Below are 112263 nucleotides of genomic sequence, written 5' to 3'. Positions count from 1 at the left end.
GGGGGCCGAACTTGAGCTGGCATGGTGGCAGTCCGCCCTTGAAGCGATGATCAGCGGCGACGACTATCTGGCCATGTCCGACGGCGACGCGCTGCGGAAGCTGGAGGCCGAGTACCGCCTTGCGGACAACGCCCACATTGCCAGCGGCGCCGCCCGCCTCCGCTGGGACCTCGCCGAGCGGTGGCGCGGCGCCATCGCCGCGCACCCCCGCCAAGCGGATCTCCTCCGGAGCCTGCTCAAGGATGGCAGGGTGTCGCTGCCGTCGCTGACGGCGCAGGCGCCTGAACTGATCGGAACCCTGGTGCCGGTCTGGTCCGTGAGCCCCTATCTCATGACCGGCCTGCTGCCGGCGGAACAGCGCTTTGACGCGGTGGTCATCCTGGACGCCGAGGCGACGTCGCTCCAGGCGGTGCTGCCGTCCATCGCCCGCGCCAGGCAGGTCATTGCCTTCGGCGACTCCCGCATCGCCAGCCCCCGCACGTTTACTGTCGGCGTCGAGCGCCTGGCGCCTGGCGAATCGGCGCACCAGCGCGTGGAGAGCGCCTTTGGTGCCTTGTCCAGGGTACTTCCGGTGTGGCGGCTCAACTTCGTCTACCGGGCGGTGGACGAGGACCTCGTGCTGCAGCTGAGCAAGAACTTTTACGACGGCGGCCTCCGCCGGCTCCCGGAGGGTCAGTCCGCCACGGGACTGGACCGGTCGCTGCTGGTGGAGTACCTGCCGGACGGCACCGGCTTGCCCAGTGCAGACCATGAGGGCGTGGAATCCGTGGTGGCGGAAGTCAACCGCGTGGTCCAGCTGGTCTTCGAGCACGCCCGGCTGCGCCCGCGTACGTCGCTGGCCGTGGTCACGGCAAGCCTCCGCCATGCGGCCAGGATCGGGGAATCCATCCGGCTCCAGCTGCCCAACTACCCGGCCCTGGCGGGCTTCTTCGGAGCCGGCCCCGAATCGTTCCGCGTTGTCGATCTTGAACGGGCCCAAGGGCTGGTGCGCGACCATGTCATCTTCTCGCCCGGCTTTGGCCGCACACCGCACGGGCGGGCCCTGCACAACTTCGGGCCCCTCTCCGCCGAGGGCGGCCGGGAGAAGTTCGCACTGGCCATGACCCGCGCCCGCAGGTCGATGCACGTTCTCACCTGCTTCCGGCCCGAGGACCTGGACCACACCAGGCTGACGCACGGCGCCGTGGACCTCTACTCGCTCCTTGACCGTGAAATTGCGGGAAACACGGACCTCGGAACTCCGGCCTCGCGGGCCGCGGCCAGCGAGCAGGCCCTTGGGGCCGATCCTCTGGTGGCTGACCTTGGAGACCGCCTGCGCGCCCGGGGCGCCCGGGTGTGGCACCAGTATGACGGCGCCATCGACGTGGTGGCTGCCGCAGATCCGCTGAGCACCATGGGCCAGGAGGACGCCGACCTCCCCTGGCCTGTGGCGATTGAATCGGATGGCACCGAACAGTACCGCGCCCTGAGCGTCCGGGAGCGGAGCCGGCTGCGCCCCCAGCTGCTGGAGCGCCTCGGCTGGCGCTACATGCCGCTGTGGACCATCGAGGTGTTCACGGATCCGTCCGCCTGCGCCGACCGCATCGCAGGATACCTCGGCCTCGAAAAGAACGCGCTCTCCGGGCGGACGTCCACATCCATCGCCTTCCTGGACGACGACGTGGACCAGGCGCTCAACGGAATCGATGCCGTGTCCCGGCGCGCGGCATCGGACCATGAACCAGCACAGGCCGAACGCCTGGACAGCAAGGAGGCGGGTGCCATGGCCCCGGACCACGAGAAGAACGACTCTTCGGACACCGAGCCGTCCGTCGCCGCCGGACCTGCAGCCGGGCAGGACCAGGAGGGCGGCCCCGTTCCCGGCAGCGCATCCACCTCAGGCACGGCCGCCCTGCCTGGCACGTCTGCCTTGCCCAACAAGGCGGCGGAAGACGAAGCCCGGGGCTGGGGCGACCGCGAAGACGACGACCACGATGCGTGGCTGAAGGAACAGAAACCCCCGCACTGGGGCTGAGGCAGGATCGCAGCCGGGGCAGGAGCCTGCGGCCGTGGAGGTTGGCGCTGTGGCTCCGCGCCGGCCCGGACCATCGCTCGCAGGGCTACGGCCCCACCAGGACGAAGAACAGCTTTCCCTGCGTGGAGGCGCCGGCGAGCCGAACCGCCTGTTCCGGATTGGCGGCCACCACTATGAGTCCGTCCGTCTCCGTCGTGCCCAGCCACTGGCCGCCTTGCCCGCCCTGACCGGAAGTCCACAACACCGGAACCCCTGAAGCCAGGACCTCCGGTGGCTCCTGCTGGTCGTAGCCGCCGGCTGCCGTTAGCACCACGTTCACGAGCTGCCCTGGGGAGACGAGCTGGATGGACGATGGATCCGCCATGCGAAGGGGAACAGCCGCTGACCCTGGGGGAGTGCCGGCGAGCAGCCCCGGACCAAGCAGCTGGGCATCCGTGAGCAGTTGTCCCTTGCGCAGCGGTGCCGCGAGTTGTTTCCCGGCCGCCTCGCCCGGTCCGTTGAGGAATCCGTCGCCCAGCATGCCCGGCGGTACCTGGACAGAGGCGAGGTCCGCAGCCGCCATGGCTGTGCCGGCGGGAAGGTCGCGGGCTGCGGCGAGCGCAGGCACCGTGTAGACCGGTGCCGGCGTAAGTTGCTGGACGGTGATGGCGGCTGCGGCGCAAAGGAGAAGCGCGGCGGCCAGCCGCCTGTTGCGGCTCAGCCAGGAGGCAAAGCGGGCCGGCGGGCGGCGGCGTGCGTTGTGGCCGGCGGCGCGGCTCCCGCCGTGGGCGCCACTGCGCCGTAAAGCCCCGGGGAGCCCAGGTCCGTGCGACGCGCTTGATACAACCCGGTGTTGCTGTCCGTGTGCAGGCATGTGCCCACGCTAAAGCCGCGCATGGCGGCCGCGGCAGGGGCGCCGGCAGCTATGTGGACAACGCAGTCAGCTGCCAGGCAGCAGCCTGGACCGCGGAACGTGGATCAGCTGGCGGCAGCAGCCGGAGCCGGAGCAGCTGGTGCGGCCGCAGGCGTTGCCGCCGGCGCAGCGGGAGCGGCAGAAGCCGTGCTGCCCTTGGCATCCCGGGAGTCCGTGCGGTAGAAGCCGGAACCCTTGAAGACAACGCCCACGCTGTTGAACTTCTTGCGCAGGGTACCCTGGCACTCAGGGCACGACGACAGAGAGCTGTCCGAGAACGACTGGACGATGTCAAAGGCATGGCCGCAATCCTTGCAGGCGTACGCATACGTTGGCACTGGTGCTCCTCCTCTTGGGCAAACGAGAGGTCCCGGACTGCCTCTGGATTATGGATGTCCATTAGCAGTCGCAGGGCCTGAGTGCTAATTCTACCATCCTCGTACGCGGGGACTTCCCCGGTCAGGCGGCGTCCGCCAGCCTCCGGAACCCGGAGGGAAGCACGACGCCAGGCACCGGCCGGTCGAATGCCTCCACCGGAATCCTGCCGGCAGGCAGCAGTTCCCCGTCGTAGATCACCGCGGCCAGCGGAATATGCTTCCCGGCTGATTCGAGGTGGCCCAGGAACTTGTCGTAGTAACCTCCGCCCTGGCCTACCCTGCTGCCCGCGAGGTCAATCGCGGTGGCAGGGATAAAGAGGGCGGCAGCTTCCCCGGCCACCTCAATTTCGTGCCGTGTCCCCACGGGCTCCAGGATGGGGGCATACCTGCTCTTGACCAGATCGACGCCCGGCGCCCAGAAGACCCACTTCAGCTCCCGCCCCGGCTCGCAGACGGGAAGCAGGACTTTGTGGCCGGCGTCGTGGAGGGCCGCGATCAGCGGCAGCGTGGGCGGTTCCGCCCCGACTCCGAGGTAGGCGCAGACCGTCGCTGCCTTCCCCCGGGTTACCGAATCTGCCCACGCTGCCCCGTGCTTCGCCAAGGCTTCCCCGGCATCCTGCCGCTCCTGGAGCGTAAGCAAAGCACGACGGCGGCGATGGGCAGCACGTATCTCGTCCTTGGCCGCCTTTGAATCCTCAAGCGTCATGTGTTTCCTCCGTAGCTGCCGCATGGCGTCGGCCATCCCCTGATTACTGAATGCTTGACGCTGACGTTAGATTAGTCCGGTGACTACCAGTAATCCGAGAGTACGCAAAGCCGTCATTCCTGCCGCCGGACTTGGCACCAGGTTCCTGCCGGCAACCAAGGCGATGCCCAAGGAAATGCTTCCCGTTGTGGACAAGCCTGCCATCCAGTACGTGGTTGAGGAAGCCGTGAACGTCGGCCTCAACGATGTCCTGATGATCACCGGGCGGAACAAGCGGGCGCTGGAAGACCACTTCGATCGTGTGCCGTCCCTGGAGTCCGCCCTTGAAGGCAAGGGGGATATCGAGAAGCTGGCGTCCATCCAGGCTGCGAGCAACCTGGGTGACATCCACTACGTCCGGCAGGGGGACCCGCACGGACTGGGCCATGCCGTACTCCGCGCGAAGCAGCACGTTGGCGACGAAGCCTTCGCCGTGCTGCTGGGCGATGACCTGATCGATGCCCGGGACGAACTGCTCAGCACCATGATTGATGTCCAAGCCAAAACCGGTGGTTCCGTCGTCGCGCTGATCGAAGTGGAACCCTCGCAGATCAGCGCCTACGGCTGCGCTGACATCGAACCGATCGACGGCGAATCATACGTGCGGGTCAACCGGCTCGTGGAGAAGCCGAGCCCGGAGGAAGCGCCCTCCAACCTGGCGCTGATTGGCCGTTACGTACTCCATCCGGCCGTCTTCGACGTCCTTGAGCGCACCGGGCCGGGACGGGGCGGCGAAATCCAGCTGACAGACGCCCTCCAGGAACTGGCCACCGGTGACGGCGAAGGGCACGGTGTCTACGGCGTCGTGTTCCGGGGGCGGCGTTACGACACCGGGGACAAGCTCAGCTACCTCAAGGCCTGCGTCCAGCTGGCCATTGACAGCGAGGACCTCGGCCCCGGCCTGCGGGAATGGCTGCCCGGCTTCACCGCCGGCCTGTCCAAGTAGCGCCATGCGCCCTGGTCCCATCTGGCCCGTGACCCTGGAATGCGGGGATCTGGTCCTGCGGCCCATCCGGTACCGGGACAAGAAGGAATGGACGGAAGTCAGGTCCCGCAACAGCCAGTGGCTGGCGCCGTGGGAAGCATCCAACCCGGATCCATCCGGCGGCCTGCCGGACTACCGGCAGATGGTCCGGTCATTGAAGGCGCAGGCGGCCCAGGCAACGGCTTTGCCCTTCCTCATCACCGAGAGGCGGCCCGGCAGCGTCAAGCCGCCCATTGTTGGCCAGCTGACCGTATCGTCGATCGTTTGGGGCTCGGCCATGATGGCAACCCTCGGCTACTGGGTGGATCAGGCCTGTGCGGGCCGCGGCATCGCGCCCACCGCCGTCGCCATGGTGACGGACCATTGCTTCAAGACCTTGGGCCTGCACCGGATGGAGATCAACATCAGGCCAGAGAACGGACCCAGCCTCCGGGTGGTGGAGAAACTCGGGTTCCGGGACGAAGGCTACCGGCCGCGCTACCTCCACATCAACGGTGAATGGGCCGACCACCGCTCGTTTGCCTTGACGTCTGAAGAGGTCCCGGAGGGACTACTTAGGCCGTGGCTTGCCTCACACCGGTCATAAATCCAGTGAATTGCCGTCTGCGCCACGACACACCGCAGCTAATGCTGCCGCAGCGGGCCGGATGCTCATACGGTTTTGAGTGTGGACTTCCCCCTTAGCAGCTCAGTGATCCTTGTGGTTGCCGTTGTGCTCTGGATTGTGTGGGTTGCGCCCTACGTCCTCCGGAACCGCAGGCACCAGTTCCAGCCCGCCGGCGATTTCCTGGCAGACGCCGCAGCCGATGAAACACCGGAATCGCCAGCCGTTTTGGTTATGAACGTTGCCGCCCAGCAGGAGAAAGCCATGGACACCAGGAAGAGCGCCGGACCCGGGACCGCTGCTGCCGGCACGCCGGCCGGGGCCAAGTTCCGCATACGCTATGGCCGGATGGCACTCGCCCTCATCGGGCTGCTGTCGTTGGCCACCGCATTCGTTTCCGGAGTGCTCCTCCTCTTCGGGCTGGGCGCTCCGGTCCTTCCGTTGGCGTGCCTCGGACTTACCGCCGGATCCGTGGTCCTCCTGCGTTGGCTGGCTGTCCGGGACAGGAGAGCCAAGGTCAACGCAGCCTTCCGGTCCGCGATGACCGCGCCGCCCCGGCAGTCCAAGGCTGCCGGGAATGTCCCGCCGAGGCCTGAAGCAGCGCCGGCCAGGCCGGACAACCCGCTTTTCGACGCCGAGGCGCACCAGCCAAAGGCAAAGCCGCTGACCGCAGTGGAACTGCGCGAGGCTGCACTTGCGGTCGCGGTCGCCGCGGGGGATCCGAGCGCCGCAGCAGCCGGTGCCGCGGGCGCTGCACCGGCGTCTGCCACGTGGGAGCCCGTAGAGGTCCCCAAGCCCGTTTATGTTGAGGCAGCGAAGGCCGCGCGCCCTGACCCCGAGCCCCTGGAGCTCCCCGAATCGCCCAAGGCTGTTGGCAAGCCGTCCCTGAAGCAAGGTGCGGCCGCCGCGCCGCCGGCGGGTACTGCTGCCGCGGACGGGCCCCAGCTTTCCAAGGCGCAGAGCGCCCTCAGCAATCTCGACGACGTCCTGCAGCGCCGCCGCGCCTGACCCGGGTAGTACGGACAGGCCACCCGCGCGGTTCCCGTGAGCCGGGGTCGGCATGGCGGTTTGGCTTCTTCACGGAAAATTTGTAGCCTAGGGTCACCGGTGCCGCACCTGCAGGGGCGGATGGTTCCGGGGCTATAGCTCAGTTGGTAGAGCGCTTCGTTCGCATCGAAGAGGTCAGGGGTTCGAATCCCCTTAGCTCCACCGTTTGAAGGAGTTTCCTGGCTATCGTGCTGTTTCGATAGGCACTTTCTTGCTCAACCTGGACCTGGGACACGACGTCGAACGCCTGGTCAAGGCTGGAGCACGCCACGCCTTGGGCGCCTGGCTGTAGGCACAGACTTTATTGCGGCAATCTTGTTGCCGCCCCGTAGCGCAACCGGCCATTATCTGGGCATGCTTCTTCCTGAAGGAAAAGATCAATGGGGAGATCGATGAACAGGAACGCAGCAGTTCTGGCGGCCAGTGGGCTAGCGCTCATGCTCAGCGCCTGTGCCGAGGGCCCCGGTGCCCTGTACGGACCGGAGGTAACCCCGGCAGCCCCTCCTCCGGCCCCTGCAGCCACCGCCTCCCCCCAGGCCAGCCCGCCGACCGGCCAGGGCGGGGACTCTCCGCTGCAGGTCACCGTCATCCCGCTGGGCAAGAACAACGGCGTCGAGGCCAGGTTTCCTATCAACGGCTACTACGCCGCACCAGGCATGGAGATCACCTTCGACGCCTCCGGGTCCGTCGGTGCGATCAGCAAGTACGAGTGGGACTTCGACGGCGACGGCACTTACGATGCGACGACCACCGGGCCGGCCTACAAGCACACCTATGAGGATGAATTCGAGGGAGAACTGGCGCTGCGGGTCTCGAACCCGATCGGCAGCACCCACGTCCTCCGGGTCCCCGTTCACGTCAGCACGAAGCCGTTCCATCAGCAACTGGCCCCGCCGGGAAATGTCCAGGCCGAGGCCCTGACCACGGTGAATGGAATCAGCACAATCAAGGTCACCTGGGAGTCCGATGACCCGGCCGCAGACTCCTGGGCTGTCGCGATCAACGGCATGCCGGTCGGCCGGATCGAAAAGACGGCACGCTCCGTCACGGTCACAGACATCCAAAGGGACGAGGACGTGAGCGTCGAAATCTTCGGCCTGACCGCGGGCATGGAGGTCGGGCGGCGCGCTGGCACCACGCTGCCGGCGGCAAAGTAGCAGGCTCCGGCAGGGAGTTCCCCTGCCTAACTCCCTGAAACGCCCTCAACGGCGATGGCCTCGTCCGATTCAACCCTCCCAAGGCCCGCCAGGAGCCGGTCGATGCCGGCAAGGGAGGCACGCAGCCGGGCGTCCGCGGCGCCAGAGGCGGCGGCCGCCCAGTCCATGGGCCCGGTGCCGACAACAAAAAGCGTCGCATTCCTGGCCGCGAGGACGGCAAGAACGGCGGCGAACTGCTCCCAGGCCTCAGCCCGGGACCCTGCGTCCGCAGGTTCCGGTGCTGGCACGCCGTCAATAACGCACAGCTCCGGACCGGCCGCCAGGACGGAGTAGTCCTCCGCCGACGTGCCCGGCGCGCAGAGTTCGTCAAAGCTGATCCACAGCAGGTCAGGCTCCAGGGCCTTGGCATCGAACGTACGGGAACCGGATGGGAGAGCCCGGTGCCGGTCGGGCTGCGGATGGAACAGGCCGTAGGCAGCCAACTGGCGGCTGCTGCCGGGAACAATAATGCGGCCTTCCCGGAGGGCTGGAGGCTGTGACGGCGATTCCATGCCTTACAGCCAGCCCTTCTTCTTGAAGATGCCGTACATAAGGGCCGCCGTCCCGATCATCAGTCCGATCGCCATCGGGTATCCCAGCTCCCAGTGGAGCTCGGGCATGTGGTCGAAATTCATGCCATAGATCCCGGCCACGAAGGACGGTGCGAAGAGGATCGCAGCCCAGGAGGATATCTTCTTCACCTGTTCGTTCTGCTCGGCGCTGGCCTCGTTCTGCCGGTTGGCGGTGAGGGTGCCGTCCAGGGTCAGGGCGTTCTGCAGCAGGTCGCGGAAGGAGTCGGCCCGGGAGATGACCCGTTCCACGTGGTCCTCCACGTCACGCAGGCTGTGCCGGAGATCGGTCTCCACGTCGTACTTTTCAAAGCCCTGCTTGAGCTGGCGCATGATGTCCGGCAGGGGATGGATGGCCCGCTGGAACTGAATGACTTCACGGGCAAGCTCGTAGATGCGCCGGGATACGGCGGTGTCACCGCTGAAAAGCTGGTCTTCAATTTCGTCGATGTCGTTTTCAAGTCCGGCAACCACGGGCCCGTAGTCATCCACAACCCGGTCGAGCAGGGCGTAAAGCACGGCCTCGGGGCCGTGCCGGAGCAGGTCGGGCCGGCCTTCGAGGCGCTGCCTCACCTGTGCCACGCCGGCCGTCTCAGCGTGACGGACCGTGACCACGAAGTTCTTCCCCGTGAAGATGTGCAGCTCGCCGAATTCAACCGTTTCAGTCGCGTCCAGGTACCGTGCAGGCCGGAGGACAGTGAACAGGTTGTCTTCGTAGCGCTCGATTTTCGGGCGCTGGTGGGCCGAGATGGCGTCCTCCACCGCAAGTGCGTGCAGGCCGAATTCAGCGGCAACGGCAGCCATTTCCTGCTCGGTGGGCCGGTAGAGGCCGATCCAGGCCATTCCTCCATGCCGGGCCAGTGTCTCGAAGGTCTGTTCCAGGTTTTCGGGCTCCACGTGGCGGACCCCGTTGACGTAGACGGCGTTGTCAATGATGGTCATGGGCGCCGGTCTTCCGCCGCGAGGACAGCGGCCACCATCACGACATTCCTCCGATGATGGCGCCGGCCACCGTCATGGCCACGATGTCATGGCCGGAGTCGATCAGCGTGACGGCTGCCGGGCGCCCGGCGAAGCCGTTGTGGATGACGTGGCCGCCTGCCCTGAAGACGAGTCCCGCAACCAAGGCGAAAAAGCCGCCCGCCACGGCACTGTCCAGTCCGAGCCTGGTGATCAGGACAGCGAGCAGGACCGCCGTCAGGGCCGCGGCCGCCATCATCGGGACCCAGATGCCTGCCCCGCCGCTGATGTTCTTGAGATCGTCCTCCGTCTTGCCGATGGCGGCCATCCACCGGTTGCCCAGGACCGAGGGCATGTACCAGACAAAGCCGATGGCCATGGTTGCGACGAAGGCCAGCAGCACGGCGAGCCAGTTGATCTGTGAAACGTACGAGAGCCAGTCCATTCTGGAAATCCTAGCCGCCCGGGCGCGGACGTCAGGTGTTCGACGCCTTAGCCAGGCCGCTGATCAGCGGCTCGGTGCGGTAGGGGATATGGGTATGCAGGGCCAGTACGGTTTCGGTCCGGATCACGCCCTTGATCCTCAGGACCTGCCTCAGGGAGGACTGGAGGTTGTGGGTGTCCGTGGCTGCCACCCGGCACCAGACGTCGCCGCGTCCGGAGATTTCATGAACTTCCAGTACCTGCGGGATCAGTCGGAGTGCGGCCACCACGCCGTCCAGCTCCCGGTGCGAGACCTCGATCGTCACGAAGGCCACAACGTCATAGCCCACAGCCTCCAGGTCCACCTCGCGGCCGCCCGGCCTCAGTACTCCTGCCCGGATGAGGCGGCGCAGCCGCGTCTGGGCCGTGTTGCGGGCGATGCCCAGGGACTCGCTGAGTTCACCGACCTGGATCCGAGGGTCCCGGATGAGGGCCAGCAGGATCTTCAGGTCGGTGGCATCCAGATTGTTCATATTGTCATTCTGCATCACATGGCCGGGAAGATTTTGACGTTCTTGCGCAATAGGTCCGTAGATCTCCGAGCAATGGAGCAGAAGTACCGCATTCTTGTGCCATCGGATATCCATCCCGCGCCGGGCTCCCACAAGGTCCACCTGCCGCGGTAGAACCAAAAGGCGGCGCCACATGACGGTCTTCAGCGAACTCCGGATGCGTCCTGCCCCGGCTGCTGCCAGGACGGGTTGGGATGCGTCCACCACGGCGCGCCTGGTGATGGCCGGCGCTGTCATTTTCGTCCTGCTGGTGGGCGCCAACCTCGCGACGCCGCTGTATCCGCTCCTGCAGGCGGAACTCGGGCTGTCCACGCTGGGCGTGACCGCCGCGTTTGCCAGCTATGTCCTGTCCCTGGTGGCCACGCTCATGCTGGCCGGGCACTGGTCGGACCACATCGGGCGCCGGGCTGCGCTCATCCTCGCGGTCGTCATCGGGCTGGCAGGCGGCTGGCTCTTTGCCGAGGCACAGACGCTCGCTGCCCTGTGCGCCGGGCGGGCGCTGCAGGGCGCAGCCGTTGCGCTGGCAACCGGGGCCAGTGCCGCAGCCCTCCGCGAGCTCCTCCCGACCCGTCCCGAGTGGGCATCCCGATTCACCTTGCTGGCGTCGTCCGGCGGAGTGGCGGCCGGACCGGTGATCGGCGGACTGCTGTCCCTCCTCCCTGGCCCGACCAGCGCACCCTACTACGTCCATTCGCTGGTCCTGGCCGGCCTCCTGGTGCCGCTGTACCTGCTTCATGCCCGCCCGGCGATCAATCCTCCGGCCTCCGCCAGGCCGCTGCAGGCACTGGCACCCCGCCGCCCTTCCGTATCGCGGGAGGCGAGGGGCGCCTTCTGGCTCGCTGCCGGCGTCGGCTTCCTCAGCTTCGCTGTCTTCGGCTTCTGCCTGTCGCTTGCACCCGGCTACTTTGCCCAGGTCCTGGCCACAGACTCCCGCCCCCTGGTCGGCGTGCTGGCCGGCCTGGCCCTGGGGTCCTCGGCGCTGAGCCAGCTGCTGACCCTTCGGGGCCGCTACGTGGTTCCGGCGGGGCTTGGCGTCCTGGGGGTTTCCGTGCTTCTCCTGGGGGCGGCGGGAGCCTGGGGGAATCCGCTGCTGCTCGTGGCAGCCGCCCTTGCGGCCGGGGTAGGGCAGGGCATCGCCTTCCGCACTGTCTTCAACGAGGTGGCGGCCAAGGTGGAGGCATCACGGCACGCCCAGATCGTCAGCACCGTCTATGTCATCACGTACCTGGGAAGCGCTGTGCCGGTCCTTGGCCTGGGCTGGGCCTCCGGCGTGGTCGGTGTGCCGGCCGCCATAGCGGGTTTCGTTCTGTTGTGCGGCGCGGCGGCGCTAATCCTCTCCGCCGTGACTTTCCGCCTCGCGGTCATCGGCCGCGGGGGTGCAGCTTAGTCCGTTCCGCATGGCACTTACTCAGGCAGCGGCCCGTGATTGCCCTGGATGTGTTCGAACACCAGGGTGGTTTCCGTGTGCCCCACCACCGGATCAGTTGCCAGGTTGTCCAGCACCCAGTCCCGCAGGTCCTCGGTAGTGGCGACGGCGATGTGCAGCAGATAGTCCACGGAGCCTGAGGTGTGGAACGTGGACAGCACCGCGGGCAGGTGCGGCACCCGGGCAGTGAAGCGGTCAATCTGGTCGCGGTCGTGGGCGCGGAGGCGCACGGCAACCAATGCCTGCACGGACCGCCCGATGGCAGAAAGGCTGAGCTTGGCCTCGTAGCCCTGCACGATCCCGCGTTCGGACAGGGCGCGTGTCCGCATCAGGGCAGTGGAAGGGGCAATCCCGACGAGTTCCGCAAGCTGCTTGTTGGAGATCCGGGCATCAGCCACCAGCGCGGCCAGGAGCCGTTCGTCAATCGCATCCAGCGGCTCAAGGTGCGCTCCCGGCCTGGGATTCCTGGCGTTCGTGCTCACTGCAACTCCTCAATGGTCCTCTGTTCATCCTAGACCTGCGAATATGCGCTTTCGCGCTTGTACGGGCCGCGCAGCCGAATTTTTGCGCCGCCGCGTGATTGGCAGGGACAGATAATTCGTGGCGCTGCCTGTTACGCGCGAGGTCCTTCTGCCCGGGGATGGACGACGGCGACAGCAGCCGCGGTGAGGCAGGCCAGGACCATGACTGCCGCGGCCAGCGCGTTCCAGCCGAGGGACTGGAAGGCCAGTCCGCCCGCCCAGCCGATGATGCTGGACCCCAGGTAGTAGGCGAGGTTGTACAGCGAGGCGGCCTGCGCCCGGCCGGTGCTGGCGAGGGCGCCGGTCCAGCCCGCCCCGATGCTGTGGGCGGCGAAGAAGCCGCCGGTAAACAGCACAAGGCCGGCGAGTATCAGGGGGAGGGCCTGCGTCAGCGTCAGGGCAAGGCCCGCCGTCGAAAGTGCCAGGCCGGCGAGCAGGACATTGCGGCGCCCGAAGCGCAGGGTCAGCCCTGCGGACCAGCGTGAGGTGACGGTCCCGGACAGGTAGGCCAGGAAGATCAGGCTGATCAACGTTGCCGGCAGGCCGAACGGTTCGCCCGAAAGCCGGAACCCCAGGTAGTTGTAGACCGCCACGAACCCGCCCATCATCAGGAAGGCCTGGCCGTAGAGGACCAGCAAGCGGACATTCCGCAGGTGGCCGCCCAAGGTCCGGATGGCGCCGCGCAGCCCGGATGCAGGGGCGGAGACGAAGCCCCGGGCCCGCGGCACCAGGACCAGGAAGGCGACCGCGGCCAGCGTGGCAAGGAATGAAACAGCCAGTGCGGCGGCCCGCCAGCCCCACAGTTCACCGGCCGGCCCGGCCACCAGCCTGCCGGCAAGCCCGCCCAGCGTGGTGCCGGCAACATAGCTTCCCGCTGCCAGGGCCGTGTGCGCTTTGGTGACCTCCTCGTTGAGGTAGGCGATGGCAATGGCCGGGATGCCGCCCAGTGCCATGCCTTCTATAAGGCGGAGGGTGAGCAGCATGCCAAAGCTGGTGGACAAGGGAACCAGCAGCCCCAGGACGGTGGCCAATGAGATACCCCACGTCATGGCCCGGACCCGCCCTATGCGGTCCGCCAGGAAGGACCACGGGATCACCGTCACCGCAAGGCCCACGGTGGCCAGGGAGATGGTCAGGGCCGCCTCGGCCGCCGTGACCTGCAGGTCCGAGGCCAGGATCGGCAGGACGGCCTGGGTGGAATAGAGCTGCGCGAAGGTGGCAACACCCGCAAAGGAAAGGCCCGCGAGGATCCTGGCGTACGCCGTCGACCCCTTGGCATGACCTTCCCAACGAGGGGAAGGGCTGCTGCCGGCGGAACGGACGATGTGTGCCATCCGGCCAGCCTAGCTTTCACCCAATAGATGCCTCCAATGCATGCTTCGTGTAAAACTGATAGCCGATTTGCATGCTTTCCCAACTAGGTAGCGCTAAGTGTCGTTTTGAACGCCGAAAACGACACTTAGCGCTACCTACTTGGGCTCGCGCGGAGCAGGAAGGAGGCCGGCCCGTGGAACCGGACCAGAAACAGCTGGTGCAGCTGCTTCCGCTGCTGCCCCTGCTGGCCGAGCTGGGGCGGACCGAGCACGTCACGGAAACCGCGGAACTCCTCGGAGTGCCCCAGTCCACGGTGAGCCGGGCGCTGGCCCGAGCGAGCGCCGTCGTCGGTACCGAACTCCTGGTCAGGGACGGCAGGGGAGTCCGGCTGACGCCCGCGGCACGGACCCTGCTGCCCTACATTGAGCAGGCGCTGACGGCGTTCCAGGCAGGGTTGGACGTTGTGCGGGACGAGTCGGACGTGGCCCGGGGGAGGGTCTCCCTGTCGTTCCAGCACACTTTTGGTGAGGCGACGTTGCCGCTCCTGATCAGTGCTTTCCGGAGCAGGCACCCGGGCGCAGTTTTCACCCTGAGCCAGGGCGCCCGCAACGCGTGCCTTGACGAACTGGCGTCGGGCGAGTCCGATCTCGCCCTGACCGCACCGGTGGCGCCGCCGGGCCGGAACGTGTCCTCGGCGCCGCTGTACCGGGAGCCGCTCCGCCTGGTTGTGCACCACAGCCATCCCCTTGCCACGCGGCCGGCAGCCCGGCTTGCCGACATCAGGGGAGAGCCTTTTGTGGCGCTCGGGCCCGGATACGGGATGCGGTCGCTCACCGATGCCATGTTCCGCGAGGCCGGCTACCGGCCCCGCATCGCCTTCGAAAGCCAGGATTCTCACACGGTCCGCGGCCTGGTCTCGGCGGGCCTCGGAGTCAGCATCCTGCCGCCAGGCGGGGATGCCCCCGGACGGACGGTCAGCCCCGAAACCGGGAACCTCGGCTGGGTTGAGGTCCCGCTGGAGTCCGGCCTGGCTTTCCGCGAAGTGGGCCTGTCCTGGCGGCGCCGCAAGCCCGGGTCCGAACCCGTGCCGGTCCGGTTGTTCCGGGACATGGTGGTGACCGAAGGGCCCAGGCTCCTGGCCGGGCTGGTCAGGCAGCGGTCCCGCTGAAGCGCGAGCGCCCGAAAGTGAGGCGGCCGGGGTGTCCCGCCGCTCCGGCACCATTACCCTTGTGACGTGACCAACGCTGAAAACTCCTCCGCACCCCCGGCCCCCAGTCCACTCCGCGGCGCCATCATCGGGCTGGATATCGGCGGGACGAAGACCCACGGTGTCCGTTTTGAGGACGGGGCTCCGGTTGCGGATGAGTCGGCCGGCAGTTCCAATGTGCAGAACGTCAGCCGCGACGAGGCGGCCGCCAACCTTGCCGACCTGTTTGCACGCATCGGCGGGGGCCAGGTGTCGCAGGTGTACGCCGGTTCCGGCGGCATTGATACCGACGACGACGCCGCCGCCCTGGCGTCCCTGATCCAGCCGCATGTCCCCGGCGCCCGGGTCACCGTGGTCCACGATTCGCGCCTGCTGCTCGCGGCAGGCTACGCGAGCACCGGTGTTGCGGTGATTGCGGGCACCGGCTCTGCAGCCTGGGGCAGGAATGCGGACGGCGGCGAAGCGCGGGCTGGCGGCTGGGGCTACCTTCTGGGCGATGAAGGCAGCGGATACTGGCTGGGCCGCGAAGCGGTGCGGCACAGCCTCCGGCGGATGAACCAGGGCCTGCCGGTGGACGTCCTGACTGCGTCTCTTTTGCAGTCCTGCGGGGTGGACGATCCCAACCGGCTGATTGCGCTGTTCCATTCACCGAAAACCGGCCGGCGCTTCTGGGCGCAGCAGGCCCGGCTGGTAGTGGAGGCGGCGGCCGGCGGCCACCCGGAGAGCCAGGCCCTGCTGGACCAGGCAGGTGAAGACCTTTCAGCGCTGGCCCTGCAGGTGCTGGGCCTGCTTGGCATCACCGGGCCGGTGATCCTGGGCGGCGGCCTGGGCATGAATGTTGCCCCGCTACAGCACTCCTTCCGCCGCCACCTCAAGGACGCGGGCGTGACCGACATCCGGGTGCTGGACCAGGAACCGGTGTTCGGTGTGCTGCAGTTGGTGGCCGAGCAGACCTGAGCGGATCAGTCGCCCCGGAGCCGTTTCCGGGGCGTGAGCCGCACGCCCGGCAGGGGCGGAGCAGGAATGCGGCCCGCCTCCGGTCCAGCGTCAGGACCGTGGCCGTGAACCACGCCGTACCGGGCTGCTGCCTCCTCCGTTTCGGGCAGTCCGGCCTGGGCTTCCCAGTCACTCCGTGCCTGCTCCACTTCGTCGTGGGTACGGCCAACGAAGTTCCACCACATCAGCAGTTCCTCCTGGAACGGCTCGCCTCCAATGAGGAGGAAGCGCGTCCCCGGGAGCGCCTGCACCTGGAGTTCCGTACGCCCGGTGCCCAGGTAGCCCAGCGGGCCGGGCGGAACCTCCTGGCCGTCCACCGCCAGGCCGCCGTCGAGCACCAGGATTCCGTGCTCGAAGCCGGCGTTGAGCGGCAACACCGCTGCTCCGCTGCACGAAACGTCCGCGCCCACGATCGGTGAGTACATCGTTGCCGGCGAGGTGACGCCGGCGAGTTCGCCCACCATGACGGTGGCCGTGAACCCCTGGCCGCCGGCCCGGGGAAGTTCTCGGTGCTGCTCGAAGGCCGGCTGCCGGTGCCGTTCACCCTCAGGCAGGGCCACCCAGAGCTGCAGGCCGCGCTGAACCGGCAGGGCCTCCCCGGCAGGCGGCAGCACGGCGAACTCCGAGTGGGAGACGCCGTGGCCGGCCGTCATGATGTTCAGCTCGCCAGGCCGGACCACCACGTCGCTGCCCACGCTGTCGCGGTGCCGGATATGGCCGGCGAGGGGCCAGGTCACGGTCTGGAGGCCGATATGGGGATGCGGGAGCACGGACATCGCCGTCCGGTCAGGGCCGAAGCTGTCCAGGAAACACCACGCCCCGATGGTGGGGAGGCCGCGCTGCGGCAGCGTCCGCTGGACGTTCATGGCCCGGACGCCGCCGAGCGGCACTTCGCGTTGCGGCCACAGCTGCAGGCAAGGCCCGGATGTACCGTCCGCGCCTGCCGTCGGGCACACTTCCTGCTGGGGTGCTATTTCCAAGTTGGTCACGAATCCACTCTAGGCCGGACGAAGCACGTCGGGCACGGTTCCAGGCCCTCCAGTTGTTCCGGCCGGAAAATGGGCTCCCATCCGGGCCGCTCCCGGCTCCGAATGGTTACAGTAGGGATTCCTTTGCCCGGATTCGGGACGCTGCAGGGTGTTGCCGGCCCCGGATTGGGTTACCGTAACTATCAGCGTCCTGATGACAATGTCGCGGTGCTTCCAGGAGCCCGTCCCAGAGAACAGGTAAGTCCGCACCATGGACCAGGCGATGATCGAGTTTGAGAGCGTTACCAAGCAGTACCAGGGCGGACAGCCGGCCGTGGACAACCTCTCCATGTCCATCAGCAAAGGCTCCATCACCGTTCTGGTTGGTCCGTCCGGCTGCGGCAAGACGACCACGCTGCGCATGATCAACAGGATGGTGGAGCCGACTTCCGGGACCATCACGGTGGGCGGCAGGGACGTGACCGCCGTCCCGGCAGCTGAACTGCGCCGCTCGATGGGCTACGTGATGCAGTCAGCGGGGCTGTTGCCGCACCGCTCGGTGCTGGACAACATCGCCACCGTTCCCCGGCTGAACGGCGTGTCCAAGTCCGAAGCCAGGCGGCGCGCCGAGGAACTCCTGGACGTTGTGGGCCTGGCCCGCCCGCTCGGCAGGCGCTACCCGTCCCAGCTCTCCGGCGGCCAGCAGCAGCGCGTGGGGGTAGCGCGTGCGCTCGCCGCCGATCCTCCCGTCCTGCTTATGGACGAACCTTTCAGCGCCGTGGACCCGGTGGTCCGCGATGAACTCCAGCAGGAACTGCTGCGGCTCCAGAAGGACCTGGCCAAGACCATCGTGTTCGTCACCCACGACATCGACGAGGCCACCGTCCTGGGGGACAAAGTGGCGGTCTTCGCGGTGGGCGGGAAGCTCGCCCAATACGCCACCCCTGAGGAAATCCTCCGCGCGCCGGCAAATGACTTCGTGGCCTCATTCGTGGGACGGGACCGTGGCTTCCGGCACCTGGGCTTCACCCCGTCCGACGGCGTCACCATCCATCCGGTGCCAACGCTCGTCCGCGGCCGCAGCGTCAACACGGATCCGGGCGCCGCCGACGGCTGGCAGCTGGTGGTGGACGAGGAGATGCGCCCGCTCGGCTGGTCCACTCCCGGCACTGACGAAGGCCTCATCCCCGGCGGTTCCCTGTTCCGCCCGGGGGAAAGCCTGCGCCGCGCGCTTGATGCCGCGCTTTCCTCGCCGTCGGGCCTGGGCGTGGCAGTGGACGGAGAGGGCAAGGTGATGGGCGTGATCCGCGGCGGAGAAGTGCTGGCCCTCATTGAAGAGGCACGCCAGCTCCGGCAGGCTGCGCTCTGATGGAGTGGTTCCTCGCCAACAGCGGCATGGTCCTGGAGCGCGCCGGCCAGCATCTGGTGCTGGCCCTCGTCCCCATGGTCCTGGGGCTGGTCATCTCCATCCCCCTCGCGCAGCTGGCGCGGCAGAACCGGGCGCTCCGCTCGGTGCTGCTCACAGCCTCCTCGCTCCTGTACACCATTCCTTCGCTGGCGCTGTTCATCATCCTGCCCACCGTCCTGGGCACCAGGATCCTGGATCCGGTCAACGTGGTGGTGGCCCTGACCATCTATGCCGTTGCCCTGCTGGTCCGGGCCGCCCTGGACGCCTTCGATTCGGTCAGCCAGGACGTGAGCCAGGCCGCCGTCGCCATGGGGTTCAAGCCGTTGGCCCGGTTCCTCCGCGTGGACCTTCCGCTGTCCCTGCCGGTCCTGTTCGCAGGGCTCCGGGTGGTGTCGGTCAGCAACATCTCCCTTGTCAGCGTGGCAGCCCTGCTGGGCATCGGAAACCTGGGGATGCTGTTCACATCAGGACTGCAGCGGGGCTTCGTGACCGAAATCGTGGTGGGCATCATCGCCATCCTCATCCTTGCGCTGCTGATGGATGCGGTCCTGGTCCTGCTGGAACGCATCCTCACTCCATGGGAGCGGGCGGGGAAGCGGCCGGACCGGCAGCCGGAAGCGGGGACCGTTGGCGAGGCACTTGACCCGGCCCTCGGGCTGGCCCGGCCCAAGACGGGAGGCGGAAACGCATGAGCAACGTTTTCGCCGATACCTTCGCCTGGCTGGCCGACCCCCTGCACTGGACAGGAAGCGCCGGGATCCCCGCCCGGCTGGGCGAACACCTCCAGTACACCGGCCTGGTGATGCTGATCGCGGCCGCCATCGCCGTCCCCGTAGGCATGTATGTAGGCCACACCGGCAGGGGACGGGTTGCGGTGGTTGCGCTCGCCGGCGCGCTCCGGGCACTGCCCACACTGGGCCTGCTGACGCTCTTTGTGCTGCTTGCCGGGATCGGGCTGATGCCTCCTATCTGGGCGCTGGTCATCCTCACTGTCCCGCCCCTGCTCGCGGGCACCTATGCCGGCATCTCCAGCGTGGACCGCAACGTGGTGGACGCCGCGCGTGCCATGGGCATGACCGAACTGCAGGTCCTCTTCCGGGCGGAGCTGCCCAACGCGCTCACCGTAATGTTCGGCGGCTTCCGCACCGGCGTGCTGCAGGTGATCGCCACGGTTTCCGTGGTGGCGTACATCAACCTGGGCGGCCTGGGCCGGTACCTTTTCGACGGACTGGTCCTCAGCGACTTCCCCCAGATGCTCGGCGGTTCCCTGCTCATCGCGGCGCTGGCGATCGCCGTCGACCTTGTCCTCTCCCTTTTCCAGAGGCTGTTCCTGGCAACAGGCGCCTCGGGGCAGTCCCGCCGCAGCCAGCAGGCTACGGCCGATCTCACAGACCCCGTCCTCACGGAGGCTGTGGTACCAGGAGGTAAATCATGAAAGAAAGCCGTCCATACCATCCCGGCAGGCGGGCATTCGGCGGCCTCGCCGCAGGGCTCGGCCTGGCCATGGCGCTGTCTGCCTGCGGCGGATCCTCGGATCCACTGAGCAAGGCGCCGGCCAGCAGCGGAGCGGCCTCCGGGGGAGCAACATCCCTGGTGATTGGCTCAGCCGACTTCACCGAAAGCCAGATCATCGGCGAACTGTACGCCGGGGCGCTGAACGCGGCCGGCGTCACGGCCACCACCAAGCCCAACATCGGCTCCCGCGAGGTGTACTTCAAGGCAGTCCAGGACGGTTCCGTGGACGTCATTCCGGATTACACCGGCAACCTGCTGCTGCACGTGGACAAGGAAGCCTCCGAGGTTTCAGCGGAAGACATCGCCAAGGCGCTGCCGGACAAGCTGCCCGGCGGGCTGGCCATCCTGGAACCGGCCAAGGCAGAAGACAAGGACGCCATGGTGGTCACCAAGGCAACCGCCGAAAAGTACCAGCTGAAGTCCATTGAGGACCTGGCCAAGGTCTGCAGCGAGATCGTGGTTGGAGCTCCGGCCACCTTTGCTGAGCGCGCCTACGGCCTGCCGGGCCTGAAGAAGAACTACAACTGCGAGCCCAAGAAGCTGGAGCCGTTCAGTGACGGCGGCGGTCCCGTGACCCTGAAGGCACTCCTGGAGGACCAGGTGCAGGTGGCGGACATCTACACCACTACCCCGTCCATCGCGGACAACGATCTTGTGGTACTCGAGGACCCCAAGAACAACTTCATTGCCCAGCAGGTGGTTCCGCTGTACAACGAGGCGAAGATGACGGACAAGGCGAAGGAAGCCCTCAACTCGGTGTCCCGCGTGCTGACCACCGAGGACCTGATCAACCTGAACAGGGCCGTCAGCGGCAGCCAGAAGCAGGGTGCCAAGGAAGCCGCGCAGGCGTGGCTGAAGGAAAAGGGCATCGTGAAGTAGCAACTGCATCGCGCCGCCATCGGTGCGATGGCTCAGCAGTACGACGGCGGCTGCCGGACCTTCGGAGGTCCGGCAGCCGCCGTCGTCCGTCCTGCCTGCCGGAACCCGCCGCACCGTGTGGCTGACGTCTCAGCTGCCGCCCATCCTTCCTGTGGCATATTTGAGGGATGGCAGAATTCAGGCAGTCCACGAAACTCAACAACGTGCTTTACGACATCCGTGGACCGATCCTCCAGGCCGCCCAGCAGATGGAAGCGGAGGGTCACCGGATCCTCAAGCTGAACATCGGAAACCCGGCGCCGTTCGGATTTGAAGCGCCGGACGCCATCCTGGTGGACATGATCCGCCACCTGCCGCATGCCCAGGGCTACAGTGACTCCCGCGGCATCTTTTCCGCCCGGACCGCAGTGTCGCAGTACTACCAGACCCGCGGCATCCAAAACATCCATGTGGACGACATCTACCTGGGCAACGGCGTCAGCGAGCTCATCACCATGTCCCTGATGGCCCTCCTTGACGATGGCGACGAGGTCCTGATCCCCACGCCGGACTACCCCCTCTGGACGGCCTCGGTGGCGCTGGCCAGCGGCAAGCCAGTCCACTACCTCTGCGACGAGGAGTCCGGGTGGCAGCCCGACCTGGAGGACATGGAAGCCAAGATCACGCCCCGCACCAAGGGCATTGTGGTGATCAACCCGAACAACCCCACCGGAGCCGTCTACCCGGAAGAGACGCTGAAGAAGATCGTGGCCCTCGCCGAGAAGCACGGCCTGGTCCTCTTTGCCGACGAAATCTACGAGAAGATCCTCTACGAGGACGCCGTCCACGTAAACCTTGCGGGGCTTACCGGCGACGACGTCCTGTGCCTCACCTTCAGCGGCCTGTCCAAGGCCTACCGGGTGTGCGGGTACCGGGCCGGCTGGATGGCCATTTCCGGTCCGAAGAAGGATGCAGCCGACTACCTGGAAGGCATCAGCCTTCTTGCCAACATGCGCCTCTGCGCCAACGTGCCGGCCCAGCACGCAATCCAGACAGCGCTGGGCGGCTACCAGAGCATCAACGACCTGATCCTGCCGGGCGGGCGGCTGCTGGAGCAGCGCAACAAGGCGTACGACATGCTCAACGCCATTCCGGGCGTGAGTACCCAGCAGGCCCGGGGCGCCCTGTACCTCTTCCCGAAGCTCGACCCCGAGGTGTACCACATCCGTGACGACGAGAAGTTCGTCCTGGACCTCCTCAGGGAGCAAAAAATCCTGGTCTCCCACGGCCGGGCGTTCAACTGGGTGCGCCCGGACCACTTCCGCATGGTGACCTTGCCCAACGTCAAGGACATCGAGGAAGCCGTGGGCCGGATGGGGGACTTCCTAAGCAGGTACCAGGGGAACTAGCCTGTGTCCACGGGCACCCCGGACCCGTGGAACTTCTCGCTGAAAGGATTCCCATGCCCGACGCCGTTGGCTTCGACCAGCACCCTTCTGAAACCCTGCGGGCGGGGAAGGGGTTCCTGTTGAGCAAAGTCGATCCTGACGCCACCCCCGGCTACAGCGGCACCAAGGAGGACGGCCAGGCCCTGCTCGCCGAAATGGACAACGGACTGACGGAACTGCAGGAAAAGCTGTTCGCCGAGTCGCGGTTCGGCGGACGGAAGCGGATCCTGCTGATCCTCCAGGCCATGGACACCGCCGGCAAGGGCGGGATCGTCAACCACGTCATGGCCGCCATGAACCCCCAGGGCGTCCAGTTCAAAGCCTTCAAGGCGCCCACGGAGGAGGAAAAGTCCTACGACTTCCTGTGGCGCATTGAAAAGGAGGTGCCGGCCGCCGGGATGGTGGGTGTTTTTGACCGCTCACACTACGAGGACGTCCTGATCCACCGGGTGCGTGCCTGGGCGACTCCCGCGGAAATCAAACGGCGGTACGTGGCCATCAACGAGTTCGAGACGCGGCTGACCGACTCCGGGACGAAGGTGGTCAAAGTCATGCTGCACATCAGCGGCGAGGAGCAGAAGCAGCGGCTGCTGGCCCGCCTGGACAACCCGGCCAAACACTGGAAGTACAGCCGGGGAGACCTGGAGGAGCGCGCCTTCTGGGACGACTACATGAGCGCCTACCAGGCGGCAATCGAGGAGACCAGCACCGCTGCAGCTCCCTGGCATGTTGTCCCGGCGAACAAGAAATGGTTTGCCAGGATTGCCGTCCAGCAGCTGCTCTTGGGCGCGCTCACTGACCTTAACCTTGAGTGGCCCAAAGCGGAGTTTGATGTAGCGATGGAACGGGAACTGGCCGCGCGCTCCTGAGCCCTTGCTGTCACAGCGGCTGGTCGCGGGCGGCTGCCAGCCGCTTCCGGGCACCTTCCAGCCATTCCTCGCACCGGGCGGCCAGGGCTTCGCCCCGTTCCCAGAGCGCCAGGGATTCCTCAAGGCTGGCCCCGCCGGCCTCGAGCTTCCCCACCACCGCGATGAGCTGCTCGCGGGCCTCTTCGTAGCTCAGGGCCGCGATTCCGGCCCCTGCCGTCTGCTCAGTCATGTAGTTCTCCGGTTTCGGTAGTGGTCTCTTCAGGTGTTCCGGTGGAGGTTGCGCCGAAGCGGCCCTCCGCCACGCGGATGGACAGCGGGGCGCCGGCGGGAGCCTCAGCCGGGCGGCGGACCACAGCGTGGCCCGCGGCGCCTGACTGCGCAGCGCGCTTCGCGGCGAGTTCGACGACGGCGTACCCCCGGTCCAGGGTTTTCTGCGGCGACAGCGCCCGCACCTGCGCCTTCAGGTGGTCCAGTTGGTCAGCCGCGCGGACCACGGTGGAACTGACTGCGGCCGATGACCTCCTCAGCAGCCGCTCGATTTCTTCTGAACGGACGGTTACCAGTCCTTCCGGCGCAGCCAGCACGGGCCGTGAATGCAGGGAGGCCAGCCGGTCCGATTCCCGGTCCACCAGCCGCTCGATGCACCGGCGCAGCTGCTCCCGGGCCTGGCGGACGCCCGCAAGTTCCTCGGAAACTTCCGGGACAATCCGCTTGGCGGCATCCGTGGGGGTAGATGCACGCAGGTCTGCGACGTCGTCGAGCAGTGGCCTGTCCGCCTCGTGGCCGATGGCACTCACCACCGGGGTGACGGCTGCTGCGACGGCGCGGATCAGTTCTTCACTGTTGAACGGCAGGAGGTCCTCCAGGGCGCCGCCGCCGCGGGCGATCACAATGACGTCCACCTCCGGCAGGGCGTCCAGGTCGCGCAGGGCACGGACCACCTGGGCGACGGCGGTGTTCCCCTGGACGGCCACCTCCCTGATTTCAAACTCAACCGCGGGCCAGCGCAGGGCGGCGTTGCGCAGGATGTCCTTTTTGGCATCCGAATCGCGCCCCGTGATGAGCCCGATGCGGTGCGGCAGCAGGGGAAGGGGTTTCTTGCGGGAGTCAGCGAAAAGGCCCTCGGCGGAGAGCGCCTGGCGCAGCCGTTCAATCCGGGCAAGGAGATCGCCCAGGCCCACCGGCCTGATGTCACGGACCAGCATGTTCAGCCGTCCGGTCTTGATCCAGAACTCCGGCTTCAGCAGGGCAACCACACGGGATCCGCGCTCCAGCGGCAGGTCCTGGCGTTCCAGTACCTTGGTCCAAACGGAGGCGGGCAGGGAAACTTCGGCGTCCACGTCCCGCAACGTGAGGTAGGCATTGGTGCCCCGGCGGTTCAGCTCGATGACCTGGCCCTCAACCCATGCAGACGGCGTGCGGTCGATGTGGGCTTTGAGCTTCTGCGACAGCAACTGGAGCGGCCACGGATTGTCAGGGGTGGTTTCGGCGGCCGTGGCGGGCAGCGTGGTGGGCGCGGTGGATTGCTGGCCGGTGCCCGGGAGTGACGCCTGTTCAGACATGCGAACGCCCTCGCGGGGCTGGAGCTGCGGGCATGGGGTCCTTTGTCCGGTGTTTGGCTGTCTGCTATTTGCTGGCTATGTTCGGCGGTCATTCAACCTTATCCATAAGCTGTACCACCCGGGGCTGACAAAGAACCGCCGCCAAGCCTGCCTAGGATGGGTTAACCCCACCAACGACGAAGGAACCGCCGTGCGAACTTTTGTTTCTGCTGCCGCCACCGTGCTGGCAGTCCTGCTGGCAGCCGTGGCAGTTCCGGCCATCTGGCTGGACCGCAACATCGTCCAGGAACAGGGCTTCGTGGAGTTGGCGGCCCCGCTCGCAACAAATTCAGCGTTCCAGCAGGAGCTGGCTGTAGCGGCGGTGGGCACCATCGACACCAGCGCCGTTCCCGGTTTCCTCTCCGACCTCGTCCAGCCGGTGCTGGAAGACGCGGCTTCGTCACTGACAGGCCTGCCGGGCTATCCAGCCGCGTGGGAGGAAACGCTGCGCAGGAGCCACCGGCTCAGCTTCGCCCCGGCAACGGACGACGGCGGGGCGGCCTCGGCTTCGTCCCTCACTTTGGACGTCGCCCCCTTGGTGGCGCTGGGCGCGGAGGAGATTTCGCGCACTACCAGGCTGCCCCTGGACCCACCTGAACAAACCCTGATCAACGTGGGCCAGCCTATGTACAAGGAGTGGACTGAACGGCTCACCACCTATGCGCCTGCGGGCTACCTGCTGGCTGGTGGATCCGCCGTAGCGCTGCTCCTTGCCCTGGTGGCTGCACGCCGCCGCTGGACAGTGCTGGCCGGGGCGGGCGCCGGCGCGCTGCTCCTGGCGGCTGCCTGGGCGGCGGGCTCACAGGCGGCGTCCGCCGCCGTCGTGTCCGCGGACAGCGGAAATGAAGTTGCCAACATGTTCCGGGACGAATTTGTGGCCGCCTCCGCGGCGGATTTCCAGGCCTGGACCCTGGCAGCGGCGGTCACCGGCGGCGTGCTGCTGGTGCTGGGCGTCGTGGCCGGGTTCACCTCGCGGAAGCCGCAGCGGGCAAACCGGTAGCATGGAGGAATGACCCCCTCAGCTGTTTCCCTTTCGATGCCCACCATCCCGCGTCGGCGCCGGTCACCTGAGGAAGTAGCTGCCGCAGCCCCGGTGCCGGGAACCAAGAAGGTGCTGCTCGCTGCTCCCCGCGGTTACTGCGCCGGCGTTGACCGTGCCGTCATCGCCGTGGAGAAGGCCCTGGAGCACTACGGACCGCCGGTCTATGTGCGGAAGCAGATCGTCCACAACGTGCACGTGGTCAGCTCTTTGGAGGAACAGGGAGCCATCTTCGTCGACGAGACAGACGAAGTGCCCGAGGGTGCCCTGGTCATTTTCTCCGCACACGGCGTCTCCCCGGCCGTGGTCCAGTCTGCCGAGGACCGCGGCCTGCGCACGATCGACGCCACCTGCCCCCTCGTTACCAAGGTGCATAAGGAGGCCGTCCGGTTTGCCAAGGACGATTTCGACATCCTGCTGATCGGCCATGACGGCCATGAGGAAGTGGAAGGCACGGCCGGCGAAGCACCGGAACACATCCAGATCATCAATGGTCCCCACGAGGTGGACAAGGTGACGGTCCGGGACCCGGAAAAGGTCATCTGGCTCTCGCAGACCACCCTGAGCGTTGACGAAACCATGGAGACGGTCCGGTTGCTCAAGCAGCGGTTTCCCACCCTGCAGGATCCGCCCAGCGACGACATCTGCTATGCCACCACCAACCGGCAGGTGGCCATCAAGAAGATCTCGCCGCAGGCAGACCTGGTCATCGTGGTGGGCTCGGCCAACTCCTCAAACTCCGTCCGTCTGGTGGAGGTGGCCCTCGAGTACGGGGCGAAGGCGTCGTACCGGGTCGATTTCGCCAACGAGGTCGACGAAACCTGGTTTGAAGGGGTTGCCACCGTGGGCGTGACGTCTGGAGCGTCCGTCCCGGAAGTGCTGGTGCAGGAGGTGCTGCGCCTGCTGGCCGACTACGGCTACGGAACCGTGGAGGAAGTCGTCACGGCGGAGGAAGACCTGCTCTTCTCGCTGCCCAAGGAACTCCGTGCCACCCTCAAGCAGGCCGGCGACGTCAGCCGCGCGCTCGGCGGGCGCCGGGCGCGCAGCTGATCACCGGGAAGCCCGCTGTTCACGCGGCTTCGTCATCGCTTTGGAGTTCCGGTGCAGCAAGGGCGCGCGGGGTGGCTTCCACCACCGGCGGCGCGGCAAGTCCGGACTCTTCCAGTGAGTTCAGTTTCCGGGCGGTAGGAAGGACACGCGCTTCCAGCGTCCCCACCATGGCGTTGTAGCGGTCCACGGATGACTTCAGCGACGACCCGAGTTTGGTGACGTTCTCGCCCAGGGTTCCCATCCGGTCGTACAGCTGCCGCGCCAGTTCGAACAGCTCCCGCGCACTGTCTGTCAGGACATCCTGACGCCACGTGAATGCCACCGACTTCAAGACGGCCAGGAGCGTGCTGGGCGAGGCCAGGACAACGTTCTTCGAGAGTGCGTGGTCAAGGAGGCCGGCATCGGCCATGAGGGCCGCGGCGAGAATTGACTCAGCCGGGATGAAGCAGATCACCAGTTCCGGGGAGTTGCCGGGAATGTCCCAGTACTTCTTATTGCCCAGGGAATCCACGTGTGCCCGCAGCGCTTTGGCATGGGCCTGCAGCAGCGCCTGCTGGCTGCGGTGGCCGTTGCTTGGGGCCGGACCGGCGGGGAAGGCGCTGGAACCACCCGCGGTGCGGACGTCCGGGGCCAGTTCCTGGGCTTCCAGGTAGGAGGACAGCGGAACCTTGGCGTCGACCACCAGCTGCTTTTCACCGGGCAGCTGCACCACCAGGTCCGGCCGCACGCTGGAATCGCCCCCGGGACTGTGGACCTGTTCCACGAAGTCCACGTGCCGGAGCATCCCGGACACTTCCACCACGCGCCGCAGCTGGACTTCGCCCCACTGCCCCCGCGCGCTGTTGGACCGGAGTGCGGACTCCAGCGCATGGGTGGAACGGATCAGCTGTTCATCCGAGAGCCGGGCTTCCTGAAGCTGCTGGGCAAGCTGGCCGTACTGTTCCACCCGGTCACGCTCAAGCAGCGCAACCTGCTGCTGAACGGCCGTCAGTTTCTCCGCCACCGGGGCAAGCGCCCGCAGCACGCTGCCGTCCTGGGACCTGGCTTCACCCAACTCCCTGTTCTGTGCCGCCAAAAGGCGCCGCTCGGCGTCGGCCGCGGCGAACTGCGCACTGACCTCTGAAAGCCGGGACGATACGGCGTCGAAATCCTCCTCCAGGCCCTTGGCGCTTCTCCGAAGCACAAAGAACGCAGCCGCCGCACCCGCGAAGGCGCCCAGCAGCAGCATAAACAAAGCAAGAATTAAGGCGAAAGCATCCATGCCCTCACTGTCGCACGGGGCTGTGACATTTTGCCGAAGCGACATTTCCCCTGGCGTGCACAGGGCTCCCCGGCCGTTACTGTGCGTGGACGCCCTGCGGGTAGAATCAATACTCGTGGCTCTTACTATTGGCATCGTCGGACTGCCCAACGTCGGCAAATCAACTCTCTTCAACGCACTCACCCGCAACCAGGTCCTGGCCGCGAACTACCCGTTCGCCACCATCGAACCCAACGTCGGCGTCGTGAACCTGCCCGACCCCCGCCTTCAGAAGCTGGCCGATATCTTCGGCTCGCAGCGCCTGCTGCCCGCGCCGGTGTCCTTCGTGGACATTGCCGGCATCGTCAAGGGCGCGTCCGAGGGTGAGGGCCTCGGTAACAAGTTCCTGGCCAACATCCGCGAGGCCGAAGCTATCGCCCAGGTGGTGCGCGTGTTCGATGACCCGGATGTCATCCACGTGGACGGCAAGGTGGACCCCCGTTCCGACATGGAAACCATCAACACCGAACTGATCCTCGCCGATCTGCAGACCATCGAGAACGCCATTCCGCGGATCGAAAAGGAAGTCAAGATCAAGAAGCGGGAGGCTGCCGAGCTTGCCGCCATCAAGGCAGCCCAGGTGGTCCTGGAGCGCGGCGACACCATTTTCTCTTCGATTAAGAGCGACAAGCTGGAAATGGAACACCTCAAGGAGCTCGGCCTCCTGACGGCCAAGCCGTTCATTTACGTCTTCAACGCCGACGAAGCCATCCTGGGCAGCCCGGAAAAGCAGGAAGAACTGCGGGCCATGGTTGCCCCGGCCGACGCCGTTTTCCTTGACGCCAAGCTCGAAGCCGACCTCGTGGAGCTCGATGAGGAAGAGGCCCGCGAAATGCTGGAGATGAACGGCCAGGACGAATCCGGCCTGGACCAGTTGGCGCGCGTCGGTTTCCACACCCTGGGATTGCAGACCTACCTCACGGCAGGCCCCAAGGAAACCCGTGCCTGGACCATCCGTCAGGGGGATACTGCACCGCAGGCAGCAGGGGTAATCCACTCCGACTTCCAGCGCGGATTCATCAAGGCCGAGGTGGTGTCCTTCAACGACCTCATCGAGGCCGGATCCATGGCTGAGGCCAAGGCCCGCGGTAAGGTCAGGATTGAGGGCAAGGAATACGTCATGGCCGACGGCGACGTTGTGGAGTTCCGCTTCAACGTCTGATCCGGCGGACGCCTTATCCTGAATAAAGGGCGTGATCCTGGCGATTCCAGGAGCCCCTCCCGCAGAAGCAAACAAGGAGGCGGCATGCCGGTCAGGCGTCTGATGCAGTACATCACCGCGGCGGTCGCGGCTGCCATGGTCCTGTCGGGCTGCTCCGGCAGTCAAGGCAGCGCACCCGTGGTGGTGGGGGAGGCCAAACGCGGCGGCAGCGTCACCGTCGCTGAGGTCAACGCCTTCTCGTCCTTCAACCCGTACAGTGCGGACGGGAACACCGATATCAACTCCAAAATCGGCCACATCACCCATTCGGGCTTCTACTACCTCGATGATGCCGCCAAGGTGGTGCGGAACGAAAAGTTTGGGCGCTTCGAGAAGGTTTCGGACCAGCCGCTCAAGGTGCGGTATACCGTCAACGAGGGCGTCACGTGGTCCGACGGCGAAGCGATCGACGCCGGCGACCTCCTTCTCAGCTGGGCCGCGGGTTCGGGGTATTTTGACGATGCCGACCCCCTGGCGGGGACGGGCACCAAGTACTTTTCGACCGCCTCCGACACCAGCGGCCTCGCTGGCACCGTGCTCCCCGAAATCGGGGCGGACGGCCGGTCCATCACCCTGGAGTACACCGTGCCCTTCGCCGACTGGGAAGTGGCGTTCGACGTCGGACTGCCGGCGCACGTGGTTGCAGCCAAAGGTGGCCTCAACGACGAAGAAGACCTGATCGACCTGATCAGGAACTCACCGCGCGGGGACGAGGAAAAGCCGGCCCTGAACGCACCGCTGAAGCAGGTCAGCGACTTCTGGAACTCCGGATTCGACTCCAAGGGCCTTCCCGGGGATCCTGCCGTGTTCCTTTCCAGCGGCCCGTACATCGTGCGTGAGATCATCCCGGAAGTCTCCATGAAACTCGTCCGGAACCGTGACTACGTCTGGGGGCAGGAACCATGGCTGGATGAAATCAACGTGCGCTTCACCGGCTCCGTTCCTACGGCAGTCGATGCGCTCCGGAACAGCCAGGCCGACATCATTTCCCCGCAGCCTTCCGCCGACACCGAGGAGCTCCTTGCAGGACTGGCTGGCCAGGGCATCACCATTGAACGGTACAACCAGTCCGGCTACGACCACCTGGACCTCAACTTCTCCGGGCCTTTCCTGGACGACAACGTCCGCCGCGCGTTTCTCAAAGCGGTTCCCCGGCAGGCCATCGTCGACGCCGTGGTGGGGGACCTGCTGCCGGACGCGAAGCCTTTGGATTCCCACGTTTTCCTGCCTGCCCAGCCCAAGTACAACGACACCGTGAAGAACAACGGCTCGGCCGATTACGCCGAAGTCGACATCGAAGGGGCGAAGGCGCTCCTGGAGGGCGAAACCCCCACCGTCCGGATCCTGTACAACCGCGACAACCCCAACCGCGCCAAAGCGTTTGCCCTGATCCGCGACTCGGCAGCGCGGGCAGGGTTCCAGGTGGTTGACGGCGGGCAGGCAAGTGCGGACTGGGCACGGTCACTCGGGGGCGGGGGTTACGATGCCGCGCTGCTCGGATGGATCGGCACGGGTGCAGGCGTCAGCCGTGTCCCCCAAATCTTCCGCACCGGCGCGGGCAGCAACTTCAACGGTTTCTCCGACGGCGACGCGGACAAGGCGATGGAGCAGCTTGCCGGAACAACCGATCTGGGCAAGCAGGATGAACTCCTGGCGGAGATCGACAGGCAGATCTGGGAGAGCGCCTATGGTCTCCCGCTGTACCAGACGATTGGTACCACTGCCTTCAACGCCCGGGTTGCCGGCGTCAAGACCAGTTCAGGTCCGTTGGGCATCTGGTGGAACGTGTGGGATTGGCGGCTGGCCAACCCGTCATGACGCCGGAGCGCGGGAGAGGCAGCTCCCGGTTGTCCCGATTCGCCGCCGCGGCTACCGGCGAGTAGCATGTGACGTGCACAACTTCTGTTGACCGACTAAGCGTTCAGGGCTGGCCGGTCACGGTTTGGCAACGGAGTACCAGTATCTGGACTTCGTGCAGTTAGGCTACTCGTATATGTAGGCTGCGTCACAGCGGACAGCTGGGTCTCGCCTGCGGGGGAGCACAAGATTCCCCCTCGTTATCTCCCACAACTCATAGGAGGCGGAATGCGTTTTACGCGCACTTCCAAAGCACTGGGCATAGTGGCAATAGCCGCGCTTGCCCTGACCGGCTGCGGCGCTGGAGGCGGCAGCACTGACGGAGCCAGCAACGCCGCCGGCGACCCGAACAAGGTCATCACTGCCTACAGCAACGAACCACAAAATCCGTTGCTGCCGGCGAACACGAACGAAGTCTACGGCGGCCGCGTCGTCGAGCTTCTGTTCGAAGGCCTGCGGACCTACGACGCTGATGGCAAGCCGGTGAACGCGCTGGCAGAATCCATCGAGTCGCCTGATGCCCAGAACTGGACCATCAAGATCAAGCAGGGCCAGAAGTTCACGAACGGTGAAGAGATCACGGCCAAGACGTTCGTGGATTCCTGGAACTTCGCGGCGAACTCGAAGAACCTGCAGAACAACGGGTTCTTCTTTGAATCCATCGCCGGCTATGAGGAAGTCTCGGCGGTTACCAAAGAGAAGTCTGCGGACGGCAAGACCACCACCACTCCCGCACCCACCGCGGAAACTATGTCCGGCCTCGAAGCCAAGGACGACTCCACCCTTACCGTCAAGCTGGCCCAGCCCGAAGCTGACTGGTCCTTGCGACTCGGCTACTCCGCCTTCTTCCCGCTTCCCTCCGCTGCGCTGGCAGACCCGAAGGCATTCGGCGAGAACCCGGTAGGCAACGGCCCGTACAAGATGGAGAAAGAAGGCGCCTGGGTTCACGACCAGTCCATCTCCCTCGTGAAGAACCCGGACTACAGCGGTCCCCGCGAGTCGAAGAACGGTGGCGTGACGTTCAAGTTCTACACGGATCCGGGCCCCGCGTACACCGACCTGCAGTCGGACAACCTGGACGTAACCGACGTCCTCCCGTCGAATGCGCTTAAGACGTACGTTTCGGACTTCCCGGACCGCAATGCCACCAAGCCCGTTGCCACCAACTCCACCCTGAACATCCCGGGTTACAACCCGAACTTCCAGGGTGAAGCCGGCAAGCTCCGCCGCCAGGCACTCTCCTACGCCATCAACCGCGAGGAGATCGCCAAGGTTGTCTTCAACGGCACCCGCACCCCGGCCAAGGCATTCGCCCCGCCGGTCATTGACGGATTCAAGGAAGGCCTCAAGGGCAGCGAAGTCCTGAAGTTCGACGCCGCAAAGGCCAAGGACCTCTGGGCACAGGCTGACAAGATCCAGCCGTACGACAATTCCAAGCCGCTGCAGATCGCATCCAACACCGATGGCGGCAACAAGGAATGGATCGACGCCGTAGCTAACGGCTTCAAGAACAACCTGGGAATCCAGGCTGAAATCCAGCCCTTCGCCAAGTTTGCTGAGGTCCTGAACCTGCGCAAGTCCCAGTCCCTCCCGGGCCTGAGCCGCGCCGGCTGGCAGGGCGACTACCCGTCGCTCTACAACTTCCTGGGGCCGGTCTGGGCCACGGGCGCATCCTCCAACTACGAGAAGTACTCGAACCCCGAGTTCGACAAGCTGCTCAAGGAGGGCCTGGCAGCCAAGACCACGGATGAGGCCAACGCCAAGTTCAACGCGGCACAGGAGATCCTCTTCGAGGACCTTCCCGGCCTGCCGCTCTGGGACCAGGCACGGCCGATCGTGTGGAGCAACAACGTCGCCAAGGCTGAAACCGGCTGGAACGGCAGCATCCTTTACTACGGCATCACCGCAAAGTAGTCCCAGAACTAACTTGTCGGTAAGCACATGGGGGTCCGGCTACCGCCGGGCCCCCATTGGCTTGCACGGCAGGAAGGCACCAATGAACCTGTTTTCTTCCCAACCGGAAGGCTGGTGATCCGGTGGTCCGCTTTATTCTGCGCCGACTCCTTCAAGTGATCCCCGTCTTCATCGGCACCACCCTTTTGGTCTATTACATGGTGTTCGCCCTCCCGGGTGACCCTATCGCTGCGCTTTTCGGGGACCGTCAGCCTCCGCAGGCCGTCATCGACACGCTGCGCAGCCAGTACCACCTTGATGAGCCGTTCTGGGTCCAGTACGGCCTGTTCCTCAAGAACCTCTTTACGTTCAACCTTGGCAACGACTTCACCGGCCAGCCCATTGCGGCAAGCCTGGCCCGCGTCTTCCCGGTCACCGCGATGCTGGCCGTTGAGGCCTTGGCTATCCAGGCGATCTTCGGCGTGGCATTCGGTGTTTTCGCAGGCCTGCGCCGCGGCGGCTGGTTCGACTCCACCGTCCTGGTGGCGTCGCTCGTGGTCATCGCCGTGCCCACATTCGTCCTGGGCTTCGTCTTCCAGCTCGTCTTCGGCGTCAAGCTCGGATGGGCGAAACCCACCGTCGGCGCCAACGCCGACTGGGGGAGCCTGCTGCTGCCCGCCATTGTCCTGGGCCTGGTGTCCTTCGCTTATGTCCTCCGCCTCACCCGCGCCTCGGTCAGCGAAAACATGAATGCCGACTACGTGCGCACTGCCACTGCCAAGGGCCTGTCGCGGCCCCGCGTGGTCCTGGCCCATATCCTGCGCAACTCCCTGATTCCCGTGGTGACCTACCTCGGTGCCAACCTCGGCGGCCTCATGGGTGGCGCGATCGTGACGGAGGGTATCTTCAACGTGCCCGGCGTCGGCAACAAGCTCTACCAGGCGGTCCTCCGCAGCGAGGGTCCCACCATCGTTTCCATCGTCAGCGTGCTGGTGCTGGTCTTCGTAGTGGCCAACCTGCTTGTCGATCTCCTTTACGCCTGGCTTGACCCGAGGATCCGCTATGACCAGTAATAACAGCCACTTTGTGGCGCCCATCGACGAAACCCCGTTGCTGGCAACGGATGCCGTAAAGACTGACCAGGCCCCGCTCAGCCTGTGGTCCGACGCCTGGCGCAAGCTCCGCCGTCGTCCGCTGTTCATCATTTCCGCGCTGCTGATCGTGATGCTGACCGTGATAGCGCTGTTCCCCGGACTCTTTACCTCCGTGGCTCCCAACGAGGGCTGCGAACTGGCCAATTCCGAGGGCGGACCCATGGCCGGCCACCCCTTTGGTTTCACTTTCCAGGGCTGCGACGTGTACTCCCGCGTCATCCACGGGACCCAGGCCTCGCTGTCAGTGGGCCTTCTCTCCGTGCTGTGCGTCCTGGTCATCGGTGTCACCATCGGTGCCCTGGCCGGTTACTACGGCGGCTGGATCGACGCCGTGCTCGCACGCCTGGGTGACATCTTCTTCGCCCTGCCGCTGATCCTTGGCGCGCTGGTCATCACCCAGCTTCCCATGTTCCGCGAGAACAGGGGCGTCTGGACGGTGGTCTTTGTCATCTCGCTGCTGGCGTGGCCGCAGATGGCACGCATCACGCGCGGTGCCGTCATTGAGGTACGCAACGCTGACTTCGTCACTGCGGCGCGGGCCCTGGGCGTCTCCAAATTCGGGGCCCTTGTGCGGCACGTACTGCCGAACGCCCTCGCGCCGATCATCGTCCTTGCCACGCTGGAACTCGGCGTGTTCATCGTGGCCGAAGCCACGCTGTCCTTCCTGGGTATCGGCCTGCCGCAAAGCATCATGTCCTGGGGCAATGACATCGCCGGCGCCCAGGCGTCCATTCGAACCAGGCCGGAAATCATGCTGTATCCGGCCGCGGCCCTGTCCATCACGGTCCTGAGCTTCATCATGCTGGGCGATGCTGTACGTGACGCCCTCGATCCCAAGAGCCGTCAGCGATGAGAGATAACGAGATGACCACTCCACAAATCCGCATCGACGAGGCCGGCGCCACCGGCGTCCAGCCGCTGCTGGAAATCCGCGACCTGGCCATTACGTTCAAGACCGGCGGCGGGGACATCCAGGCAGTCCGGAATGCGCACCTGAGCATCATGCCCGGTGAGACCGTCGCCATCGTGGGGGAGTCGGGTTCCGGCAAGTCCACGACGGCGCTGGCGGCCATCGGGCTGCTGCCCAATAACGGCCGTGTGTCCGGTGGCCAGATCCTGCTGGACGGTGAGGACATTGCCCACGCCACCGAGCAGCGGATGATCGAACTGCGCGGCAACACCATCGGCATGGTGCCGCAGGATCCCATGTCCAACCTCAACCCCGTCTGGAAAATCGGCTACCAGGTCAAGGAGACCCTGCGCGCCAACGGCAGGCCGAGCGGGCCGGAGGACATTGCCAAGGTACTTGCCGAAGCCGGCCTCCCGGATGCGCACAGGCGTGCCAACCAGTATCCGCATGAGTTCTCCGGCGGTATGCGGCAGCGCGCCCTCATTGCCATCGGCCTCTCCTGCCAGCCGCGGCTGCTCATTGCCGACGAGCCGACTTCGGCGCTGGATGTGACCGTGCAGCGGCAGATCCTCGACCATCTGGACACCATGACCACGGAACTGGGCACGTCGGTACTGCTGATCACGCACGACCTGGGCCTGGCTGCGGAACGGGCGGACAAGGTCGTGGTGATGTACCAGGGACAGGTCGTGGAAGCAGGGCCCTCCCTGGAACTGCTGCGAAACCCCCGGCACCCTTACACCAAGAGGCTTGTCGAATCCGCACCTTCCCTCGCCAGCCGGCGGATCCAGGCTGCCAAGGAACAGGGCGTGGAAACGGCCGATCTCCTGGCCCCGGCCGCAGAGGCGGCAAAGGCAGACAATGTTCTGCAGATCCAGGACCTGCGCAAGGTCTACAAGCTCCGGCAGGGTTTCGGGAGAGCTTCGGACTTCGCCGCCGTTGACGGTGTGAGCTTCGACGTCAAACGCGGAACCACGACGGCGATCGTGGGGGAATCGGGTTCCGGCAAGTCCACAGTGGCCAAGATGGTGCTCCAGCTGGAGAAGCCGACCGAGGGCAGGATTCTGTTCGATGGCGTGGACACGTCAGGTCTGAAGCCGGCGGAACTCTTCAAGTTCCGCCGCCGGGTCCAGCCCATTTTCCAGGATCCATACGGTTCCCTGGACCCCATGTACAACATCTTCCGCACTATTGAAGAACCGTTGCGCGTCCACAAGATCGGCGACAAAGCCAGCCGTGAGAAAAAGGTCCGGGAACTCCTGGACCAGGTGGCCCTTCCGCAGTCGGCCATGCAGCGCTACCCCAACGAGCTGTCCGGCGGCCAGCGGCAGCGCGTGGCCATCGCCCGTGCACTGGCGCTGGATCCGGAAGTGATCATCTGTGACGAAGCGGTGTCCGCCCTCGACGTCCTGGTCCAGGCGCAGGTGCTGAACCTGCTGGCGGACCTGCAATCCAAACTCGGACTGACGTACCTCTTCATCACGCACGACCTTGCGGTGGTGCGCCAGATCGCGGATCACGTCTGTGTCATGGAAAAGGGGCGGCTGGTGGAGACCGGATCCACGGACGACGTCTTCGAATCGCCGCAGCAGGAGTACACCAAGGCCCTGCTCAATGCCATTCCCGGTGCCAAGCTGATGTTGCCGCCGGAAGTGGCCTAGCGACGCGGCACCAACGCGCGACGGCCGGCGCCGGGGTATTGGACTCCGGCGCCGGCCGTTGCTGTTTTCAGTCCTGGCCCGCGCCTGCGCCTCCGGTGCGGGCATCCAGGAGCGGGGCAACGTCCGCCGTCGGCGTTCGCTCCAGGCCCAGTTCGCGGAGGCGGCGCTCAAGGAGCGTACCCAGCGCCCGGCGGCCCCCCGGGTTCATGTGCACGGAGTCCGCGAGATCCTGGACCAGGCCGTATTTGGTCAGCCAGTCACCCACGGCTACGAAGGGCAGGCCGTGGTCCGCCGCCACGGATCCCAGCAGGGCGTCCACCTCGCTTCGCCGGCCTCCGCCATGGCCTTCGCCGCGGGCCAGAGTCCCGATCATCGCCAGGCGCGTGCCCGGGTACCGCCTTTGGAGCTCCCCGATCAGCCGCTCAGCGTTGGCAACGATGTCGCTGTCACTGGCTCCGCTGGTGGCATCGTTGCCGCCGCCCTGCACCACGATCAGCGCGGGCGTGCCGGCCGGGAGCAGCCAGTCGCCGCGCAGGAGCGCATCGATGTAGTTGCCCGTGGCACCCTTCGACGTGACAAAACCGGTGCCGCCCCTGCCGCAGAAGTACACCCGGTATCCCGCAGCGGCCAGGCCCAGCCGCGGCCAGCCGTCGGCCGGCTCCGATTGCGAATCGCCGATCAGGAGGACGGTCCTGCCGATCTCCGGGACCACCGCCTCAAGCCGGCCGTTGCCGGGGTTGAGGACACGCGAAACGGCAGGCGCCGCGTCCACCAGGGCCGGACCCTCGCCGGACTGGGCGGGCAAGGCGCAGCCGGAGAGGACAATGGCGCCTGCCACGGCGATAACCGCAACGGCGGCCGCCGCGGTACGGCGGCGGTACCGGGCCGCAGCGGCCAAGGCATTTCGCATCTGTTGTCTTTCCCGCTTGCGCTGTATGTCAGAGCAATCATGTGGCATCGCCGCCGGATCCGCCAGTGATTTTGCCCACAAATAAACATCGTGGCGCGGCGGTTGGCTGGCCACCGGATCCGCGGTCGGCGGAAAAATTTAGGCCAATAAAAGGCACACCGGCTAGACTTGGGGAAGGTGCCCTGTGCTAAGGGCCTGATCCGTCGTGCGTTCCAGTTGGAAATGTCGCGATACATTACAGCTGACCCACTGAATCGAGCAATAACGCATGTCTGAAACCACCACCAACATTGCGGTAGCCACTGCATCGCGCAGTGACCTGCGCAACGTCGCGATTGTGGCCCACGTTGACCACGGCAAGACCACCCTGGTCGACGCCATGCTCAAGCAGACCAACTCCTTTGCCGAGCACAACCACCTCGAAGACCGCGTCATGGACTCCGGTGACCTGGAGCGCGAAAAGGGCATCACCATCCTCGCCAAGAACACCACGGTGGCCTACAACGGTCCGTCCTCCCACGGCGAAACCATCACCATCAACGTCATCGACACCCCGGGCCACGCCGACTTCGGCGGCGAGGTGGAACGCGGCCTGTCCATGGTTGACGGCGTCGTACTCCTCGTTGATGCCTCTGAGGGCCCGCTGCCCCAGACCCGCTTCGTGCTGCGCAAGGCCCTCGCCGCACACCTTCCCGTGATCCTGCTGGTCAACAAGACCGACCGTCCCGATGCCCGCATCGACGAAGTGGTCCACGAGTCCATGGACCTGCTCCTGGGCCTGGCCTCCGACCTTGCCGATGAGGTGCCGGACCTGGACCTGGACAAGGTCCTGGAAGTTCCGGTTGTCTACGCTGCCGCCAAGGTTGGCCGCGCGTCGCTGGAGCAGCCCGCCAACGGTGCAGCCCCGGACAACGAGGACCTTGAGCCGCTGTTCAAGACCATCATCGAGCACATCCCGGCTCCCACCTACAACCCCGACGGTGTCCTGCAGGCGCACGTCACCAACCTGGACGCGTCCCCGTTCCTGGGCCGCCTGGCGCTGCTGCGCATCTACAACGGCACCCTGCGCAAGGGCCAGACAGTTGCCTGGGCCCGCGCCAACGGTGAACTCAAGAACGTCAAGATCACCGAGCTCCTGGCCACCAAGGCGCTGGACCGCGTGCCGGCAGAATCCGCCGGACCGGGCGAGATCGTCGCTGTCGCCGGCATCGAGGAAATCACCATCGGTGAGACGCTGACCGATGCCGAGAACCCGCAGCCGCTGCCGCTGATCACCGTGGACGATCCCGCCATCTCCATGACCATCGGTATCAACACCTCGCCGCTGGCCGGCAAGGTCAAGGGCGCCAAGGTCACGGCCCGCCAGGTGAAGGACCGCCTGGACAAGGAACTGATTGGTAACGTCTCCATCAAGGTTCTGCCCACCGAGCGTCCCGACGCCTGGGAAGTCCAGGGCCGTGGCGAGCTCGCCCTTGCAATCCTGGTTGAGCAGATGCGCCGCGAAGGCTTCGAGCTGACCGTAGGCAAGCCGCAGGTGGTCACCAAGACCATCGACGGCAAGGTCCACGAGCCGATGGAGCACATGACCATCGACGTGCCGGAAGAGTACCTCGGCGCCGTCACGCAGCTCATGGCAGCCCGCAAGGGCCGCATGACCAACATGGCCAACCACGGCACCGGCTGGTGCCGGATGGAGTTCATCGTTCCGGCCCGTGGCCTGATCGGTTTCCGCACCAAGTTCCTCACGGACACCCGTGGCGCCGGCATCGCAGCCTCCATTTCCGAGGGCTACGAGCCTTGGGCCGGCCCCATCGAGTACCGGACCAACGGTTCGATGATCGCTGACCGCGCCGGCGTCGTGACTCCGTTCGCCATGATCAACCTGCAGGAACGCGGCTCCTTCTTCGTGAAGCCCACGTCCGAGGTCTACGAGGGCATGATCGTGGGCGAGAACTCCCGCGCCGACGACATGGACGTCAACATCACCAAGGAAAAGAAGCTCACCAACATGCGTGCAGCCTCCTCCGACACCTTCGAGAACCTGACGCCGCCGCGCGACCTCACCCTCGAAGAGTCCCTGGAATTCGCCCGCGAGGACGAGTGCGTCGAGGTCACCCCGGAAGCCATCCGCATCCGCAAGGTCATCCTGGACACCAACGAGCGTGCCAAGGCCAACCGCGCCCGCGCCAAGGTCTAGCAACCAACTCTAGTTTCTTCCACAGAATGCCACCGGCCCCGTGCCGGTGGCATTCTGCGTTCCCCCCTGCGCAGTCATATCCGGGTTCGGCGCGCAGGGGCAGTCCCCGTACACTGACCGGTGCCTTCACCGCACCCGGCGGTTTTCCACATGGCCGGCACGGGCCCTGGGTCGGACTCCTCGGACCGGACAGCATGCACCCATGCGAACTGTCATTGATGCATTGGCGGCATTGGGGGGAGTCGCCAGCGCAAGCTCACTCAGGCAAGCCGGAGTTCCCCGCCGCCTCATTGAAGCCGGTGTGCTTGACGCCTCCGTCCAGAGGGTTGCCAGGGGAATGTACGCGCTGCCGCAGGCAGAACCCGTGCTCATCCATGCCGGCCGCCATTACGCGGTTCCGGGCTGTGTCACGGCCGCCTTGGCAGCGGGGCTGTGGGTAGTCAGGGAACCGGAGAAACCGCATCTGGCCGCCCGGCACGGGAGGCCAGTTCCGGGCTGCGTGGTCCATCGAAGCAGCCTTCCGTTGACGCCCTTGGATTTTGTGTGCCAATCCCTCCGCTGCCTGCCGCCGCTTGAGGCGCTGACCATCGCGGAATCTGCGGTGAAGAAGGGGGTGGTTCAACTTCCGGCGTTGAGGGAACGCTTTCCAGCGGCGCGGGAGAAGAGCGTTCTTGCACTTGTGGGCAGAATCCGGCCGCAATCGGGTTCCATCATTGAAACGATGGCCCGGTACCTGCTGGAAGAAGCGGGGCTGACAGTCGAACTTCAGGTCAATATTCCGGGGATGGGCCACCTGGATCTTCTTGTGGACGGACTGCTGGGCATCGAGACGGATGGCTACACCCACCACAGCAGCCGCGCAGCGTACCGGGAGGACAGGCGGCGCTGGAACGTTACCGTTGTCCGGGGCGTTCCCACCCTTCGCGTGACGTTCGAGATGCTGCTCGCCGAACCCAAGAAGTTCGTGCACATGGTGCATCAGGCACTCGCGACGTACCGCCCTGCGCAGTGAAGCCCGGGTTCGCTGCGCGGGGACTGTCCCTGCGCAGCGTGGGCCGCCCTAGGCGCGCGGCCGGCGCCGCTCCGGCGCCGGTGGCACTTCTTTGGCAGCCACCACCAGGTCCAAGGGAATGACGACGTCGGCCTGCCGGGTGCGGATGGTGCACGCACCGGCGTCGCAGGCCAGGAGGTGCCCGAGGGCATCCGTGAGCCCGTCCTCGATGCGGTAGCGCACCACAACCCTCGTTCCAGGCGTTGCGGTGGAGAGGAACCCGGAAGGAGCGGGTATAGGCTGACTCACCAGTTCATACTAGGTGCCCGGCTAGGTTCGCGGGAACGGGCTGGGAGATAATAGGCTCAGATGTCAAGAGTCCGGCCGCAGTTGCCGGATGCAAGAACCGGCGGGTTGCCGGAACCAACGTGGAGAGGCCAGGGACGTGACGTACGTAATCGCGCAGCCGTGTGTAGATGTCAAGGACAAGGCATGTATTGAGGAATGCCCCGTCGACTGCATCTACGAAGGTGAGCGTTCGCTGTACATCCATCCGGACGAGTGCGTGGACTGCGGCGCCTGTGAACCGGTCTGCCCGGTTGAAGCCATTTACTACGAGGATGACACCCCGGAGGAATGGGCGGACTACTACAAGGCCAACGTCGAGTTCTTTGATGACCTCGGTTCCCCCGGAGGTGCCGCGAAGATCGGCAACACGGGCAAGGACCACCCGATGATCGCCGCGCTGCCGCCGCAGAACCAAGACCACTGACCCGGGCAGGGACCGTGACCGCAGCAGCAAGAACCTTTGGCCTGGACCTGCCTGACTACCCGTGGGAGGCCATGGCGCCGTATGTCGCCAAGGCCGGGCAGCACCCGGACGGGGCGGTCAATCTGTCCATTGGCACCCCGGTTGACCCCACCCCCGCCCTGATCCAGGATGCGCTGAAGGCGGCCGCCGACGCCCCGGGGTACCCCACCGTCCATGGCACCCCGGCCCTCCGTGAAGCGATTGCCGGGTGGTTTGAGCGGCGCCGCGGCGTTACCGGCCTCGATCCCCGCAACATCATGCCCACCGTGGGCTCCAAGGAACTCGTGGCATGGCTGCCGCTCCTGCTGGGGCTTAAGCCCGGAGACGTCGTCGTGCGCCCGAAGGTGGCATACCCTACCTATGACATCGGGGCCACCCTCGCCGGAGCCGCGTCCGTGGCGACCGACAACCTGGATGAACTCGACGACGAGACGCGGGCGCGGGTACGGCTCATCTGGGTCAACTCGCCCGGCAACCCCACAGGCAGCGTCCGGGGCGTCGAATCCCTGAAAGCGCTCGTGGAACAGGCCCGTGGGCTGGGCGCCGTGGTGGCCTCGGACGAATGCTACGCCGAGCTGGGGTGGGGCGATTGGGACGTCCAGCGCGGCGGCCAGGCCGTTCCCAGTATCCTGGACCCCCGGGTCGCGGGAGGCTCCCATCGGGGGCTCCTGGCCGTCTACTCCCTCAGCAAGCAGTCCAACGTGGCAGGTTACCGTGCAGCGTTTGTGGCCGGAGATCCTGACTTGATGCCCAACCTGGTCAACAGCCGCAAGCACGCAGGCATGATTGTCCCGTACCCGGTCCAGGAGGCCATGCGCGTAGCGCTTGGAGACGACGCCCACGTTGAGGCGCAGAAGGACCTGTACCGCGGACGCCGCGATCGGCTGGTCCCGGCCCTGCTGGACTTCGGCCTGGAGATCAAGGATTCCGACGCCGGACTGTACCTTTGGTCCACGGCGGGGGAGAGCACGTGGGACACAGTGGCACGGCTGGCTGAGCGCGGCATCGTTGTGGGCCCCGGGGTTTTCTACGGCGAGGCGGGCAACGGCTACATCCGCGTGGCTTTGACGGGTTCGGACGAGCGCATCGACGCCGCAGTGTCACGTCTGGCAGCGGCGCGGCAATAAAACAGCACCGTAACAATGGTGTGACTCGCGCCACAAGAGCCCTATTTTAGGGGCTTCAGCCACGTCTTGGATTAGTGACACCCGCCAAGGAGCGGGTACTTTTTAAGTGACTATCAATGGTGGCCCTCTACAAGAAGGCAGCCCGGGTGTTGGAACCTGTGTTCTCAGGGTCAGTGCGCGGCTCACCTGATGTTGGATCAAGCTTTCGACAGAGGCCCAGAAGCCTCATGAAGGGGACTCCATGACTGAGACCAACAACGCAGCGACCCTGCTCCACGCAGGAGGCGAGCTTAAGCTCCCGCGCATCCAGGTTATTGAAGGGAACGAAGGCTACGACGTTTCCAAGCTGCTGAAGCAGACGGGCGCAGTCACCTTCGACCCCGGCTTCATGAACACCGCAGCCACCACCTCGGCCATCACCTACATCGATGGCGATGCGGGCATCCTGCGGTACCGCGGATACCCCATCGAGCAGCTGGCGCAGCACTCCAGCTTCCTCGAAGTGTCCTACCTGCTGATCTACGGCAACCTGCCCACGCCCACGGAACTGGACACGTTCGACCAGAAGATCCGGCGGCACACCCTGCTGCATGAGGAGCTCAAGGGCTTCTTCGGCGGCTTCCCCCGCGACGCGCACCCCATGCCCGTCCTGTCCTCGGCCGTATCCGCGCTGTCCACGTTCTACCAGGACTCGCTGGACCCGTTCAATGCAGAACAGGTGGAAGTTTCCACAATCCGCCTCATGGCCAAGCTCCCGGTCATCGCGGCGTACGCGCACAAGAAGTCCATCGGCCAGCCCATGCTGTACCCGGACAACTCCCACAACCTTGTGGAGAACTTCCTGCGCCTCAGCTTCGGGCTTCCGGCGGAGCAGTACGAGGTGGACCCGGTCGTCGCGAAGGCACTGGACCTGCTGCTCATCCTGCACGCGGACCACGAGCAGAACTGCTCCACCTCCACGGTGCGGCTGGTGGGTTCCTCCAACGCCAACCTCTTCGCCTCAGTGTCCGCAGGCATCAACGCGCTCTTTGGCCCCGCCCACGGCGGCGCCAACGAGGCCGTGCTCAAGATGCTTCGCCAGATCCAGGCCGACGGCACCAAGCCCGAGGACTACATGGAGAAGGTCAAGAACAAGGAAGACGGCGTCCGCCTCATGGGCTTCGGGCACCGCGTCTACAAGAACTACGATCCGCGCGCCAAGATCGTCAAGGCCACGGCCCACGAGATCCTCACCAAGCTCGGCGGCAACGACGAACTGCTGGACATCGCCCTCCGCCTGGAAGAGAAGGCGCTGAACGATGACTACTTCATCCAGCGCAAGCTCTACCCGAACGTGGACTTCTACACCGGCCTGATCTACAAGGCCATGGGGTTCCCGGAGAAGATGTTCACGGTCCTGTTCGCCATCGGCCGCCTTCCGGGCTGGATTGCCCAGTGGCGCGAAATGATCAGCGACCCCAACACCAAGATCGGCCGCCCCCGCCAGCTCTACATCGGTGAGCCCGAGCGCGACTACCCGGTCCGCTAGTCCCCACTCCCTCGCCGGTGCGGGCCTGCCCACCGCCTCCTGTACGCCGCCGCCCGCCCACGGTCCTGTGTGGGGGGCCCGACGTCGTTAATCCCATCGAGTGCTCCGCAGTTGTCGTTTAGGCGTCCCAAAACGACAACTGCGGAGCAATCGGTGGGCAGGTCAGGAGGCGTAGCCCTGGGGGTTGTTTTTCTGCCAGCGCCAGTGGTCCTCGCACATCTGGTCCACTGTCTTGGTGGTAGACCAGCTGAGGTCGGCCAGGGCGGAGGTTGCGTCGGCCCAGAATGCCGGGAGGTCGCCGGCGCGGCGGCCGGTGATCTCATAGGGGATGGGCCTGCCCACAGCCTTTTCGAACGAGCGGAGGACTTCCAGGACGGAGGAGCCCTTGCCGGAGCCCAGGTTCCAGCGGAACACGCCGGCGCGGTCCGCCACGTGGTTCAGTGCGGCCACGTGGCCTTCGGCAAGGTCGACGACGTGGATGTAGTCGCGCAGGCATGTGCCGTCGGGGGTGTCATAGTCGCCGCCGAACACCATGAGCTTTTCGCGGCGGCCCACGGCCACCTGGGCGATGAACGGAACCAGGTTGTTGGGGATCCCTTGGGGGTCCTCGCCGATCCGGCCGGAGGGGTGGGCGCCCACCGGGTTGAAGTAGCGCAGCAGGGCAATGTGCCAGCGGGTGTCGGCTGACCCGAGGTCCGAGAGGATGTCCTCGATCTGCTCCTTGGTGCGGCCGTAGGGGTTGTTGGCCCCGATCTCCATCTTTTCGACATAGGGGATGGGGTTGTGTTCGCCGTAGACGGTGGCAGAGGAGCTGAAGACGATGGACCGGACATCGTGGCGGTCCATCACCCGGATGAGGTTCAGGGTCCCTACCAGGTTGTTGTAGTAGTACTTGAGCGGCTCACGGACGGACTCGCCCACGGCTTTCAGCCCTGCAAAGTGGATCACGGCGTCAATGGCGCCGGCGGCGAAGACCTTTTCGACGGCGGCCTCGTCCACGAGGTCGACGTTATGGAACTCGGCAGTCTTCCCGCTGAGTTCGGCTACCCGCCGGAGGGACTCTTCACTGGAGTTGACCAGGTTGTCGATGACCACGACGTCATGGCCGGCTTCCTGCAGGGACAAAACAGTGTGGGAACCAATGTAGCCGGTGCCTCCGGTGACGAGAATTTTCATGCCTCAACGCTATCCCAACAACACGTGCCGCCGCCGCTGCGTCCCGGATGCCGGGCAAGAAGGACAGTGCCCGAAGTGCGGCCGCACGGCATGCCGCGCCCCGCGGAAGAACACATCCGTGCTAAATAGAAGTAGTGCCCAAAATCGTAGATGCCGAAGCCCGGCGCCAGGACGTGGTCGAAGCCGTTCTCCGGATCATCGCAGGTGACGGGCTGGAGCGGGCCTCGCTGCGGGAAGTGGCCGATGAGGCCGGGCTGGCTGTCGGTTCCGTCCGGCACTACTTCTCCGGGAGCGAGGAACTGCTCTCCTTCTCCTTCGCAGTGGTAGTGGACCGCATCGTGGGCCGCCTTGGAGCATCCCTGCCTGCGGTACACGATGCAGTGCCCGGTTCCCCAGAGCACCGCGAGGCAGTGTTAACCCTGCTGTGCGGAATCCTGCCCCTGGATGAGCAGCGGGCGCTGGAGGCGTGCGCCTGGATGGCGTTCAAGAATGCTGCACGGGTCAGGCCGTTCCTTGCCGCTGAGGCAGACCGGAGCCACCGCGAGGTGGCTGTCATCGCGGGGCGGGTGGTTAGTGCCCTAATGCCGCAGGACGAGCCGCAGGACAGCCTCGTGCTGGAGGCGGAGCGCCTCCTGGCGACGCTCGACGGGCTGTGCATGCATGCGCTGCTGCAACCCGGATGGATGACCCGCGAAATGTGCGTTGACGTCCTGGAACGGCACCTCGACGGGATGTGATGCCAGCCACTAACGTGGGCATTGAGGGGAATACACTGATTAGCAGGGGGCGCTGCCCGGTCACCCAACCCCGGTGCGGGCACGCCACGGAAGGACGTCGGATGCATCAGACAAGCGGCACCAGGTGGCAAATCACCACGGACACGTCAGGGCCCATGATGATAGCCCTGTACGTCCGGGATACTGCAGGGCTTGACGGGGCAGGTCAGCCATCGTTGTCGCATGCAGCGCCCAAGGTCCGCCGCGCCGACCATTCGCACCTGACCGCCGACGTTGGTGGTTTGAGTGCCCTGAAGACGGAGTGGGAAGCCTGGTGGGAACAGCTGCTCAAAGCCCACCCCCAGACGTCCCCTGAACTGTCACCGCCGAACTTCGAGGCCTTCGGCAATTCGCCCGCGCTGCAGCGGGTGCTGCAGGCTCATTTCGGTGCTGCCCTTACCTGGGCGCGGGAGCGCAGGAGTGAGTACGCCGAGATTGAGGCGGAGCGTGCTGCCACTGGAGCTGACCAGATTCTTGAGGACATGGTGGATGACAGGCTGATGGAGGTGGGCCGTGATTCCCGTGACTTCAAGCTGACCATCATCGAGCTGCCGTTGAACGAACAGCGGGCCTGGTACATGGAGCCGGACAAAATCATCATGAGCAACAAGCTGATGGGCGAGCCGGAGCTATTCCGCAGCTACGTCCAGCCAGTGGTGGAGATCCTGGTCTAGGAACCTTCCTCCTCCACTTGGCCGCAGCCCGCCGGTCCTCAGCTGCTGGCGTCTCCCGCCGCCACCGTGATCCGGACCCCGCCCTCCGGACCCGCAGATTCCTGCCAGCCGTCCCGCGATGCACGGTTCCAGCTTCTGCCTGCCACCTCGACCCGGGTGACCTCAAAGCCTTTGGCGTTGGCAACCGCCCATTGGGCCACGGACCACGCCTGGCTTCCCGCGGCCTCGACCACCAGGGTCGCACCGTCGACAGTTGTTTCCAGCGGGCCGTACGCCTGGTCCAGCTCGGCGGACACCGTTGCGGCGTCGCCGCCGGTGCCGGCCGCCCGAAGGGTGCATTGGACGGCCTCGGGCGTCTGGCCGCTCAGGCCGGAGGCAAAAGTCCGTCCCATTTCCTCGTGCTGCGCGTAGGCGGCGGGGTAGGCGGATCGCTGAACACGCTGGGCTGCCTCGGTAATCTCCAGCGACTCATACCCGGGGATTTTTACCAGGGCGTCGTAGAAGGCGTTCGCTGCATAGTACGGATCCATGATCTGCGCCTCGGTTCCCCACCCTTGGGAAGGACGCTGCTGGAACAGCCCGCGCGAATCCGGGCCGGCCTGGTCTCCGTGCTCAATGTTCCGCAGCTTGGACTCCTGCATGGCGGTGGCCAGCGCTATGCTTGCTGCCCGCGGCGGAAGTCCGCGCTGCACGGCAACAGCAGTGATCAGCGAGGCATAGACGGCCTGGTCCGGGGCCAGCTCGGATGTCCGTTCATCAATGACGGCCCTGCAGCGTTCCGAAACGAGGGTTTCGGAACGCTGCAGGAAGAACACGGCCGAGTAGATGCCGCCGGCTACGAGTGCCAGGGTGAGCACCAGTACCGCGAGGGTGCGCAGGCTGCGTCTTCGTGCCATGAAGGATCAGTTGGCGTGCAGGGCGTCGTTCAGCTCCACGGTCTGGCCCTGGCGGGGGAGGACCTCCACCGCGCCCGTGGTGGAGTTGCGGCGGAACAGCAGGTTGGGCACGCCGGACAGTTCCGCGGCCTTGACGATCTTGGTGGTGTCTTCACCCACCTCATCCTTTGGTCCCGGGATGCGGACGCGGGTTCCCGCCGTCACATACAGCCCGGCCTCAACCACCGAATCGTCACCGATGCTGATGCCGACGCCTGAATTGGCGCCCAGCAGGACCCGCTCGCCGATGGTGATTTTTTCCTTGCCCCCGCCGGACAGCGTGCCCATGATGGAGGCGCCGCCGCCGACGTCACTGCCGTTGCCGGTCACTACGCCGGCCGAGATGCGGCCTTCCACCATGGAGGTGCCCAGGGTTCCGGCATTGAAGTTGACGAAACCTTCGTGCATCACGGTGGTGCCTTCGGCCAGGTGGGCACCGAGGCGCACGCGGTCGGCGTCGGCAATCCTTACACCTGTGGGCACCACGTAGTCCACCATCCGCGGGAACTTGTCAATGCCGTAGACAGTGACGGCGCCACGGCGCCGCAGCCGCGCGCGGGTGAGCTCGAAGCCCTCCACCGGGGCGGGGCCGAAGTTGGTCCACACGACGTTGGGCAGGTTGCCGAAGATGCCGTCCAGGTTGATGGTGTTGGGCTTGACCAGGCGGTGCGAGAGGAGGTGCAGGCGCAGGTACGCATCGGCGGTATCGGCCGGGGCCTCATCGAGGTGGATCTGGACAAAAACCACTTTCTGTTCCGTGCCGCGGTCCTCATCGGCGCCGTTCTTGGCGATCAGGGTGAGGGACTCATCCGCGTTCTCAACGGAACGCAGGTTTTCGGCGGCAACACCGAGGGCCGGTGCCGGAAACCACACGTCCAGTACGGTGGCGTCACCGGTGGAAATGGTGGCCACGCCGAACCCGTAGGCAGAGCGTTCGTCGGTGGTTGCGTTCGAGGTTTCGGGCACGGCGGAAGAAGCAGTCTCAGTCATGGCCCCAGTCTATCGAGGGGCAGCGACAGGGTCCGAACTAGACTGGCTTCGTGACTGCCGAAACCACTCCGGACCCTTCCACCTTGACGCTCGACCTCCGCCAGGACGTTGCGCTCCTTACAGCCGCCATCATGGACATCAACAGTGTGTCCGGCAATGAAACGGAACTGGCGGACGCCATAGAAGCCGCGCTGCAGGGAATTCCCCAATTGAGCGTGCTCCGGGACGGGGATTCGATGATCGCCCGGACTGAGTTGGGCTGTGCGGAACGGGTCATCCTGGCGGGGCATCTGGACACCGTCCCGCTGCCCCTGGCGGATGGTGCGAAGGGGACCGTGCCCTCCACCTGGGGATCCGGTGTTCCCGGCAAAGGGATCCTGTACGGCCGCGGCGCGACGGACATGAAGGGCGGCGTCGCGGTGCAGCTTGCGCTGGCCGCCACAATGTTCGACGACGGGGCCTCGCCGAAGCGGGACGTCACCTTTGTCTTTTACGACCACGAGGAAGTCGAGGCCGTCAAGAGCGGCCTTGGGCGGCTGGTGCGGAACCACGGCGACCTGCTGGGCGGCGATTTCGCGATCCTGCTGGAACCAACCCACGGGACGGTGGAAGGCGGCTGCAACGGCACCAGCCGGTTTGAGGTGACGACGGTGGGGGAGTCTGCCCACTCAGCACGCGCGTGGATGGGCCGCAACGCCATCCACGCTGCGGCGCCCGTCCTGGAGAGGCTCGCAGCCTACCGGCCGGGAACAGTCAACGTGGACGGGCTGGAGTACCGGGAGAGCCTCAACGCGGTAAGGATCAACGGCGGCACTGCCGGAAACGTCATTCCGGACCGGTGCGTGGTGGAGATCAACTACCGCTTCGCCCCGGACAAGACGCCGGACCAGGCCGAAGCCGTGGTGCGGGAACTCCTTGAAGGATTCGACGTGGTCCGTACCGATGCCGCCGCCGGGGCCCGGCCCGGCCTCCACCACCCCGCCGCGGCATCCTTCGTTGCGGCGGTGGGGGCCGAGCCGAAGCCCAAGTACGGCTGGACCGACGTCGCGCGCTTCAGCGAGCTGGGGATCCCGGCGGTGAACTTCGGCCCCGGCGACCCGCTGCTGGCGCATAAGGACAACGAGCACGTCGATGCTGAAGCCATTCGTACGTGCCTGCGGGCACTGAAGGACTGGCTGGCAGGCTAGGTCCGCCAGGCCTCGCACCCCGTTAAAAAGCAGTGGCCCGGATCCTACGATCCGGGCCGCTGCTTTCGGTGGGACCGCCTAGGGCGCTCCGGCCTCAACTGCGGCGGGCTCCGCCTTGGCCATTCCGCCCGCGGCCTTCTTGGATCCGCGGCGCTCGATCCACACCGCGAGGCGGGAAACGCCGATGTTGATGGCGATGTAGATTGCGGCGGCGACAAAGAAGATGGGGAACAGGAACTGGGTGCCCAGGAAGTCCGCCATCACCTGCACAGCGCGCAGTAGCTCGCCGTACGCCACGATGTAGCCGAGCGAAGTGTCCTTCAGCAGGACCACCATCTGCGCCACCAGGGAGGGCATCATGCGACGGATCGCCTGCGGAAGCTCGACCTGCATGCGGGACTGGAAGCTCGTCAGGCCAATGGCCAGCCCGGCCTCACGCTGCCCCTTCGGCAGCGACTGGATGCCGGCCCGGATGATTTCGGCGAACACGGCTGAGTTGTAGAGCACCAGGCCGGTGACAACGGCAATGAACGGCGAGGTACCGAAGCCCAGCAGGACGAACAGCATCATCAGGACCACGGGCATGCCGCGGAGGAACTCCAGCACCACCCGGGTGGGGATCCTGATGAAGGCCGCATCAGAGATGCGCAGCAGGCAGAGGAGCAGGCCCAGGGGGAAGGCGATAACCGCCGCCAGGGCTGCTGCGCTCAGGGTGGCGCCGAGGCCGTTGGCCAGGAGGGTCCACACGTCGCCGCGGGTGAAGATCTGCCAGCGTCGGCCTTCGAAAATTCCCTGCTGCGCGAGGGTCATCACAATCCACGCCAGCAGGCCGAGGATCAGCACGGAACCGGCGATCGAAGCGATCAGGGAGACGCGCCGGGCCTTGGGGCCGGGAACGTCATAAAGGACTGAGCTCATCGGGCAATCGCCACCTTTCGTTCCACCGTGCTGGCGAGGATGCCCAGCGGAACGGTGAGGAGCAGATAGAAGAACGCAGTACCCAGCAGCACCGCGATGACAGCGTCACCGTTGGCGTTGGCCAGTTGCCGGCCGTAGCCGAAAAGTTCCAGGACAAAGAACGCACCGGCCACGGACGAGTTTTTCACCAGGGCGATCAGGATGTTGATCAGCGGCGGGATCACCGTCCTCAAGGCCTGCGGCAGGATGATGAGGGACAGCACCTGGCTGAACTTCATGCCAATACTGCGGGCGGCTTCAGCCTGTCCCACCGGGACACTGTTGACACCAGAGCGGACAGCTTCGGCGATGAACGCTGCGGTGTAGGTACTGAGGGCAATGATCGCGGCAATCTCGAACTGCTCAAACTTGACCCCGAGGCGGGGGAGCACGACGGCCGCGAAGAAGAAGGCGATGGTCAAGGGTGTATTCCGGAGAACCTCGACGTAGACGGTGCTGAAGCCGCGCAGGGCAGCAACCGGGGAAACCCTGGCAGCCGCAAGGAGCGTGCCCAACACCAGCGCGATGATCCCGGATACGGCTGAAAGAAAGAGGGTACGGAGAAAACCGTTCCAGTACAGGGGCAGGTTTTCAAGAATGACGTCCATAGGATCCTTCGGCTCTGGGAGTGGACGGAAGTGAAGGCGTGGCGTTGCCGGGACCGGCGGGCCGGTCCCGGCAACGAACGGGCAGCCTAGTAGCGGTTGATTGCGGGCAGGCTGGGCGCAGTCTTGATGACCTCGCCGGCAGTGGCCTCCCAGGCCTTCTTGTAGCTTCCGTCCTTTTCGAAGGACTCCAGCTGGTCATTGATCCAGTTGCGGAACTCGGTGTCGTCCTTCTTCAGGCCGATGCCATAGGGCTCCTTGGTAAACGTTTCGTCGGAGGCCAGCTTGAAGGCGTCCGGTTCCTTGTCCACGAAGCCGGCGAGGATGACGTTGTCGGTGGTGACCGCTTCAACCTGCTTGTTGCGCAGCGGCTCCAGGCATGCGGAGTAGGTTGCGGCGGGGACCAGCTCTGCTCCGTACTTCTCCACGATGGTGGCGGCCGGCGTCGAACCCGTCACCGAGCAGACCTTCTTGCCCTTGACGTCTTCAGGCTTCTTGATGGAGTCGTTGTCCTTGTTCACCATGAGGGCCTGTCCGGCCTCGTAGTACGGTCCGGCGAAGCTGACAACCTGCTTGCGCTTGTCGTTGATGGTGTACGTGGCGATCACCAGGTCCACCTTGCCCTGCTCGATGAAGGGTTCGCGGTTGGCGGAGACGGTCTCTGACCATTCAATCTTGTCCGCGGCGATGCCCAGCTTGGCAGCGATAAGCTTGCCGATTTCAACGTCGAATCCGACGGGCTTGCCGTCCAGGCCGACCTGGCCGAAGAGCGGCTGGTCGAACTTGGTGCCGATCTTGATGCTGCCTGCCTTGGAGAGCTTCTCCATGGTGGTGCCCGCAGCGAAGGACGGCTTCTCGGCCACAGTGGGATTGGTGGTGGTGCCCGTGCCGCCTCCGCCGCAGGCGCTCAGGGACAGGGCCAGGGCAGCGGTGGCCGCCACGACGAATGATTTCCGCCGGGTCATAAATGCCTTCATGACATTCCTTTCATTGATGGCCGTGGGTCACGGCCTCGGTGCGAACTGGGAGTGTTTGTTCAGGTGTGAATCAGTGCGTCAGGAGCTTGGAAAGGAAGTCCTTGGCACGATCGCTCTTCGGGTTGGTGAAGAATTCTTCCGGGGTTGCGTCTTCGACGATCTGGCCGTCGGCCATAAAGACGACGCGGTCCGCGGCCTTGCGGGCAAAGCCCATCTCGTGCGTGACCACAATCATGGTCATGCCCTCTTTGGCCAGTTGGACCATGACGTCCAGAACCTCGTTGATCATTTCCGGGTCCAGGGCTGACGTGGGCTCATCGAACAGCATGACCTTCGGCTTCATTGCCAAAGCCCGTGCGATGGCCACGCGCTGCTGCTGCCCGCCTGAGAGCTGTGCCGGCAGTTTGGGGGCCTGGTGGCCTACGCCGACGCGTTCAAGCAGGGCCATGGCGTCCTTGTCCGCCGTGGCCTTGGCGACGCCCTTGACCTTAATGGGGCCGAGCGTCACATTCTCCAGGATGGTTTTGTGCGCAAAGAGGTTGAAGGACTGGAAAACCATCCCGACGTCGGCGCGGAGCTGGGCGAGTTCCTTGCCTTCCTCAGGAAGCACCTTCCCGTCGATGCTGATGGTTCCGGCCTCGATGGTCTCCAGGCGGTTAATGGCACGGCAGAGGGTGGACTTACCGGAGCCGGAGGGCCCGATGACCACAACAACCTCGCCCTTGCGGACCTGCAGGTTGATGTCCTTCAAAACGTGCAGCTGGCCGTAGTGCTTATTTACGCCGTTCAGGGAGACAAGCGCATCTCCGGGCACATGAGTAGTCATAGGAAAGAATCTAGCGAACAACAACTGTTTATGACGCGAATCACCGCAACTTCCTGCGGATCGTGATTCAAGAGATACCTCCCGGGGGAGGTTAGCCTTGGTGAATGAGCATCAACGCAGATCCGGCCAGAAATTCCCAGCCGCGCCGTAAGGGCCCCCTTGAACTGCGCCGCAAGCAGGCGGCCGTGGACATGTCTGACCAGCATCTGCTCGACACCAAGGGCCCCGGGCAGTTTGTCCACACCGATCCTTGGCGCGTCCTGCGCATCCAGAGCGAGTTCGTGGAAGGCTTCGGCGCCCTGGCGGACATCGGCAAAGCCGTGAGCGTCTTCGGCTCGGCGCGCACCAAACCCGGCAGCCCCTACTACGAAATGGGTGTGGAAGTGGGGCGGAAACTGGCCGAGGCCGGCGTTGCCGTCATCACCGGCGGCGGTCCCGGGTCCATGGAAGCCGCCAACCGCGGCACCGTTGAAGGCAACGGCGTGTCCGTCGGCCTGGGCATCGAACTTCCTTTTGAGCAGGGCCTGAACCAGTGGGTGGACCTGGGCATCAATTTCAGGTATTTCTTTGCCCGCAAAACCATGTTCGTCAAGTACGCGCAGGGGTTCATCGTCCTGCCGGGCGGCCTGGGCACGCTCGACGAACTTTTTGAGGCAATGGTGCTGGTGCAGACGCGAAAGGTGACCTCGTTCCCCATCGTGCTGCTGGGCGTCGAATTCTGGGGTCCCATGATCGAGTGGATCAGGGGAACCCTGGTTGCGGAGGGCATGGTCTCCGAAAAGGACCTGGACCTGATCCAGGTGGTTGATGATCCAGCAGAGGCGGTGGACAGGGTGCTCCACGTGGCCATTACCCCCTCGCTTAACGGGGAGCAGCGGCCGGAGTAGCCCGAGCGTCCGGACGGCGGCGCTCCATCCCGTCTGGCACGATGGAGCGGTGAGCTTTTTTCTGGTTTTCCTGGCCATCGTGCTGATTGGGGTGGTCTTCTGGATCGGCCCGGGGCTGCGTTCCGGCAAAACGGGCGACGGCCTCTTGCCCGGCTTGCCCGGCGGCGGTTTCGAGCAGCCGCCAGCCAACCTTCCTCCGGTCCTGCTGCCCGCACAGGCAGCCCCGGAGGACGTGGACCGCGTGCGTTTCTCCCTTGGCCTCCGTGGCTACCGGATGGACCAGGTGGACCAGGTCCTGGATGAACTGCGGGACCAGCTCGCCTCCAAACAGCAGGAAATCGACGGGCTCCGGGCAGCGCTGGCGGCTATGGAAGCTCCTCTTGGACCGGAACCCGACAAAAAGAGCACTGCGCCTGAAGAGGACCGGCTGTGAGCACAATGGCACGGCGCCGGGCAGGTCTTGTCCCGTCCCTTCAGGCGTTGGCCGCACAGGCCGGGCGGGCTGTCCAAGGCTGGCCATGGTGGCTGCAGGCCACCGCCGTCTACTTCGCGGCCCGGCTGGTCAGCGCCTGCATCTTCATGGCTGCCGCCCTGCACCAGGGTCCCAACCCCTGGTTCCCGGCCAAGCCCGATTACTGGAACTTCATCAACATCTGGGATGCGCGCTGGTACGGCCAAGTCATCGCCGGTGGCTACCCCTCCGTCCTGCCGACTGATGCCGCCGGCAACGTCCAGGAAAATGCGTGGGCTTTCTATCCGTTGTTTCCTGCCCTGGCCGGAGGCCTCAGCAGACTGACCGGATTTGTCCCCGCCGCCTCACTGACCATCATCGCCATGCTGGCCGGGTGGGGAGCCGCCCTGGTTGTCTACATCCTCTTCCGGCACAAGGCCGCCCCTGCGTCCGCCCTATGGGGAGTGGCCTTCTTCGCCACCTTCCCCGTGTCCGCCATCCTCCAGGTGCCCTATGCCGAGTCGCTGTCGCTGCTGCTGCTCGCGGCGGCGTTGCTGCTGGTGGTGCGCAGGCAGTACCTGTGGGCCATCCCGGTGGTGGTGCTCCTGTGCCTGTCCCGTCCGGTGGGCGTCCCGTTCGCGGCCATGCTCGGGCTGGTTCTGCTGCGCCACCTGTGGGAGCGGTTCGGTGCCCGGCAGGCCGGCAACGGGCAGCGGGAAGGAACGCACTCGAACGGCGACCTCGCGGCGCTGGCTGCCCTCACCGCCGTCGGAGGGGCCATGGCGCTTGCCTGGCCGGCGGCCGCCTGGGCGGCAACGGGCGATATCCAGGCGTACACAAAGACCGAAACCGTGTGGCGGGGCCACGACCTGGTGCCTTTCAAACCCTGGTTCGATACCGGCGTCGACCTCTTTGGCCCCGTCCTGGGCCTGCTGGCGCCGGTCGTTTTCGTGGCGCTTTTCGGCGCCATGCTGTTCCTGCCGCCGGTACGGCAACTCGGCGTGGAGCTCCGGCTGTGGTGCGCCTGCTACATGGGTTACCTGGTGATCTTCCTGCACCCGCAGACCAGCACCTTCCGCATGCTCCTGCCGCTGTTTCCGCTCGCGCTGGGTGCTGTTTTGGTGTCCGGCTCGCGGGCCTACCGGTGGACGGTGGTCACCATGTTCCTGCTGCTGCAGATCGTCTGGATCGTCTGGTTGTGGGCCTGGGCCCAATTGCCCGGGGGAGGGGATTATCCACCCTAGCCAATGGGACTTCCGCGCAGGTCAGGACTCAAATGGCAAGACGTTGGAAATGTCCATCGATTAGCTACGGGCGGGTAATTCCGCGATAATGGTAAGTAAGCAAGGACAAAAAGCATTCAGAATACGCTCAGCCTTGGCGGTGTCCATCCACTCCGCCATAGCGGCTTGATCGACATGCGGACACAGCCCGTCCGGGCTGATCAGTCCTGGGACAAAATGGAGGGGAATTCCTCATGGCGGCTATGAAACCACGCACCGGCGACGGCCCAATGGAAGTCACCAAGGAGGGCCGCAGCCTGATCATGCGCGTCCCGCTCGAGGGCGGCGGGCGCCTGGTGGTCGAGCTGAACGCTGCCGAGGCAGCAAACCTCAAGGAATGCCTCGTCGGCGTTACCGAATAATCGTGACGGGCAGGGCCCGCAGCCAGCAGGCTGCGGGCCCTGCCCGTATCCTGGTGGCTACTTCTTGACCGCCACCAGCAGTCCGTCGCCGGTGGGAAGCATGGCGGACGCAAGCCTCTCGTCGTCGCGGATTGCCTTACCGACCTGGCGCAAGACCACCGTGGTGGCTTCACGGCCGGCGGGGTTGGCAACCTTGTCCTTGTCCAACGCATCATTGATGATCAGCAGCCCGGAGGGCTTCAGGAGCCGGATGGCCTGCTCCACATAGCCCGGGAGCCCTGGTTTGTCGGCGTCGATGAACACCAGGTCATAAGCGTTGTCAGTCAGGCGCGGCAGGACGTCGCCGGCCCGTCCGGAAATCGTGCGGGTGCGGTTGGCCGGGCTCCCTGCCTCGGAAAATGCCTCCCGGGCGGCCTTGAGGTGTTCCACGTCCACATCGATGGTGGTGAGGACGGACTGCGGGCCGAGGCCGCGGAGCAGGCAGACGCCGGACACCCCGGCGCCGGTCCCGATTTCGACGGCGGTCTGGGCTTTGGACGACGCCGCCAGCACGGTCAGGACTGCGCCCACCCCTGGTCCAACCGGTGTAACACCCAGCTCGAAGGAGCGCTCCCGGGCCCGAAGCATGACCTCATCCTCAGCGGGCAGATCTTCTGCATAGGACCAGCTGGTGGACTTGTCGGCGCTCATGGGTTTCGCTTTCTGGGCGGCAGGGGAATGTCCTTTACAGCCTACTGTGTCCGGTGGCAACAGCAGCGGAGGCGGGCGGTTGCGCCCACGGCTGAACTTCCGAACAATCAGGAAATTCCCAGACAAGTTTGAAATGATTATTATCCGCTCATCCGAAAGGTGACCGGCGCCGAATCAGTGATGTCAACAGTATCCGGGCGTTAGCATTCCACGAGGGGAGTGGACGATGTCATCTTCAGTAGTGGCACCTGTCCCTGCAGCAAATCATCCTGATCCGGAGTGGGTCCGTCCCACCTGGGAAGAAGTGGTTACCAACCACTCGGCGAAGGTTTACCGGCTCGCCTACCGCCTGACCGGTAACAAGTACGACGCCGAGGACCTCACCCAGGAGGTGTTTGTCCGTGTCTTCCGCTCGCTGGAAAACTTCAAGCCTGGCACCCTGGACGGCTGGCTGCACCGGATCACCACCAACCTCTTCCTGGACCAGGCACGGAGAAAGACGCGGATCAGGTTCGATGCCCTTGCCGAGGACGCAGAGTCACGGCTTCCCGGCCGTGAACCGGGCCCCGAGCAGAGCTTCGAACTGAACAACCTCGATGTGGACGTCCAGGCTGCGCTGGAGGAACTGCCGCCGGACTTCCGTGCCGCCGTCGTTCTGTGCGACCTTGAAGGCCTGTCCTACGACGAAGTGGCGGAAGCCCTGGGCGTGAAGCTGGGCACCGTCCGTTCACGGATCCACCGCGGACGGACCATGCTGCGGGAAAAGCTGGCCCACCGGAATCCGCGTCCGCAGCAGTCCCGCCGGAAACTGTCCATGCCGCGCATCGCCGGTATCCTCTGAACGGCGCATGAGGTCCCGTAGTCCATTCGGACGCAGGCATCAGCGCACCGGCAGCCACCTTCAGTCCTGCCAGGAATGCCATTCAGCCGTGCGGAGGGAGCGCCAGTACCTGGAGCGGCTCCGTGATGCTCCCATCCCTCCGGCCAGCGATGACCTGACCGCCCGTCTGCTCGCCCGAACGCAGGAACTGGCCGCCATGCCGCCTGCAGGCGCGCACCGGCCAGCATCGTCCCGGAGCACCGTCCGCGTGCTGGCCCTGGCTGCCGGTGGCAGCATGGCAGCTGCCGGCGTGCTGGCCGTCGGTGCATTTGCCGCGGCAGGAGATCCCCCGCCGGGGGACACTGCAGGCAACCAGACCGCACTCTCCCACGTCTCGTCCCGGACACCTGCGGACGGCAGGCTGCTGACAGGGGAACAGCTCACCCAGCTGCGTTCCGAAGGATGGGCCTGCCCGGAGCTTGAAGCGATGGGCTTCCGTCTCGAGTCGGCGAGGGCCACCGTGCTCGATGGCCAGCCGGCAGTGGAGCTGCGGCTCACCGACGGCACCCACCAGGCAACGGTGACCGAACAGCGGACCGCCCTGCAGGCCGTCGCCGGACAAAGCGCTGCGGGACAGGAAGGTGCCGGGCCGGACATGGCCAGCCAGGACAGCAGCCCCCTGCGGGTGGGGCGGTCCTCGCCGTGGTCGGCAACCTACCGGACGCCCGGCCACACTTTTCTCTACGAGTCCGACCTGCCCGCCGAGGAGGCTGACGATGCCCTGCCTATCCTGCAGCGGCTCGGCAACCAGGCTGAGGAAGGCGTTGCGGCCCGAATCCCGGATGCCTCCCCGAAAGCGGCGGAGGAACCAATCATCACCCGGCTGCAACGTGGAGTTAACCGCATCGTTGCCTTTTTCACCCCGTAGAACGCACAGTCTTCCCGGACCCCGGGCGGAAATCGTCACTGGCAGCCCGGAGAGGGTAATCTTCCTAAAGTGTTTGGAATCAACGGCCCGGAGTTCTTTCTTCTGCTGATCATTGGGGTTCTGGTGATCGGTCCCCAGCGGCTGCCCGAATACACCCAGAAACTGGCTAATCTGGTCAAGGAAGTCCGGCGCATGGCATCCGGCGCCCGTGAGCAGATCAAGGAAGAAGTGGGGATCGACATCGACGATGTCGACTGGAAGAAGTACGATCCCCGCCAGTACGATCCGCGGCGCATCATCAAAGAAGCGCTCCTGGATGACGACTCCAAGCCGGTGAGCGCCGGCGCGCCCGCTGCAGTGGCTGCCGTCTCCGGCGCAGCGGCCGTGGCAGCGGAGGCGGCGCCGCGGCGGCCGGAACGGGTGCTCCAGTCCTTGCCCCCCGGCGAGGCCGCGCCTTTCGACACCGAGGCCACCTAGCCGCTTCTTAGCGGGGCTGCAGCCCCAGTTTCATCCCGGCGAGGCCGCGCGGCTTTGCTGCCAGCCGGCCGGCGATGCCGGACAGCGCCGCGGCAGCGGGTGTATCCGGCTGCCCGAGGACTATCGGAACCCCGGAATCGCCGCCTTCCCGCAGCTGGATATCAAGCGGTATCTGCCCCAGCAGCGGCACCTCTGCGCCTACTGTTGCGGTCAGCCGGCCGGCGAGGACTGACCCGCCGCCGCTTCCGAACAATTCCATCCTGCCGCCGTCGGGCATTTCCAGGTAGGACATGTTCTCGATGACGCCGGCCACTTTCTGGCCAGTCTGCGTGGCTATGGCACCGGCGCGCTCCGCGACGTCGGCCGCGGCGGCCTGCGGTGTGGTGACCACCAGGATTTCGGCTTTCGGCAACAGCTGGGCCACGGAGATCGCGATGTCACCGGTGCCGGGCGGCAGGTCCAGGAAAAGGGCGTCCAGGTCACCGAAGTACACGTCCGTCAGGAACTGCTCAAGGGCGCGGTGAAGCATGGGTCCGCGCCAGGCCACGGGCTGGTTGCCGCTGACGAACATCCCGATGGAGATCACCTTCACCCCATAGGCCACCGGGGGGAGGATCATGTCATCCACGCGGGTGGGCGGCTGGGTGATGCCCATGAGGCCAGGAACCGAGAAGCCGTACACGTCCGCGTCCACGATCCCGACCCGCAGGCCCTGGGCGGCGAGGGCGCAGGCAAGGTTGACCGTCACGGAGGATTTGCCCACCCCGCCCTTGCCGCTCGCCACCGCATACACCTTGGTGAGCGAATCCGGCTGGTTGAACGGGATGCCGCGCTGGCCGCCGGCGCCGCGGAGCAGCTCCTTGAGGGCATCGCGCTGTTCCTGCGTCATCACTTTGAGTTCGACGTCGACGGCGGCCACTCCCGGAACGGCCAGCAGCGCCTGTGTGGCATCGGCCGTGATGGTGTCCCGGAGCGGGCAGCCGGCGATGGTGAGCAGGACAGCAAGGCTGACCCTGCCGTCGTCGGAAATGTCGACGGACTCAACCATGCCCAGCTCCGTGATGGGGCGGCGGAGCTCGGGGTCGATCACCGTGGCCAGGGCAGCGGCGACTGCGTCAGCCAACGCGGCGTTGGCGATCGGTGCGTTCATTAGCGGTCCTGGGTGGAGTGGCCGGGCTTAACCCGGGGAATCTGTTGGGTGCGGGGATTCCGCTGGCGGTCACGCTGTTCCTTCAGTTTTTCCCTGATTTTGTCGCGCGGGGATTCGTGCTGCGCCTGCCCGGCGGGATCATGGGTCCGAAGCTCTTCCTGGGCTTCCAGCATGTCTTCCAGCAGGGAGCGCAGTTCGGCACGGACGTAGTCGCGCGTGGCAACCTCGCGGAGCGCAATCCGCAGGGACGCGAGCTCCCGGGTCAGGTACTCGGTGTCTGACAGGTTGCGTTCGGCCCGCTGGCGGTCCTGCTGGAGCGAGACGCGGTCGCGGTCGTCCTGGCGGTTCTGTGCCAGGAGCAGCAGAGGTGCGGCGTAGGAGGCCTGCAGGGACAACATCAGCGTCAGCAGGGTGAAACCGAGGGCGCGGGAATCGAACTGCCACTCGAGCGGCGCCCAGGTGTTCCAGGCCAGCCAGATCACCACGAAGACGGTCATGTAGACAAGGAACTGCGGCGTGCCCATGAAGCGGGCGAAGCCTTCCGTGGCATGGCCGAAGGCATCGGGGTCCGGGGAGAACTTGGGCAGGATCCGCTGGCGGCCGCTGAGCGGCGTGTCGAGGCTGCCCTTCGATGCGGTCTTGGCCGGCATCCGCTGGTTGGGGTTCTTGGGAGCGCTGCTGTCAGCCAATACGGCCACCAAGCCTTCTTATCGGGGCTTCGCCGTCATGGGCTCGCCAGTCATCCGGCAACAGATGATCCAAAACGTCATCAACAGTCACCGCCCCCACAAGCCGGCCGGCGTCATTGACCACGGGGAGGGAGTTCAGGTTGTAGGTAGCCAGGGTCCTGGCGACTTCACTGATGTGCGCCTGGTCCGACAGCGGCTCGAGGTTCTTGTCCACCAGGTTGCCGAGAGGTTCGAACGGCGGGAACCTGAGCAGCTGCTGGATGTGGACCACGCCCAGGAAACGGCCGGTGGGGGTCTCCAGCGGGGGCCTGGCAATGAAGATGGAGGAGGCCAGCGCAGGGGAGAGTTCCTCGCGCCGGACATGCGCCAGGGCCTCGGCCACCGTGGCTTCGGGCGGCAGGATGACCGGCACCGGGGTCATGAGGCCGCCGGCGGTGTCTTCGTCGTATTCCAGCAGGCGCCGGACGTCCTCTGCGCCTTCAGGCTCCATCAGCTGGAGCAGCTCTTCGGCCTGGGCGGAAGGGAGTTCGCCGAGGAGGTCGGCGGCGTCGTCGGGATCCATCTCCTCCAGCACGTCGGCGGCGCGCTGGACGTCCAGGGCAGACAGGATTTCCACCTGGTCGTCCTCCGGAAGTTCCTGCAGGACGTCTGCCAGGCGCTCATCCTGCAGTTCGCTCGCCACTTCGAAACGGCGTTTATCGCTCATTTCCTGCAGGGCTTCGGCGAAGTCCGCGGGTTTGAGGTCTTCATGGTTGGCCACGAACTGGGTGGCAGCCTGCGGCTCGGTGCGCGCGCCCTGGAGGGCGTCAGCCCAGTCGATGATCAGGGTCTCGTTGCGGCGGAGCCGGCTCAGGGGGGAAAGGGAGTGGCCGCGCCGGACAAAGAGCTTGCTGACGAACCAGTCCCCGGAACGGGTCTGGTCCATGGCAATGTCCTCAATCGTGGCATCGCCGCTTCCGTCCCGGAGCGTGACGCGGCGGTCGAACATTTCGGCCACCACCAGGGTTTCGGCGCCGCGCTGCTCAAAGCGGCGGAGGTTGACCAGTCCGGTGCAGATGATCTGCGTCTGGTCGATGGAGGTGATCCGGGTCATGGGCACGAACACGCGCTTCTTGCCGGGAACTTCGACGACGATGCCCACCACGTGCGGAGCGCCCTGGGTTCCACGGGACAGCACAACAACATCGCGCAGCCGGCCCAGCCGGTCGCCCAGCGGGTCGAAGACGTCGAGGCCCAGAAGGCGCGCCACGAAGACGCGGGTAGGAGTTGTGCTCACTCCTACAGGCTACCGAGTCTGCTCTCTTTTAGCTGAATTTACAGGCAGCACACATGCGCATGGGCAAGAATGGGGGTATGGCAAACATATTTGGTGCTCCCAAGGCCGGCGGGCCCGGCGGAATGGACGAGTCCCGGGCCGTTCCCGCCGGCGACACCGTGGGTTCCTACACCTCCTACCTGGATGCCCAGAAGGCCGTGGATTACCTCGCGGACCAGCAGTTCCCCGTGCACATGGTGTCCATCGTGGGCAACGAGCTGAAGATGGTGGAGCGGGTTACGGGGCGCCTGAGCTATCCCCGGGTTGCTCTGTCCGGAGCGCTGAGCGGCATGTGGTTCGGCCTGTTCGTTGGCGTCATGCTCTCCTTCTTCGCACCGTCACCGGGGTACTTCTCCATCCTCACGTCGGTGCTGATGGGCGCGGCGTTCTTTATGCTCTTCGGCATCGTCACCTACGCCATGCAGCGGGGCAAGCGCGACTTCACCTCCACCAGCCAGGTGGTGGCCACCAGCTACGACGTCGTGGTGTCGCCGGAAGCCGCACACGAGGCGCGCCGGCTCCTTCAGCAGCTGCCCATGACGCGCTCGGACGCGGCGGCCGGCGGAGGACCTTACACCCAGCGTGACTTCCAGGGCCAGCCGTACCAGCCCCCGCAGCCGGGCCAGGCGCCCGCCCGTCCCTCGGGATGGAGTGACCCCTATGGCCAGTCTTCCGCAGGTTCATCCGCGCAGGAGCAGGCCGGTGACCACGCCGGCGCCGGGCCGCGCCAGGACGCCGCCGTCCAGGAGCAGCCGGCCCCGGCACGTGCTGTCCGGTACCCGGACCTGCCGGACGGCCGGCCCCAATATGGTGTCCGGCTGCCGCAGGGTCCCGCTGCCGGGACCGCCCAGCCCCAAGACGACCAGCACGGGGATCACGGGCAACCCGCTGACGGGCAGCAAGACGCAGACAAACAGCAGCACCCGGGCGAGGGGCGGCAGTAGCGCACGGCCGACTTGGTGCCACAGGCAAACGCCGGCGCCACAGGCAAAAGCGGGGCTACCGGAAAATTCTTCCGGTAGCCCCGCTTTCTGTTGTCCGGCTAGGACTCTTTGGTTCCCTCGGCTTCACGGTAGATCCCGGCCATCCAGTCCTCCACGTCCCCGGCCTTGCGCGGCAGGGCGGCGCTCAGGTTGACCGGCCCGTCGGCCGTCATCAGGATGTCGTCCTCGATGCGGACGCCGATCCCGCGGTATTCCTCCGGAATGGCCAGGTCTTCGTTCTTGAAGTACAGGCCGGGTTCGATAGTGAACACCATGCCTTCCGTGAGGATGCCGTCAAGGTAGAGTTCACGCTTGGCCTGGGCGCAGTCGTGGACATCGAGCCCCAGGTGGTGGCTGGTGCCGTGCGGCATCCACCGGCGGTGCTGCTGGCCCTCGGGGCTGATGGCTTCCTCTACCGTGACCGGCAGGAGTCCCCACTCGGCAAGCCGCTCAGCCAGCACCGTGGTTGCCGCTGTGTGGATGTCGCGGAACTTCGCGCCGGGCTGCGCGGCGGCAAACCCGGCGTCGGCAGCATCCAGCACCGCATCGTAGACCTTGCGCTGGATGCCACTGAATACGCCACTGGCGGGAAGGGTCCGCGTAATGTCTGCCGTGTACAGGGAATCTGCTTCCACTCCGGCGTCCAGGAGGAGGAGCTCGCCGGCGTGGATCTTCCCGGTGTTGCGCGTCCAGTGCAGCACGGTTGCGTTGTTGCCGGAGGCGGCGATGGTGTCGTACCCCAGCTCATTCCCGACTTCGCGCGCACGGGCGAAGAACGCGCCTTCCACCACCCGTTCACCGCGGGCATGAGTGAGGGCGCGGGGAAGGACCTTGACCACTTCCTCGAAACCTTCAACGGTGGCTGCCACCGCGAGTTTCATCTGCTCGATCTCCCAGCTGTCCTTCAGCAGGCGCAGTTCGGACAGGGCTTCGCTTAGCTTTTCGTCGAGGGCATCGAGGACCTCGAGGTCCAGGTTCTCCGGGTCCTTTGCTGTGTTGTAGCGGGCGGTGTCCACCAGCGCGTCGATGTTTTCGTCCACTTTCCGGACCAGGCGGATGGAAATGCCGCCGATCTCCGGGGCGCCCACATCCTTGGTGATTGCCGTCTCGAGCTGGTCGATGTGTGCCGTCGCAAGGCCCAGGCGTGCCTCGAACTCGGCCAGCGTGGGGCGGGCGCCAATCCAGAATTCACCCGACCGGGAGTCTGCATAGAACTGCTCTGTGTCCCTCCCGGCCAAGGGCCGGAAGTACAGCGTGGCACGGTGGTTGCCGCCGTCGTCGCCTTTCCCTTCCTCCACCGGCTCCAGGATCAGCACCGCGTCAGGCTCGTGGTCCAGGCCCAGGCCGGTGAGGTGCGCAAAACCGGAGTGGGGGCGGAAACGGTAGTCGCAGTCGTTGGAGCGGACCTTCAGCGGGCCCGCGGGGATAAGCAGGCGTTCACCTTTGAACTGGCTGGAGATGGCCTTGCGCCGGGCCGCGGCGTAACCGGCCACGGCGTCGCGCTCGGGGAGTTCCTGGCGGGAGGGTACCCAGTTGCTGGCCATGAAGGCCTTGAAGGCGTCGGAACTGGGCCGCTGGGAGCGGTTGTTGACGCGCTCGTCCAAGGGCTGGGAAGCAGAGTTAGGGGTGTTTTCGGCATCGTTCACGGCACCATCGTCTCACCAGCTCCGCGGCTGCGCGAACAGGCGGACCACCGGCCGGGCTGGTTCTGCCGGGGCGTGTCCGCCGACGTGGGTTGCAGCAGGGCATACGCGGGGTGAACTCAAGGTCAACTACTCTGGACAGGTGAGGATCGACCTGCATGCCCACTCCAATGTTTCCGACGGTACCGAGAATCCGGCAGACGTCATGGCATCCGCTGCCCGCGCCGGCCTGGACGTGATAGCGCTGACGGACCATGACTCCACTGCCGGCTGGGACGAAGCCTCCCTGGCAGCTGTTGAACACGGTGTTGCCCTGGTTCCCGGGATGGAGGTTTCCTGCCGGACGGAGGAGGGCATCAGCGTGCACCTCCTGAGCTACCTTCACGATCCGAAGCATCCGGGGCTCCTTGAGGAAATCACCAAGGCCAAGGACGCCCGGCACACCCGCGCCGAGCGGATGGTCACCCTCCTTGCCGAGGACTACCCCCTCACCTGGGACGACGTCATCCATCATGTGGCCCCCGGCGCCACCCTCGGCCGGCCCCACATCGCAGACGCCCTCGTGGCTGCCGGCGTCGTGGAGGACCGTTCGGAGGCGTTTGCCTCCATCCTGACCTCACGGTCGCGCTACTTCATCCAGCACTACGCACCCGCGCCGGCCATCGCCGTCGAACTGGTCCGCGCCGCCGGCGGCGTCCCGGTCTTCGCCCACCCCGTGGCGTCCTCCCGCGGACGCATCGTGGGGGAGCGCGTCTACCAGGAGATGATCGACGCCGGCCTGGCGGGCCTGGAAATCGACCACCGGGACAACCCGGAGGAGGGGCGCGGCTTCCTGCGGCGGCTCGCGGCCAAGCATGACCTGCTGATTACCGGTTCCTCGGACTACCACGGCACCGGCAAGCCCAACGTGCTGGGGGAAAACCTCACCTCACCGGACGTCCTCGCCCGGATCGAGGAACTCGGGACGGGTACCAGGGTCGTGCGCGCGGGGAAGTAACTTGCTCCCACGCATTGACTGGCAGGCAGGGCCGAGTAACCTTGCGCGTACTGGGGGAGCGGCGCCAGCCGGTCCAGGTCTCATCGAGTCACTACCAACTGATGACGGAGAGATCGATGCTGAAAAAGTCCCTTGCTGCGGCCGGCCTAGCCACAGCCTTTTTGTTCGTTCCCGCAGCAGCCAACGCGCTTGACTGTATCAACGTCAGCCGGCCGCCTGCCGCGTGCGGGTCCACCTGTACTGACGGACCTATTTTGAACGGGAACTGGGCCTGGCTTCCCAGTGTCTTCGACGGTGCTCCGGAAGTCTGGGCATTTGTCCCGCCCGGAACAGTCCAGGGGTTCGGCCTGCCCGGCGAGAAGGGCAACTTCCAGGGCGGCGAAGGCCATGCCCTACTCGTCAATGCAATCTGCGATTCCCAGGGGTCAGTACTCGTGAGCCGGCAGACGGACCACGGGATCCAGTTGATGGAGGGCTGCCCGTAAAGCCGGTGAGGGTGAAGTAAGTCGCGCTAGGTGTCGTTTTGCTGGGTCAAAACGACACTTGGCGCTACCTAGTTGGGCGGGAACGCGGTGAGCTCCGCGTGGGCACCCAGGCGCCTGGCCATGATGTCGATCGCCGGCTGGTTCTGGTCCACGCACACGAACTTCCGGTCCATCTTGGCCGCCACTGCACCCAGGGTCCCGGAGCCGGCAAAGAAGTCCAGGCACCAGTCTCCGGGCCTGCTTGAGGCGGCAACCACCCGGCGGACCAGGCCCTCGGGCTTTTGCGTCGGGTATCCGGTTTTCTCCTTGCCGGTGGGGGAGACGATGGTGTGCCACCAGACGTCGGTGGGCAGTTTCCCCAGTTCGCGCTTGGCGGGCGTCACAAGGCCCGGTGCCATGTACGGCTCGCGGTCCACCTCCGCGCTGTCGAAGTGGTACTTCGCCGGGTTCTTGACGTACACCAGGATGTTGTCGTGCTTGGTGGGCCAGCGGTTCTTGGCGCGGGCTCCGTAGTCATAGGCCCAGATGATCTCGTTCAGGAAGCACTCGCGGCCAAAGATGGCATCCAGCATCACTTTGGCGTAGTGCACCTCGCGGTAGTCGAGGTGTAGGTAGAGGGTGCCGTCATCGGCCAGCAGGCGCCACGCTTCCACGAGCCGGGGCTCCAGGAAGGACCAGTAGTCGCTGAACGCGTCGTCATACCGGTGGAGCGCGCCCTTGATGGTGTCGTAGGAGCGCCCCTTGAATCCGACGCGGTCGCCGGCGCCGTCTGCATTGGCCACCATGGTGGTCTGCTGGCGCCGTTGGGCCCGGCCGGTGTTGAACGGCGGATCCACGTATATCAGTGTGAAGGCGCCGTCCGGCAGCGAGGGAAGGAAGTCCGCGTTGTCCGCGTGGACCACCAGGCTGCTGCCGTCCGGCGCCCAGACAGTGTCAGTCATGGAGGGTTTTAGGCCTCGGTGCTGCCGGGCTGCGTGGCCTTGTCGGCGCCCACTACCTCGCCGTTGCGGCGGCGGGTGCGCGTGCGGGGGCGGCGGGTGCGGGACGGCTGCTCTGCTTCGCCTGCACCGGCGTTGGCATCACCGGCAGTGACGGGGGCTGCGGCAGGCTCGGATGTACGACGGCGGCGCTCACCTGTGCGGGCAGCGGAGTCGCCGCTGCGCCCGCCTTCGCGCTTGGCGCCGCGGTCCCGGCTGTCGCGTCCCCGGCCGTCGCGGTCGCGGGAACTGCCGGCGTCGCGGCCCCCGCGGGCGTTCTTTTTGCCCGTTTCGCCCAGGTCTTCCAAGACTTCGGCGTCAACTCCGGCCAGGGTGCGCTTGTCGCGCGGGAGCCGGCCTTTGGTGCCCTCGGGAATGTCCAGGTCTTCAAAGAGGTGCGGGGAAGACGAATAGGTCTCCACAGGCTCCGGCACGCTCAGGCCCAGGGCCTTGTTGATCAGTCCCCAGCGGGGCATGTCGTCCCAGTCCACGAAGGTGACAGCGGTGCCCTTATTGCCGGCGCGGCCGGTGCGGCCCACGCGGTGCAGGTAGATTTTTTCGTCTTCCACGCACTGGTAGTTGATGACGTGGGTGACGTCGTCGACGTCGATGCCGCGCGCGGCGACGTCGGTTGCCACCAGGACGTCCACCTTGTTGTTGCGGAAGGCCCGGAGGGCCTGCTCGCGGGCGCCCTGGCCGAGGTCGCCGTGGATGGCGGCGGCCGCGAAGCCCCGGTCCACGAGTTCCTCGGCAACCTTGGCGGCAGTGCGTTTGGTCTTGGTGAAGATGATGGTCCGGCCGCGGCCGCGGGCCTGCAGGATGCGGGCGACAACCTCGATCTTGTCCATGCTGTGCGCGCGGTAGATCAGCTGGCGGATATCGCGCTTGGTGAGGCCTTCATCATCCGGATCAGCAGCACGGATGTGGGTGGGCTGGGTCATGTACCGCCGGGCCATGGCAATGACGGGGCCGGGCATGGTGGCGGAGAACAGCAGGGTCTGGCGGACCGCCGGCGTGGCCGCGATCAGGGTCTCGACGTCAGGCAGGAAGCCGAGGTCAAGCATTTCGTCGGCCTCGTCCAGGATGACGACCTTGACGTTCTTCAGGCTCAGGTGCTTCTGCTTGAAGAGGTCGATGAGGCGCCCGGGGGTACCCACCACAACCTCCACGCCGTTCTTCAGGGCTTCCACCTGGGGCTCGTAGGCCCGGCCGCCGTAGATGGTGGCGATGCGCGCGTTCCGCTTGCGGGATGCCGTCTGCAGGTCGTTGGCCACCTGAACCGCCAGTTCACGGGTGGGGACGATGACCAGTGCCTGCGGTGCACCCGGGACGGCAAGCTTTTCGTAGCCGGCGTCGTCCCGGCCCACTACCCGCTGCAGGGCGGGGATGCCGAAGCCCAGGGTCTTGCCTGTGCCGGTCTTGGCCTGGCCGATGATGTCGTGTCCGGAGAGGGCAACCGGCAGGGTCATGGCCTGGATGGGGAAGGGGTGGGTAATGCCGGCGTCGGCCAGGGACTCCACGATGTCGGCGCGGACGTTGAAGTCCGCGAAGGACTTCTCCTCAATCTCGTGCGGCTTCTCGTCGGAGATGATGGTTTCTTCGGGCTCAAGCGTTTCGGTGCCGGAGTCGTCCGTCAGAAGCTGGTGGGTATGCAATTCACTCACGTGGAGTTTCCTTATTCATTTGGGCAATGGCGCTGCCTGCTCAACGGGCCGGCCGGCAGGCCGTTCCGGAGCACGCTCAGGCGCGCAAGCAATTCCAGTGGAAGCCGATCGCGGGCTATCTTTATGCTGGCACTGGTGACCAGCGGGTGGTTCTCAAGATCGCGTAGGGGCGGGCTTGTTGGTTTCAAATCAAGGAAATCAACGACCGGGCATCCATTTCTACCTCTTCAGTCTAGCCGCAAGGGCACCGAAATCCGGCCTTTGCCCGCACTGCGGGCCGGATATGCCACAAAAACGCCCCGGGTCACGGCGCCTTCGGCACCAGCTCGAAATGCACTTCACGGGTAGCGATGTCCGAGGACATGAGGCGCACCCGGACCTTGGTTCCGGCCTCCAGTTCACCGGCGCAGCGCGCTGTCACTGCAGGTTCGGCGATCTGGATGATCCCGGAACCGCCGTTGCCGTTCTTGCCGTTGCCGTTTTTGCCCTTGCCGTTGCCGTTCCGGCTCATGCCGCCGTTCCCGTTCTCCTTCTGGGGCTTCGACCCTGAAATCACGATCGCGTCGAACTCCTGTCCGATGTGGTTGATCAACAGTGCCGCCTCCACCGTGTCCAGCGCCATTCGCTCCATCCGGGACGCCAGCTGGTCCGAGCCCGCCATGATCTCGGGAAGCGACGGCAGGGCGTCCCGCACCCATGCGGGCACCTCGCCGCCATTGCTCAAGGCCTCGCAGGTGACCAGCACGAAGCGGTCCACCAGGCGGCGAAGCGGGGCGGTGGTATGGGCGTACGCGGCGCCGATGGCGGACTGAACGGCGTCATCCGGGACAGTGCCGTCAAAGGCCGTATAGGCGGCCCCACGGAAGAGCATCCCTGCGGAGTGGAGGATTGCGAGCTGGCGGGGATGGGTGGGGTCCAGGCTGCGGAGGTATTCGCCGTAACTGACTTCGCCGTCCCAGGGCTTTCCGAGGGCCTCTGTCTGCAGCCGGAAATGGTTCAGGGAACGCTCGTCCGGGGCCGGCATGGTGCGCAGGATGCCCACTTTCCCGGCCAGCATGAGCTGTGCGGCTGCCATGCCGGTCATCAGCGATATCTGTGCGTTCCAGTCCTCCACGGGCAGCTGCGGGGCGGCGGCAATCCGGTAGCCGCCGTCGGGAAGCTGGACAATCTCCTGGTCCGGCATGTTCAGGCTGGCACCCTCCCGGGCGCGCTCCAGCTCCACGCGCTTGAGCCCCACCTCTTTAAGGAGGCGCAGCACAGGGGAAGGGCTGCCGGCGTCCAGTTCCGCCTGGGCGCCTTTGTAGCTGAGCTTGGTGCGGCTGCGCATCCGGGCACGCCGCACGGCCACGGCCGTGACCTCCGCGTCAACGTCAAGACGGAAGTCCCACACGAACGCGGAACAGTCCTGTCCCGGCAGGAGGCTTCCCGCCCCCTCGCTGATGACTTCGGGATGCAGCGGTATGCGGCCGTCCGGCGTGTAAAAAGTCTGTCCCCGACGCCGCGTCTCAGCGTCCAGCGGCCCGCCCGGAGTAACAAACGCCGGCACGTCGGCGATGGCATAGAGAACGTGGTAGCCGTTGCCGTCCCGCTCGATGAACAGCGCCTGGTCCAGGTCGGTGGACGATGCCGGATCGATGGTAATGAATTCAACGAAAGTCAGGTCATGGGACGGCAGTTGCAATGCGGACACCGCGGCCTCGGCGTCCTTCACGGCATCATCAGGGTAGGCGCCCGGCAGCTCAAGCTCACTCCGGAGCGCGCCCAGCGCCGCTTCGAGTGCGTTGGTGTGCTCGTGGACATTGGGGGCCAGCCGATGGTGTGACACGAAAATCAGCGTAGCCCGAATTTCGTCAATAGTGCACGGAAGCGGCCCGGAGAGGCACGGCAGTTCCGGCGCGGGATTATGGGCGGGCGGCGTCCAGGGCGCTGAGGAGCGAAGCGGCGGCCGCGGCCGGATCGTCAGCCTCGGTAATGGCCCGCACCACCACGATTCGGCGTGCGCCGGCTTCCACCACATCTTCGACGTTGGAGTGGTCGATGCCGCCAATCGCGAACCAAGGGACACCGCCGTCGGGCGTGTCCTCCTGCCCGTCCGCCCCGGCAACAGCCGTGGCGGCGTACCTCACCAGGTCAAGCCCGACGGCGGCCCGTCCGGGCTTGGTGGGTGTTGCCCAGAGCGGCCCCACGCAGAAGTAGTCCAGCGCCGAGGGGCCGGCGGCGGCAGCCAGGGCGGCGTCCACCTGCTCCGGGCTGTGGCTGGACAGGCCGATGGCCGCGTTGCCGTTCAACAGCGTCCGGGCCGCCTTGAGGGGCAGGTCCTTTTGGCCGATATGGAACACCGGGGCTCCGGACAGCACGGCGATGTCCGCCCTGTCATTCACCGCCCACAGCCGGCCGTGCCGCACCGCCGATTCCTTGAGTACGGCCAGGAGCTCCAGCTCCTCGGCGGCTTCGATGGACTTGTCCCGCAGCTGGATGATGTCCACCCCGCCCGCGAAGGCGGCATCGACGAACTGCGCGAAATCGCCCCGCTCCCGGCGCGCGTCCGTGCAGAGGTAGAGGCGTGCGGCCTGCACGCCGGAACTGCCTTCGGCGTTGAGAAAGGCGTCGGTAGCCGGGACGGGGGATGCAGCGGCAGGAGGGTGGGACACATTCATGGGTGCCAGCCTAGTTCCTCTACACTGGGCCTCGTACTGCGGGAGCCGCGGCAGCTGTCATAAAGCGCCGGGCTGAGAGGGCGTCAGAGCCGACCGCTTGACCTGATCCGGCTAATACCGGCGTAGGGAAGGAGACACTTATGCCCAATGCGCTCGACGCCCCGTACCGGCCCGCGCCCGGCTCCGCACTCAAGGCCGACGTTGCGGTCATCGGCGGGGGAGTCATCGGCCACGGCATCGCCTGGGAGGCGAGGCGGTCCGGACATTCAGCGGTGGTAATCGATGACGCCCCCGGCTCCGGTGCCAGCTGGGCCGCGGCGGGGATGCTTGCCCCGGTGAGCGAACTGCATTACCAGGAGGAGGACCTCCTGGAGCTCATGCTGGAGGCCTCCGGGCGCTGGCCGGGTTTCGCCGCTGGCCTTGCCGCGGCTGCCGGTTCGGATCCCGGGTATCTTACGACGCCGACCCTCGCCGTGGGTGCCGACGCTGCGGACCGGCAGGCGCTGCTGGACCTGCGCGAGGTGCAGCAGGCCCATGGACTGACGGTTGAGCCCCTCACCATCCGTGAAGCCCGGCGCCGGGAGCCGCTGTTGAGCCCGGCCATTGCCTCGGCGCTGAATACACCGGCGGACCACCAGGTGGACCCCAGGCTGCTGGTCGCCTGCTTCCGCCGTGCCCTGGCCCGGCACGCCGGCGGAACCGGCGGAAGCTTCGTGGCCGGAGCCGCCGAGGGCTACGCCGTGCCGGACCGGGCAGCGGGCCTGCTCTGGCGGGACGGAGCCGTCGCCGGTGTCACGCTGGAGGGCGGAGGAACGGTGGCGGCCAGGGAGACCGTAGTGGCCAACGGACTGCACGCTGCGGCCCTGACCGGGCTGCCGGAAAAGCTGCACCTGCCGTTGCGGCCGGTCCACGGTGACATCCTTCGCCTCGCCGTCCCCGCCCACCTCCAGCCGCTGCTGACCTCCACCGTCCGCGGACTGGTCCGCGGGATCCCTGTGTACATCGTCCCCCGGCAGGACGGCACCGTGGTGATCGGGGCAACGCAGCGTGAGGACGCACTGGGGAAGGACAGCGGAACCAGCGCGGGGGCAGTGTCGGCAGGGGGCGTCTACCAGTTGCTGCGCGACGCCCAGGTCCTGGTGCCTGCGGTGGCGGAACTTGAGCTGCTGGAATGCACAGCCCGGGCCCGTCCCGGCACACCTGACAACGCCCCGCTGCTCGGGCGGGTCTCTCTGGAGGACGGCCCTTCAGGGCAAAGCCGCGTGGAAGGGCTCATCATTGCCACCGGCTTCTTCCGCCACGGCGTCCTCCTCACCCCGGCAGCGGCGGCGATATGCCGGGACCTGCTCGAAGGCAGGGAGGACCCCCGCTGGGCACCCTTCAATCCCGGCCGCTTTTCCGGCGTCGCCGTTCGGCCTGCTGCAGCGGCCACCCTACCCAACCCCAAGGAGACAGCATGAACATCACCCTGAACGGAACCGGACATACAGTCGCCGACGGCGCGTCCATCACCACGCTCGTCACCGAGGTCACCGGCCGCGCACTGGCCGCTGACGGCCACGCAACCGACGGCCGGAAATTGGGCGTCGCCGTTGCGCGCAACGCCCAGGTGGTGCCCCGGAGCCAATGGTTCGCTACCGCACTCTCCGAGGGTGACGACGTCGAACTTGTCACGGCAGTACAGGGAGGCTGAACACCATGACGGAAACCCGCAGCACCCTCGACGGCACCCGGCCGGACCTTCATGATCCCCTGGTGATCGACGGCGTCGCGCTCGCGTCCCGGCTCATCATGGGCACGGGCGGCGCGCCCAGCCTTGACGGCCTCGGCGCCGCGCTCCTGGCCTCCGGCACCTCCCTCACCACCGTGGCCATGCGCCGCTATTCACCCCAGGAGGCAGGCTCGCTTTTCCAGCTCCTCCTGGACCACGGCATCAAGGTCCTGCCCAACACGGCGGGGTGCTTCACTGCCCGGGACGCCGTCCTCACCGCGGAGCTCGCCAGGGAGGCCCTGGAAACCGACTGGGTGAAGCTGGAAGTCATCGCTGACGAACACACCCTCCTGCCGGATGCCGTGGAACTCGTGGACGCCACCGAACAGCTGGTCAACCGGGGGTTCAAGGTTTTTGCGTACACCAATGACGACCCCGTCCTGGCGCTTCGGCTCGAGAACCTGGGAGCTACCGCGGTCATGCCGCTCGGCTCGCCCATTGGCACCGGCCTGGGCATCCTCAACCCGCACAACATCGAGCTCATCGTGTCCCGGGCCTCGGTTCCGGTGGTGCTGGATGCGGGAATCGGCACGGCGTCCGACGCCGCCCTCGCGATGGAACTCGGATGTGATGCCGTGCTCCTGGCCACGGCGGTGACCCGGGCACAGGACCCGGCCATGATGGGCGCCGCCTTCAAGCACGCCGTCATCGCAGGTAGGCTGGCGAAAGCGGCAGGTCGCATACCTCGCCGTGAACACGCGCTGGCGTCGTCGGCGATGGAAGGCCGGGCCGAGTTCCTGTAGGGCCCGCTTTCCGCCGGCCGGCGCCTTGATTCAAGGAGCAGCAGTGGCCGGCAAAGACGCCCTTCCCCCGGAACGAATCGACGAAGCCTTGGCTGGACTGCCTGATTGGCGGGCCGACAATGGCGGATTGGTCTCTGTCTTCAAGATGCCGACGGCGGTTGCCGCACTTGAGCTGATTGCCGCCGTCGGACGTCTGGCCGAGGAACAAAACCACCATCCCGACCTCGACTGGCGTTACAACCGCGTCTTTATCCGCTACACGTCCCACGACGCCGGGGGACAGGTGACTGACCGGGACATCGCGGCAGCTGCGGGAGCAAGTGAAGCTGCGGCAGCGTCGGGGGCCGTGGCCGAGCCGGCGAAGTACGTGCCGGGGCGTTAGTAGCCTCGCCACCAGCCACTGGTCCCTAAGCAGCAGTGGCCGCCACCCCTGGCGGGATGGCGGCCGCTGCTGCCGGTTGCCTTGCGCCGGCCCTATGCCCGGAGGATCGCCGTAAGCCTTTCGGCGTCCCGGCGCGCACGCGTGCGGCCAAGATACACGGCTGCTCCTGTTGCGGCGCCGGCGCCCAGCACGATGGGCAGGACCCACGGGATCCAGGTCAGCCCTGGCAGGTAGCCGAAACCGGCCGCCATCAGGACAATCCAGGTCAACGCCGCCATTGCTACGGCGACCCCGGCGGGCAGGCCTGCGCCATACTTGGCGTGCCGCTTGTCGTTTGCCCAGATGATGAAGCCTGCCGCGGCGGCAGCCAGTACAACGATGGTCAGCGAAAGCATGGATCTCCTTGGGCTTCGGACGCGGTTTTTCGGCCGGGCGCTAGAACTGGCCGAAACCTACGCGCCGTGCCTCTTCTGCGCCGATTTCCACGTAGCCGAGCGCATTTCCGGGAACAATGATCACGCGTCCCTTTTCATCCTTCAGGCGAAGTTCGCTGCCCGCGGTGATGGCTTCCCCCACGACCTTGGCCACAGAAGCCGCGTCCTCGGTTGATTCGAGCACAATTTCGCGGGCAACATTCTGAACGCCGATCTTAATTTCCACAGGGGCCTCCCAGCCAGTCAAAGTTCGTTGGTGATGTCTTATTTGTAGTCTAGGACTCTTTGGGGAAGCGCGAGATTCCGCGCCAAGCTAAACGGTAGATGAGGTCGCTGGCCACATTGATGTCCAGGTTGCCGTCCGTTTCAAGCCAGTACCTGGCACTGACCTGCGCCATCCCGGCCAGTCCCCGGCCCAGCAACTGCGCTTCGAGATGGGGGAGCTTGGTGTCCTCGGCGATGACGCGGGCGATGGCATCGGCAAATGTCCTGTTGAACGTCTCCAGCCGCGAGCTGACGTCGGGATCGTTGATCAGGTCGGACTCAAACACCAGCCGGTGGGCCTGGTCATCGCTGGCGATGAACTGGAAGTAGGCGCGCATGACGGCCTGAACGCGTTCGTCGTTATCGGTGGTGGAGTTCAGCGCACCCAGCATCAGTTCGGTGAGGGAGGCCAGATGGCTTTCAAGCAAGGCGAGGTACAGCTCGCGTTTTGAGGGAAAATGCTGGTAAAGGACGGGTTTGCTGACGTGCGCCGTCTCGGCAATCTCGTCCATGGCCGCACCGTGGTAGCCGTTGGCCACGAAGACTTCCTGGGCTGCGTTGAGGAGCTGCGCGCGCCGCTCGTCACGCGGAAGCCTGGCCGACCGCTGACCCGCGGGACGCGGGGGAGTTTGCGGTTCGGCGGCTGACGGGCGGTCAGCCCGTGCTTCATGGACCACAGTTGTCCTACTTTCCGTTGCAGTTACTTCCACTTTACTGCGGGGTAATATGACCCGGCAGTATCCGGGGGATACATTGAAGTATGGCTTCGACATTCACCGCAAATGTTTCACCCGTGTCATTGGATCCGCTGGTGGAACCGGGCCCGGACCTTACCCCTGCCGAGGTGGAGCGCTATTCCCGGCACCTCATCATCCCCGAGATCGGCTCGGTGGGTCAGCGGCGGCTCAAGAATGCGAAAGTGCTCGTTATCGGTGCCGGCGGGCTCGGCTCCCCGGCACTCCTGTATCTTGCTGCCGCCGGCGTCGGAACGCTGGGAATCATCGACGACGACGACGTTGACCTTAGCAACCTGCAGCGCCAGGTCATCCATGGCGTGGCGGATGTTGGCCGCCCCAAAATCGAGTCCGCCCGGGACGCCATCGCGGCCCTCAACCCGCTGGTGGACGTGCGGCTGCACAATGTCCGGCTGGACGCGTCCAACGCGCTGGAGCTGTTCGCCGGATACGACCTGATCCTCGACGGCGCGGACAACTTCGCCACCCGCTACCTGGTCAACGACGCCGCCGCCATCCTGGGCAAACCCTACGTCTGGGGTTCCATCTTCCGGTTCGACGGCCAGGTGAGTGTCTTCTGGGAGAAGTTCGGGCCCACCTATCGGGATCTCTACCCTGAGGCGCCGCCGGCAGGCTCGGTGCCTTCGTGCGGCGAGGGCGGCGTGTTCGGCATGCTGTGCGCAGCCGTGGGATCGCTTATGGTGACGGAGGCAGTCAAGCTGATTACCGGCGTCGGACGTTCCCTGTTGGGCCGTGTGGCACTGTTTGACGCCTTGGGCGGAAGCTGGCGCGAGATCCGTGTTTCAAAGGACCCCGCGGCCGCGCCCATCACGGAGCTGACCGACTACGAGGCCTTCTGTGGCGTCACGCCGGCGGCCCCCTCCGACACGGAGCACACCGTCACGGCCACCCAGCTGGCCACCATGCTCGCCGCGCGCAAGGCGGGGCTGAAGGACTTTGAGCTGGTGGACGTCCGCGAATCGGGGGAGTTCGACATCGTCCGGATCGACGGCGCGAAGCTCATCCCGCAGGGCCGGATCCTTGCAGGCGAGGCGTGGAATGAGCTCCCGCAGGACAGGGATATTGTGTTCCACTGCAAGGCCGGGTCGCGTTCGGCCAATGTGCTCGCCGCGGCGCAGAAGGCGGGCTACCAGCGGGTGAGCCATCTCGACGGCGGCATCCTCGCCTGGGTGCGCGAGGTGGAACCCCACAAGCCTGTCTACTGATCCCCGCCCCTTTCAACCCTCTCTCACTTGACGTCCCTTCTAACACGACGCTCTCGCACTTAATGCGCTGTTTTGATGGATGCTCTCTCACTTTCCTCAGGCAAGTGAGAGAGCATCGCCGGAAAGGGCGCATTAAGTGAGAGAGCATCGCCGGAAAAGGGGCATTAAGTGAGAGAGGGTCCGCGCGGCGGGAGGCGCGGTCAGGCGGTTTCGAGGCCCCGGTGGTCCACCGGGCATTCGGCCTGCGGCGCCACCGATGCCGGCTGCTCCACGGTGATGCCGTAGAGGGCTTCCAGGGCGGCCACGTAGTCATCCTGCTGGCCGTTGGCGGCAAGTTCGCGGGCCCGCACCGTGGGCACATGGAGAAGCTGCTTGACCATGCGGCGGAGTGCGAACTCCACTTCCTCGGCAGCGGCGGTGCAGCCGTGCCGGGCCCGGACTTTTTCCATTTCGGAGTCCAGGACGCTCATGGTGTGGCGGCGGAGGGCAACTATCGCGGAATCCACGGAGCGGGCCTCGCGTTCCTGCTCGAACGCCTTGGCGGCGCCGCTGACGATTCCGCTGGCCTGGGCAAGCGACTCGGCCTGTTCCTGGGGTGCCGCGAGGCGTACCGATTCCAGGGTGAGCAGCTCCACGCCGTCAAGCTCGCCGACCCCCGGATCGAAGTCGTGGGTGAGCGCAAGGTCGATGGCGATCAGGGGCTGCGGGGAGTCGGCCCGGACTTCGGCCAGCTCGTCGGCCTCCACCCGGGTGTCGGAACCGCTGCAGCCGATCATCACGTCTGCTGCCGCAACCGCCGGCCGGAGTGAATCGGCGTCCAGCGCCGTGCCGCCGCGGGTGGCAACAAATCCTTCGGCGCGGCCGGACGAGGAGAAAACCGAGATGTCGGTGCAGCCGCGTTCACGCAGGAGCGCCATGGTGGCCCCGGCGTAGGCGCCGGTTCCGAAGACCACAACCTTCTTGCTGGTCCAGTCCGGGTTTTCGGAAAGATCAGTGGCCAGGTCGAGTGCGACGGAAACGATCGAGAGGCCACGGGAACCGAGGGCAGTCTGTGCTCCCACGTCCTTGGCGGTCTTGGACGCCGCCTGGAAAAGCCGGACCAAACCGGAGCTTGCCGTGCCTTCATGCTGGGCGGTGATCAGTGCGCGCCGTACCTGTCCGGCGATCTCCCGCTCTCCGACCACTGCGGAGTCCAGGCCGGCGCTGACGGCAAAGAGGTGCTGGCTGACTTCAGGACCCGTGCGGGTGCTGAAGGAGCGTGAGACGAGCGGTTCGCTCAGTCCGCTGGTTTCGCTGATCTTGGCAACCAGGGCGGCGCGGGCCGCCTCCACATCGTCAGGCCGGGCGGCTTCGCCGTAGATTTCGTAGCGGTTGCAGGTGGCAAGGACAATCGCACCCGTCACTGCCGTCGATCCGGAGAGGGCGGATGTGGCGATCTCCGAAGAACCGTTGCTCAACTGAGCAACGGTCTCAAGATCGATGTCGGCGTGTGTAGCCACCAATGAAAAAAGAACCACAGCAGGTCAATCATAGCTTTTTCGTTACTCGGTAGAACAACTCCCCGGGCTGCCGGACGGGAGCGCGGGCTGTGATTCCTGCCACGGCGCGGCGGCAGGGCTCCCGCGTGACACTTTGTCGTTATCTTTTGCAGTCATTTTTCGGCACAATCAAAGGCATGACTTCCAGCCCCGCCACATCCGCTGCCGGCGTCCTCGCCGCAGACCACCCGCTGGTGGATGGCCGCACCGCAGACTCACCCCTCATCACGGCCTACCGCGGAGGCAAGCCGTCCCGGCGTCCCGTCTGGTTCATGCGCCAGGCCGGACGTTCACTGCCGGAGTACCTGAAGGTCCGCGAAGGCGTCGCCATGCTGGACTCCTGCCTGCGCCCCGAACTGGCTTCCGAGATCACCCTCCAGCCCGTCCGCCGCCACGACGTTGACGCCGGCATCTTCTTCTCCGACATCGTCATTCCCCTAAAGCTCGCCGGCGTGGGCGTGGACATCGTTCCGGGCGTGGGGCCGGTCCTGGACACCCCGGTCCGCACTGCTGCGGACGTGGCGGCGCTGCCGCAGCTCACCTGGGAATCGCTGGAACCCATCGGTGAAGCGGTCCGCCTCACCGTGGCCGAGCTCGGCAAGACACCGTTGATCGGCTTTGCGGGCGCACCCTTTACCCTTGCCGCCTACATGGTGGAGGGAAAGCCGTCCCGCGACCACCTGGGTCCGCGCACCATGATGCACGCTGATCCGGAAACCTGGCACGCCCTGGCCAACTGGGCCGCGGACGCCTCCGGAATGTTCCTCCAGGCACAGCTTGAGGCCGGTGCCTCGGCGGCCCAGCTCTTTGACTCCTGGGCCGGTTCCCTGGGCCTGGCGGACTACACGAAGTACGTGGCGCCGGCCTCGGGCCGCGCCCTGGACCATGTCCGGCACCTCGGGGCGCCGCTGATCCACTTCGGCACCGGAACGTCAGAGCTCCTGGTGGCAATGCGGGATGTGGGTGTGGACGTTGTGGGCGTGGACTACCGGCTTCCGCTCGATGAGGCGAACCGCCGGCTGGGCGGCACGGTGCCGCTGCAGGGAAACATCGACCCCGCCCTGCTCCCTGCTCCGTGGGAAATCCTTGAGGCCCACGTCCGCGACGTCATAGCCGCAGGCGCGGCTGCTCCCGGGCACGTGGTCAACCTGGGGCACGGCGTTCCGCCGGAGACGGACCCCGCCGTCCTCACCCGCGTGGTTGAACTTATCCACTCCATCTCCCCGGAGTAGGCCGATGGGCAGTACGTCGGCAACAACCGGGACGGCACTGGTGCTGGGCGGCGGCATCTCGGGACTGCTGTCCGCCCGCGGGCTGGCGTCCGCCGGGTACCAGGTGACGCTCCTTGAAGCCGGAGCTGAATGGGGCGGCTGCGTGGGCAGCCACACGGTGGCCGGCCTGACCCTTGACAGCGGCGCCGAATCCTTCGCCACCCGGTCCGACGCTGTCTCAGCGCTGGCCGCTGAGCTGGGACTGTCGGCCAAGATCGTGCCGCCCCGCCCGGGGGGTGCCTGGGTCCAGCTCCCGGACGGCCCGCGCGAGTTGCCGAAGACAGGTGTGCTGGGAATTCCGGCCAACCCGTGGGATCCCGAAGTCCGGCGTTCGCTCGGCCTCATCGGCACCCTCCGGGCCTCCCTTGATAAGTTCCTCCCGGCTTCGGTTGGGACCACAGCGGACGTTATCAGTGTCTCGGCACTGGTCAAGGCGCGCATGGGCACCCGTGTCCTGGAGCGGCTCGTGGCGCCGGTTGTGGGCGGCGTCCACTCGGCGGATCCCGGGATGCTCGACGTCGACATGGTGGCACCCGGGCTGCGCGAGGGGCTGCGGCGGTACGGGTCCCTGGCCGCCGCCGTCTCCGCCCAGCGCCGCATGGGGGCTGCTCCTGCCGCGCAGGGGGACACGCCGGCCCCTGCCGGTCCGGCCAAGGCAGGCTCCGCGGTTGCGGGGCTGGAGGGCGGCATGCACACGCTCGTCTCCGCCCTGGTCTCCGACCTCCGCCGCCGGGGAGCCAGGCTGCTGCCCGGCACCCCGGCCGAGTCTGTGATCCGCACCCCTGAAGGCTGGCGCGTCAGGTCGGCAGGAGCAACGTTCGACGCCGGCCTGCTGGTAGTGGCAGTGGACGGTCCGGCCGCCGTCGGACTGCTTGAAGACGCGGTGCCCGGCCTTGCGGGGAAGCGGCCGCCGGCAGGCCCGGACGTCAAGCTTGTCACGCTGGTCCTGGCCGGCCATGAACTTGACCGCCGGCCGCGCGGCTCAGGCGTCCTGGTGGCACCGCAGACTCCCGGTATTGAAGCGAAGGCACTGACGCACGCGACCGGAAAGTGGGACTGGCTGGCCGATGCCGCCGGGCCGGGACGGCACGTGGTCCGGCTCTCGTACGGGCGCGTGGACGGGGCCGGCGAACAGTCCGGTGGCCCGGACACGGATGAAGGACTCCTGGCCGCGTCGCTGCGCGATGCCCGGGCCCTGCTGGGCGTCCCCATCACCAGGGAAAACCTGATGGGCTGGGACGTGGTCCGCTGGCGCGGGTCGCTGCCGTTCGCCGCCGTAGGCCATCAAGCGCGGGTGGCCGAAATCCGGGAAGCCTGCGCGTCGGCGGGGAACTTGGCCGTGGTGGGAGGCTGGGTGGCCGGCAACGGGCTTGCCGCCGTGGTGTCCGACACGAACGAACAGATCCGGGCCCTGGCCCGCTAGATGTCGCCGCTGGTCAGCGGCGCAGCAGGGCGTTACGGCGCCGCGCAGGTGTTGCGGCCGGGCACTTCGCCGGTTTCCGTTTCCCCTTCCGATATGGCTAGGGTCGATGACTATGGTTTACATCAGGTCCGAACTTTTCACATCCCGGACCGGTATCCATGGGGGGCTCCGGCGCGGCACTGCGGCTGCGGCAGTCGGAGCGGTACTGGTCCTTGCAGCAGGCGTTCCGGCGTCCCACGGTGATGACGGGAATCCGCAATCCGGCGTCGATGCCGGCCCGGGCCAGGACGCCACGGGCCAGGACGCCCCGGGCCAGGGCCGGGATGGGAAGGAAGCGCGGCAGGCGGCAAGCCTTTCGGTATTGTCCGTCCCCACAGCGCTCCTGCCGGCGGTCACGACTTCGCTGGCGCCGGCCGTGACCACGGCTCCCACGACAGCTTCCTTGGCACTTCCGGCACCCTTGCCGTCGATACCACTCCCGACGCCGTCGGACGTTCCGCTTCTCCCGGCCGCGACGGCTCCGGCAGCAATCGTTCCGGTGCCATCCTCGCCATCGCCGGAGTCCCAGGCCCAGGAGCTTCCCGCAGCCGAGGCTCCTGCCGCCCCCACCCCGGAAACCGTTGCCCAGGCCGCGGCTCCGGGTACGGTGCCCGTGCCGTCGTCGGAATCTGCCGGAGAGGTGAACGGCGCCGCGGCAGCCGGCGGAAACCCGCCCGCGATGGAACTGCCGGCAGGCGACAGCGGAGCCGGCCAGGCCGGGCCCGGTGGGGAATCCGTGGCCGGGGCTGAAGCGCCGGTACCCGCGGCCGCAACGCAGGCTGCCGCCGCACCACAGGAAGCCGGAGGCCCCGCCCCGCAGGCCGCGGGCGTCCCCCGCAGCGCGGCGCAGAGTGTTGGCGCCATCGTCAAGTCGCAGCCGGAACTGGAAGCCGTGATGGTCGGGCTCGGCGTTGGCCTGGTGGGCCTCGCTGCCGCGGCCGGTGCAGCCTACTTCCGAATGCGGAAGCCGTAGCCGAAACCGACGGATGCCGCATGCAGTCCCGGCGCCGGCGTGACTTTAATCACTTCTACCGCTTGTAGAAGTCGCTGGTTTCGCCTTGGTGGGCAGAAGGGGGCAAACTTGTAACCATGAGCCACACTTCTGCCGAATCTGTCACTAAAACCGAAGAATCAGCCGAGCAGTTTTTCACCCTCTGGACGGTATTCAAGCGCTCCGAAAACCTGATCCGCAGCGCCGACGCCGCCGCTGACTTCGAGACCCTGCTGGAGCGGCTTGCCCACGCCGGGGTGACCCACCGCGGAAGCTACGACGTCTCCGCGATGCGGGCTGACGCCGACGTCATGGTGTGGCTCCACGGCCCGAAGCCGGAAGCCCTGCAGCAGGCCATCCGGGATATCCGCCGCTGCAGCCTGTTTGCCGGCACAGAGATTGTGTGGTCCGCCATGGGCGTGCACCGCGAGGCCGAGTTTGCGAAGAACCACACCCCGGCGTTCTCCCGTGGGGTTGCGCCGGCGGAGTGGCTGTGCGTCTACCCCTTCGTCCGGTCCTACGAGTGGTACATCCTCCCCGAGGACGAGCGGGGCGCCATGCTTCGCGAGCACGGCCTCCTGGGCCGGGAGTTCCCGCAGGTCATCTCCAACACCGTTTCTTCGTTCGCCCTGGGCGACTGGGAATGGATCCTGGGCCTTGAGGCCCCGGAACTGGTGGACCTGGTGGACCTGATGCGCCACCTGCGCAACACCGAGGCCCGCAACCACGTCCGCGAGGAAGTCCCGTTCTACACCGGACGCCGGATCTCCCCGGCCGAAGTGGCGGAGGTGCTCGCATGAACCTGCCGGTTTCCAGCAACGCCGCCGCCGTCAATCCGGTCACCGAAGCCGGGCGGATGGCGCCGACGAACTACGACGCCGTGCTCCTCGCCTCCTTCGGCGGGCCGGAAGGCCAGGAGGACGTCATCCCCTTCCTCCGCAACGTCACCCGCGGCCGGGGCATCCCGGACGAACGGCTGGAAGAGGTCTCGCACCACTACCGCGCCAACGGCGGCATCAGTCCCATCAACCAGCAGAACCGCGAGCTCAAGGCTGCCCTGGAGGCGGAACTCGCCGCCCGGGGGATCGACCTGCCCGTCCTCTGGGGCAACCGCAACTGGGCACCGTACATCCCGCAGACCCTGCAGGACGCGTACGACGCCGGCCACCGCCGACTGCTGATGATCACCACGAGTGCCTACTCCTGTTACTCCAGCTGCCGCCAGTACCGCGAGGACATCGGCATGGCCTTGACGGAGACCGGCCTGGACGGCCGGCTGGAGGTGGACAAGGTGCGCCAGTACTTCGACCACCCCGGCTTCGTGGAGCCCTTCATTGAGGGCACCGCTGCAGGCCTCGCCGACGTCCGGGAAAAGCTCGCTGCGGCCGGCACTCCCGATGCGCCCGTCCAGATCCTGTTCGCCACCCACTCCATTCCCAGCCGGGACGCGGAAGCGGCAGGCCGGTCCGAAGGCGAACCCCGCGAGTTCGAGGAAGGCTCGGCCTACGTGGCCCAGCACCTTGCCACCGCGGATGCCGTCATCCAGCGCGTCAAGGACGAAACCGGCCTGACCGCCCCCTGGTCCCTGGTGTACCAGTCACGCTCCGGCGCTCCGCACGTGCCATGGCTCGAGCCGGACATCAATGACGCCATCGAGGAGCTGGCCGGCCAGGGCGTCAAGGGCATCGTCATCGTGCCGCTGGGGTTCGTCAGCGACCACATGGAAGTTGTCTGGGACCTTGACACCGAAGCCCTGGAAACCTGCGCCAACCTTGGACTCGCCGCCACCCGCGTCCCCACGCCGGGCACGCACCGCAAATTCGTCAACGGCCTGGTGGACCTGATCTCCGAACGCACCGTGGCGAACAACATCAGCGGCCGTCCGGCGCTGACGGACCTCGGTCCCTGGTACGACGTCTGCCGGCCGGGGTGCTGCCAGAACTTCCGTGGCGAGAAGCCCACCATCGCCGGAGCAGACACCACCGTTGGCACCGGGCACGACCCCTATCCCGGCGAAGCCGGGACGGGGCAGCCGGCCTCTTCCGGGGGAGCGCCGCAGCAGTGACGGTCCGCATCGGCACCCGTGCCAGCAAGCTGGCGCTCACCCAGACGCAGCAGACGGCAGACCAGCTTGCCGCCGTCGGAGGCTTCCCGGTGGAACTCGTCCACATCAGGACCGACGGCGACGTCCTCACCGGCTCGCTCTCGCAGATGGGGGGCACCGGGGTTTTCGTTGCCGCCCTGCGTGATGCGCTGCTGCGCAATGAATGCGACGTCGCGATCCACTCGCTCAAGGACCTGCCCACCGGGGCGGCAGTGGGGCTCAGCCTCGCGGCCACCCCGCGGCGCGTCGATGTCCGCGACGTCCTGTGTGCCCGCGACGGGCTGAAACTGGCTGACCTTCCCGCAGGTGCCAGGGTGGGTACCGGTTCGCCCCGGCGCGCAGCCCAGCTCCGCACCGCCCGCCCGGACCTGGAGATCGTGGACATCCGCGGCAACGTGGACACCCGCCTGGGGCGGGTTCCCGGGTTGCCGGGCAACACCGTCAGCGACGTGGTTCCGGGCAAGTCCTGCGACCTGGATGCCGTGGTTCTCGCAGCCGCAGGCCTGGAACGCATCAGCCGCCTGGATACGGTCAGCGAGTTCCTCGAAACGGACGTTATGCTGCCCGCTGCAGGCCAGGGCGCGCTCGCCATCGAGTGCCGCACCGCGGACGCTCCGCCGAGGCCCGGCTCCGCGGAAGGATCGAAGGAAGTCCTGGCGCAGGCGCTGGCTGCGCTGGATGATCCGGACACCCGGCTTGCCGTCACGGCTGAACGGGCCCTGCTTGCACGGCTTGAGGCCGGATGCGCGGCGCCCGTCGGCGCCTACGCTTACCGCAAGGGCAGCCTGCTCCACCTGGAGGCGGCGGTATGTGCCGTGGACGGCACCGCCTCGGTCCGGGACAAGCGCGCCACCGACGGCCTGACAGAGGTGGGTGCCACGCTGCTCGGCATCGAACTTGCCGAAGCACTCCTGGCCGCCGGCGCCGCTGACATAGCGGACCTGCAGGCTTCCTGATCCCGGCCATGCCCAAGGCACCGTTGGCGGGGGCGCGGGTACTCATCACCCGCAGCCCGGAGCGCTCGCTGCCCCTCGTGGAGGCGCTGCGGAAGGCTGGAGCCGACGCATTGCTGCTGCCCTTGATCGACTTCGAACGGGCTCCGGACCAGCATTCCCTTGACGTTGCCTGCGATGCCCTGGCCGCCGGGGCCTTCGACTGGCTGGTAGTCAGCAGCGCCACCACGGTCCATGTGCTCGCTGCCAAGGCCGCCGAACGTGGCCTGGCGCTGGCCCGCTGGATCCCGGCTGCCACCCGCATCGCAGCCGTGGGCGCTGCGACCCGCAGGCTCCTGGAGGCCCATGGGGTTGCTGTGGCCCTGGCGCCGGAGGAGGATCAGTCCGCCGCCGGCCTGCTGTCCGTGTGGCCGGACGGGGGCGGCAAGGTCCTGCTGCCGCAGGCGGACATCGCGCCGCCGCGCCTGGCGGAGGGACTTTCAGGGGCCGGCGGCAGCGTCACCGCCGTCACGGCCTACCGCACGGTGGACTACCCGGCGGCAGCGGAGCGCAGGCTCGCCATCCCGGCGGAGGACGGGGCAGGGGAGGGGCAGCCTCCGTCGTACGCTTTGCTGACCCCGGCAACCGCCGCCGCCGAACTCGCCGCGGGACGCATCGACGCCGTGATCGCCGCTTCACCGAGCGCCGCGCGGCGCCTCCATGAGCTGTTTCCCCTGGGCCGCTGCCGGTTCGTGGCGATTGGACGGCCGACGGCGGACCAGGCTTCCGCGCTTGGCTTGCCGGTGGCCGCCATCGCGGCCCGGCCCACGCCGGCCGGGCTTGTTGCTGCCGTGGCGGCAGCCCTCCAGCCGGAACAAGACGCAGGGAAGCCGCCCTGACGCGGGGGACGCCCGCCAACGGACACCCACCACGCTTGAACCAAAGCAAAGGACAGGATCATGACTTTTCCCAGCGACCGCCCCCGCCGCCTCCGCACCACGCCGGCCATGCGCCGGCTTACCGCCGAAACCCGCCTGGCGCCCGCCGAGTTGATTCTTCCGGCGTTCATCCGCGAAGGCCTGGCCGAGCCCAACCCCATCACCTCCATGCCAGGGGTTGTCCAGCACACCACCGACACCCTGAAGCGCGCCGCGGCGGAAGCCGTGGAGCTGGGGCTCGGCGGAATCATGCTGTTCGGCATCCCGGAAACCCGCGACGCCGAGGGATCGGCATCGCTTGACCCGGACGGGGTGCTGAACAAGGCCATCCGGGACGTGCGTGCCGAGGTCGGGGACAGCCTGGTGGTCATGAGCGATGTGTGCCTGGACGAGTTCACGGACCACGGGCACTGCGGAGTGCTCGACGCCGAAGGCTACGTGGACAACGACCGCACGGTTGGGATCTATGCACGGATGGCCGTGGCCCAGGCAGACGCCGGCGCCCACATGCTGGGGCCCTCCGGAATGATGGACGGCCAGGTTGCCGCGATCCGGTCCGCCCTTGACCAGGCCGGGCACACCAACACCTCCGTCATCGCCTACGCAGCCAAGTACGCGTCGGCGTTCTACGGCCCCTTCCGCGAAGCCGTTGATTCCCAGCTGAAGGGGGACAGGCGGACCTACCAGATGGACGCCGGCAACCGCACCGAGGCCCTGCGCGAAGTGGAACTGGACCTCGCCGAGGGGGCCGACGTCGTCATGGTCAAGCCCGCCATGAGCTACCTGGACATCGTCGCAGACGTCGCCGCCATGAGTCCGGTGCCGGTGGCCGCGTACCAGATCTCCGGAGAGTACGCGATGATCGAGGCCGCGGCCGCCAACGGCTGGATCGACCGGCGCGCCGCCATCACCGAATCGGTACTGGGCATCCGCCGCGCCGGCGCCCACATGGTCCTGACCTACTGGGCCGCCGAACTGGCCGGCTGGCTGAAGGAGTCCTGATGGCTGGCTCACCGACACCCCGGCCCGTCTCTGTTCCGGAGAGTCCCACCGCCCCGGTGGCACCGGACCGGATACTCCTGGGCCTGAACACGTTCGGCGACGTCGGCGAGAATGCGGACGGAAGCCCGCAGCCGCATGCCCGGGTACTCCGCCAGCTGCTTGAAGAGGCTCAGATGGCGGACGCCGTCGGACTCCATGCGTTTGGCGTGGGCGAGCACCACCGCAAGGACTATGCCGTTTCAGCGCCGGAAGTCTTCCTCGCCGCCGCTGCCGCCCGCACCACCCGGATCCGGCTGGGCTCAGCCGTCACGGTCCTGAGCTCCGATGACCCCATCCGCGTGTTCCAGCGTTTCTCCACCGTGGATGCCCTTTCCAACGGCCGCGCTGAAGTCATGCTGGGCCGCGGCTCCTTCATCGAGTCCTTCCCGCTGTTCGGACTGGACCTCGCAGACTACGAGCTCCTGTTCGAGGAAAAACTCGAGCTCTTTGACAAGGTGCGGGCACAGAAACCAGTGCACTGGGAGGGCCGTACCAGGCCGCCCGTGGCCGGGCTGAGCGTGTACCCGCCGCTCGAGCGGCACCTGCTGCCCACCTGGATCGGAGTCGGCGGCACCCCCGAGTCCGTGCTGAGGTGCGCCCAGTACGGCTATCCCATCATCTTCGCGATCATCGGCGGGCAGCCGCGTGGCTTCCGGCCGCTGGTGGACCTGTACCGCGAGGCCATGGCCAAGTACGGCCACCCGATGCAGCAGGTTGCCACCCATTCACCCGGACACGTAGCAGAGACCGACGAGCAGGCCAGGGAGGAACTCTTCCCGCACTGGCTGAAGCTGCGGAACAAGCTCGGCGCGGAGCGGGGCTGGGGGCCTGCCGGACGGGGCGAGTTTGAGGCGCTGTGCGCTCCGGAAGGGGCGCTGTATGTCGGCTCCCCGGAAACAGTTGCGCGCAAGATCGTGCTGCTCAAGCAGAACCTGGGCGTGGACCGCTTCGACCTTAAATACAGCAACGGGCCGCTGCCGCACTCCGCCATGATGCGCTCCATCGAGCTGCTGGGTACCGCCGTGGCGCCGCGCGTGGCTGAACTGCTCGGCACCTGACGCACCCGGCGCCGCCCAACTGAGAGAATAGGAACCATGACTGCCAGCAACCCTCGCAACGAGGAACTCTTCGACCGCGCCCGCCAGCTGATGCCGGGCGGGGTCAACTCGCCGGTCCGCGCCTTCGGGTCCGTGGGCGGTACCCCGCGCTTCATGGTCTCCGCCAAGGGACCGTACCTCACGGACGCCGACGGCAAGGAATACGTGGACCTTGTCTGCTCCTGGGGTCCGGCGCTGCTGGGCCACGCCCACCCGGCTGTGCTGGAGGCCGTCCACGCCGCCGTGGACCGCGGCCTGTCCTTCGGAGCGTCCACCCCGGACGAGGCCAACCTGGCGGAAATCGTGAAGGACCGCGTACCCGCCGTCGAGCGCCTCCGGATGGTGTCCACGGGCACCGAAGCCACCATGACCGCCGTGCGCCTGGCCCGCGGCTTCACCGGACGCAACCTCATCATCAAGTTTGCCGGCTGCTACCACGGCCACCTGGACGGACTCCTTGCCGCCGCAGGGTCCGGCGTCGCCACCCTCGCCCTGCCGGGTTCCGCCGGCGTCACCGAGGCCACGGCCGCAGAAACGCTGGTGCTGCCCTACAACGACCTCGCCGCCGTCAAGGAAGCCTTCGCCACCCACGGGCCCAACATCGCCGCTGTCATCACGGAGGCAGCGCCGGCGAACATGGGCGTGGTGACACCGGAGGAAGGCTTCAACCTGGGCCTGTCCCGCATCACCCGCGAACACGGGGCACTGCTCATCCTGGACGAAGTGCTCACCGGGTTCCGCACCGGCTATTCCGGCTACTGGGGCCTGACCGGCGGGGCGCCGGACGCCGCCGAGCCGTGGACGCCGGACCTGCTCACCTTCGGCAAAGTCATCGGTGGAGGGATGCCGACGGCGGCCCTCGGCGGACGTGCCGACGTCATGGACTACCTCGCGCCCACCGGCCCGGTGTACCAGGCGGGAACACTGTCCGGAAACCCTGTGGCGATGGCGGCCGGCGTGGCCACGCTGACGCATGCCACCCGCGATGTCTACTCCTTCATCGACGTCCGTTCGCTGGAACTCTCCTCTGCCCTGTCCGGCGCCCTGGACGCCGCCGGGGTGGACCACTCGATCCAGTTTGCCGGCAACCTCTTCTCGGTGGCCTTCGGCACCTCAGCCAATGGTGTCCACAACTACGCCGACGCCCAGGCGCAGGAGAGCTTCCGCTACGCGCCGTTCTTCCACTCGATGCTGGAGTCCGGGGTGTACCTGCCGCCGTCGGTCTTTGAGGCCTGGTTCCTGTCCGCCGCGCACGACGACGCGGCCATGAACCGGATCTATGATGCACTGCCAGCCGCAGCCAAGGCGGCAGCAGCGGCCCGGGGCTAGAAACTCCGGAACATCCCGGCCACACATAAAGAAATCCCCGGCTGCGGGCTGCAGCCGGGGATTTTTTTATGTGCTTCGGGAACTACAGGACGTCCGAGAGGAAGCCCTTGAGGCGGTCCGTTGCCGGTGCGGTGAAGATCTGCTCCGGCGGCCCGGATTCGACAACCACTCCGGCGTCCATGAACGTCACGGTGTTCGAGACGTTGCGGGAGAAGCCCATTTCGTGGGTCACCACCACCATGGTCATGCCCCCCTTCGCGAGGTCGGCCATCAGCGCCAGGACTCCCTTAACAAGCTCGGGGTCCAGCGCGGAGGTGGCCTCATCAAAGAACATCACCTCCGGCTTCATGGCAAGTGCCCGGGCGATGGCAACGCGCTGCTGCTGGCCTCCGGAAAGGTTTGCCGGGCGGGCATCGGCCTTGTGCCTCAGGCCCACCAGGTCCAACTGCTCCAGGGCCTCGGCGCGTGCCTGCTCCTTGGAGAGTTTGCGCAGCTTCCGCAGCGCGAGGGATACGTTGTCCACCACGGTCTTGTGCGGGAACAGGTTGAACTGCTGGAACACCATGCCGATCCGTTGCCGCAGCTCGTCCGGGTTGTCCTTCAGGACCGAACGGCCATCCAGGAGGATGTCGCCCTGGTCCGGCTCGATCAGCCGGTTCATGACGCGCAGGAGGGTGGACTTGCCCGACCCCGATGGGCCGATCACCGAGGCAGTGGTGCCCTTCTCAACGTGCAGGTCGATGCCGCGGAGAACATGGTTGTGGCCGAAGGAGAGGTGCAGGTTCTTGCCGGTCAGGGTTCCGGAAGCGAATTCCGTCATGCCTGTGCCCCCTTGCCGATAGGTGCTGCCAGCTCATCCGGTTCCTTCTTTTCCGGCTTGCCGGTTCGCAGCCGGTGGTCGATGAAGTTCACGAAGTGGGTGAGCGGGACGGTCAGGATCAGGTACAGCACACCTGCGGCCACCAGCGGAGACAGGTTGCCGGTGTTGGCCATCGCGTCGTTTCCGATCCGGAAGATCTCCCGGTCCGAGGCGGCAAGCCCGAGCATAAACACCAGTGAGGAATCCTTCAGCAGCGAGATGAACTGGTTTACCAGGGCGGGAAGGACCCGCCGGATTCCCTGCGGCACCACCACGAGGCGCATGGAACTGCCGTAGCTGAAGCCAAGGGCCCGGGAGGCCTCCAGCTGGCCCTTCTCCACACTCTGGATGCCCGAGCGGAAGATCTCGCCGATGTAGGCGGCCGCGATCAGCGTCAAGGCCAGGATGCCCAGGGGGTAGGGGTTCCTGGATCCGGTGATTTCCCGGGCGATGGGACTGAGGCCAATGCCGATGACCAGGATCACCAGGATGGCAGGGAGGCCCCGGAAGATATCGGTGTAGATGCGCGCCACCCAACGGGCGCCCGCGTTGCGGGAAATCCCCATCATGGCGAGCCCGAGCCCCAGCAGGGAGCCGAGGATGCCGGAGGCGACGGCCAATATCAGGGTGTTGGGCAGGCCCACCATGAACAGGGCGGGAATGACTTTGGCCATTTCCTCCCAGTTAAAGAAGGTGTCAGCCAGCTGGTCCAAGAGATCCATGAACGTCCCGGCTCAATCAGCTCTGGGGAACCGTGGCGGCCTTGCTGCCCGGCTTCCAGTCAGAGGGCATCTCGCGGTCCGGGTACCATTCCTTGGTCAGCTTGGTCCAGGTTCCGTCGGCGATGACAGCGTCAAGGCCGGAGTTCAGCGCGTCGATCAGCGGCTGGTTGTCCTTGGCCACCGCGTAGGCAGTGAAGTTCTGCGTGTTGACGACGGATTCGACGATCGCGGTGCCGTCGCCTTCCTTCACCTGGCCGCTGGCCTGCTGCGACGGAGCCACCCAGGCGTCCACCTGGCCGTTGCGCACGTTGGCGTAAACCGTGGCGTAGTCCGGGAAGCGGATGGGTTCCATCTTCAGGGTGTTGGTCACGTAGTCGTCCTGGACGGTGCCCTGGACGACGCCGATGCGGAGATCGTCCTTAAGGTCGGCAAAGCCCTTGATGCCGCTGTCGGTCTTGGCAACCACGGCCATGAAGCCGAAGTCGTAGCCGTTGGTGAAGCCGACGTTCTGGCGGCGCGCGTCCGTGGTGGAGATGGAGGAGGATCCGACGTCGAACTGCTTGGTGGAAACCTGGGAAAGCAGGGCGGAGAAGTCCGTGGCAACAAACTCGACCTCAAGGCCGAGCTTGCCGGCGATGGCCCGCAGCAGCTCGTTGTCGTAGCCGGTGAACTTGCCCGAGGGGTCAATGAAGATGTTCGGCGGGGCGTCCGACAGGGTGCCCACCTCAAGCTTGCCTTCGGTGTTCAGGCCGAGCTTGGTCTTGTCGATCTGGTCAATCGGGGTGACGGTAGCGGTGGTGTACTTGTCCAGCGTCTGCTGGTCGCTGCCGGCGAGGGCGTCCGTGGGCGTGCCGCTCGGCTGGGCTGATCCTGAACCGCACGCTGCCAGGGAAACCGCGAGGGCGATTGCCACGGGAGCGGTTGTCAGCCACTTCATCGCTTTGATTTTCATCAGTCTGTCGCTTTCATTGAGTCATAAGTCAACCGGGCCGCAAGGCTGCGCTGGTGGCGCCTGGCACCTGCCCGAGGCTGTTCAAGCACTGCATGGCAGGGGTGACCGCAAAACTTTATTGTCTCACTTCAGTGTTTGGCGGCCGTGAGGCGAACAAGTGCTGGCTCTGAAGGCAAATGATCGAAGGAACTTTCGTATAGGCGCTGATGGCCCTCATACTGGAGTCCTGCGGCCCCGTGCGGACGAATCCTTGAGTCCCTCTCCGGCCCCGTTGTGTGAGCAGTGCGACTGTGAAATATCTCTCGCCGTGGCCCTGCCGGAGACGGTCCTGGTCAGAAGCCGGCCGTAGTGGCGTCCTCCGGCGGAAGGACCGGCCAGTCACCTTCGATGACGGCAGCGGGCTTCGTCTTGCGGAGGTAGTCCTGGAAATCGGCTGCCTGGCTTACTGCCCACTCGACCTGCAGCTGGTGCAGCTGGCTGGCCGGCATGCTGAGTTTGGGAAACTTGCCGGCCATGGCGTCCAGGACCCTCAAGGTGGCCAGGGCATCAGCGGCCGACGTATGGGCGTTGTCCAGGACCACGCCGTATTCCTCGCACAACGCCGTGAGGGTCCGCTTGCCCTTCCGGTAGCGGTCCACCTGCTTGTTCATGATGTACGGGTCCAGGACCGGGAAGCGGGTCAGCTGAGGGACCCCGTACCGGGCCGACTCGGCAGCCAGCACCGTGAAGTCATAGCTGGCATTGAAGGCGATGACGGGGGTCCCGTCGTCGAACAGTCCCTGCAGCACGGCCGCAACCTCCCGGGTCACTTCGTCGGCAGGCCTGCCCTCACGGCGTGCCTGTTCGGTGGTGATGCCGTGCACGTCACTGGCCTCGGTGGGTATCTCTACCCCGGGATCCGCCAGCCACTCGTGTTCCTGGATGACGTCGCCCGTGTGGTCCACCACCGTCACCGAGGCGGTGACGATGCGTGCAGCCCGGGAGTTGCGCCCTGTGGTTTCGAGGTCGAAGGCTGCGCGGGGGAGGGTGTTCCAGGTGCTCATGCTTCAACGCTAAAGGGCACCACCGACAATTCCGTGGAACGCCACTGCGGCTAGATTGGATCAATGCGGATTGAGTATGTGGAGGCGGTGCTGGCCATTGTGGAACTGGTGCCGGCCGGATCCGCCGTCGCGTATGGCGACGTCGCCGAGCTGTTGGGTTCAGGCGGGCCAAGGCAGGTCGGTGCGGTCATGAGCCGCTACGGGAGCGGAGTCCCCTGGTGGCGGATTCTCAAGGCGAGCGGCCACGCACCGGACGGACACGAGGCTGAGGCCCTCCGCCGCTACCTGGCCGAGGGCACACCCCTGCTGGGCGCCTACCTCGACTTCCAGCGGACCGGCGAGGGGCGCTGGCGGGTGGATCTTTCGGCCGCCCGCTGGGCGCCAAGCGATGCCCAGTTCGACAGGATTGATGTGGTCGCCGGGATGCTGGAGCGGCGGCTGCACAGATTGTCGGCGGCCGATGATGGAATGTCCCTGTGACAGTAACCATGCCCCTCACCGGCCCCCTTGACGAATCCCGGGATGGCTCCGCGGACGGCCCCGCGCGTCATTCCGGTGAACCCGCCGGCCCGGGAGACGGCCGTACGCCCCCGCGGCAGGCCGGAGCTGCAGGAACCGGCCTGCGGCTGCTGCCGCCCCGCCAGGTGCATGTCGTGGCGCCCCTGCTCTCCGCCGACCAGCAGGCGGCCGTCGACGTCCCCCAGGGATCAGGGCCGGTTTTGCTGCCCGGCGCTCCGGGAACTGGCAAGACCACCGTCCTTGTGGAGGCCGCCGTCAGCAGGGTCACCCGTGACGGCGTGGATCCCGAGCGGATACTGATCCTGGCGCCCAGCCGCCTGGCTGCCGATGCCATGCGGGACCGCTTCACGGCCCGGCTGGACAGGAGCCTGAGCACCACCCCCGCGCGGACCTGGGCCTCCTACGCCTTTGACGTGATCCGGCGTGCCAAGGCGGAAGGGATCCTTCCCCTGTCCCGGCCGCCCAGGCTCCTCTCAGGCCCGGAGCAGGACCTCATCATCAAGGAGCTCCTTGAAGGCCATCGCCTGCCCGGCCTGGAGCTTCCCTGGCCCGCCGACATTGAAGGTGCCCTGGAAACCCGGGGCTTCCGGCAGGAAGTCCGGCAGCTGTTCGACCGCATCATCGAGTCGGGCCGTACCCCCGGCGACCTGGTAGGGCTGGGACACGAGTGCCGCAGGCCTGACTGGATCGCCGCTGCGTCCCTGTACGCCGAGTACCGGGACGTCTTGGACCTGCGGATGCCTGAGGCTTTCGATCCGGCCGGCATCATCACGGCAGTACGGCAGATTTTCCAGGACTCTCCCGGCTTCCTGGCGGCGGAACGGGACCGGCTGCAGGTGATCCTGGTGGACGACATCCAGGAAGCCAACCCCGCAGTCTTTGAGCTCTTGGCCGACATCGCCGGCGGGAAGGACTGCTACGTGGCGTTTTCACCGGACACTGTGGTGCAGGGCTTCCGCGGTGCCAGGCCCGACCTCGTGGCAGAACTGCCCGGTCTGCTATCGCCCGGTGCACCCGTGGCGGAGCGTCCACTGCGGTACGCCCACCGGCAAGCGCCCGCGGTGGCCGAAGCCTGGCTTGGAGTGGCCGGGCGGATTTCACAGCGCGCGGGCGGGCAACTGGCCCGGCGGCTTGACCAACCCGACCCTGATCAACCCGGCGACGCCAGGCCCCAAGGGGCAGTGGAAGCACACCTTGTTCCGTCCGCCGTGCACGAACTGCGCTACGTTGCCCAGCGCATCCTGGACCAGCACATCAACCACGGGCGCGACCTTGCCGAACTCGCGGTGATCGTGCGCAACGGCGCCCAGGTGAGCGAGTTCCAGCGTTACCTGTCGGGCCAGGGGATTCCTGTGCGGGTCCCGGTGGCGGAGTCCGCGGTCCGGGACGAAGTGGCAGTCCGCCCGCTGCTTGATGCCTTCGCGATTGCACTGGATCCAGCGCTGCTGACCCCGGAGGCCGCAGTATCCCTCCTGACCTCCCGGATCGGCGGTGCCACATCGATCGAGCTCCGCCGGCTGCGGCAGTCGCTGAGGAGGGACGAGATCCTGGGCGGCGGAGGCCGGACCAGCGACGCCCTGCTGGTTGAAGCATTGCTCGAACCCGGCGCACTGGAAACGCTCGGCATCGAAGGCCGTGCCGCACGCCGGGCAGCACGCATGATACAGGCGGGCCGCCACGCCGCTGCGCAACCTGGCGCCAACGCCGAATCAGTGCTGTGGGCACTCTGGGATGCCACCGGACTCGCCGGTTCCTGGACGGAAATCGCCCTTGCCGGCGGTCCGCACGGCGCGCGTGCGGACCGGGACCTGGATGCCATGATGGCCCTCTTCCACACCGCGGAGCGTTACGTGGACCAGATGCCCGGGGCCGGCCCCGAGCAGTTCCTCGAGTATCTCCTGAACCAGGAGCTTCCCATGGACACCCTCGCTGCCCGTGCCCAGGTGGACGACGCCGTGGAACTGTTGACTCCAGCCAGTGCGGCCGGGCGGGAATGGCCGGTGGTGATAGTGGCGGGCCTCCAGGAAGGTGTGTGGCCCAATACCCGGCTCCGCGGCGAACTTCTGGGAAGTACTCTGTACAGCGATGCGGTGGAACACGGGCCGGGGTACGCCCTGCAGCGTGATCCCCTGAGCCGGCTCCGCGACATCCGGTATGACGAACTGCGAAGCTTTTCCACTGCGGTCTCCCGCGCCCGCGAACTGCTCGTATGCACGGCTGTTTCCTCCGAGGATGACCAGCCGTCCTCCTTCCTGGACTACGTTGTGCCCCTGGAACCGGGCCAGGAGGGCCGTCCGTTCACGGCAGTGCAGCGGCCCATGGCGCTGCGGGCCCTTGTTGCCGAACTCCGGCAGCACGCCCAGCTGGACGGCGGGGATGCTCCGCAGGCGGATGAGGCGGCCAGGGTCCTCGCCCGGCTGGCAAAGGCTGACCCGCCGGTGCCCGGCGCGCATCCGCAGAGCTGGTGGGGCCTTCTTCCGCTGACGTCGGCGGCAGCGGTGGTTCCGCCTGGCGGTACCGTCTTTGTCTCACCGTCAAAAGTCGAGACCGTGCAGAAATCCCCGCTTGACTGGTTTATCCAGGCCGCGGGAGGCGAAGCTGCCACTGACTTCGCCCGCAGCCTTGGCACCCTGGTCCACGCCATTGCCCAGGACCTGCCGGATGCGTCCGGCAGTGAGTATGTCGCAGAACTGGTCCGGCGCTGGCCCGCGCTGGGAATGAAGGACAACTGGGAGGGCAGGCTGGACTTCCAGCGTGCCGAGTCCATGGTGCGCAAGCTGGCACAGTATGTACTCCTCATGCGAAGCGAAGGCCGAAGCCTGCTCGGAGTGGAACAGGATTTCGACGTCGCCCTCGGAAAGGTTCCTGTCGATGATGCTCCCGCCCGGGACGCTGTCCTGCGCGGCCAGGTGGACAGGCTTGAGGTGGACGCCGAAGGCAGGCTGGTCATCGTGGACCTCAAAACCGGAAAACGCCAGCCCGGTAAGGGGGAACTGTCACGGCATCCCCAGCTCGGCGCCTACCAGGCCGCGGTGCTCGCCGGGGGCTTCCGGGACCGACCGGACAGCCCCGCCGCTCCGCTCCCTGGCGGTGCCGTCCTGGCCCAGCTCGGCACCGGGGCAAAGAATCCCGCCATCCAGCATCAGGACGCCATAGACCCTCAGGAGAACTGGGCGATGGACATGGTGAAGGATGCAGCCGCCGTAATGGGAGGCACCACGTTCGAAGCACGGCACGATCCCTCGAAGGGAAGCCATGGCGGCCACGGCTGCAGGCTCCCCGAGGTGTGTCCGCTGTGCGTGCGCGGAAGGCAAGTGACCGAATGAGGCCGGACATGCAAAACTCCCCGACTGCCCTCTCCGCCCTTGCCCCGGTTTCCGGGCCCGGCGCGGATGCGGGGCCACCCCCGGAGCCCCGCTTCAGCCCCGAGGAGCTTTCGGTGCTCCTCGGGGAGAAGAACGTTCCTACCCCCGAGCAGTCGGCCATCATTTCGTCGCCGCTCGCGCCGAGGCTGGTCATTGCGGGGGCGGGATCCGGCAAGACAGCCACCATGGCGGACCGGGTGGTGTGGCTCGTGGCCAATGGCTGGGTCCGTCCCGAGGAAGTGCTGGGCGTGACGTTCACCCGGAAGGCAGCAGGTGAACTCGCCTCGCGCATCAGGGGAAAACTGGCCGCCCTCCAGCGCGTGGTTGTCCAGGATAGAGGTGTCCAGGACGGCGCCGACGCGGACAGCGGGGGCAGGGTGTTCCAGCACGGGCTGCTCAGCAGTGATGCGCTCGAACCGAAAGTTTCCACCTACCACTCCTTCGCCAGCGGCATCGTCTCTGACTATGGGCTCCGCCTTGGAGTGGAGCGGGACGTGGTCCTGCTGGGCGGCGCGCAGGCCTGGCAGTTGGCCAGCGAGGTCGTGGAGGGTTACGACGGCGAGTACGGGCATTTCCGCGCCGCCAAGTCCACGCTCGTGAAAGCAGTCATCCAACTTGCCGGTGAATGCGCCGAGCACCTCCAGGAACCCGAAGACGTCGAAGCCTGGTTGATGGCGCGGCTGTCCGACTTTGAGTCATTGCCGTATCTCGCCACCAAGAAAAGGAACGCCCCGCAGGCAGCGGCTGACCTCGCCGGCATGTTGAGGACCAGGGCAAGCGTGGCGGACATGGTTGGCCGGTACGCGGCGGCGAAGCGGGCCCGGGGAGCACTTGATTTTGGCGACCTGGTGGCCCTTGCCGCCCGCGTGGCGCAGGACGTGCCTTTGGCCGCCCACATGGAACGGCAGCGCTACAAAGTGGTCCTGCTCGACGAGTTCCAGGACACGTCCCACGCCCAACTGGTCCTGTTCTCCCGGCTCTTCGGCGGCGGGCACGCGGTGACCGCCGTTGGCGACCCCAACCAGTCGATCTACGGTTTCCGCGGTGCGTCGGCAGGCCAGTTGTTCCATTTCGTGCGCGAGTTCCCCGTGTGGAAAGGGAGGCCAGGACATGGGACAGAGCCAACCGGGGCGGAGGGCACCCCGGCAGGGGGAATGGCGGAAGGCGGGGCCGACTGGGCTCCCGCGCCGACGTCGTACCTGACAACGGCGTGGCGGAACGGACGGTCCATCCTGGCCGCTGCCAACGTGATGTCTGAATCCCTGGCCCGGTCAGCGGCGCAGCGCGGACCGGCGGGCGGGGGAGGGCCGGCCGCGCCCAAGGTGCCGCCGCTGCAGCCGAGCCCGCATGCGGCAGCGGGATCTGTGGTGCTGGGGCGGTTCGGAAGCGACGTGGATGAAGCCTCAGCGCTCGCCGATGACGTCCTGAAGTACCGGGTGACGGATTTCGAGCTGAAGCCCGACGGTTCGCCGGTTCCGCCCGCCATCGCCGTCCTTTGCCGGCGGCGCGCACAAATGGAGCCCATCCGGCGGCAGTTGGAGGCCCGAGGCGTTCCCTACGAGATAGTCGGACTGGGCGGGCTCCTTGATACCCCCGAAATCGTGGATCTTGTTGCCACCCTGCGTGTCCTCGCCGACCCCGGCCGTTCCGATGCGCTGATGCGCCTGCTGGCAGGGGCGCGTTGGCGGATCGGCCCCGCAGATCTGATGGCCTTGCGGGACTGGTCCAGCCAGCTTGCCCGGCGTCGGGCCCAGGCTGGACAGGGCGATGACCAGCTTCCGGATGCCGGCCCGGCCGTCCTCGAAGGCGACCTTACCGACGGTGCCAGCCTGGTGGAGGCATTGGATTGGCTGCCCCGGGAAGGATGGACCTCATCGAACGGCAGGTCCCTGACCCCCGCTGCGCGGGAGCGGATGGTGCGGTTCTCCACGGAGCTGCGTCAGCTCCGGGGCTACCTTGGCGATGACCTCACCACCCTGCTCGGGGAGGTGGAAAGGGCCATGCTCCTTGATATCGAGGTTGCCGCCAGGCCCGGCATCAGCATCCATCAGGCGCGCCGGAACCTCGATGCCTTCCAGGATGCCGCTGCCGGGTTCCTGCGGACGTCCCAACGCGTGGACATCCTCGCCTTCCTGTCCTGGCTGGAGGCTGCGTCAGCAGAAGAAAACGGACTGGAAGCACCACCGGGCGACGTCAACCGGGAGGCCGTGCAGCTGCTGACGGTCCATGCTTCCAAGGGGCTGGAATGGGATGTCGTTTTTGTTCCGGGACTGAACGCCAAGGACTTCCCCAGCGACCGCGACTCACGCTGGAGCAGCGGGTCCGCAGCCTTGCCCTGGCCGCTGCGCGGTGACCGGGCAGACCTTCCCCAGTGGGACCTCGACCAGCCTGACCAAAAAGGCTGGCTGGATGCGGAAAAGGACTTCAAGGCAGCTGTCCAGGCCCACGCGGAATCGGAGGAGCGCCGCCTGGCCTACGTGGCGTACACCCGGGCCAAGCATGTCCTGTGGGCGTCCAGCGCCGCCTGGGTGGGGTCCAGGTCGGGACGGGCGGAAATGTCGCCATTCCTGGCAGAGCTTGAAACTCTGGCCGCCGCCGCAAGCGAAGGCACGGCGCCGGCCGTCATCCATCCGCGCTCAGTGGAGGAGTCCTCACTGCCTGAGACCAGTCCGCTGACGCTCGATACTGAGGTGGCCGGCTGGCCGTACGATCCCCTGGAGGGGCCGGTGGACCCCCGCACGGGGGAGCGCCTGCGCTTGGCAGGCGGCCGGAGGCGCGCTATGGAAACCGCGGCTGCCCGGGTGGCGGCGGCGCTGGAGGACGCTCCCCGCGCGCGGACAACCACCCGGGAGCCCGAACTTACAGGGGTTGCCGCCGGGTGGGCCCGGGAAGCAGCGTTGTTGCTCGAACGCCGGGCGAGGAGGTCTTCAGCCAACGACGTCCACCTTCCCGCCCACATTTCGGCATCCACCCTCGTTGACCTTGGCGAGGACCCGTCAGCCGTGGCCTGGCGGCTGCGCAGGCCCGTGCCCCGGGAACCGGGCATGTCGGCCCGGAAGGGCACGGCTTTCCACGCGTGGGTGGAAGAGTACTTTGGCACGGCCGGCATGCTGGACCTCGGTGAAGCGCCGGGCTCGGATGATCACATCGACGCGTCGTACGACCTCGACGCCATGGTGGCCACCTTCCGGTCGTCCCCCTGGGCCCACCGCTCTCCGGCCTTCATTGAGGTGCCGGTGGAGACACGAATAGGGGACGTGGTGGTCCGTGGACGTGTTGACGCAGTGTTCCAGGATCCTGACGGGCGCTGGGACCTGGTGGACTGGAAGACCGGCCGGCGGCCCTCCGGGGACCTGCTTCGGGCCAAGGCCGTCCAGCTGGCGGTGTACCGGCTGGCATGGTCGCGGCTGAAGGGCGTTCCGCTGGAGGACGTGCGCGCAGCGTTCTTCTACGTTGCCGATAACGAGGTGGTGCGGCCCCACGACCTGGGTACAGCAGGCCAGTTGGAGGAGATCGTGGCGGCAGCCCTAGCTTCCCCTAGTCCTTCTTGATGTCGACGATTGAGAGCGCCGCGGTGGAGGTGTCGTCCGGTCCGCCGGCGGACCCTTGGCCGGGGGTCTCCGGCTCCACCGGAAGTGGAGTCACGGCAACCGGAATTTGAGTCACGACGACGGCGGGCTGGGCCGGGACGGGCAGGACGGTGACCGGCGGCACGGCTGCCGGCACGTCGTCGTCGGCCGCCCTGATGCCTGGGACAGCCTCGGGAGCAACGCCCTCAGGCCGTACCGCGTCAGGTGCCCCGGAAGCGGGGGCGCCCGGGGCCCCGGCAGCTGCCGCGGGCGGGAGGGGCTCAACGCTGATGGGCTGCCCGCCGTGCTCAGCGATGTCGCTTGCCAGCGTGTCCAGCATTTCTTCTGCCTCGGCAATCATGGAGGCATCGCCGGCAGCGATCCCCTTCACCAGGTACTGCGCGAGAGCGAATTCAGCGGAGAGCGCGGCCCGCCGGAGGAGGTGGTTGTCGGGGGTGTCACGGCGGCCGGAGGTGTAGGCCGCCAGGACGGCATCCACAAAATCATGCTCGTTGGAGGCGACCAGCCATGCGAAGTCGTCCGCGGGGTCGCCGATGCGGAGATCGGTCCAGCCGGTCACCGCCGTGACCCGCTGGCCCTCCACCATCAGGTTGTCCTCATGCAGGTCCCCGTGCACGACGCAGGGATTGAAGCGCCACAGGGACACGTCTTCCAGCGCGTGTTCCCAGCGAAGCAGCAGGGCGGGGGGAATCTTCCCGGTGGTGGCTGCCTGGTCCAGCTCATTCAGCCTGCGCTGCCGGAATTCATTCGGGGTGTAGCTGGGCAGGTCCGCGTTGCTGACCAGGGCCCGGGGAAGGTCGTGAATGGCCGCCAGCGCGACGCCGATTTCGCGGGCGAGGGCATCCGGTCCAGCCGTGAGTTCTTCGACGCTGCGGGTGCTCCCGCCCAGATGCGAATACACGAAGGTGCTCAGGCTGCCCAGCCGCACACTGCCCGCAACCGTGGGCATCAGAAAAGGCAGCTCAGCCCGAATGCCCGGCGCGAAGGCGCGCAAGACCAGGAACTCGGTTTCCAGCCGTGCGCTGGCCTCGGCATGCCGCGGGGACCTCACCCGCCAGCGCTTCCCCTCCGAATCGAGGAGCAGGGCAGAGTCGAAGTCCGCGGGATCGTCCGGGGCAGAGCTAACGGCCGTCGGGGTCAGTCCGGGGACTGCCGCGGTTGCAACGGCTGCCAGTTCAATCGGTTTTCTTCTCACCATTCCACGGTAGATTGCCTGCCGTCCGGGAGGCCGGTCCGGCGGCGGCGAGTCTTGAGATACCTGCAAATCAGGGGAGGGGAGGTCGGCCGGGAAACGGCCTCGAAATGTCAATTGTCAGCGCCAGTCAGTACGGTGGACCTATGAGCCACGCCGAGTCTGTTACACCGGTCTACCAGGGGCAGCAGGCAATGCTGCCCGCCAACCACCTCAGGGACACACTGCTCCCTGTCAGGCCGGCGCTGGTGGACCGCGGATCGGCCGAGCGCACGGCTCCCGGAATAGTTGCCAGCCAGCTGGCCAACCCCGCAGCGTTGGCCGTTGTCCTGTCGGGCCGGCAGGGGCTGGTACAGGGCGGCGGGTTGTTTACGGCCGCTGCGGCGCCCCTGCTTGAGGAACTCACCACGGCAGGCTCAGCCCCGGAACTGGTCATCTTCCTGGGCACCGCCCTCCCGGACTCGGACTTTCCCGCAGGAACCGGCCTGCTGCTGTTTGTCCTGCCGGAGCAGGCGGCTCCGGGAACAGCCGGAATCCCCTCCGACGCCCAGTGGGCCGGTTTCCGCGACGTGGCTGCCGGGCTGACCCCAACCCACACCGCGCTCTTTGTCGAATCAAGTGCCATCGCCAACTGGCATGCCGGCCACACGCATTGTCCGCGCTGCGGGAAGCCCACCGAGGTGGAAGCCGGGGGCTGGGTGCGTCGCTGCCCGGTGGACTTGTCGGAGCACTACCCGCGGACGGATCCCGCCATCATCGTCACGGTCGAGGGCCCTGACGGCCGGCTGCTGCTGGGCGGCGGAGGTCCTACGGATGCCAGGAACTATTCCACGCTGGCAGGCTTCGTGGAGCCCGGGGAGTCCCTGGAACAGGCAGTAGTCCGCGAGATCTACGAAGAGGTTGGGGTCCGGGTGACCGCATGCCAGTACCTCGGATCGCAGTCCTGGCCGTTCCCTGCCTCGCTTATGCTTGGATTTACCGCCGTCACCGAAGACTCCGAAGCAACGCCCGACGGCGTCGAGGTCACCAGGGCGCGCTGGTTCAGCCGGGAGGAACTCCAGGAAGCCGTCCTCAGCGGGGAGATCACCATCTCCAGCCGGCTTTCCATTGCCCGCTCGCTGATTGAGCACTGGTACGGCGGACGCATCCAGGACCGGGCCGGGGCCTGACTCCTTTACGTATCCACCAGACTCCAGCACGCGGTAGTCGAGACCAAGAGCAGCAGAAGTGACTACAGAACATATTGACGGGACAGCCTCCCTGGAGGACCGCATCCTTGGCGGCCTGGACGCGGAGCAGCGCGAAGTCGCCAGCACCCTGAACGGCCCGCTGTGTGTCCTGGCAGGCGCAGGGACCGGCAAGACACGCGCCATCACCCACCGCATCGCCTACGGCGTCCACTCCGGCGTCTATTCGCCGCAACGGCTGCTTGCGGTGACGTTCACGGCCCGGGCCGCTGCCGAGATGCGGAGCCGGCTGCGGGATCTCGGGGTGGGCAACGTGCAGGCACGGACATTCCACGCCGCCGCCCTGCGCCAGCTGCAGTTCTTCTGGCCGCAGGCGGTTGGCGGAACGCTGCCCAACCTCCTGGACCACAAGGCACAGATGCTGGCCGAGGCCGCGCGGCGGCTCCGGCTCAGCACGGACAGGGCCTCCATCCGCGATCTCGCCTCCGAAATCGAGTGGGCCAAGGTGTCGATGCTCACGCCGGCCAACTACCTGGAAAATGCCCAGGACAGGGGCGCCCCGGGAGGGTTCGACCTCACCGCCGTGGCCAGGGTCTTCCAGTCGTATGAGGACGTGAAGACGGACCGCAACGTCATTGACTTCGAGGACGTCCTGCTGATCACGGTGGGAATTCTCCAGGAGGACGAGAAGGTCGCCGCCACCGTCCGCGAGCAGTACCGGCACTTTGTGGTGGACGAGTACCAGGACGTCTCCCCGCTGCAGCAGCGGCTCCTGGACCTCTGGCTCGGCGGCCGGGACGAACTCTGCGTCGTCGGTGACGCCAGCCAGACCATCTATTCGTTTACGGGGGCTTCCCCCAAGCACCTCCTGGATTTCAAAGCCCGCTTCCCGCAGGCCAACGTGGTCAAACTGATCCGGGACTACCGTTCGACGCCCCAGGTGGTCAAGCTCGCCAACGACCTCCTGGCAGGCCGGCGGAGCGGCGGTCCACTGGCCGACGCCGCCTGGGCAACACCGCTCCAGCTCGTGGCCCAGCGGCCGGCGGGCCCGGCACCCCAGTTCACCGAGTGCGCGGACGATGAAGCAGAGGCTGCCACTGTTGCCCAGAAGATCAAGGCCCTGCTCGACGGCGGCACGCCCGCAAGCGAGGTGGCCGTCCTGTTCCGGACCAACGGCCAGTCCGAGGCGTACGAACAGGCCCTCGCTGCGGCCGGCATCGGGTACCAGCTGCGCGGCGGCGAGCGGTTCTTCGCCCGCAAGGAGGTCCGGGACGCCATCCTGCAGCTTCGGGCCGCAACCCGGGCCGTCGCGGAGACGGATTCCCCCGAGCCGCTGGGGCAACTGGTCCGGGACATTGTCTCGTCCCTCGGTTACACGGACTCCGCCCCCCACAGCGGCGGCGCACTGCGGGAGCGGTGGGAATCGCTGGCGGCCCTGGTGGCGCTTGCCGACGAACTGGTCCAAACCCGGGGTGCCCGGTTTGGCCTGGCCGACTTCGTCAACGAACTCCAGGAACGTTCCCTCGCCCAGCACGCCCCCACGGTCCAGGGCGTGACTCTTGCCTCGCTGCACGCGGCCAAGGGCCTCGAATGGGATGCGGTGTTCCTGGTGGGCCTCAGCGAGGGGCTGATGCCCATCTCCTTCGCTGACTCGCCGGAATCGGTGGACGAGGAACGCAGGCTCCTTTACGTGGGAATCACCCGTGCCCGGGAGCACCTGTCGCTGTCCTGGTCCACTGCCCGGACCCCGGGCGGACGGGCAAACAGGAAACCGTCCAGGTTCCTGGACGGGCTGCGCCCGGATTCGGTGGCGACTTCAACCACCCGGGGGAAGGTCACGGTGTCCCGCCGGAAGGCCGCCGCTCCTGCCATGTGCCGGGTCTGTGGAAGCATGCTCGCCACCGGCGCGGAACGCAAGGTGGGCCGGTGCAATTCCTGTCCGCCGAGTTATGAGGAGCAGACTTTCGATGCCCTGCGGAACTGGCGCCGCGAAGTTGCCCTCGCCGCCGAGGTGCCGGCGTTCGTCGTGTTCACCGATGCCACGCTCACGGCCATCGCCGAGGCGCGCCCCGCCTCGCTCGAAGAGCTGGCCGGACTGGCAGGAGTGGGCCCGTCCAAGCTGGAACGGTACGGGGAGGACGTTCTGCGCGTCCTCACGGAAAGCACTTCCCTGTGAGGCCCGGCCAGGGCGCAAAGACGGCCGGAGCGGTTACTGCCCCCTTGACCACTGACGACGGTGCGCCCGTCGTCGTGCGGCGTTCGGCCCGGCGCACCCGCACGGTGGCGGCCTTCTGGGAGAACGGAAGCGCAGTTGTGGCCATCCCGGCGCGGTTTACCGCCGCCCAGGAGGCCGAATGGGTCCACCGGATGGTGGCCAAGCTGCAGCGCCAGGGGGAGCGGCGGGCAGCAGCGGGCAAGCGGCGCCCGGCCACGGACGCCGCCCTCGCCGCCCATGCCGCCCACCTGTCCGCACAGTACCTCGGGGGGCGGGCAGTGCCGACGTCGGTGCGCTGGGTCAGCAACCAGAATTCCCGGTGGGGTTCGGCTACTCCCGCTGAGGGCACCATCAGGCTCTCGGACAAGCTGCGGCCAATGCCGCAGTGGGTCATCGACTATGTCCTGCTCCACGAGCTCGCCCACCTGCTGGTGGCCGCGCACAATGCCGCGTTCTGGAAGCTGCTGGAGGCCTATCCCGAGACCCAGCGGGCCAAAGCGTTCCTGGAAGGTGTCTCCTTCGCCACCGGGCGCGGCATGGCCGATCCGGACGCGGACTGAAGCCGCACCCGCAACAATGCGGGCCCGGACGTCCTAGCCTTTCGGCTGGCCGTCCCGCCCCTCCTCCGGCCGCCCGCCGTCGCCGTCGTCCTTTGCAGTGCCGCCCTGGTCCTGGCCTTCGGCGCCGCCCTGGCCCTCAGCGCCGCTCCTGCCTTCGGGGGCGGCGTCGAAGCCGCCACTGAGGAGTTTCTCCAGGGCGTCGTCCACTTCGCTGTCGCTGGCTTCGGCCAGTTTGCGGCGCCCGCTGAAGCCCTTGGGGTCATCCAGGTCCTCGGCGGTGGGCAGCAGGTCCGGGTGGTGCCAGATGGCGTCGCGGCCTTCGATGCCGCGCTCTTCCTTCAAAGTGGCCCACAGCGTGGCGGCATCCCGCAGCCGGCGGGGCCTCAGCTCCAGGCCCACCAGGGACGCAAAGGCGTGCTCGGCCGGACCGCCGGTTGCCCGGCGGCGGCGCACTGTTTCGCGGAGCGCGCCCGCGGACGGCAGCAGCTTCTCTGTGGCGGCCGCCGTGAGCTCGTCCACCCAGCCTTCCACCAGCGCAAGCGCCGTCTCAAGCTTCTCAAGGGCCTGTTCCTGTGCGGGTGTCCGCTGCGGCATGAACACGCCCTGGGACAGGGCCTCCTGGATGCCCTCGGGGTTGCCGGGATCAAGGTCCCGCGCAAGTTCCTCAATCCGCGAGGTGTCGATATGGATGCCGCGGGCGTAGGCCTCGATGGCGCCCAGCAGATGGCCGCGCAGCCACGGCACCTGGACAAAGAGCCGCGCGTGCGCAGCTTCCCGTACCGCAAGAAAAAGCCGGATGTCATTCTCGGGCAGGGACAGGCCCTCACCGAACGCCGCAACGTTGGCCGGCAGCAGCGCCATCTCGAGGTCGGCCAGCGGAACACCGATATCGGTGGAGCTGACCACATCAGCGGACAGGGCGCCGATGGCCTGCCCCAACTGCATGCCGAAGATCGCTCCGCCCATGTTCTGGAGCATCGAGGATGCCCCGCCCATCATTGACTTCATCTCTTCGGGCATCTGTTCCGTCATTGCGGAGGACAGGGCGTTCGCGATGCTGTTCGCAACCGGCTCGGTCAGCCGTTTCCACGTTCCAAGGGTGGCTTCCACCCACTCCGCCCGGGACCACGCGTGGCCGATCAGGCCGGTGGCGGGAAGGTCTGTCACGGGGTCAAGCCACAGTTCCGCAAGGCGCAGGGCCTCGTCGACTTCGCGGGACTGCTGGGCAGTGACTGAAGGGTCGCTGCTGCTCGCCGCGACCCGGCGGGCGTTGTCATGGGCAAGCTGCCAGTTGACGGGACCTTCGGAAGGCGCACTCATCATTGCCTGCACCTGGGAGAACATCTGCGCGAGCAGGTTGGGGTCGTTGGGCAGCCCGGCAGCCTTGGCCAGCTCGGCGGGGTCGAAATTTTCCATCCCCTTGCCGCCCATGAGGTTCTGCAGCATTTCGGTCAACGGATCCTTGGGGGTGTCATCCCCATTGGACGAATTGAGTGGATTGGAGGCCATGATCCCGCCGATCGTCGGTTTGACTGTCAACCTTCACGGTACCCCGGCCATGCCCGGCTGTCTGCCGGACCGCCGGGCCGTTCGCTCTAGGCAAAGCGTTGGCAGGCACTGGTCACCGCGTAGTCTTGGTTGGGTGACTACAACCCGTGGCGGCCACCCCTCAGAGGACCACGCTCCTGAGCTCTTCACCCGCGGGTTACCTGCGCAGACAGAAGAAGCACCAGCAGAAGAAACCAACGACGGCGGTCCGGCCGTCGGCAGGCTGCTGCCGGACCCTGCGCCGCGCGACCCTAAAGTGTCCGCCATGCTGTTGGCCGGGATGTCGGCCCTTGGGCTGGGAATCGCCGTCGGTACCATTCCGGTGCCGTACGTCATCGAGTCACCCGGACCCACGTACAACACCCTGGGTGAAAGCCAGGGAAAGCCGGTTATCAGCATCACGGGCCGGGATGCGTACCCGGCGAAAGGCAACCTGGACCTCACCACGGTCTACGTGGACGGCGGACCCAACGGGCCCGTCAGCATCCTTGATGCCTTTTCCGCCTGGCTTGCCCCCTCCAAGGCCGTCCCCCCGGTGGAACTGATCTACCCCACCGGCACAACCAGGGAAGAGGCTGAGGAACAGAGTTCCGTGGCCATGACCACCTCCCAGGAGAACGCAGTGGCGTCGGCCCTCAAGGAGCTGGACATTCCCTTCGGGCAGCAGCTCCAGGCAGCGGGCCTCTCGGAAGGTTCCGCATCCGCCGGGAAGATCGAGCCCGGGGACATCCTCAAAACCATCAATGGCCGGGACATCACCTCACTGGCCGTTGTCCAGGAGGAACTGGCGGCAGGAAAAGGCGCGCCGGCCACCGTGGTGGTGGAGCGCGGCGGGCAGCCGGTCACGGAGACCATCACCCCCAAGGACAACGGCGAGGGCCGCTTCATCCTCGGCGTGATGCTCAAATACCTGTTCACGTTCCCCTTCACGGTCGACATCTCGCTTGAGAAGGTGGGCGGCCCCAGCGCCGGGCTGATGTTCTCGCTCGGCATTATTGACACCGTCACCCCGGGCGACCTGACGGGCGGCAAGCACATAGCGGGGACCGGCACCATCTCCCCGGACGGCCTCGTGGGACCCATCGGCGGGATCGAGCAGAAAATGCAGGGTGCAAGGGCCGGGGGAGCCACCATGTTCCTCGCGCCGGCCGCCAACTGCCGGGAAGTGGTGGGGCAGATCCCCGACGGGCTGCAGGTGGTCCGGGTGGAGAACCTCGCGGAGGCGCGTGACGCCGTCGAACGCGCCGGCAGCGGCCAGGACACGTCCGGCCTTCCGGCGTGCACAAGCAACTAGACTGGGCGCAACTAGACTCGACAGGAACTAAGCCTTACCGCCACTCGTGGCAATTGTGACGGACGAAACCAGCTGTTTGACCGGTGCCGGACGTCGCTCGCACGCACGCATCGAATAATCTGACGACCAGCTATGAGGTACCCAGTTTGTCCCGTCCCGCCAGCACCATGTCCACAGGCAGGCCCCCTTCACGACGCGGGGCGTTGACGCCCACCCTGATCGTTGTTGCCCTGGTGGTAGTGGGCTTCATCTTCTTCGCCAACGTCTGGACCGACGTCCTCTGGTACCGCCAGCTCGGCTTCATTGAAGTGTTCGTGACCGAGAACCTGGCCCGGATCGGCATCTTCGCGGCCGGTTTCGCGGTTATGTTCCTGGCGGTCTTCTTCGCGATCCGGATTGCCTACCACGCCAGGCCGGTTTATGCGCCCGACTCCGAGATCCGGGACAACCTCAACCGGTACCAGGCGCAGCTGGAACCCGTCCGCCGGGTAGTCATGGTGGGCCTGCCCGTCCTGTTCGGCCTCTTCGCCGGCAGCGCAGCCGCCAGCCAGTGGCAGAAAGTCCTCCTGTTCTTCAACCAGGAGCCCTTCGGGCAAGCGGATCCCGAGTTCAACATGGACATCAGCTTCTACCTGATGACGCTTCCGTTCTTCGGCTTCGTGACCGGATTCCTGATCAGCGTGGTGGTCATTGCCGGCATCGCAGGCATCCTCACCCACTACCTCTACGGCAGCATCCGGCTGATGGAACGCGGCGTCTTCACCAGCCGGGCGGCGCAGATCCACATCGCTGTCACCGGCGCCTCCTTCCTGGTGCTCCTGGGCATCAACTTCTGGCTTGACCGCTTTACGACAGTGCAAAGCAACAGCGGCCGCTGGGCCGGCGCCCTCTACACGGACGTCAACGCCGTCATCCCCACCAAGGCCATCCTCGCGGTGGCTGCGGTCCTCGTTGCCATCCTGTTCGTCGCCGCCGCGGTGATCGGCAAATGGCGACTGCCCGTCATTGGAACCGCGATGCTGGTCATCACGTCCATCCTCGCCGGGGGCGTCTACCCGTGGGTGATCCAGCAGTTCCAGGTCCGTCCTTCGGAAGAGACGCTGGAAAAGGAATACATCCAGCGCAACATCGACAACACTCGGGCTGCGTATGGCCTGGACAAGATCCAGGTGGACCGCTACAACGCCACCAACACGGCCAGCACCGGAGCCCTCGCGCCTGATGCCCAGACCACCGCGAACATCAGGCTGCTGGACCCGAACCTGATCTCGGACGCGTTCTCGCAGCTGGAACAGTACCGGCCGTACTACCAGTTCCCCGAAGCCCTCAACGTTGACCGCTACGAGGTGGACGGCAAGATCCAGGACACCGTGATCGCGGTCCGTGAACTGAACCCTGCCAACGTCGCAACCAACCAGCAGGGCTGGCTCAACCAGCACGTGGTTTATACACACGGATACGGCGTGGTGGCAGCCAAGGGCAACAAATTCACAGTGGACGGCAAGCCGGAGTTCCTGCAGTCGGGCATCCCGTCAACCGGTGTCCTCGGCGACGACTCCACCTATGAACCGCGGATCTACTTTGGCGAGTCCTCGCCGGACTACTCAATTGTTGGCGCGCCGGAAGGTGCTCGTGCTCGCGAGCAGGACAGGCCCTCCGGCCGGGAAGGCGAGGGCGAGACCCAGTACACCTTCCAAGGCAACGGCGGACCCAACGTGGGGACGTTCTTCAACCGCGTGCTGTACTCCATCAAGTTCCAGTCCTCGGACCTGCTGCTCTCGGACGGCGTCAACCAGGAGTCCCAGATCCTGTACGACCGCAACCCCCGGGAGCGCGTGGAAAAGGTAGCTCCCTACCTGACCGTGGACGGCAATGCCTACCCTGCAGTGGTGGACGGCCGGGTCAAGTGGATCGTGGACGGCTACACCACCAGCCAGTACTACCCGTACTCCCAGCAGGAGCAGCTCTCGGATGCCACCGCTGACACCCAGACCACGTCCGGCCGGGCGGTTGCCCTGCCCAACAGCACGGTCAACTACATCCGGAACTCCGTCAAGGCAACGGTGGATGCGTACGACGGTTCGGTCACGCTCTACGCATGGGACGACCAGGACCCGCTGCTGAAGTCCTGGCAGAAGGTGTTCCCCTCGACGCTGAAGCCGTACTCGGAAATGTCCGGCGATGTCATGAGCCACGTCCGGTATCCGGAGGACCTGTTCAAGGTCCAGCGCCAGCTCCTGGGCGAGTACCACGTGACCAACCCGTCCACCTTCTACCAGACCAAGGATGTCTGGAGCGTTCCGGCGGATCCCACGGTTGATTCCACCAGTGGCGTCAAGCAGCCGCCGTTCTATATGTCGCTGCAGATGCCGGACCAGGACAAGCCCGCCTTCCAGCTGACGTCGTCGTTCATCCCGCAGATTGTCAATGGAAACGCCCGCAACGTGCTCTACGGCTTCCTTGCTGCTGACTCGGATGCCGGCAACCAGGCAGGGGTTAAGGCGGAGAGCTACGGCAAGCTGCGGCTGCTCCAGATCCCACCGGAGATCCAGGTCCCCGGTCCGGGCCAGGCGCAGAACAAGTTCAACTCGGACCCCACGGTGTCGCAGGCGCTGAACCTGCTGCGCCAGGGCGCGTCGGAAGTCCTTAACGGCAACCTCCTCACCCTTCCGGTGGGCGGCGGCATCCTGTATGTGCAGCCTGTCTACCTCAAGTCCACCGGCGAGACGTCCTACCCGACGCTGCAGCGCGTCCTGGTGGCGTTCGGCGACAAGGTGGGCTTTGCGCCCACCCTGGATGAGGCGCTGAAGCAGCTGTTCGGTGGAGACTCCGGAGCTGCTGCCGGCGACTCGGACAACAACGGCCAGGCGCCCGCCGGTCCCGGCGCCCCTGCCAGCCCCGCTGGTGCGGATGCCAAGGCGGACCTGAAGGCGGCGCTGGACGAAGCCAACGCGGCCATGCAGGCAGGGCAGGCGGCACTGGCTGCCGGCGACTTCGCGGCGTACGGTGAGGCGCAGAACCGGATCGCCGCTGCCCTCAAGAGGGCCGTCGAGGCGGAGGCCAAGATCCCCGTGGCGGCTCCCGAGGCATCTCCCGCTCCGGCGTCCACGGCTACGCCTTCGCCCTCGCCGAGCAAGTGATTGTGACTGGTACCCGACTGATACCGCCCGGTAGCTGATTACGTACGACGGCGGGACGCGGGGGGCGGGCGCGGCGGGGGGCGGGGGGGGGGGCGGGGGTGTGGGGGGGGGCGGC

At 66.4% G+C, this 112263-nt stretch carries 105 protein-coding genes, 1 tRNA gene and 1 riboswitch (1 of these 107 only partly in view); of the genes, 65 read left to right on the top strand and 41 right to left on the bottom strand.

The window, feature by feature from the left end:
* Positions 1-2014, top strand: the 3' end of a protein-coding gene (locus ACQ3DC_RS01865; protein WP_430751398.1) for a DUF4011 domain-containing protein. It extends 2144 nt beyond the left edge of the window; only the last 2014 of its 4158 coding nucleotides appear in the window; its start codon lies beyond the left edge, outside the window; it ends in the stop codon at positions 2012-2014.
* 85 nt (positions 2015-2099) lie between these two features.
* On the opposite strand, the gene cpaB is transcribed toward ACQ3DC_RS01865, so the two are convergent.
* From cpaB to ACQ3DC_RS01850, 3 genes are all read right to left on the bottom strand, one after another.
* Complete coding sequence (cpaB, locus tag ACQ3DC_RS01860) at positions 2100-2867, bottom strand: Flp pilus assembly protein CpaB (protein WP_430751397.1); 768 nt, start codon at positions 2865-2867, stop codon at positions 2100-2102.
* Positions 2868-2971: 104 nt separating this feature from the next.
* A complete protein-coding gene (locus tag ACQ3DC_RS01855) occupies positions 2972-3244 on the bottom strand; it encodes an FmdB family zinc ribbon protein (RefSeq protein WP_430751396.1) in 273 nt (90 codons plus the stop codon).
* Positions 3245-3365: 121 nt separating this feature from the next.
* Positions 3366-3989, bottom strand: coding sequence for a 5-formyltetrahydrofolate cyclo-ligase (locus tag ACQ3DC_RS01850; RefSeq protein ID WP_430751395.1), 624 nt, complete (start codon positions 3987-3989; stop codon positions 3366-3368).
* A 79-nt stretch (positions 3990-4068) separates the two neighbouring features.
* On the opposite strand from ACQ3DC_RS01850, the gene galU reads away from it, so the two are divergent.
* The 5 genes from galU (at position 4069) to ACQ3DC_RS01825 (ending at position 7821) form a co-directional block, all read left to right on the top strand.
* Complete coding sequence (galU, locus tag ACQ3DC_RS01845) at positions 4069-4974, top strand: UTP--glucose-1-phosphate uridylyltransferase GalU (RefSeq protein WP_421092967.1); 906 nt, start codon at positions 4069-4071, stop codon at positions 4972-4974.
* A 4-nt stretch (positions 4975-4978) separates the two neighbouring features.
* Positions 4979-5599 (top strand): GNAT family N-acetyltransferase, encoded by a 621-nt coding sequence (locus ACQ3DC_RS01840; protein ID WP_157241666.1) that lies wholly within the window; start codon positions 4979-4981, stop codon positions 5597-5599.
* Positions 5600-5704: 105 nt separating this feature from the next.
* Positions 5705-6625, top strand: a complete 921-nt coding sequence (locus ACQ3DC_RS01835) for a hypothetical protein (RefSeq protein ID WP_430751444.1) — start codon at positions 5705-5707, stop codon at positions 6623-6625.
* A gap of 128 nt (positions 6626-6753) precedes the next feature.
* A tRNA-Ala gene (locus ACQ3DC_RS01830) sits at positions 6754-6826 on the top strand.
* 275 nt (positions 6827-7101) lie between these two features.
* A complete protein-coding gene (locus tag ACQ3DC_RS01825) occupies positions 7102-7821 on the top strand; it encodes a PKD domain-containing protein (protein WP_430751394.1) in 720 nt (239 codons plus the stop codon).
* 26 nt (positions 7822-7847) lie between these two features.
* Here ACQ3DC_RS01825 and ACQ3DC_RS01820 read toward each other — a convergent pair whose 3' ends face one another.
* The 4 genes from ACQ3DC_RS01820 to ACQ3DC_RS01805 are packed head-to-tail and all read right to left on the bottom strand — an operon-like array spanning position 7848 to position 10345.
* Entirely contained in the window at positions 7848-8372 is a 525-nt protein-coding gene (locus ACQ3DC_RS01820) for a hypothetical protein (RefSeq protein ID WP_430751393.1), read from the bottom strand.
* A gap of 3 nt (positions 8373-8375) precedes the next feature.
* Positions 8376-9371: a magnesium/cobalt transporter CorA gene (corA, locus tag ACQ3DC_RS01815; protein ID WP_157241670.1), complete on the bottom strand. Its 996-nt coding sequence runs from the start codon at positions 9369-9371 to the stop codon at positions 8376-8378.
* Between the two features lie 37 nt (positions 9372-9408).
* The gene (locus ACQ3DC_RS01810; RefSeq protein WP_157241671.1) at positions 9409-9834 is read right to left on the bottom strand and encodes a DUF1761 domain-containing protein; all 426 of its coding nucleotides are present in this window, start codon (positions 9832-9834) and stop codon (positions 9409-9411) included.
* A gap of 31 nt (positions 9835-9865) precedes the next feature.
* A complete protein-coding gene (locus tag ACQ3DC_RS01805) occupies positions 9866-10345 on the bottom strand; it encodes an Lrp/AsnC family transcriptional regulator (protein WP_157241672.1) in 480 nt (159 codons plus the stop codon).
* Between the two features lie 172 nt (positions 10346-10517).
* On the opposite strand from ACQ3DC_RS01805, the gene ACQ3DC_RS01800 reads away from it, so the two are divergent.
* Entirely contained in the window at positions 10518-11771 is a 1254-nt protein-coding gene (locus ACQ3DC_RS01800; RefSeq protein WP_430751392.1) for an MFS transporter, read from the top strand.
* A 17-nt stretch (positions 11772-11788) separates the two neighbouring features.
* Here the strand turns inward: ACQ3DC_RS01800 and ACQ3DC_RS01795 are convergent, their stop codons facing one another.
* The gene (locus tag ACQ3DC_RS01795) at positions 11789-12292 is read right to left on the bottom strand and encodes an Lrp/AsnC family transcriptional regulator (RefSeq protein WP_321214012.1); all 504 of its coding nucleotides are present in this window, start codon (positions 12290-12292) and stop codon (positions 11789-11791) included.
* A 131-nt stretch (positions 12293-12423) separates the two neighbouring features.
* Positions 12424-13665, bottom strand: coding sequence for an MFS transporter (locus ACQ3DC_RS01790; protein ID WP_321214011.1), 1242 nt, complete (start codon positions 13663-13665; stop codon positions 12424-12426).
* A gap of 173 nt (positions 13666-13838) precedes the next feature.
* Between ACQ3DC_RS01790 and ACQ3DC_RS01785 the strand changes: the two genes are divergently transcribed.
* Both ACQ3DC_RS01785 and ACQ3DC_RS01780 read left to right on the top strand, forming a co-directional pair.
* Positions 13839-14813 (top strand): LysR family transcriptional regulator, encoded by a 975-nt coding sequence (locus ACQ3DC_RS01785; RefSeq protein ID WP_323056628.1) that lies wholly within the window; start codon positions 13839-13841, stop codon positions 14811-14813.
* A gap of 66 nt (positions 14814-14879) precedes the next feature.
* Positions 14880-15809, top strand: a complete 930-nt coding sequence (locus ACQ3DC_RS01780; RefSeq protein WP_430751391.1) for an N-acetylglucosamine kinase — start codon at positions 14880-14882, stop codon at positions 15807-15809.
* Between the two features lie 5 nt (positions 15810-15814).
* Here ACQ3DC_RS01780 and ACQ3DC_RS01775 read toward each other — a convergent pair whose 3' ends face one another.
* Positions 15815-16837 (bottom strand): pirin family protein, encoded by a 1023-nt coding sequence (locus tag ACQ3DC_RS01775; protein ID WP_430751390.1) that lies wholly within the window; start codon positions 16835-16837, stop codon positions 15815-15817.
* 250 nt (positions 16838-17087) lie between these two features.
* On the opposite strand from ACQ3DC_RS01775, the gene ACQ3DC_RS01770 reads away from it, so the two are divergent.
* The 6 genes from ACQ3DC_RS01770 (at position 17088) to ACQ3DC_RS01745 (ending at position 22914) form a co-directional block, all read left to right on the top strand.
* Positions 17088-18185 (top strand): ABC transporter ATP-binding protein, encoded by a 1098-nt coding sequence (locus ACQ3DC_RS01770; RefSeq protein ID WP_157241675.1) that lies wholly within the window; start codon positions 17088-17090, stop codon positions 18183-18185.
* Positions 18185-18916, top strand: a complete 732-nt coding sequence (locus ACQ3DC_RS01765; protein ID WP_157241676.1) for an ABC transporter permease — start codon at positions 18185-18187, stop codon at positions 18914-18916. Before ACQ3DC_RS01770 ends, ACQ3DC_RS01765 begins: the two co-directional genes overlap by 1 nt.
* Positions 18913-19659 (top strand): ABC transporter permease, encoded by a 747-nt coding sequence (locus ACQ3DC_RS01760; RefSeq protein ID WP_157241677.1) that lies wholly within the window; start codon positions 18913-18915, stop codon positions 19657-19659. Before ACQ3DC_RS01765 ends, ACQ3DC_RS01760 begins: the two co-directional genes overlap by 4 nt.
* Positions 19656-20618, top strand: a complete 963-nt coding sequence (locus ACQ3DC_RS01755) for an ABC transporter substrate-binding protein (RefSeq protein WP_157241678.1) — start codon at positions 19656-19658, stop codon at positions 20616-20618. Before ACQ3DC_RS01760 ends, ACQ3DC_RS01755 begins: the two co-directional genes overlap by 4 nt.
* Before the next feature lie 167 nt (positions 20619-20785).
* Complete coding sequence (locus tag ACQ3DC_RS01750) at positions 20786-22006, top strand: pyridoxal phosphate-dependent aminotransferase (RefSeq protein WP_157241679.1); 1221 nt, start codon at positions 20786-20788, stop codon at positions 22004-22006.
* A gap of 53 nt (positions 22007-22059) precedes the next feature.
* Positions 22060-22914 (top strand): polyphosphate kinase 2 family protein, encoded by an 855-nt coding sequence (locus ACQ3DC_RS01745; RefSeq protein WP_157241680.1) that lies wholly within the window; start codon positions 22060-22062, stop codon positions 22912-22914.
* A gap of 10 nt (positions 22915-22924) precedes the next feature.
* Here the strand turns inward: ACQ3DC_RS01745 and ACQ3DC_RS01740 are convergent, their stop codons facing one another.
* Both ACQ3DC_RS01740 and xseA read right to left on the bottom strand, forming a co-directional pair.
* Entirely contained in the window at positions 22925-23143 is a 219-nt protein-coding gene (locus ACQ3DC_RS01740) for an exodeoxyribonuclease VII small subunit (RefSeq protein ID WP_321214006.1), read from the bottom strand.
* Entirely contained in the window at positions 23136-24476 is a 1341-nt protein-coding gene (gene xseA, locus ACQ3DC_RS01735) for an exodeoxyribonuclease VII large subunit (RefSeq protein ID WP_157241682.1), read from the bottom strand. The genes ACQ3DC_RS01740 and xseA overlap by 8 nt, the downstream gene beginning before the upstream one ends.
* Before the next feature lie 190 nt (positions 24477-24666).
* Here xseA and ACQ3DC_RS01730 point away from each other — a divergent pair, with 190 nt between their 5' ends.
* Entirely contained in the window at positions 24667-25515 is an 849-nt protein-coding gene (locus ACQ3DC_RS01730) for a hypothetical protein (protein ID WP_321214005.1), read from the top strand.
* Positions 25516-25524: 9 nt separating this feature from the next.
* Positions 25525-26604, top strand: coding sequence for a 4-hydroxy-3-methylbut-2-enyl diphosphate reductase (locus ACQ3DC_RS01725; protein ID WP_157241683.1), 1080 nt, complete (start codon positions 25525-25527; stop codon positions 26602-26604).
* A 19-nt stretch (positions 26605-26623) separates the two neighbouring features.
* Here ACQ3DC_RS01725 and ACQ3DC_RS01720 read toward each other — a convergent pair whose 3' ends face one another.
* Positions 26624-27865 (bottom strand): DNA recombination protein RmuC, encoded by a 1242-nt coding sequence (locus ACQ3DC_RS01720; RefSeq protein WP_430751389.1) that lies wholly within the window; start codon positions 27863-27865, stop codon positions 26624-26626.
* A 115-nt stretch (positions 27866-27980) separates the two neighbouring features.
* Between ACQ3DC_RS01720 and ychF the strand changes: the two genes are divergently transcribed.
* The 6 genes from ychF (at position 27981) to ACQ3DC_RS01690 (ending at position 36580) form a co-directional block, all read left to right on the top strand.
* Positions 27981-29066 (top strand): redox-regulated ATPase YchF, encoded by a 1086-nt coding sequence (ychF, locus tag ACQ3DC_RS01715; protein WP_321214003.1) that lies wholly within the window; start codon positions 27981-27983, stop codon positions 29064-29066.
* 84 nt (positions 29067-29150) lie between these two features.
* Positions 29151-30923: an ABC transporter family substrate-binding protein gene (locus tag ACQ3DC_RS01710; RefSeq protein ID WP_321214002.1), complete on the top strand. Its 1773-nt coding sequence runs from the start codon at positions 29151-29153 to the stop codon at positions 30921-30923.
* A 267-nt stretch (positions 30924-31190) separates the two neighbouring features.
* Positions 31191-32876, top strand: a complete 1686-nt coding sequence (locus ACQ3DC_RS01705; RefSeq protein ID WP_157241686.1) for a peptide ABC transporter substrate-binding protein — start codon at positions 31191-31193, stop codon at positions 32874-32876.
* Between the two features lie 122 nt (positions 32877-32998).
* On the top strand, positions 32999-33928 hold the full coding sequence (locus ACQ3DC_RS01700) for an ABC transporter permease (RefSeq protein WP_321214001.1): 930 nt from the start codon (positions 32999-33001) through the stop codon (positions 33926-33928).
* Positions 33918-34862 (top strand): ABC transporter permease, encoded by a 945-nt coding sequence (locus ACQ3DC_RS01695; RefSeq protein ID WP_157241687.1) that lies wholly within the window; start codon positions 33918-33920, stop codon positions 34860-34862. The genes ACQ3DC_RS01700 and ACQ3DC_RS01695 overlap by 11 nt, the downstream gene beginning before the upstream one ends.
* A gap of 11 nt (positions 34863-34873) precedes the next feature.
* A complete protein-coding gene (locus ACQ3DC_RS01690) occupies positions 34874-36580 on the top strand; it encodes an ABC transporter ATP-binding protein (protein WP_430751388.1) in 1707 nt (568 codons plus the stop codon).
* Between the two features lie 67 nt (positions 36581-36647).
* Here the strand turns inward: ACQ3DC_RS01690 and ACQ3DC_RS01685 are convergent, their stop codons facing one another.
* Entirely contained in the window at positions 36648-37490 is an 843-nt protein-coding gene (locus ACQ3DC_RS01685) for an SGNH/GDSL hydrolase family protein (protein WP_157241689.1), read from the bottom strand.
* A 268-nt stretch (positions 37491-37758) separates the two neighbouring features.
* Here ACQ3DC_RS01685 and typA point away from each other — a divergent pair, with 268 nt between their 5' ends.
* The gene (gene typA, locus ACQ3DC_RS01680) at positions 37759-39687 is read left to right on the top strand and encodes a translational GTPase TypA (protein ID WP_157241690.1); all 1929 of its coding nucleotides are present in this window, start codon (positions 37759-37761) and stop codon (positions 39685-39687) included.
* A gap of 202 nt (positions 39688-39889) precedes the next feature.
* Positions 39890-40699 carry a hypothetical protein gene (locus ACQ3DC_RS01675; RefSeq protein ID WP_157241691.1) on the top strand — a complete coding sequence of 270 codons (810 nt, stop codon included), beginning with the start codon at positions 39890-39892 and terminating at the stop codon, positions 40697-40699.
* 48 nt (positions 40700-40747) lie between these two features.
* Here ACQ3DC_RS01675 and ACQ3DC_RS01670 read toward each other — a convergent pair whose 3' ends face one another.
* Positions 40748-40987 (bottom strand): hypothetical protein, encoded by a 240-nt coding sequence (locus ACQ3DC_RS01670; RefSeq protein ID WP_321213997.1) that lies wholly within the window; start codon positions 40985-40987, stop codon positions 40748-40750.
* A 136-nt stretch (positions 40988-41123) separates the two neighbouring features.
* Between ACQ3DC_RS01670 and fdxA the strand changes: the two genes are divergently transcribed.
* The 3 genes from fdxA (at position 41124) to ACQ3DC_RS01655 (ending at position 44144) form a co-directional block, all read left to right on the top strand.
* Positions 41124-41450, top strand: coding sequence for a ferredoxin (gene fdxA / locus ACQ3DC_RS01665; RefSeq protein ID WP_013601705.1), 327 nt, complete (start codon positions 41124-41126; stop codon positions 41448-41450).
* A 14-nt stretch (positions 41451-41464) separates the two neighbouring features.
* Positions 41465-42616 (top strand): succinyldiaminopimelate transaminase, encoded by a 1152-nt coding sequence (dapC, locus tag ACQ3DC_RS01660; RefSeq protein WP_321213996.1) that lies wholly within the window; start codon positions 41465-41467, stop codon positions 42614-42616.
* Between the two features lie 241 nt (positions 42617-42857).
* Entirely contained in the window at positions 42858-44144 is a 1287-nt protein-coding gene (locus tag ACQ3DC_RS01655) for a citrate synthase (protein ID WP_157241694.1), read from the top strand.
* 162 nt (positions 44145-44306) lie between these two features.
* Here the strand turns inward: ACQ3DC_RS01655 and galE are convergent, their stop codons facing one another.
* Positions 44307-45320 (bottom strand): UDP-glucose 4-epimerase GalE, encoded by a 1014-nt coding sequence (gene galE / locus ACQ3DC_RS01650; protein ID WP_157241695.1) that lies wholly within the window; start codon positions 45318-45320, stop codon positions 44307-44309.
* Positions 45321-45454: 134 nt separating this feature from the next.
* On the opposite strand from galE, the gene ACQ3DC_RS01645 reads away from it, so the two are divergent.
* Positions 45455-46057 (top strand): TetR/AcrR family transcriptional regulator, encoded by a 603-nt coding sequence (locus ACQ3DC_RS01645; RefSeq protein ID WP_430751387.1) that lies wholly within the window; start codon positions 45455-45457, stop codon positions 46055-46057.
* A 101-nt stretch (positions 46058-46158) separates the two neighbouring features.
* On the top strand, positions 46159-46770 hold the full coding sequence (locus ACQ3DC_RS01640; protein WP_157241696.1) for a hypothetical protein: 612 nt from the start codon (positions 46159-46161) through the stop codon (positions 46768-46770).
* Between the two features lie 38 nt (positions 46771-46808).
* Here ACQ3DC_RS01640 and ACQ3DC_RS01635 read toward each other — a convergent pair whose 3' ends face one another.
* Complete coding sequence (locus tag ACQ3DC_RS01635; RefSeq protein WP_430751386.1) at positions 46809-47666, bottom strand: hypothetical protein; 858 nt, start codon at positions 47664-47666, stop codon at positions 46809-46811.
* A gap of 6 nt (positions 47667-47672) precedes the next feature.
* Positions 47673-48695 (bottom strand): 2,3,4,5-tetrahydropyridine-2,6-dicarboxylate N-succinyltransferase, encoded by a 1023-nt coding sequence (dapD, locus tag ACQ3DC_RS01630; RefSeq protein WP_321213993.1) that lies wholly within the window; start codon positions 48693-48695, stop codon positions 47673-47675.
* A gap of 50 nt (positions 48696-48745) precedes the next feature.
* Between dapD and dapE the strand changes: the two genes are divergently transcribed.
* Positions 48746-49882 carry a succinyl-diaminopimelate desuccinylase gene (gene dapE / locus ACQ3DC_RS01625; RefSeq protein ID WP_321213992.1) on the top strand — a complete coding sequence of 379 codons (1137 nt, stop codon included), beginning with the start codon at positions 48746-48748 and terminating at the stop codon, positions 49880-49882.
* A gap of 78 nt (positions 49883-49960) precedes the next feature.
* Here the strand turns inward: dapE and ACQ3DC_RS01620 are convergent, their stop codons facing one another.
* From ACQ3DC_RS01620 to ACQ3DC_RS01605, 4 genes are all read right to left on the bottom strand, one after another.
* Positions 49961-50800 (bottom strand): amino acid ABC transporter permease, encoded by an 840-nt coding sequence (locus ACQ3DC_RS01620; RefSeq protein ID WP_157241699.1) that lies wholly within the window; start codon positions 50798-50800, stop codon positions 49961-49963.
* A complete protein-coding gene (locus tag ACQ3DC_RS01615) occupies positions 50797-51447 on the bottom strand; it encodes an amino acid ABC transporter permease (protein ID WP_157241700.1) in 651 nt (216 codons plus the stop codon). The genes ACQ3DC_RS01620 and ACQ3DC_RS01615 overlap by 4 nt, the downstream gene beginning before the upstream one ends.
* An 86-nt stretch (positions 51448-51533) precedes the next feature.
* Positions 51534-52421, bottom strand: a complete 888-nt coding sequence (locus ACQ3DC_RS01610) for a glutamate ABC transporter substrate-binding protein (protein ID WP_157241701.1) — start codon at positions 52419-52421, stop codon at positions 51534-51536.
* A 70-nt stretch (positions 52422-52491) separates the two neighbouring features.
* Positions 52492-53247 (bottom strand): amino acid ABC transporter ATP-binding protein, encoded by a 756-nt coding sequence (locus tag ACQ3DC_RS01605; RefSeq protein WP_157241702.1) that lies wholly within the window; start codon positions 53245-53247, stop codon positions 52492-52494.
* 104 nt (positions 53248-53351) lie between these two features.
* Between ACQ3DC_RS01605 and ACQ3DC_RS01600 the strand changes: the two genes are divergently transcribed.
* From ACQ3DC_RS01600 to ACQ3DC_RS01585, 4 genes are all read left to right on the top strand, one after another.
* A complete protein-coding gene (locus ACQ3DC_RS01600) occupies positions 53352-54134 on the top strand; it encodes a TIGR00730 family Rossman fold protein (RefSeq protein ID WP_104998519.1) in 783 nt (260 codons plus the stop codon).
* Between the two features lie 49 nt (positions 54135-54183).
* Positions 54184-54567, top strand: coding sequence for a DivIVA domain-containing protein (locus ACQ3DC_RS01595; protein ID WP_321213991.1), 384 nt, complete (start codon positions 54184-54186; stop codon positions 54565-54567).
* 5 nt (positions 54568-54572) lie between these two features.
* Complete coding sequence (locus tag ACQ3DC_RS01590) at positions 54573-55829, top strand: hypothetical protein (RefSeq protein WP_430751443.1); 1257 nt, start codon at positions 54573-54575, stop codon at positions 55827-55829.
* Positions 55830-56062: 233 nt separating this feature from the next.
* Positions 56063-56230 (top strand): DUF3117 domain-containing protein, encoded by a 168-nt coding sequence (locus tag ACQ3DC_RS01585; protein WP_009357720.1) that lies wholly within the window; start codon positions 56063-56065, stop codon positions 56228-56230.
* A gap of 57 nt (positions 56231-56287) precedes the next feature.
* On the opposite strand, the gene ACQ3DC_RS01580 is transcribed toward ACQ3DC_RS01585, so the two are convergent.
* Complete coding sequence (locus ACQ3DC_RS01580; protein WP_157241704.1) at positions 56288-56920, bottom strand: O-methyltransferase; 633 nt, start codon at positions 56918-56920, stop codon at positions 56288-56290.
* A 226-nt stretch (positions 56921-57146) separates the two neighbouring features.
* Between ACQ3DC_RS01580 and sigE the strand changes: the two genes are divergently transcribed.
* The 3 genes from sigE (at position 57147) to ACQ3DC_RS01565 (ending at position 59145) form a co-directional block, all read left to right on the top strand.
* Positions 57147-57761 (top strand): RNA polymerase sigma factor SigE, encoded by a 615-nt coding sequence (sigE, locus tag ACQ3DC_RS01575; protein ID WP_430751385.1) that lies wholly within the window; start codon positions 57147-57149, stop codon positions 57759-57761.
* A gap of 88 nt (positions 57762-57849) precedes the next feature.
* A complete protein-coding gene (locus tag ACQ3DC_RS01570) occupies positions 57850-58668 on the top strand; it encodes an anti-sigma factor (protein ID WP_430751384.1) in 819 nt (272 codons plus the stop codon).
* Positions 58669-58737: 69 nt separating this feature from the next.
* On the top strand, positions 58738-59145 hold the full coding sequence (locus ACQ3DC_RS01565; RefSeq protein WP_104998514.1) for a Sec-independent protein translocase TatB: 408 nt from the start codon (positions 58738-58740) through the stop codon (positions 59143-59145).
* Positions 59146-59152: 7 nt separating this feature from the next.
* Here ACQ3DC_RS01565 and ACQ3DC_RS01560 read toward each other — a convergent pair whose 3' ends face one another.
* Genes ACQ3DC_RS01560 through ACQ3DC_RS01550 form a run of 3 tightly spaced genes read right to left on the bottom strand, consistent with a single transcriptional unit; the run spans position 59153 to position 62260 of the window.
* On the bottom strand, positions 59153-60295 hold the full coding sequence (locus tag ACQ3DC_RS01560) for an Mrp/NBP35 family ATP-binding protein (RefSeq protein WP_430751383.1): 1143 nt from the start codon (positions 60293-60295) through the stop codon (positions 59153-59155).
* The gene (locus ACQ3DC_RS01555) at positions 60295-60945 is read right to left on the bottom strand and encodes a DUF1003 domain-containing protein (protein ID WP_157243059.1); all 651 of its coding nucleotides are present in this window, start codon (positions 60943-60945) and stop codon (positions 60295-60297) included. The genes ACQ3DC_RS01560 and ACQ3DC_RS01555 overlap by 1 nt, the downstream gene beginning before the upstream one ends.
* Positions 60946-60976: 31 nt before the next feature.
* Entirely contained in the window at positions 60977-62260 is a 1284-nt protein-coding gene (locus tag ACQ3DC_RS01550) for a magnesium transporter MgtE N-terminal domain-containing protein (RefSeq protein WP_104998511.1), read from the bottom strand.
* 77 nt (positions 62261-62337) lie between these two features.
* Here ACQ3DC_RS01550 and ACQ3DC_RS01545 point away from each other — a divergent pair, with 77 nt between their 5' ends.
* Positions 62338-63243: a general stress protein gene (locus ACQ3DC_RS01545; protein WP_430751382.1), complete on the top strand. Its 906-nt coding sequence runs from the start codon at positions 62338-62340 to the stop codon at positions 63241-63243.
* A gap of 98 nt (positions 63244-63341) precedes the next feature.
* On the opposite strand, the gene ACQ3DC_RS01540 is transcribed toward ACQ3DC_RS01545, so the two are convergent.
* On the bottom strand, positions 63342-64928 hold the full coding sequence (locus ACQ3DC_RS01540; protein WP_430751381.1) for an aminopeptidase P family protein: 1587 nt from the start codon (positions 64926-64928) through the stop codon (positions 63342-63344).
* 139 nt (positions 64929-65067) lie between these two features.
* On the opposite strand from ACQ3DC_RS01540, the gene ACQ3DC_RS01535 reads away from it, so the two are divergent.
* Together ACQ3DC_RS01535 and ACQ3DC_RS01530 are read left to right on the top strand one after the other, a co-directional pair.
* Positions 65068-65922, top strand: a complete 855-nt coding sequence (locus ACQ3DC_RS01535) for a PHP domain-containing protein (RefSeq protein ID WP_430751380.1) — start codon at positions 65068-65070, stop codon at positions 65920-65922.
* Between the two features lie 254 nt (positions 65923-66176).
* Positions 66177-66407, top strand: coding sequence for a hypothetical protein (locus tag ACQ3DC_RS01530; RefSeq protein ID WP_421092987.1), 231 nt, complete (start codon positions 66177-66179; stop codon positions 66405-66407).
* Between the two features lie 68 nt (positions 66408-66475).
* Here the strand turns inward: ACQ3DC_RS01530 and ACQ3DC_RS01525 are convergent, their stop codons facing one another.
* Positions 66476-67348, bottom strand: a complete 873-nt coding sequence (locus ACQ3DC_RS01525; protein ID WP_157241709.1) for a DNA-methyltransferase — start codon at positions 67346-67348, stop codon at positions 66476-66478.
* An 8-nt stretch (positions 67349-67356) separates the two neighbouring features.
* Entirely contained in the window at positions 67357-69048 is a 1692-nt protein-coding gene (locus ACQ3DC_RS01520) for a DEAD/DEAH box helicase (protein ID WP_323056614.1), read from the bottom strand.
* Between the two features lie 26 nt (positions 69049-69074).
* Here ACQ3DC_RS01520 and ACQ3DC_RS01515 point away from each other — a divergent pair, with 26 nt between their 5' ends.
* A complete protein-coding gene (locus ACQ3DC_RS01515; protein ID WP_157241710.1) occupies positions 69075-69215 on the top strand; it encodes a hypothetical protein in 141 nt (46 codons plus the stop codon).
* 137 nt (positions 69216-69352) lie between these two features.
* Here the strand turns inward: ACQ3DC_RS01515 and ACQ3DC_RS01510 are convergent, their stop codons facing one another.
* Both ACQ3DC_RS01510 and thiE read right to left on the bottom strand, forming a co-directional pair.
* Positions 69353-70873 carry an RNB domain-containing ribonuclease gene (locus ACQ3DC_RS01510; RefSeq protein ID WP_323056613.1) on the bottom strand — a complete coding sequence of 507 codons (1521 nt, stop codon included), beginning with the start codon at positions 70871-70873 and terminating at the stop codon, positions 69353-69355.
* A 76-nt stretch (positions 70874-70949) separates the two neighbouring features.
* Positions 70950-71705 (bottom strand): thiamine phosphate synthase, encoded by a 756-nt coding sequence (gene thiE, locus ACQ3DC_RS01505; RefSeq protein WP_430751379.1) that lies wholly within the window; start codon positions 71703-71705, stop codon positions 70950-70952.
* A gap of 28 nt (positions 71706-71733) precedes the next feature.
* A riboswitch (TPP riboswitch) is annotated at positions 71734-71851 on the top strand.
* Here thiE and thiO point away from each other — a divergent pair.
* The 4 genes from thiO to ACQ3DC_RS01485 all read left to right on the top strand — a co-directional run bounded on the left by thiO (position 71846) and on the right by ACQ3DC_RS01485 (position 74601).
* Positions 71846-73165 (top strand): glycine oxidase ThiO, encoded by a 1320-nt coding sequence (gene thiO / locus ACQ3DC_RS01500; RefSeq protein ID WP_430751378.1) that lies wholly within the window; start codon positions 71846-71848, stop codon positions 73163-73165. (Overlaps the previous riboswitch by 6 nt.)
* Complete coding sequence (thiS, locus tag ACQ3DC_RS01495; RefSeq protein WP_157241713.1) at positions 73162-73398, top strand: sulfur carrier protein ThiS; 237 nt, start codon at positions 73162-73164, stop codon at positions 73396-73398. Before thiO ends, thiS begins: the two co-directional genes overlap by 4 nt.
* Positions 73399-73403: 5 nt before the next feature.
* Entirely contained in the window at positions 73404-74219 is an 816-nt protein-coding gene (locus tag ACQ3DC_RS01490; RefSeq protein ID WP_157241714.1) for a thiazole synthase, read from the top strand.
* Between the two features lie 43 nt (positions 74220-74262).
* Entirely contained in the window at positions 74263-74601 is a 339-nt protein-coding gene (locus tag ACQ3DC_RS01485) for a 4a-hydroxytetrahydrobiopterin dehydratase (RefSeq protein WP_321213978.1), read from the top strand.
* A gap of 92 nt (positions 74602-74693) precedes the next feature.
* On the opposite strand, the gene ACQ3DC_RS01480 is transcribed toward ACQ3DC_RS01485, so the two are convergent.
* Genes ACQ3DC_RS01480 through ACQ3DC_RS01470 form a run of 3 tightly spaced genes read right to left on the bottom strand, consistent with a single transcriptional unit; the run spans position 74694 to position 75976 of the window.
* A complete protein-coding gene (locus ACQ3DC_RS01480) occupies positions 74694-74996 on the bottom strand; it encodes a hypothetical protein (protein ID WP_321213977.1) in 303 nt (100 codons plus the stop codon).
* A 40-nt stretch (positions 74997-75036) separates the two neighbouring features.
* Positions 75037-75261: a DUF3107 domain-containing protein gene (locus ACQ3DC_RS01475; protein ID WP_321213976.1), complete on the bottom strand. Its 225-nt coding sequence runs from the start codon at positions 75259-75261 to the stop codon at positions 75037-75039.
* A gap of 49 nt (positions 75262-75310) precedes the next feature.
* The gene (locus tag ACQ3DC_RS01470) at positions 75311-75976 is read right to left on the bottom strand and encodes a TetR/AcrR family transcriptional regulator (protein WP_104998498.1); all 666 of its coding nucleotides are present in this window, start codon (positions 75974-75976) and stop codon (positions 75311-75313) included.
* An 83-nt stretch (positions 75977-76059) separates the two neighbouring features.
* On the opposite strand from ACQ3DC_RS01470, the gene moeB reads away from it, so the two are divergent.
* A complete protein-coding gene (moeB, locus tag ACQ3DC_RS01465) occupies positions 76060-77259 on the top strand; it encodes a molybdopterin-synthase adenylyltransferase MoeB (protein WP_157241719.1) in 1200 nt (399 codons plus the stop codon).
* A 200-nt stretch (positions 77260-77459) separates the two neighbouring features.
* Here moeB and ACQ3DC_RS01460 read toward each other — a convergent pair whose 3' ends face one another.
* Positions 77460-78776, bottom strand: coding sequence for a glutamyl-tRNA reductase (locus tag ACQ3DC_RS01460; protein WP_323056608.1), 1317 nt, complete (start codon positions 78774-78776; stop codon positions 77460-77462).
* Between the two features lie 158 nt (positions 78777-78934).
* Between ACQ3DC_RS01460 and hemE the strand changes: the two genes are divergently transcribed.
* The 10 genes from hemE to hemL all read left to right on the top strand — a co-directional run bounded on the left by hemE (position 78935) and on the right by hemL (position 89962).
* Complete coding sequence (gene hemE / locus ACQ3DC_RS01455; RefSeq protein ID WP_430751377.1) at positions 78935-80029, top strand: uroporphyrinogen decarboxylase; 1095 nt, start codon at positions 78935-78937, stop codon at positions 80027-80029.
* A gap of 4 nt (positions 80030-80033) precedes the next feature.
* The gene (hemG, locus tag ACQ3DC_RS01450) at positions 80034-81491 is read left to right on the top strand and encodes a protoporphyrinogen oxidase (RefSeq protein WP_430751376.1); all 1458 of its coding nucleotides are present in this window, start codon (positions 80034-80036) and stop codon (positions 81489-81491) included.
* 106 nt (positions 81492-81597) lie between these two features.
* The gene (locus ACQ3DC_RS01445) at positions 81598-82503 is read left to right on the top strand and encodes a hypothetical protein (RefSeq protein WP_323056606.1); all 906 of its coding nucleotides are present in this window, start codon (positions 81598-81600) and stop codon (positions 82501-82503) included.
* A 116-nt stretch (positions 82504-82619) separates the two neighbouring features.
* Positions 82620-83321 (top strand): hydrogen peroxide-dependent heme synthase, encoded by a 702-nt coding sequence (hemQ, locus tag ACQ3DC_RS01440; protein ID WP_157241723.1) that lies wholly within the window; start codon positions 82620-82622, stop codon positions 83319-83321.
* On the top strand, positions 83318-84586 hold the full coding sequence (locus tag ACQ3DC_RS01435; protein WP_430751375.1) for a ferrochelatase: 1269 nt from the start codon (positions 83318-83320) through the stop codon (positions 84584-84586). The genes hemQ and ACQ3DC_RS01435 overlap by 4 nt, the downstream gene beginning before the upstream one ends.
* A complete protein-coding gene (gene hemC / locus ACQ3DC_RS01430) occupies positions 84583-85581 on the top strand; it encodes a hydroxymethylbilane synthase (protein WP_430751374.1) in 999 nt (332 codons plus the stop codon). Before ACQ3DC_RS01435 ends, hemC begins: the two co-directional genes overlap by 4 nt.
* Before the next feature lie 8 nt (positions 85582-85589).
* Positions 85590-86456, top strand: coding sequence for a uroporphyrinogen-III synthase (locus ACQ3DC_RS01425; RefSeq protein WP_157241725.1), 867 nt, complete (start codon positions 85590-85592; stop codon positions 86454-86456).
* A 60-nt stretch (positions 86457-86516) separates the two neighbouring features.
* Complete coding sequence (hemB, locus tag ACQ3DC_RS01420) at positions 86517-87497, top strand: porphobilinogen synthase (RefSeq protein WP_430751373.1); 981 nt, start codon at positions 86517-86519, stop codon at positions 87495-87497.
* On the top strand, positions 87497-88594 hold the full coding sequence (locus tag ACQ3DC_RS01415) for an LLM class flavin-dependent oxidoreductase (protein WP_430751372.1): 1098 nt from the start codon (positions 87497-87499) through the stop codon (positions 88592-88594). Before hemB ends, ACQ3DC_RS01415 begins: the two co-directional genes overlap by 1 nt.
* A gap of 36 nt (positions 88595-88630) precedes the next feature.
* A complete protein-coding gene (gene hemL / locus ACQ3DC_RS01410; RefSeq protein WP_430751371.1) occupies positions 88631-89962 on the top strand; it encodes a glutamate-1-semialdehyde 2,1-aminomutase in 1332 nt (443 codons plus the stop codon).
* 82 nt (positions 89963-90044) lie between these two features.
* On the opposite strand, the gene ACQ3DC_RS01405 is transcribed toward hemL, so the two are convergent.
* The 4 genes from ACQ3DC_RS01405 to ACQ3DC_RS01390 all read right to left on the bottom strand — a co-directional run bounded on the left by ACQ3DC_RS01405 (position 90045) and on the right by ACQ3DC_RS01390 (position 93538).
* The gene (locus tag ACQ3DC_RS01405; protein WP_157241729.1) at positions 90045-90782 is read right to left on the bottom strand and encodes an amino acid ABC transporter ATP-binding protein; all 738 of its coding nucleotides are present in this window, start codon (positions 90780-90782) and stop codon (positions 90045-90047) included.
* The gene (locus ACQ3DC_RS01400; protein ID WP_104998485.1) at positions 90779-91543 is read right to left on the bottom strand and encodes an amino acid ABC transporter permease; all 765 of its coding nucleotides are present in this window, start codon (positions 91541-91543) and stop codon (positions 90779-90781) included. Before ACQ3DC_RS01400 ends, ACQ3DC_RS01405 begins: the two co-directional genes overlap by 4 nt.
* 16 nt (positions 91544-91559) lie before the next feature.
* On the bottom strand, positions 91560-92495 hold the full coding sequence (locus ACQ3DC_RS01395; RefSeq protein WP_157241730.1) for a substrate-binding periplasmic protein: 936 nt from the start codon (positions 92493-92495) through the stop codon (positions 91560-91562).
* A gap of 332 nt (positions 92496-92827) precedes the next feature.
* A complete protein-coding gene (locus ACQ3DC_RS01390; protein WP_430751370.1) occupies positions 92828-93538 on the bottom strand; it encodes a 3'-5' exonuclease in 711 nt (236 codons plus the stop codon).
* Between the two features lie 63 nt (positions 93539-93601).
* Between ACQ3DC_RS01390 and ACQ3DC_RS01385 the strand changes: the two genes are divergently transcribed.
* From ACQ3DC_RS01385 to ACQ3DC_RS01375, 3 genes are read left to right on the top strand one after another with little or no spacing between them, the layout of a single operon-like run.
* A complete protein-coding gene (locus tag ACQ3DC_RS01385) occupies positions 93602-94018 on the top strand; it encodes an MGMT family protein (RefSeq protein ID WP_323056599.1) in 417 nt (138 codons plus the stop codon).
* Positions 94015-97383: an ATP-dependent helicase gene (locus tag ACQ3DC_RS01380; protein WP_430751369.1), complete on the top strand. Its 3369-nt coding sequence runs from the start codon at positions 94015-94017 to the stop codon at positions 97381-97383. The genes ACQ3DC_RS01385 and ACQ3DC_RS01380 overlap by 4 nt, the downstream gene beginning before the upstream one ends.
* A gap of 8 nt (positions 97384-97391) precedes the next feature.
* Positions 97392-100973, top strand: coding sequence for an ATP-dependent helicase (locus ACQ3DC_RS01375; RefSeq protein ID WP_430751368.1), 3582 nt, complete (start codon positions 97392-97394; stop codon positions 100971-100973).
* Here the strand turns inward: ACQ3DC_RS01375 and ACQ3DC_RS01370 are convergent.
* Positions 100960-102207, bottom strand: coding sequence for a macrolide 2'-phosphotransferase (locus ACQ3DC_RS01370; protein ID WP_430751367.1), 1248 nt, complete (start codon positions 102205-102207; stop codon positions 100960-100962). The genes ACQ3DC_RS01375 and ACQ3DC_RS01370 overlap by 14 nt on opposite strands.
* Before the next feature lie 143 nt (positions 102208-102350).
* On the opposite strand from ACQ3DC_RS01370, the gene nudC reads away from it, so the two are divergent.
* The 3 genes from nudC to ACQ3DC_RS01355 are packed head-to-tail and all read left to right on the top strand — an operon-like array spanning position 102351 to position 106166.
* Positions 102351-103373, top strand: a complete 1023-nt coding sequence (gene nudC / locus ACQ3DC_RS01365) for an NAD(+) diphosphatase (protein WP_430751366.1) — start codon at positions 102351-102353, stop codon at positions 103371-103373.
* A 58-nt stretch (positions 103374-103431) separates the two neighbouring features.
* A complete protein-coding gene (locus ACQ3DC_RS01360) occupies positions 103432-105567 on the top strand; it encodes an ATP-dependent DNA helicase UvrD2 (RefSeq protein WP_430751365.1) in 2136 nt (711 codons plus the stop codon).
* 44 nt (positions 105568-105611) lie between these two features.
* Complete coding sequence (locus ACQ3DC_RS01355) at positions 105612-106166, top strand: M48 metallopeptidase family protein (RefSeq protein WP_323056595.1); 555 nt, start codon at positions 105612-105614, stop codon at positions 106164-106166.
* 33 nt (positions 106167-106199) lie between these two features.
* Here ACQ3DC_RS01355 and ACQ3DC_RS01350 read toward each other — a convergent pair whose 3' ends face one another.
* The gene (locus ACQ3DC_RS01350) at positions 106200-107675 is read right to left on the bottom strand and encodes a zinc-dependent metalloprotease (RefSeq protein ID WP_430751364.1); all 1476 of its coding nucleotides are present in this window, start codon (positions 107673-107675) and stop codon (positions 106200-106202) included.
* 133 nt (positions 107676-107808) lie between these two features.
* Here ACQ3DC_RS01350 and ACQ3DC_RS01345 point away from each other — a divergent pair, with 133 nt between their 5' ends.
* Complete coding sequence (locus tag ACQ3DC_RS01345; RefSeq protein WP_430751363.1) at positions 107809-109008, top strand: YlbL family protein; 1200 nt, start codon at positions 107809-107811, stop codon at positions 109006-109008.
* Between the two features lie 167 nt (positions 109009-109175).
* Positions 109176-112148, top strand: coding sequence for a UPF0182 family membrane protein (locus ACQ3DC_RS01340; RefSeq protein ID WP_323056691.1), 2973 nt, complete (start codon positions 109176-109178; stop codon positions 112146-112148).
* Positions 112149-112263 lie beyond the last annotated feature (115 nt).

The sequence above is a fragment of the Paenarthrobacter sp. NEAU-H11 genome (assembly GCF_050573415.1).
In the GTDB taxonomy this organism is placed as follows: Bacteria; Actinomycetota; Actinomycetes; order Actinomycetales; family Micrococcaceae; genus Arthrobacter.
The sequence above is the reverse complement of the archived record's forward strand: the minus strand, read 5'-3'. Positions and strand labels throughout refer to the sequence as shown.

What these genes read in the sequence shown, in the direction of transcription:
- cpaB (WP_430751397.1), bottom strand. Translation starts at nt 2,867, where the DNA reads ATGCCTGCACACGGACAGCAACACCGGGTTGTATCAAGCGCGTCGCAC.
- ACQ3DC_RS01850 (WP_430751395.1), bottom strand. Translation starts at nt 3,989, where the DNA reads ATGACGCTTGAGGATTCAAAGGCGGCCAAGGACGAGATACGTGCTGCC.
- ACQ3DC_RS01840 (WP_157241666.1), top strand. Translation starts at nt 4,979, where the DNA reads ATGCGCCCTGGTCCCATCTGGCCCGTGACCCTGGAATGCGGGGATCTG.
- ACQ3DC_RS01825 (WP_430751394.1), top strand. Translation starts at nt 7,102, where the DNA reads ATGCTCAGCGCCTGTGCCGAGGGCCCCGGTGCCCTGTACGGACCGGAG.
- ACQ3DC_RS01820 (WP_430751393.1), bottom strand. Translation starts at nt 8,372, where the DNA reads ATGGAATCGCCGTCACAGCCTCCAGCCCTCCGGGAAGGCCGCATTATT.
- corA (WP_157241670.1), bottom strand. Translation starts at nt 9,371, where the DNA reads ATGACCATCATTGACAACGCCGTCTACGTCAACGGGGTCCGCCACGTG.
- ACQ3DC_RS01810 (WP_157241671.1), bottom strand. Translation starts at nt 9,834, where the DNA reads ATGGACTGGCTCTCGTACGTTTCACAGATCAACTGGCTCGCCGTGCTG.
- ACQ3DC_RS01805 (WP_157241672.1), bottom strand. Translation starts at nt 10,345, where the DNA reads ATGAACAATCTGGATGCCACCGACCTGAAGATCCTGCTGGCCCTCATC.
- ACQ3DC_RS01800 (WP_430751392.1), top strand. Translation starts at nt 10,518, where the DNA reads ATGACGGTCTTCAGCGAACTCCGGATGCGTCCTGCCCCGGCTGCTGCC.
- ACQ3DC_RS01790 (WP_321214011.1), bottom strand. Translation starts at nt 13,665, where the DNA reads ATGGCACACATCGTCCGTTCCGCCGGCAGCAGCCCTTCCCCTCGTTGG.
- ACQ3DC_RS01770 (WP_157241675.1), top strand. Translation starts at nt 17,088, where the DNA reads ATGGACCAGGCGATGATCGAGTTTGAGAGCGTTACCAAGCAGTACCAG.
- ACQ3DC_RS01765 (WP_157241676.1), top strand. Translation starts at nt 18,185, where the DNA reads ATGGAGTGGTTCCTCGCCAACAGCGGCATGGTCCTGGAGCGCGCCGGC.
- ACQ3DC_RS01760 (WP_157241677.1), top strand. Translation starts at nt 18,913, where the DNA reads ATGAGCAACGTTTTCGCCGATACCTTCGCCTGGCTGGCCGACCCCCTG.
- ACQ3DC_RS01755 (WP_157241678.1), top strand. Translation starts at nt 19,656, where the DNA reads ATGAAAGAAAGCCGTCCATACCATCCCGGCAGGCGGGCATTCGGCGGC.
- ACQ3DC_RS01750 (WP_157241679.1), top strand. Translation starts at nt 20,786, where the DNA reads ATGGCAGAATTCAGGCAGTCCACGAAACTCAACAACGTGCTTTACGAC.
- ACQ3DC_RS01745 (WP_157241680.1), top strand. Translation starts at nt 22,060, where the DNA reads ATGCCCGACGCCGTTGGCTTCGACCAGCACCCTTCTGAAACCCTGCGG.
- ACQ3DC_RS01740 (WP_321214006.1), bottom strand. Translation starts at nt 23,143, where the DNA reads ATGACTGAGCAGACGGCAGGGGCCGGAATCGCGGCCCTGAGCTACGAA.
- xseA (WP_157241682.1), bottom strand. Translation starts at nt 24,476, where the DNA reads ATGTCTGAACAGGCGTCACTCCCGGGCACCGGCCAGCAATCCACCGCG.
- ACQ3DC_RS01725 (WP_157241683.1), top strand. Translation starts at nt 25,525, where the DNA reads ATGACCCCCTCAGCTGTTTCCCTTTCGATGCCCACCATCCCGCGTCGG.
- ACQ3DC_RS01720 (WP_430751389.1), bottom strand. Translation starts at nt 27,865, where the DNA reads ATGGATGCTTTCGCCTTAATTCTTGCTTTGTTTATGCTGCTGCTGGGC.
- ACQ3DC_RS01710 (WP_321214002.1), top strand. Translation starts at nt 29,151, where the DNA reads ATGCCGGTCAGGCGTCTGATGCAGTACATCACCGCGGCGGTCGCGGCT.
- ACQ3DC_RS01705 (WP_157241686.1), top strand. Translation starts at nt 31,191, where the DNA reads ATGCGTTTTACGCGCACTTCCAAAGCACTGGGCATAGTGGCAATAGCC.
- ACQ3DC_RS01695 (WP_157241687.1), top strand. Translation starts at nt 33,918, where the DNA reads ATGACCAGTAATAACAGCCACTTTGTGGCGCCCATCGACGAAACCCCG.
- ACQ3DC_RS01690 (WP_430751388.1), top strand. Translation starts at nt 34,874, where the DNA reads ATGACCACTCCACAAATCCGCATCGACGAGGCCGGCGCCACCGGCGTC.
- ACQ3DC_RS01685 (WP_157241689.1), bottom strand. Translation starts at nt 37,490, where the DNA reads ATGCGAAATGCCTTGGCCGCTGCGGCCCGGTACCGCCGCCGTACCGCG.
- typA (WP_157241690.1), top strand. Translation starts at nt 37,759, where the DNA reads ATGTCTGAAACCACCACCAACATTGCGGTAGCCACTGCATCGCGCAGT.
- ACQ3DC_RS01675 (WP_157241691.1), top strand. Translation starts at nt 39,890, where the DNA reads ATGCGAACTGTCATTGATGCATTGGCGGCATTGGGGGGAGTCGCCAGC.
- ACQ3DC_RS01655 (WP_157241694.1), top strand. Translation starts at nt 42,858, where the DNA reads ATGACTGAGACCAACAACGCAGCGACCCTGCTCCACGCAGGAGGCGAG.
- galE (WP_157241695.1), bottom strand. Translation starts at nt 45,320, where the DNA reads ATGAAAATTCTCGTCACCGGAGGCACCGGCTACATTGGTTCCCACACT.
- ACQ3DC_RS01640 (WP_157241696.1), top strand. Translation starts at nt 46,159, where the DNA reads ATGCATCAGACAAGCGGCACCAGGTGGCAAATCACCACGGACACGTCA.
- ACQ3DC_RS01635 (WP_430751386.1), bottom strand. Translation starts at nt 47,666, where the DNA reads ATGGCACGAAGACGCAGCCTGCGCACCCTCGCGGTACTGGTGCTCACC.
- dapD (WP_321213993.1), bottom strand. Translation starts at nt 48,695, where the DNA reads ATGACTGAGACTGCTTCTTCCGCCGTGCCCGAAACCTCGAACGCAACC.
- ACQ3DC_RS01620 (WP_157241699.1), bottom strand. Translation starts at nt 50,800, where the DNA reads ATGAGCTCAGTCCTTTATGACGTTCCCGGCCCCAAGGCCCGGCGCGTC.
- ACQ3DC_RS01615 (WP_157241700.1), bottom strand. Translation starts at nt 51,447, where the DNA reads ATGGACGTCATTCTTGAAAACCTGCCCCTGTACTGGAACGGTTTTCTC.
- ACQ3DC_RS01610 (WP_157241701.1), bottom strand. Translation starts at nt 52,421, where the DNA reads ATGAAGGCATTTATGACCCGGCGGAAATCATTCGTCGTGGCGGCCACC.
- ACQ3DC_RS01605 (WP_157241702.1), bottom strand. Translation starts at nt 53,247, where the DNA reads ATGACTACTCATGTGCCCGGAGATGCGCTTGTCTCCCTGAACGGCGTA.
- ACQ3DC_RS01600 (WP_104998519.1), top strand. Translation starts at nt 53,352, where the DNA reads ATGAGCATCAACGCAGATCCGGCCAGAAATTCCCAGCCGCGCCGTAAG.
- ACQ3DC_RS01590 (WP_430751443.1), top strand. Translation starts at nt 54,573, where the DNA reads ATGGCACGGCGCCGGGCAGGTCTTGTCCCGTCCCTTCAGGCGTTGGCC.
- ACQ3DC_RS01585 (WP_009357720.1), top strand. Translation starts at nt 56,063, where the DNA reads ATGGCGGCTATGAAACCACGCACCGGCGACGGCCCAATGGAAGTCACC.
- ACQ3DC_RS01580 (WP_157241704.1), bottom strand. Translation starts at nt 56,920, where the DNA reads ATGAGCGCCGACAAGTCCACCAGCTGGTCCTATGCAGAAGATCTGCCC.
- sigE (WP_430751385.1), top strand. Translation starts at nt 57,147, where the DNA reads ATGTCATCTTCAGTAGTGGCACCTGTCCCTGCAGCAAATCATCCTGAT.
- ACQ3DC_RS01560 (WP_430751383.1), bottom strand. Translation starts at nt 60,295, where the DNA reads ATGAACGCACCGATCGCCAACGCCGCGTTGGCTGACGCAGTCGCCGCT.
- ACQ3DC_RS01555 (WP_157243059.1), bottom strand. Translation starts at nt 60,945, where the DNA reads ATGCCGGCCAAGACCGCATCGAAGGGCAGCCTCGACACGCCGCTCAGC.
- ACQ3DC_RS01545 (WP_430751382.1), top strand. Translation starts at nt 62,338, where the DNA reads ATGGCAAACATATTTGGTGCTCCCAAGGCCGGCGGGCCCGGCGGAATG.
- ACQ3DC_RS01525 (WP_157241709.1), bottom strand. Translation starts at nt 67,348, where the DNA reads ATGACTGACACTGTCTGGGCGCCGGACGGCAGCAGCCTGGTGGTCCAC.
- ACQ3DC_RS01515 (WP_157241710.1), top strand. Translation starts at nt 69,075, where the DNA reads ATGGCGCTGCCTGCTCAACGGGCCGGCCGGCAGGCCGTTCCGGAGCAC.
- thiE (WP_430751379.1), bottom strand. Translation starts at nt 71,705, where the DNA reads ATGAATGTGTCCCACCCTCCTGCCGCTGCATCCCCCGTCCCGGCTACC.
- thiO (WP_430751378.1), top strand. Translation starts at nt 71,846, where the DNA reads ATGCCCAATGCGCTCGACGCCCCGTACCGGCCCGCGCCCGGCTCCGCA.
- thiS (WP_157241713.1), top strand. Translation starts at nt 73,162, where the DNA reads ATGAACATCACCCTGAACGGAACCGGACATACAGTCGCCGACGGCGCG.
- ACQ3DC_RS01490 (WP_157241714.1), top strand. Translation starts at nt 73,404, where the DNA reads ATGACGGAAACCCGCAGCACCCTCGACGGCACCCGGCCGGACCTTCAT.
- ACQ3DC_RS01480 (WP_321213977.1), bottom strand. Translation starts at nt 74,996, where the DNA reads ATGCTTTCGCTGACCATCGTTGTACTGGCTGCCGCCGCGGCAGGCTTC.
- moeB (WP_157241719.1), top strand. Translation starts at nt 76,060, where the DNA reads ATGGCTTCGACATTCACCGCAAATGTTTCACCCGTGTCATTGGATCCG.
- hemE (WP_430751377.1), top strand. Translation starts at nt 78,935, where the DNA reads ATGACTTCCAGCCCCGCCACATCCGCTGCCGGCGTCCTCGCCGCAGAC.
- hemG (WP_430751376.1), top strand. Translation starts at nt 80,034, where the DNA reads ATGGGCAGTACGTCGGCAACAACCGGGACGGCACTGGTGCTGGGCGGC.
- ACQ3DC_RS01445 (WP_323056606.1), top strand. Translation starts at nt 81,598, where the DNA reads ATGACTATGGTTTACATCAGGTCCGAACTTTTCACATCCCGGACCGGT.
- hemQ (WP_157241723.1), top strand. Translation starts at nt 82,620, where the DNA reads ATGAGCCACACTTCTGCCGAATCTGTCACTAAAACCGAAGAATCAGCC.
- ACQ3DC_RS01435 (WP_430751375.1), top strand. Translation starts at nt 83,318, where the DNA reads ATGAACCTGCCGGTTTCCAGCAACGCCGCCGCCGTCAATCCGGTCACC.
- ACQ3DC_RS01425 (WP_157241725.1), top strand. Translation starts at nt 85,590, where the DNA reads ATGCCCAAGGCACCGTTGGCGGGGGCGCGGGTACTCATCACCCGCAGC.
- hemB (WP_430751373.1), top strand. Translation starts at nt 86,517, where the DNA reads ATGACTTTTCCCAGCGACCGCCCCCGCCGCCTCCGCACCACGCCGGCC.
- ACQ3DC_RS01415 (WP_430751372.1), top strand. Translation starts at nt 87,497, where the DNA reads ATGGCTGGCTCACCGACACCCCGGCCCGTCTCTGTTCCGGAGAGTCCC.
- hemL (WP_430751371.1), top strand. Translation starts at nt 88,631, where the DNA reads ATGACTGCCAGCAACCCTCGCAACGAGGAACTCTTCGACCGCGCCCGC.
- ACQ3DC_RS01405 (WP_157241729.1), bottom strand. Translation starts at nt 90,782, where the DNA reads ATGACGGAATTCGCTTCCGGAACCCTGACCGGCAAGAACCTGCACCTC.
- ACQ3DC_RS01400 (WP_104998485.1), bottom strand. Translation starts at nt 91,543, where the DNA reads ATGGATCTCTTGGACCAGCTGGCTGACACCTTCTTTAACTGGGAGGAA.
- ACQ3DC_RS01395 (WP_157241730.1), bottom strand. Translation starts at nt 92,495, where the DNA reads ATGAAAATCAAAGCGATGAAGTGGCTGACAACCGCTCCCGTGGCAATC.
- ACQ3DC_RS01390 (WP_430751370.1), bottom strand. Translation starts at nt 93,538, where the DNA reads ATGAGCACCTGGAACACCCTCCCCCGCGCAGCCTTCGACCTCGAAACC.
- ACQ3DC_RS01385 (WP_323056599.1), top strand. Translation starts at nt 93,602, where the DNA reads ATGCGGATTGAGTATGTGGAGGCGGTGCTGGCCATTGTGGAACTGGTG.
- ACQ3DC_RS01375 (WP_430751368.1), top strand. Translation starts at nt 97,392, where the DNA reads ATGCAAAACTCCCCGACTGCCCTCTCCGCCCTTGCCCCGGTTTCCGGG.
- nudC (WP_430751366.1), top strand. Translation starts at nt 102,351, where the DNA reads ATGAGCCACGCCGAGTCTGTTACACCGGTCTACCAGGGGCAGCAGGCA.
- ACQ3DC_RS01350 (WP_430751364.1), bottom strand. Translation starts at nt 107,675, where the DNA reads ATGGCCTCCAATCCACTCAATTCGTCCAATGGGGATGACACCCCCAAG.
- ACQ3DC_RS01340 (WP_323056691.1), top strand. Translation starts at nt 109,176, where the DNA reads ATGTCCACAGGCAGGCCCCCTTCACGACGCGGGGCGTTGACGCCCACC.